The following is a 115,343-nucleotide window of genomic DNA, read 5'->3' on the forward strand; positions in this document are numbered from 1 at the left end:
TCCAAGCCCATGAACAAGCGCTAGTCACAATGGCTTTACCGAAACTACAGGCAATCGACGGCCTGACGATTTATGGCCCACAAACTGCCGCGCAACGAACGGGTGTGATTGCTTTTAATCTCGACAACTTACATCCGCATGATTTAGCGACCGCTCTTGATATGCAAGGAGTCGCCGTGCGTGCTGGGCATCATTGCGCCCAACCATTGATGCAGTGGTTGAACGTTGCTGCAACAGCGCGTGCTAGTTTTTACCTTTACAATACTGAAGCGGACGTCGAAACGTTCGTGACCGCCATTCAAGCAGCAAAGGAGTTTTTCCAAGATGGCACTTTCTAAATTAGATAACTTATATCGGCAGGTTATTCTTGACCATTCGCAGCATCCGCACCACCATGGGCATTTGAAAACGGCTGATTATGAAATTGAATTACGTAACCCAACTTGTGGCGATGTGTTGCAACTGGAACTGGTACTCGAAGACGACCAAATTAGCCAAATTGCTTTTTCAGGGGAAGGTTGTACGATTAGCCAGGCCTCTGCTAGCATGATGACCGATGCCGTGATGCATAAAACACCGGCGCAAGCCGAAGCAATGATCGAACGCTTTTCAGACATGATGATTGGCGATCGTGATGAAGACTGGTCATTGTTAGAAGATGCCGCCATTTTACAAGGCGTTCAACAATTTCCCGCCCGAATTAAATGCGCGACTTTGGCTTGGAAGGCGCTCCACAAAGCTTTAAAGAGTGATGACCAACGCGCGACAACCGGTCAAATTATGAACCATGCAGAAACGGAGGAAACTAACGAATGACAGAAGAGACAACGATGCCTCAATTTGAAGAATACGACTACGGTTTTAGCGATGATGTGCAGCCCGTCTTTTCAACTGGGCGCGGTTTAACGGAAGACGTTGTGCGCGCCATTTCGCGTGAGAAAAAAGAACCCCAATGGATGTTAGATTTCCGCTTAAAATCGTTTCACGCTTATGAAAAGATGCCGATGCCTGATTTCGGACCAGATTTATCCGACCTTGATTTAGAGCATATGTTGTATTATCAAAAGGCCACGGACAAACAATATCGTGATTGGGAAGACGTGCCCGATAAAATCAAAGAAACTTTTGACCGCTTGGGGGTTCCAGAAGCCGAACGCAAGTATTTAGCGGGATCTAGTGCGCAATATGAATCAGAAGTGGTTTATCACAATATGCGTGAAGAATTCGAAAAACTCGGCATTATTTTTACTGACATGGATACCGGCTTGCGCGAATATCCTGAAATTGTGCAAGAATATTTCAGTACGCTCGTGAAGCCAACCGATAATAAATTCTCAGCGCTTAATTCCGCTGTTTGGTCGGGTGGAACGTTCATCTACGTGCCAAAAGGCGTGCGGACGGACATCCCGATTCAATCGTATTTCCGAATTAACGCCGAAAATTCCGGCCAATTCGAACGGACATTAATCATTGTTGATGAAGGTGCCAGCGTGAATTACGTTGAAGGCTGCACGGCACCTAATTATTCAAGTGATAGCTTGCATGCGGCGGTCGTTGAAGTCTTCGTGAAACGGGACGGCTATTGCCGCTATACGACGATCCAAAACTGGTCGAAAAATGTTTATAGCTTGGAAACCAAACGGGCCCAAGCGATGGAAAATGCGACAATGGAATGGGTCGATGGTAATCTAGGTTCGAAGATGACCATGAAATACCCAAGTGTCTATCTCGATGGAGAAGGTGCCCGCGGAACAATGCTCTCAATTGCCGTGGCCGGAGAAGGGGTTGATCAAGACAGTGGTGCCCGCATGATTCATGCCGCACCGAATACGTCTTCGTCAATCGTTTCAAAATCGATTGCTAAAGATGGTGGGGCCGTTGATTATCGTGGGACTGTTCGCTTTGAACGCGACAGTGATGGCTCTTTTGCCCATGTGGAATGCGACACGATTATTATGGATGATCGCTCTAGCTCCGATACGATTCCGTACAACACAATTTTAAACGGCAACGTTTCAATGGAACATGAAGCCAAAGTCTCTAAAATTTCAGAAGAACAACTCTACTACCTGATGAGCCGTGGCATTTCGGAAGCCAAAGCAACCGAAATGATTATCATGGGCTTCGTCGAACCATTCACCAAGGAACTCCCAATGGAATACGCGGTGGAATTAAATCGATTGATTAGCTATGAAATGGAAGGCTCCGTCGGATAATCAAAAAGCTGTCATCCTAGTTTAAAGATAGGATGACAGCTTTTTTTAATGGATGTTAATTTAGTGCTCCTTGTTTTGGTTTAAGTAAAATTACATATCGTAAAAGTTAGCGCTAACAAAAAGTGTTTTATGTAACTTTTTATTAAATGATACACGGCAAGTGTGTCGTTAAAATTATTGAACCCCCCTAATCATTTTGGTTATTACGAATGGTTGGGGGCTTTTTTTATTTAATGTTTCTAAATACCGTATAAAAACAGGCATTACACCGCATTTTATGCATCTTATTTGAGAAATTCCCGTAAATATAAAATTGACTTCTAAAAAAGGCTGTGTTATGGTTCATGAATAGAAAAAACGATACGCCGTATTGTATTTTTCTAAAAAAATAAATAAGGAGGCATTATGACACGCTTAAATACAACTGAGATTATGGCATTAATTCCAAACCGGTATCCGATTATTTACATCGACACCGTCGAGTCCTTAGTTCCAGGTCAAGAAGTGGTGGCGTTAAAAAACGTCACGATTAATGAGCAGTTCATGCGTGGCTATCGACCTGATGCGCCACAAATGCCGAATACGTTGATGATTGAAGCACTTGCGCAGACGGCATCAATATTGATTCTAAAATCCCCAGAGTTTTTTGGTAAAACAGCTTACTTGGGTGCGGTTAAAAATGTCGTGTTCCATCGCATTATTTTACCAGGGGATCAAATTAAATTTACTGTGACGCTTACAAAGAAAAAAGAAAATATGGGGGTTGTCCAAACCCACGCAACCGTTAATGACCAAGTGGTGTGTGAAGCTGAGTTGACCTTCGTAGTTGCGCCGCGGAATGCACGGCTCAAAAGTCAGCAGGCGACGTAGATGGCTTATCGCATAATGACCACCGCTAGCGCCGTCCCGCATAAAATTGTGACCAACGATGATTTAGCAAAGATTCTTGAGACGTCAAATGACTGGATCGAAAGTCGGACTGGGATTATCGAACGGCACATAGCGGTTGACGAGAATACGTCTGATTTGTGTTATCGCGTCGCTGAAAAATTATTAGCGCAAGCCAACGTTGCTCCAGAACAAATTAAGGCGATCATTATCGCCACGATGACACCGGATTATTACACGCCAGCAACTGCGGCAATTGTCCAAGGAAAATTAGGGGCAACTCACGCATTTGCATTTGATATTAGCGCTGCTTGTTCTGGGTTCACGTATGCCTTATCAGTGGCCCGGGGCTATATCCAATTGCCCACCGATTATGTTTTAGTAATTGGTGGTGAGGTAACTTCAAAAGTCTTGGACTGGTCCGATCGTAGTTCCGCTGTTTTATTCGGTGACGGCGCTGCGGGGGTGCTGCTTCAAGGGACACCAGAAAAAGCAGATGGTTGGTACGGAGAACAACTATTGACAATTGGTCGCCAGAGCGAGCAGCTAACATCAGGCTATACACCGGTCACACAAGCCAACTTTGGTCAGGTCGGCCAAACACATATTCAAAGCACCTTTTTCCAAATGGCGGGCCAAGCGATTTATCAATTTTCGACACGGCAAGTTCCGCGGGCGATCGAAGCGGCCGTTTTGGCAGCGGGATTATCGTTGGATCAGGTGGATCATTTCTTGGTTCATCAAGCCAATGCGCGGTTAATTACGAAGATGGCCAGCCAGCTGAACCAACCATTAACCAAATTTCCCATGAATTTACAGCACTATGGCAACACTTCTGCCGCCAGCATCCCGCTGTTATTGGCAGAACAAGTTGCAAGCGGGAAGATTAAACGTGGTGACTGTTGTGTCCTATGTGGCTTTGGCGGTGGGTTAACCATCGGGATTCAAATTATCCAATATTAAAAAAATAAGGGGTTTTAAACCATGACAAAAGCAGAAATCTTAAAAAAAGTACAAGCTGTAATCGCAGAACAATTAGACGTAGAAGAAAAGCAAGTGGTACCAACAGCCAATATTCGTGAAGATTTAGATGCCGATAGTTTAGATATTTTTGAAGTAATGAACCAACTGGAAGATGATTTAGAAGTGAAGCTCGATCCAGATGAATCAATTGTGACCGTTCAAAATGTCGTTGATTACATCGATCAAACCATGGCGAAGTAAGCTGATGACTAAAATCGGGCTCTTGATGAATGGCCAAGGCACTGAAGAAGTCGGCATGGGCAATGACTTATATCAAAATTATCCGCAGTACCGCGCGGTGATTGATCAAGCCAGTGCCTGTGCGCAGTTGGATTTACCAGCCATCATGAATGATGCAACGCTCTTGGGGCAAACGCGCTATGCACAACCGGCGCTGGTCGCAATGAATGTCGGCATTAATGCGTTATTAATGGCGGCCGATATTGCGGTAGCCGGAGCGATTGGGTTGAGCTTAGGCGAATACGCCGCGTTAATCACGAGCGGGCAGCTTTCGTTAGCAGACGGGATGCCTTTAGTCGTTGAGCGGGGGGCGTTGATGCAAGCAGCGATTGGTGATCAAGCACATGCGATGGCCGCCATTTTAAAACCAGACATCGCTCAAGTAAAAGCAGCCTGCGCCACCCTTCAGGCGCAAGGACAGCAAGTGGCAATTGCTAATTATAATTCCCCGCAACAAATTGTGGTGGGTGGGACCGAAGCTGGTGTGGCTGCGCTACTGACAGCCCTCCCTGAAATGCGGGCGCTACGTTTGCCGGTCAAGGGTGCGTTTCATACCGTGCTTTTTGAACAAGCAGCGCTTAATTTTCAACCAGCCCTCGATTCAGTCAACTTTGAAGTTGGCGATTATCCGGTAATTAGTAATACGACTGCAAAGCCATTTACACCGGATTCAATTCGCACAACATTGGTTGAACAGATAGCGCACCCAACGCATTTTGAAACTGGACTACGCCAACTGGCAGATAACGGCGTGACGACCTTCATCGAAGTTGGTCCAGGTAAGACACTCAGTAAGTTTGCCCGCCAAACTGTACCAGATTTAGCACGTTTTAATATTAGTAATGCAGCTCAATTTGAAGCAGTGATTGCTAGTTTGAAGGGAGAATCAGTCAATGACTAATGATCAAAAAGTCGCCGTGATTACAGGGGGCAGTCGCGGAATTGGCCGGGCAATTGCGTTACGGTTTGCCCAAGCCGGCTACCAACTAGTCCTTAATGCTCGCTCTGCATTGAGTACCGAGTTAATGGCAGCCATTGAAGACTACGACGTGCAGTATGCGTTTGTAAAAGGCGATATTACTCACCCAGAAACGGCGCCCCAAATTGTGTCGACAACGTTTGAGCGGTTCGGTCGATTAGATGTCCTCGTCAATAACGCAGGCATCACTAACGATAAATTGGTGATGGCGATGGCCGTCGCGGATTTTGAAACCGTAATTGATGTCAATTTAGTTGGGACTTTTCGTGTGACACAAGTGGCCTTTAAGAAAATGTTACGGCAACGCAGTGGTTGTATCATCAACTTATCGAGTGTGATTGGCCAACACGGCAATATCGGTCAAGCCAACTATGCCGCTAGTAAAGCCGGCGTGATTGGTCTAACGCAGTCACTTGCCAAAGAAGGGGCGTTGCGCGGCGTACGGTGTAACGCGATTGCTCCCGGGATGATTACAACCGAAATGACGGCCGCACTAAAGCCGAGTATGCAAGAAGCCATTCAAGCACAGATTCCACTACAACGTTTTGGGACACCGGAAGAAGTGGCCGATGCCGCTTTATTTTTAGCAGAAAACACCTATGTGACGGGGCAAGTTTTGACCGTCGATGGTGGAATGACGATATAAGTGAGGTTTGAAATGACAAGAGTTGTAATTACAGGTATGGGCGTTGTCGCACCATTAGGCAACGATGTCAATACATGCATGCGCCGGGTATTAGCCGGTGAATTGGGCATTGGCCCGATTACGAAGTTTGACCCACAAGCAACCGGGATTTCGGTCGCCGCCGAAGTTGTTGATTTTGATGTCACCAAGCGAATTGGTAAGAAAAAAGCAAAACGCATGGATTTATTTTCGCAATATGCCCTTGATAGCGCCTTGGCGGCAATCGCCCAAGCGGACATTACGCCTGAAAACACCGATCCAGCTGAGATGGGCGTGATTTATGGTTCCGGAATTGGTGGTTTAACGACAATTCAAGAACAAGTAACGCGGATGGTTGAAAAAGGCGCCGATCATATCTCACCAATGTTCGTGCCCAAATCAATTGGGAATATGGCTGCGGCTAATATTGCGATTGAAATTGGGGCGCAAAATATTTGTACGACGATTGTGACCGCTTGTTCGAGTGGCGCCAACGCAATTGGTGAAGCTTATCGCCAAATTAAAGAAAATCGGGCCCAGGTGATGGTGACCGGTGGTTCGGAAGCATCGATCAATGAAATTGGGATTGGCGGCTTTGCTGCTTTATCCACGCTGTCAACTGCGACTGACCCCGCGCAAGCGTCATTACCATTTGATGCGCGGCGCCAAGGATTTGTGATGGGTGAAGGTGGAGCGACGTTGATATTAGAAAGTCTCGAACATGCGCAAGCGCACAACGCGACTATTTTGGGCGAAATCACGGGCTATGGGGCCAATTGTGATGCCTACCATATGACATCGCCTAATCCCAACGGGGAAGTAGCCGCCCGTGCAATGCAAATGGCGCTTGCCCAAAGCCAGATTACGCCAGCCGATGTTGACTATGTGAATGCGCATGGTACTGGCACGGTGGCCAATGAATTAGCGGAATCCGCTGCCCTCCAACGGGTTTTTGGCCCAGACAATAAAGTCCCAGTCAGCAGTACGAAAAGTATGACGGGCCATTTATTAGGCGCGGCTGGTGCTTTAGAAGCAGTGATTACTGTCGGGGCCTTAACGGCGGGAATTTTGCCGCCCAATGTTGGTTTACAAACCCCAGATCCAGCTTGCCAAGTCAACTTGATCAAAAAACCACAAGCAGCTCCCGATGCTCAATATGGGATGAGTAATTCATTTGGCTTTGGGGGGCACAACGCAGTTTTGGTGTTCAAGAAATGGAGCGATTAAGTCATGAAATATGATCAAGTTAAAGAAATGGTGGCACTATTTAACCAATCAAGTAACCAAGAAATGCAACTTGAAACAGCTGATATTAAATTATATCTCAATAAACAAGGCAGTAGTCTTTCAGGAACAACACAAGCATCAAAGTTAACAAAAATTGATTCACCTGAATCCGTTGAAAACGCACCAGCTGAAGGCAAGCCTGCGGAGACCGCGATTGAAGCCCCCTTAGTGGGCAGTATTTACCTGCAACCAGCACCTAGTGAGCCACAGTTTGTAACAGTTGGTCAAACCGTCGCCGTCGGGGATGTCGTATGTGTCATCGAAGCAATGAAGATGATGACGGAAGTTAAGAGTCCGGTTGCGGGGACGATTGCCGAAATTCTCGTTCAAAACGAAGAGTTAGTCGAATATCAACAACCGCTATTCAAAGTGAAAGAAGGTTAATTAATGTTAGATAGTACGCAAATTCAAGCCATTTTACCGCACCGTTACCCGATGTTGTTGATTGATCGGGTTCTCGAACACGAACCAGGGCAATATGCGCTTGCCCGTAAAAACGTTTCGATTAATGAAGCGGTCTTCCAAGGCCATTTTCCGGGCAATCCTGTTTTACCAGGCGTTTTTATTTTAGAAGCAATGGCGCAAACCGGGGCGATTGCCTTGTTGACGCTTGATAATTTTAAAGGCCGGACAGCTTATTTTGGCGGCATTAAATCTGCCAAATTTAGACAAGTCGTTCGGCCTGGGGACACCCTTGAAATTAAAGTGACCCTTGAAAAATTAAAAGATCGCATTGGCGTCGGCAAGGCCATCGCAACAGTCGAAGGCCAGAAAGCTTGTACCGCAGAATTGACGTTTATCGTTGAATAGGAGGCTTTAAGCGATGTTTAAGAAAGTATTGGTCGCCAATCGCGGTGAAATTGCATTACACATCGTCCGCACGCTCAAGGAAATGGCGATTCCTTCGGTTTCGATTTATTCGCAAGCCGATGCCAGTAGCTTACATGTCCAATTAGCGGATGAAGCCGTTTGTATCGGTGGTAATCGCCCGCAAGAATCCTATTTAAATATGCAAAATATTTTGTCAGCCGCAATCGGGACAGGCTGTGATGCCATTCATCCCGGCTACGGCTTTTTATCTGAAAATAGCCAGTTTGCCGAAATGTGTGAAGCGTGCGGCATTACTTTTATCGGCCCGACGAGTAACGTGATTGCCCAGATGGGTGATAAGAGTCAAGCTAAAATCAGTATGCAAGCTGCGGCAGTCCCATTGATTCCGGGAAGTGATGGGCCACTTACTGATCTGGCCCAGGCTAAACAAATTGCCGCGCAAGTCGGTTATCCCGTGATGCTTAAAGCAGTTGCTGGGGGCGGTGGTAAAGGCATTCGCTTCGTTGAATCGGCCGATCAATTAGCTGATAGCTACGCGCAAGCACAACTGGAAGCAGCTGGGGCCTTTGGCAATAATCAACTCTACTTAGAAAAAATTATGTTAAATGTTAAACATATCGAAGTGCAGATTTTCCGTGATCAGTTTGGCAATGCTGTCTATTTTCCAGAACGCGATTGTTCAATGCAACGCTTTAAGCAAAAAGTGATTGAAGAAACGCCGTGTCAGTTGATTACTGAAACAGAACGCCAACGATTAGGCGCGATTGCGCTCAAAGCGGCTGAACAAATTGACTATGTTAATACCGGAACGGTCGAATTTTTGATGGATGAGGCGCATCAATTCTACTTTTTAGAAATGAATACGCGTATTCAAGTCGAACATCCAGTCACTGAAATGGTCACTGGCATTGATTTAGTGCGAGAACAGATTAATGTGGCGGCCGGGTTACCATTATCGTTTAGTCAAGCGGATGTACAAAGCCGCGGCTATGCATTGGAATGTCGGTTGAACGCTGAAGATCCTGCCAATCATTTTGTGCCGTCTGCTGGAACAATCAATTATTTATACCTACCAGCGGGCAATTTAGGTGTACGGATTGATACGCATTTATATAGTGGTTATGCGATTTCACCCTTTTACGATGCGATGATTGCAAAGCTCATTACGTGGGGGGCAACGCGGGAAATTGCGATTGCCAAAATGAACCGGTTACTCAGTGAGTTGATTGTCTCCGGGATTCAAACCAACGCACAATTTCAACAAACCTTATTAATGGATACTGTCTTTTTAGACGGGACGGTCACAACGGCTTACTTAACAAATAAGGAAATCGACTAGAGGAGGGATTCGTATGCAGTTATTTAACGCTGTGCGAAATATTGGTAAGGCCCATCTCAAATATAATCAAGAAGCACGACAAAAGGTGCCTGATGGTTTGTGGCAAGTTTGTCCTAAATGTCAGCAATCAATCTATCATAAGGATCTTGGCCAATATCGGACCTGTCCATTTTGTGGCTATGGGTTTCGGACGGGCGCTAAAGAACGGCTCAGTTGGTTAGCGGATACGTTTGAACCAACAGCGCCCCTTAAACAAGCTGCCAATCCATTACACTTTCCTAAATATGGGCACAAATTACGGCAAGCCCAGCAAGCTACTGGCTTAGAAGATAGCATTTTGACCGGGTTTGCAACGATTGGCGCCCATCATGTTGGCCTAGGCATCATGGACCCTCATTTCATTATGGGAAGTATGGGCACACTGACAGGCGAGAAAATTACGCGATTATTTGAAGTCGCAACGGTTAAAAAATTACCGGTGATTTTGATCACTGCTTCCGGTGGGGCGCGCATGCAAGAGGGGATTTTTTCCTTAATGCAAATGGCAAAGACGTCGGCGGCGATTAAGCGGCATGCCGAACAGGGATTACTGTACATTAGCTTATTAACCGATCCGACGACTGGTGGGGTGACGGCAAGTTTTGCCACTGAAGCCGATATTATTTTGGCTGAGCCAAAAGCGATTATTGGGTTTGCCGGGCGGCGGGTAATTGAACAGACAATGCACGAACAGCTGGCACCAGACTTACAAGATGCCGAAACTGTGCTGAAAAACGGGTTTATCGATCAAATCGTTCCGCGTGCTGACCAAAAGGCATTTATTACGCGGCTATTAACGCTACATGAAAGAGGTGATTGCCATTAAACGCCAACTACAAACCGCTGCTAAAGTTGTGGCGAGTGCCCGGAGTAGTCAGAAGATAACAACACCAGCTTTAATCGGACAGCTATTTACAGACTTTGTGCCGCTCAATGGTGACCGTGTTGGTGGTGAAGATCCGGCAATTATTGGCGGACTTGCGTTATTTAACGGCCAACCAGTAACGGTGATTGCGACCAATAAAGGGACGACACTTGAAGAACGGATGGCATGCCATTTTGGTTGTCCAGAACCCGCGGGCTACCGGAAAGCATTACGCTTAATGAAGGCCGCGGAGAAATTTCATCGCCCAATTATCACCTTGGTAAATACTGCGGGAGCTTATCCTGGGGCGCATGCTGAAATCACCGGTCAAGGGATGGCGATTGCCAATAATCTCTATGAAATGAGTACCCTCAAAACGCCAATTATCAGTGTGATTTTTGGTGAAGGCGGCTCTGGTGGCGCATTAGCGCTAGCCTGTGGTGACCAAGTCTGGATGACAACCGCGAGTATGTATGCCATTTTGTCGCCAGAAGGTTTTGCGACGATTCTATGGAAGGATAGCCAGCGTGCGGATGAAGCCGCGGCGATCATGCAACTCACACCTGATGCGCTTCAAACAGCGGGGGTGATTGACGGGATTGTTGACGAACCCGATGAACAAAGCGTCTTTTGTCAAAATATGACGCGGATGTTGAGTGAGCAATTATCGCATTTACAGCAACTCCCGGTAACCAGTTTGTTGGCAAAACGCCAAGCGCGATTCAGACAATTTTAAATAAAAAGGACGTGTGTTCACCGTGTTAAATGGAAAGAAAATTTTAGTGATGGGTGTTGCTAATCAAAAGAGTATCGCCTGGGGTTGTGCACAAGCGATTACGGCAGCTGGGGGAGAAGTCATTTATACGTACCAAAATGACCGGATTAAAACGAGTTTACAAAAATTTTTACCAGCTTCCGCGTTATTGGTTGAATGTGACGTCAGTGATGATGCGGCAATCGAACAAACTTTTGCGACACTTCAAGCACAAGTTGGCAAGCTTGACGGGATTGTGCATGCGATTGCCTATGCTAATCGAGAAGAATTAGATGGCGCGGTTTATACGGCTTCACGAGCCGGTTATTTATTGGCGCAAGAAATTAGTGCCTATTCATTGATTGCAGTGGCAAAGTTTGGCCGGGCGCTTCTTAATCCCAATGGCAGTATCGTAACGATGACCTATTTTGGTTCAGAGCGTGCGATCCCCAACTATAACGTCATGGGGATTGCTAAGGCGTCGCTTGAAGCAAGTGTCCGGTATTTAGCGCGCGATTTAGGCCCAGATCAAATTCGCGTCAACGCGATTTCGGCAGGGGCCATTAAAACCCTCGCAGTGACCGGTGTTAAAGGATACCGTGATTTGTTGACGGAATCTGAAAACCGGACAGTCGATGGTCAATCAGTGACGATTGAAGAAGTCGGCAACGTTGCTAGTTTCTTGTTAAGTCCGCTAGCAAGCGGTATGACTGGCGATGTGGTGTACGTCGATAAAGGAGTTCATTTACAATAATGACGAATTTGATTCAGATTGATCGCCAGCAAATTGAAGAAGGATTGACGCCCGACCTGAAACAACGCCTATTGCTAGAAGTCCATGCAACGTTGGAATCCACTAATCATTACCTAAAACAACAGACGCCATTGATGCCATGGCACGCGGTGATGGCAACCCAACAAACAAGTGGGCGCGGCCAGCACGGCCATATTTTTAATTCACCACTTGGGGGGCTATATTTGAGTGTTACGGTGCCGTTTGAAAAAAATAAGTTAGTCAACGCTTTTCGCTATACAGCTGTCGCGGGAGTTGCGGTTGCTGAAACGATTGACGCAATGCTTCACAAACAAGTCCGGTTAAAATGGGTCAACGATGTCTATGATCATCAGCGAAAAATCGCCGGGATTTTAACAGAAGGGGTCCTTAATCCAGAGGGGACTTTGGCGGGCATTGTAGTTGGTGTCGGGGTAAACTTTGCCTCAACCATTGCAACCCAGCAAATTGGTAATTTAAGCCAAGCCGTCAACGCACACCAAGTGAATATCAACCAATTTTGTGCCGCATACCTTAACCAACTAGCAGTCGGATTGAGCCAAGCGGATGAAGTGATTGTTGATCGTTACTGTGACTGGTCGGCGATTATTGGCCGTCATTTGCAAAATGGTCTTGTTATTACACAACTTTTAACAGATGGGACGATCGTGCTAAGTAACGGGGCCCACGTGGCAGTCGGTCAAAAAATTAACTTTATGGAGGGGAGCTGATTTCAATGCCACAATCGGTTGCCAGAAAAGTTAGCTTAGTCGGGATGTGTTTGGCGCTATTGATCGTCAGCGCCCAGGTTAGTCTACCGATTTTGCTAGTCCCAGTGACTCTCCAAACTCTCGCGGTCGGGGTGATTGGGACTACCTTGCCATGGCAGTCCAGTCGGCTTGTTATCGGGAGCTATCTCTTGTTAGGCATGCTCGGTTTACCGGTATTTGCAAATTACGCGAGTGGTGCCGCAGTGTTAGTCGGGCCAACCGGCGGCTACCTGATTGGTTTTATCGCCTATGTGGCCATTGTTCATTATAGTCAGCAATTGTTTGGACAATCGAACTGGGTACTACTCGGCGGCAATGTGCTAGCAAGTATTATCCAACTTGGTTTTGGCACATTTTGGTTAATTTGGTTATTAAAATTGCCTATGATGGCCGGCCTAATGACTGGTTTTATGCCGTATTTTCCAATTGAAATGATTAAGTGTTGTTTGGTGGTGATGATTGCCAGTCGAATCAATCAAAAGCGTGATTTTAGAAAATAAATATTTAAATGAAAAGAATCATAAGATATGCTGTTTTGGGCTTATATATCTTATGGTTCTTTGTTTATAAAATAAAAAATAGTTTAAAATCGAGATTTATATTTTTAAACTTAAGTAAGTTTGAATCACTAAAATATAAGAAAAATGAAAATTAATTTAACTTGAAGAGTACGATTAAGGGGGATAAATTAAATGCTATTTGATAAAATAGAGTGAAATTAGTTTAAGGGGTTGCCATTAAATAGAATGTTTGATATTATACTGTATAAAGTTATATAAAAATAGTATAAACTTATAAACTATGGGAGAATTATTAGGGCAAATACAATTAAGTTATCTCAATAACAAGAAAATAGTCGTTCAAATTGGGAAGAGAATGCTTTTGATAAACTTGATCAACAATTCGAAGCTTTAAAACCAAAAATGCAAGATTACGCTCAATTAATGGATGATATTAATAATCAATTGAAGAAGGTCGCTAAGATCATTGAAAATCCTGACAACGACATTGCAAACCAAATTAACTAATCTATCAGTAGCTTAAGGGGCGGACATGTAAAGTTCACCCCTTTTTTATTATGGATGATATACAGCTGAAACGACATATCGGGAGAAAGTAATGAAGAAATATAAAGCATTAGTTTCAAGAGCTGAAGAGGCAATGACGCACGCACCAAAATCGGTGAAAGGTAAAAAAGTAAAACAGCTCTACAAACAATACCTGGCCAGTCAGTTAGCGGAAGCTAAACAAAAGGATTGGGATAAGACGGTTAAAGCAGTTAATGAGACTGCTGAAAATGATTCTGATTTCCTAACACGTTTAAAGAGCCAAGTATTGAGTACGGATACGGCCAAAGATGCATTACAGGAATTTGCACAACCGTGGATGTTGAAACAAACTCAAAATACGTTTAAAAGTGTCGCGAGTGCAAAACTTGGTGCAGGATTAACAGCTCGGGAAGCATATGGATCGGCACTAAAAGTATCGGCTGAAGCACGCGATGGCATCGGAAAATCATTCTCGGCTGGCGGAAAGTTATTAGGCGGAGTCGGGATTGCTTTAGATGCGAAAGGAGCCTATGAATCCGGGAAAGCGCAAGGATTAGACGATATTCATGCGGCAGAATATTCGGGGGCGAAAACAGCATCGAAAGTTGGTTTAACTTTAGGGGCGATGGCTCTACTAGCAGCAGTTTCTGTTACTCCTGTTGGCTGGGCGGCTGTTGGATTATCATTAGGTGTTTCCTTCGGTGTTGGGAAAATTGTAGATTATGGAGATCAAAAGGGTCTTTTTGATTTCACAAAAGGGGTAAAGTAATGAAATGGACTAAAATAGAGCCTGGGAGACATACGTTATCATTAAAAATTGATGGACTTCGTTATAGTTTGCTTGTTCGAAGTAGATGGTACGAGTTCTTGTTACCATTTAATATATCTTTATTGGGTCATGAAGTTGGTCGATATCAGGCACCTTTAGAAAGCCCTAAGAAGAACAGTAATTATTATTTCATAGGTTACGGGCTTGCAAGTATTCTTTCTGCATTATTAGTAACGCACACAGTCACCTTGGATCTTTTCTTAATGAATCTATTTAAAATCTTATTATACTTAGTAGGTCTAATATTAGTAGTTTTTTGGTTCAACCGAAAAAAGAAAAAGTGGCATAGAATAAATTTGAATACTTTAAATGCCCCCTTACCGGTTATTTATTTAATACCAGGAATAAAAACAGTGGTAATTATCATTTTAGGCACAGCATTTAATTTAATTGTTTCATATTTTATGTTAATTGATAGTTCAAATGTTGTCACAGATGATTGGCGTATATTTTTTGCAATGCCCTTGTATGGTGCATTTATGGGATTAATTGGTTTATTTAGTATTGTACCTGTCAGACAACTTTATAGAGTTCGTAAAATCAAATACCAAGGTCGAGAAATCACGGTACCTGAATTAGAACAAATTATTAAAAACTTGGAGGTACAACAAAATGACAAATCAAATACATAGAATAGAACGTACACAAAATTAGGATAGCTAAAGTAAATTCGTTTTGGCCTAGCTATTAAAACTAGCAGTAACGGTCGAGCTTATGACTGGTTTTCTGCCATACTAGCCAATTGCAAGAGTTGGTTGCTAGTTGCATATTAAAAATATAAAAGGGTTGTTAATAGTCAGCACAACGTCATAGATTGATTTTAATAACCACAAATGTTATATTTTTATAGTTTTAAAAAATAAAAAATTACATGTGAAGAATAAAGTTCAAAGACATATTGGCAAATTCAAACTGGAGGAAAGCAATGACTATAGGGAGTATAGCGGATTGGGTCGCGGCATTAGCAACGGTAGCAGCATTAATTGCAGCGATAGTTGCATATAGGGAAGCCCGTCGCGCAAATGAGATAGCGGTGGAAGAGTTGAAATTCCAAATTGAAGTTAGACCAGCATTATATTTTTCTTTGGGGACACTATTAAACGAAGAGAATAAACTTTGTGGTTACGAATTATTATGTATTAATAACGGAACTGCACCAGCAATTTTGAAGGATCAAACGCGCGAAAAATGTAAACAGCAAACTTTTTATACGCAGTTGCGAAAGATTGACGCTGATCTTAATAAAAAACTACTCAACGAAGTTGTCGTTAACAAGAATGAAGTTGTTTCATTATTTCACTTTGATTTATATTCTGCTGCCAATAAGTTTAATAGTGAACATTTCGTTGCTAATTTTTTAGAGAAATTTGCTGGAACAGAGCATAAATTAGCATTTAATATTATAGATGATGGTAAATATAAACGATTGACTTTAGAACATGAAGTCATTTAAGATAACCAATAAAAAATATCATATGAAACCATGAAAAATTATATTAATATAATTTTTCATGGTTTTTTTATTTATAAAAAAGAAATGTTGAATTTTCAAATGAAATAAAAACTTTATAAATAAGCATTTTAATCAATTTATATTTAATTGTCGCCCGCTAAATATAATTTATGTGAATGTAAATATAGATATTTTGTTACAAAAAATCTATTGTAATTATATTGTACATATGGTAAATTAATTATCGTTAAGTAGCTAAATTAAAACTAGGAGTGAATAACTATGGCGCAAATCTCAGTCACACCAGAACAACTTATGGAACAGTCAAAAGTATATCTTAGAGCTAAGGAAGGTATTGAACGGGAAATTCAAACCGTCAATGCAATGAACAATACCATCCATGAAGAGTGGCAAGGTTCAGCATTTGAGGCTTACTTGGAACAGTATAACCAATTATATGGTCAAGTAACAAAGTTTGAAGAATTATTAGAAAGCATTAACTCGCAATTAAACAAATATGCTCAAACTGTTGCTGAACGTGATGCACAGGATGCTAAGAGTTTTGGATTCTAAGAAAATATAACTGGGTTACTACTGACGTTAGCAATGTTTTGTGCTAACGTCATTTTATTTTGTGGAGGAAAGAAAATGAAAAAGTTAAGTTATGCCAAGATAATGCTGCCAATACTGATTGGGGTCATTGTGTTAGCTTGTGCATTGATTCGTTTAGGGGTCAATAATCAGCACATTCATCAATTGGATGGCAAACAAAAAAATACAATTCGGTATGTATTGGTTAATGAAGATCTCGGGGCTAAGTTTAATGGAAAAAGTATCCAGTTAGGTAGAAACTTTGTTAATTTAATTAATCAAGATACTGCACATTCATGGCAAGTTGCACCATTGAATGTGGCTGAAGCTGGGTTTAACAATGGATCGTATGATGTTGAAATTATTCTTCCGCAAAACTTTTCGCAAAAATTACTTAACTTGCAAAGTATGAATCCGCAAAAAGCCCAGATTACATACAAAGTACGGAAGGGGTCGAATGAACGGACGAACAAAATTGTCCAAGAAAAAGTGGGTACCATTTTAAATTCGTTCAATCAAAAAGTGATTAAGATGTATTTTTCAAGCGTCTTGGCTAATCTTTCTGAGGCACAACGAAATGTGACTGGGATTGTGACTGGGGAACAAGAAACCCAAGCCACGCTTTCCACAAACGTTCAAACCCCATTCAAATCATTACCAGAGAGTTTTACTGAAGTTATTAGTACGGCGGATAGTTTAAAAGGTCAAAACCAATCTTGGCAAGATCAACAAAATGAATTCAGCAAGAGTACGCAAGCGATGTTGGTGGATACCGGCAAGGATGTTAACGATAATGCACAAGCACTAACGAAATATATTGCGTTGTTGAAACAAATTAGTACGTTAAATGTCAAAAATGCTGATGCAGTAATGACTAAACAATCAGAAACCGATACTAAGGTCTATCGTGACTTTTATGACACGTATGAAAAGACGCGTCAGCAAAATTTTGGTTTATTAGAAACTAAACAAGATGATGAACAACCAGCCACTGGATTAATCCCTGATATGGAAATAATTGGTACGTCATTTTCAGAAGCGCAGCAAAAGAGAATAACTGATTTAACAACGCAGATTGCATCGTTGAATCAGCAAAAGAGTGATTTACAAGGGCAATTGAATCAGACTCAGGAACAATATTTTAATGGTAAGACGCCTGAAGAAGCGCAACCGGATGATATTAAAATATCAATAAAAAAGATGCTGCGTCATACTGTGACACCAAGTATCTTACCAGCAGAATATCTGGAAAATATTGAAGATGACAAAGATCGAATTACAACTGCGACCCCAGAATTAGTCACGACATTGATGAATAAGAATTTAATTGATGCGTCACAAGCCCAGGAATTAATGGCACAATATCGAATTGTTAATCAATATGTCAATAATGATCTGAAAAAGGCGTTGCCAAATGGTCAATTTACATTAATTAACGCTAAAGATGATTCAGAGCCAGGTAGTTATCAGGCCCACTTAAAAAATACAATGGTTATTCCAACAAATAACGAGGGCCGGCTGTCGTTAATAGCTAATCGTCCGAACAACCCAAATCAAAAATTGAAAATAATAAATATTGAAAATGTGGTACAGCGGATTAATCAGCAAATCAAAAAGTACCGCGGGATGGCAACTGCTCAACCAGATGGCAGTATTAGCATTGCTTTTAAAACACCGCGTAAGGATGATAAAGAAACGGTAATGATTCCAGAGCAGCTCAAAATTAGTTGCGATGTTGCCCTTCAATGGCAATTTAATGAAAAAGATAAGCAAAATGCTTACCGAACATTGGATTACAAATGGCAATATCAAGAAAAAAATCAATCAGCTGAAGTTCAAAGTACAGGTGAGTTAAGTTGTTTTGTTAATACGTACCAAACAGGAACTGCGTTGAAGAATGATATAACGCAGATTATCGGAACTTTCGACACGTTAGGTAAGCTAAGTCAACAGTTGGTAGCAGTGTTCGGTTCACCAAGTATCGATGCCCCTAATAATGCCACCTTAACAACAAGTAAGTTTGCTGCTTGGTTGGCGGGTCAATCGAGTAGTAATAAGTTAGCGGATATTGCTGCAGATGACTCGGTTTATAACCAATATGGGTATATCAGTCAAGATACAATTGCCGGGTACATGGTCGATGCGTACCGCGAACAAGGAACACAAGTATGGCAGGCAACAAATAATCAAATCAATAAGTTAGAGGCTACTTTGAATAGTGATGACGGGGCCTCGTTAAACGCTACTTTAAACACCCTGTTGGGGACGCCATCCATCTTATTAGATCAAAAAGATAAGATAATGGCATGGTATCAACATGCTAGTCGCACTTTAGACGAAACCTATAAAAAATGGCAGGATAATCCTAAAATTGCTGTTAATTATAAGCAATATGAAGGTAATGAAAGTGATGAGATTAATAATATTTATTACGATCAAACCGCTGGCGATGATATTTTAAAAAGTTTTGAAACACTCAATACCAGTTCTCAGGAACAAGCTAAAAAGACGGCCGAAGGTGCTGCTAAAGTCGAAAGCTTATCAGACGAGTTTCAAACACTAACCAAGACAACGAAAACAACGAATGAAACGGCAAGCAAGGTGCTCAAAGAAACCAATAGTTTAGTTGGCACCGTAACTAAAAAAACAAGTAATAACCAGTCCTATGCGAATAATTTTAAGAATGTATTACAAAATACGCATACCGGCGGGGCGGACAATCAAAATGTCTTCAATTTCTTAGCTAACCCCTTAACGAAAAAAGGGGAATATAAGGATGTTAGCCAGACAACATCGTCCATTCCGTATTTGATGACAGTTTTGACAGCCTTGATGGCATCGATTATTGCGTTTGGTTATGCGCGCAAAACGACTGCTAATAATAGCAGTGCATTGTTTAGCTATCTTTTATTAACCGTTTTAATTGGGGCGACAACGATTGCTAAATTGACCTTTGCACACAGCGGATCACGATCAGCCGTGAGCTGGTCAGGTTACACAATTATAATTAGTTTAATCATCGCGATGAATATTTATTGGGTTAGTCGGCAGTTTCCTAAAATTGCGCCCTATCTCTTTGGCTTTATTGTGGGCATTTACTTAATGTTAACGCCAATTCTAGGATTTAGTATTCAAGCGGGCACACCGTTAGCTTTTATATATCGCGTCTCGCCACTTCAAAACATTGAAAATAGTTTTGGTGCGTTACTGACAGGTAATCTAAGTCAGGTTGCCATGCTAGTTCTTAGCGTCCTATTTATAGGATCACTTATCATTAATATCTTAATTATTTTAGGTGAACGAAAAGAGGTGCAACATGTGTCGGATTAATTGGCTGCTGTTTTTTTTAATCATCGGCGTGACATCGACTGGTACTGTACAAGCTGCACCAGGGGAATTAAACGTAAATAATCAAGTGATTGAACGAAATGACGTTGGTAATCAGCAACAAGCTAATACAGCATATCGAACAATGCCGGATATGTTTTTAAATGATCGCAATCGAACTGTTAAACAGCAACAAACCGATAAACAACGGATTATTCAAAATGCACAACATCAGGTTTTTTCGCAAACAAGGACAACCAAAGACCATTCGCTACAAAAAAGTGTTGGGCAAAAAATTTCTTTCAACAAATCGCGTACAAGCACACAATCCGGCAGTGGAACAAAGAATCAAGAAGGTGTACCAGGTTGGATTAAATATAGTCTAATCGGGGTAGTGCTCATCTTAGCAAGCTTAAGCGGCGTTTATCTCGGTAAGCGCTATGCCAAAATATTTAAACGAGGGCGGAATAATGGCTAAAAAAACAACAATCAGTATTGAAATTCAATTCGGTGATTTGCGATTGGATTTACAAGTACCAAGATTTGTGACTAAAGAGCGTTTAGAAACGTTAATAATGATGAATGCCAAAGAGTTGCAAGTAACGTTCCCCCCATCTTGGGAATTGGTTTTACAAGGTAAAAAAGTGACGATAGCTAAGGATGAACTTCTTGCAAGCTATCCAATTAGTGATGGTGATCAGTTTAAAGTTCAAGAAAAAGTGGTAGGGGATTAATATGATTCAAATGACAGATGGTAAAAATACGCTAGAAATAACAGTTAATGATCAACAAATGAAAGTGACCTTAAAGCCCAATCAATATAAACAGATGGACAATGCTTTTATTCAGACGCTTTTACAGCCAGATAATCTTTTGTTACCAGGCCAAATTGTCCAAAATGACAGCAGCAATCTTATCTTGAGTTACACACTACCTAAGTTTGCACAGCCATTATTACAAGCTAGCAAAAATGCTGCATATACTGATCGGCTACGGTTAGCAATCATGTTAAGTAGTTTGGCCCCTTGGCAAAATAACAATATTAACTTATTTATGGCACCTGAGAATATAGTTGTAATAGATGGTCAGATTAAACTAGCTTATCGTGGATTTGAAAAACTATTAGCACCGGCTGATATGAATGCGGACGAATTTCTACTGCGCTATAAAGCATTGGTTGTAACAACGATTAACCCCAAATACAAATATGCTGCCTTGATTGATGGTTCGCGGGCCATTAATGATCAATTCGAAAAAAGTATTATGGAAGCAACCGATATTAACGCGGTTACTGAAATAATTCAAGACCGGCATCAGCGGTTGACGATGGATTTAACATCGGTCAAAAAGAAGCGGTATATCGCTTTAAAATGGAGCGCTAGCATTCTAGCAATTGCGACGATTGGATTAGGGAGTGGCCTGTTTTACCTCTCCGGGATTAAAGAACCTGAGCAAGAACGAATCATTAATAGCCAAGCTGCCTTTATGACAAAGGACTACAATAAAACGACTGATATATTAAAAGATGACAATCCGAAGAAACTTTCGAAATCGGCACAATACGTCCTTGCCAACAGTTATATTAATCTTGATAACTTGACGAATAAGCAAAAAACGACATTACTAAATAATATTTCCCCACAAAGTGATACCAATACATTGCTTTATTGGATTTATTCAGGCAAAGGGAATTTTAAAGAAGCACTTAGCTTAGCGAAAAACTTGGGGGATAATCAGCTCACCCTCTATGCTTATACGAAACTATATGATGTGACAAAGGCTGATAATAAGATGGCTGGAAGTAAGAAACAAGAACTATTAAGTCGTTATCAAAAAAGCATTAATCAATACGTCAAGAAGTTAGGGGGGAAAGCTGATGGGATCGAAAAATAAGCTGGTCTACCCGCAAGTTGCTAATTATGATGACCAAATATTACCATTGAATCAAGTTCAGTATGATGTTTTTAATTTAGGTAATCAGTTTGAACATATCACATTAACAAATCACACTAAATTAGCTCAAATTGGTCAGTATGAAATACACTGCAGTCAAGGAGCTGTTGTGATTAATGATCAGATGATTGCCACCGACAGGGCGTTAACCCGTTTTGAAACTTTAGCAATTATTAAACACGATGCACTAACTGTTGTGACGACCAACCTCCCTCAACAGCCAATGACAATTTCAGACAATGAGAAAGCTAATTTGAAAGTGTCACAACCAACCTTAATTGTGTTAACCCCCGAATTAAATATCACAGAAGGACTGATTTATCGGCTTGAACTTGCTGAAGGTATTGAGACAGTGTACTTTAACGGGCAGCCAATGACCAGTTTACACACGCGGTTTAATATTGGTGATCGTCTGATAACCGCCGGCATTTCAATTGAACGCCGCCCAACGCAGTTTAAAATCACGGCTATCACAGGTAGTTATACATTGGATCAAAAAACGTTATTGGCTGAAGAATTTGCGCCAGAATATCCGCTCGATTTTCCTGACTTTAGACGGAGCCCGCGGATTATGCGCCAAGAACCAAAAGATAAGGTGGTTATTAACAAGCCTGAAAACATTTCAGATAATGAAAAAAATGATTTGTTTAAAACTATCTTGCCACCATTAGGGATGTTAACAGCTAGTTTTGCAACGGCGATTTTAAGTGGCCGTAATCCAATGATGATGTTAGGAATGGGGAGTGCTAGTTTAATCACGATGGGTATTTCACTATCGTCATACTTCACGAATAAGAATGAAGGCAGCAATAAAGTCGCTAATCGCGATGCTCAATATCAGGAATACATGATTGAAAAAGCAGCTGAGGTGAAACGTTTAGCAGATGCACAGCGCCAAGCACTCGACTATCACTATCCCGACATGGAAACGCTCGCCAAATTGGTGACAACATACAGTCCACGGATCTATGAAAAAACCAGTAACAATGCAGATTATCTTAAGATTTCGCTTGGAACTGGGCGCGTTGAAACGAGTTTCAGCCTTGATTTTGACTATGATGAGCAACAAAAAAATGAGCCTTTGGTCACAGCGGTGCAACAAAATATTGTCGAACCGTACCAGATGCTGGCAGATGCACAAATCACTACTTCGTTAGCCGGCCAAACAATCGGGTTAATTGGGATCTATGGCAGTCTAAAAACAGCCGTGCAAACCTTACTCCTGCAAGTGGCGACCTTCCATTCTTATCACGATGTTGAGCTGCTAATCCTAGTGCCAGAACAGAACTATGAACAAGATTGGCGTCAATGGCGCTGGCTACCGCATTTCAAGATGAAAGAATTAAACCTCCGTGGGATTGTGCATAATGCTCAAACCCGTGATATGGTCCTGAACAGTTTTTATCAGCTCTTAAATAAGCGCCGGCAAATGGTTCGTGAAAATGGCAAAGAAAAGATTGAATTTAGTCCACACTATGTCTTGACGGTTCTTGACGATAGTTGGTTAGCAGGGCATGGACTGAATGAATTCTTAGCCGAAGATATGAGTCAATATGGCGTCACTGTTATCTGGGGGAAAGAAGATGCAGCGATGTTGCCAGAAACAGTTACTACCATGATTGCTTACGATAGTGAAGAAGCAGCTGAATTAGTGAATGAAAACAATGTGTATGTTGCCAAAGAATTCAGACCGTATAAGTTACCAACCAACTACCCAGTGTCACGTTTAATTAGTCGATTAACTAATTTAAATCATTTAGAAGTTGAAAAAAATGCGATTCCGTCTGCAGTTACATTCTTAGGCATGTACAACGTTAGCAAGATTGATGAGTTGAATATTCAACAACGTTGGCAAGTTGCGAATACTTCTAAGTCACTGGCAGTACCATTAGGCTTACGTGGGAAGGATGATTTAGTCTATTTAAACCTACATGAACGAGCACATGGCCCGCATGGTTTAGTGGCTGGGACAACTGGGTCAGGTAAATCGGAAACCGTTCAGAGTTATCTCTTAAGTCTAGCCGTTAATTTTGCGCCTGAAGATGTTGGCTTCTTACCGATTGATTTTAAAGGAGGTGGGATGGCTAATCTCTTTGCCAAATTGCCACACCTATTGGGCTCAATTACGAACTTGGATGGGGCCGGTTCTGCTCGTGCGCTGGCAAGTATTCGGGCTGAATTACAAAAACGACAACGCTTATTTGGCCAGTTTGGTGTGAACCACATCAATGGCTACACCAAATTGTATAAAGCAGGTAAAACGGTGACCGATCCAACTGAAAAAGCCAAGTATCCGGCTAAACCATTACCTCATTTATTCTTAGTCTCTGATGAATTTGCTGAATTGAAGGCCAACGAACCCGAATTTATGGCTGAATTAGTTTCAACTGCCCGAATCGGGCGTTCCTTAGGAGTGCATCTGATTTTGGCAACCCAAAAACCAAGCGGGGTTGTCGATGATCAAATCTGGTCAAACTCACGCTTCAAATTAGCCTTGAAGGTGCAAGATGTTGCTGATTCTAATGAAATTCTGAAAACACCGGATGCAGCTAGCATCGTTGAACCAGGGCGTGCTTACTTGCAAGTCGGAAATAATGAAATCTACGAACTTTTCCAAAGTGCTTGGAGTGGTGCTAAATATGATCCCAACCAAACTAATGAAGAGAAAATTGATGAACGGATCTGGGTCATTAATGACTACGGTCAATCCGATCTTTTGACGACCGATCTTTCAGATGAAGATGAAGTTAGCACCACTTCTAATGAAGAAGAGCAAACTCAACTAGAAGCGTTGGTTGACTACATTGCAGCCATCGCCAAACACACACAAGCAGTGTTGCCCGATAAACCATGGATGCCACCGTTGGATAAAGTGATTGTGACACCTACGATTGACCATTTAAGACAATGGCCAGCAGAACGTAATTTGGCTGTGCCGTTCGGTAAGATGGATATTCCAGCTAAACAGACTCAAATTGATTTTAAATTAGACTTAGAAGAATTAAGCCATACCGCAATTTACGGTTCTGCCGGTTTTGGGAAATCAACTGCTGTGCAAACCTTAGTGATGAATTTAGCGCGGGAGAATACGCCAGAACAGGTCCAATTTAATCTTTTTGATTTCGGAACCAATGGTTTGTTACCACTTAAGTCCTTGCCACATGTTGCCGATATCGTACGCTTAGACGAAGGTGAAAAATTAATTAAGTTCTTGAAACGGATTCGCGAAGAAATGCAAACGCGTAAAGATGCATTCGCCGAATACGGTGTTGCGAGCCTTTCACAATATGAACAAAAATCAGGGACTAAACTCCCAATTATCATAACGATTGCGGACGGTTTCGACGCAGTTAAAGAAAGTGAATATGTTGACCCAATTGAGTCAGTTGTCGGTCAACTATTGCGTGAAGGGGCTAGTCTCGGTTTATACATCGTCATGACGGTTTTACGAACGAGTAGCTTCAAGATGAGCATTGCTAGCAATATTCCGACACATATCGGGTTGTACCTTGTTGAAGATGGTGCGATTAAAGATATTGTCGGGCGCGATGCCTTAATTCCACAAGAAATTATGGGCCGTGCTCAGATTAAATTGGAACAACCACAAGTGTTACAAATTTACTTACCCGTAGATGGTGAAAATGATATTGAACGCTTAAATAACTTAGAACAAGAAATTAAGACCTTAGCAACTGATTGGCAAGGACCATTACCAGCACCAATTCCGATGTTACCTAAAGAAATCACAATGTCCGATTTTTATGAGTCTGTTAATGTTCAAGAAATGTTATCAAATCTTGAATTACCACTTGCTTTGGATAAAGAAACAACGGTACCACTTGGATTCATTCCTGATAATCATGGCTATTTTGTAATAGCTGATGATACGCCGGAACAAGCAGAATCGTTTGAGCGCGTATTACTTGAAAATCTGTCACTACTAAACGGTAAAGTACAACGAGTTGTATTTGATAGTACTGATCGATTCGGGAGTGCAACGAATAGTTTCGATATGATTATCTCAAATGAAGCCATTGAAAGTACGTTAACGGATATTTTAAGTGAAATTGATGAGCGAGAGAATAATGAAAATCGAGAACCAATTTATGTATTTGTACCAGATATTAAAGAGTTTGGAAATAAAGCTATGCTTTCAACTGATAATCTCCGAAAATTATTGAAAAAGGGACCTGCAGTTAAAGTGCACTTTATATTCCAAGGAAGTCAAAAACAGATTGAAAATGGATTTGATGATTTTACTAAACAATTGAGAAATAATATTCCTGCAGGAATGTTCGGCACTAGATTGGCGGATCAAGGTTTAGTGAATGCCAAAGTAGGTTACGGAGAACCCGCAATGGCAATTGATGAAAGTTACTATTTTGAAGGTCGATCGACAGGTCGCGTTAAATTAATAAACGAGTAGGTGGAACTATGAGTGATGACAAAGCAAAGAACCATGCCAAAGCGGCACAAAAGCAAAAACAAAGTGCAGCTCAGAAAGCAAAGCTTATCGCGGCTAAAAATAAAAAGAAAAGTATTGATGAGAAAATTGAAACATTGGAAGGTGCGCATCGTAAATTAGAAGTATTACTTGGTGAGTTGAGTGCATTCCGAACTAATCTACAGCATCAATTGCATATTAATGCGAGTGATTTTAAGGGGAACCAGGCAGATAACTATGACCAGTTAATACAGGATTCAGTTAGAGCAATTTCCAAGATTGAAGGTAAACATGAACAGAATAAGTATCAAATCGCTAGAAAAATTAATGAATTAAGACATGAATCAGCAAGCCTTGGCAAGACGATGGCAGCGATTAGTGCCACAATAAATAGTCTTATGTCGGAAGTTAGTTCATTACTCAATTAATGACTTAAGAAGGAGGAAGATTAAATGGCAATTAAAACAGGAGTTAAATTATCAGAGTGGAAAATGGCTGTTAATAAGGCTACTTCGGATGCCAAAGCAATAAAAAAGTTGAAGTTAGACACGTTAAACAAGACATCTCTGGCACCGTTCGAATTAATTCACACTTTGGCTACAGATATCAATCAATCGATATCAACTTATAAAATACAGCTAAATCATGATGGACAAAAAATGATTGCAGTGGGTGAAAATAAAAAAGAAGATGACCATAAAGGTGCATTGGGATTTAAAAAGTAAAAAAGAAATGAGTGAATTAATGTGGATGATTTATGGAAAAAATATTTACCCAACTCACTAGTAAATAGCAATTTAACTGAGGAATACATTTCAGTTGGGAAAATGTTAGGTAGCCAGAAATCAGTGTTTAAACAACTATATCTTGCTTATTTAAGACAAGAAATCAGCTTCGAGTTTAAACCAACCATTGGAGCGAAGTTTAGTTGTTTATTTGACTATCAAAAAAGATCGGTTCAAATTATGCGACTAGAAAAACAATTAGTATTCACATTTGAGATATTTCAACAGTATATGCGTTTGATTGATGCACTCTATAGTCCAATACTACCAATTGGAACTGTGGTAGTATTGGATGAAAAATTTTTACCTGAAGAAATACGGATGATGTTTTCAGAAGGTGATTTAGGATTATTAGTTTCGATCCATGCGCGTAAAGTTACACTAAGTGAATCCTCATTGATTGATTATGTTGGCACAATTTGGCCATTTGGAATGATGGTTGATGTTGAACCATTATTTCTGAATAATTTAATGATTGAAAAAGTAGTTATGAGTGGATTAACAAATGATTATGAAAAACGGTATTCAGAAATCTTACAGAAACAGCAATTAATTGATCAGAAGTATTCATACGCTTTTTTTGATGAATATGTGCAAAATTTTAATAGGCAGGTGAAATCATGAAAGTAGATATTGCTGAGATTCGAGAATTGAAATCGAAGTTAGAGCGACAACAAGTATCGATTCAAGACCAGATTAATAACGCTAAACATAGCCTTCAGGTAGTAGAAAAAGAAGATGCTTTATCTGGTAAAGTTAAACAAGCCGTCAATATTGATATTACGAACCACCAAATCCCATTATTAACAAATTATTATGATATTTTGTTTGAATTAACGGCGTTTCTAAAAGATCAGTTAAAAGCCTTTAAAGAAACGACTTCCGAAAATAGTAGTTCTGCAGTTATTCAAAGTGAGATTTTAGAAAGTTATGAGAGAAAATTTAGTAGTTGCGAAACGCGATTTGTAGATTTTGAAAAGCAAATAAACCATGTTTACAGTAGTATTAATGGCATTGTAACTATTAGTGGCGTGTCAGGTAAATCGGTTGTTGAAAAATTAAACGAGGCTAAAAAAGTTTTAACAAAAACAAATCAAAAATTAGCAGCGTTTAATCGAATTGATTTAACGAATAATAAGGTTAAAGAACTATTGGATCTACAGAAGGCAGAAATAAATAGGCTCAACTCAATTACAAGTACTAGCTACACGTCACAGGCAGCCTTAAAAATACTGGGAGACCAATCATTCGAAAAGGCGGTTAATAAGCAACATCTCGCGGTAAAAAAAGCGGAAAAGGTGGCATTAGAAGCTTATAAAAAGAGATATGCTAAACAACACCCTGTTATGTTAGCGATTGAAGGCGTGTTAGGAAAAGAAAATGTTGATCAGATCGGTAAAGCGGTTAATAAAGCTTCAGGTATCAATAATAAAATTCAAAATACTGGTGATGTATTGACACTGTTAGGCAATTCAGTTAGCAAATTTGGTGGCATGATATCCGTAGCTGAGGCAAGGATGGCAGGCCTTGCAAGTGAAGGTAAGAATGCTTTTACAATGACAAGTAAATCTAGCGTTGGACAAGCAGTTTTAAAATCTGGGAGACAAATTATAAATGATGGTAAAGCGGTTGGTAGAACACTTACTGGCGTTGGATTTGGTATTGGGGTTTTAGATGACATGTTTAATAAAGGAAAAACGTTGGGACAAGCAATAGCACATAGTGGTGTTGCAACAGTTCTTGGTATCGGTGTTGCAGCTTTAGCTGGTACTTTTGTTTCTGCTCCGTTAGCACTTTTGGTTGTTACTGTGGGTGCGGGGTTATTGATAAATACAGGTTATGAATATCTATACAATAATAATGTTGGTGGAATAAAAGATAAAATCAATGACCTAGGTCAAGCTATTGATGGTAGTTCAAAAAATCTAATTATCATGGCGTAAAAAATGAGTGAGGGATGAAGATGTCTTTTGCACGTGTAGAGCATATTAAGGGCACAAGTCGATACAAGTTATTAAATTATGATAGTGAAGTTTTCTGCCTTGACCTGGATAGTAATCCAATCTTTGCTATATTACCGTTTTTAGTCTATATATTACCGATTAAGGTTTATCAGATTAATCCGGAAACTGTGCAGAAAAAAATATATAGAATTGTTAATATGACACTCTTAATTGGCTGCTCAACGATTATTTCGACTTTTGTAAGAATTAATTATAGTAAGGAAATAGTTGATATTTCGATTAATACGCGGATATTAATTACATTTGTTTTTTGTAGCTTGCTATTAATTGTTAGATATGGGTGGCGTTATAAGCATAATCAAGTGAGTAATCAGAAGGTACTATTCAAAGTATTTTTATTTCCAGTAGGGGTCAAAGCAAAGCTGTTGTTATTTGCAGGCTTTATTGTATATATTACTTTGATGATTGGTGGTTTATGGATTGCTATTTTTTTAGAGGCTAATTTAGTTCTATTTATAGTTGGACTATTATTCTTAATAATGTATACGTATTTAAATATGCTGACGATTAAAGATGCAAAATATGTAGTAAAAATAACTGATGATATAAGGAGTAATTAAAATTATGTTACCAATTGGATCAATTATTTATTTAAAGGAAGGCTCACGAAAGATTATGATTTTAAATAGAGGCCCGGTTATTGAAGAAAATAACGAAAATATTTTCTTTGACTATTCTGGTTGCTCGTATCCTTTGGGATTAAATATTGATGAAATATTTTATTTTAATGAAGAAAACGTTGATAAGATACTATTTGAAGGATTTTCTGATGAGGACGAAGAAAGATTTGATGAATTATATTCAGAATATTTGAGAGAAAACAAGAATATAAGAAAAGGATCTGTCCAATAAGTTTTAATTTAAGGTGGAGGTATTTGCAATGGCAAGTACCTTTTTTATCAAAAATTTTGTGCTCAGTTGAGCTCACTTTCAGGCTTACCTAATATGAACCGCCATTAGGAGCTAAGTTAACAATGCAATTCGACTGGCAAGGACAGCGTGTGCAGATTGACTATTTAAAGAATGTTATTCAACTCACGATTGCTCAATGTCGCTTGTGGTTAGCTACAATTGATACGGCTTGTAATACGATTTATCCAATCGGAACGCTAGTTGAACTGGATCTAGATTACGTCCAACCAGAACTACGGGCGAGTTTTGAAGATGCTAATTTAGGATTATTCCTAGTGATTCAATCGCGATTATTACCAACTAAGCAAACTGATTACTATCTGAATTATTTGGCAACAATGTGGCCAATGGGGATCTCACCTGATGTGCATCCGATTACCTTGAATAATTATCAGGTGAAGCGGGTGGTTCATATGGGCTTTACGAATGATTTAGATGAACAATACGTCTTAAAACTCCGCCAAGAATTCTTGACGCAAAAGCGAATTCCAACGAGCTATTCTGCGCAAACTTCCATTCCGAATGGACAGGAGGTAGTGACCGGTGAAAGCTAGTGTTGCAGAATTATATGACGCGCAACGTGATTTACAAAATATGATTCAGACGATTCAAAATGAACTGGATAACGCTAAAAAAAGTGTTAAGGATGTTCAAAAAGCAGACCACTTAAAAGGAAAAGTTAAAGAAGCAATTAATGGTAATTTAGGCAATCATTACCTCCCGTTACTTGATAGTTATCATGATATGCTGCATGAATTGAAAGCGGATTACCAGAAAGAGTTGGCAGAGTTTCAATCAACGGTGGAAGAACGCAATCATGCGGCCGTCATTGATCGAAATCTTTTGATTCAAGCAGAAGGCCAGTTTTCTAAAGCGTTAACCGAATTTCATCATTTGGAAAAAACGGCCGAAAATGTGTATTCATCAGTGGATGACCTGGTGAGTTTTGAACACACTTCGTCAACGGGTTTTGTCAATGAGATGGCTGCAAGCAAGCTGGTCTTAACCCATACAAAAGATTGGCTAGACCGGTATAATGGTAGAAAAAGTGGTGCCAAGGTTGAAGCCATCATCAGTAACCAACGTCGTCAACTCAACCAAATGGGCAAAGCCGCCGGTGGCGGTTATACGTCCGCTAAATCAATGGCTTTTTACCAAGATGATACCTTTAAAAAGGCCATCAAGAAAGAACACACGGCAGTCCTTAAAGCTGAAAAGATTGAATATCGTCATGAACACCCGATTATCACCATGATTCATGATCAGTATGATAAAATTGATCTGGAGAAAGTAGCTGCAGTAGTCGAGAACTCTGTTGAATTGTTGACTGATGGCATGTTGATAGCAGATTTAGCCGTCATGGGTTCGGCAGTAATTGAAATGGTCGCAACTGCAGTCGCTGAACCATTCACTTTCGGGGCAGATACGCCACTTTTTGCTGTTGAAGGCGGTCAGTTCGCGGCTGGTCTAGCAGCATTTACGGAAGAATTTGGCGCTAAGATGGCGACGAAAGAAGTTTTTAAAGGTGGCGAAAGAATTGTCGCAGAAGGAACTCTCAAGGCCGAAACAGATGTTGAACTGAAGAACGAGCGGATGGTAGCTGAAGGTGAGAAAGCCAGTGGGACTGAGAAGCTTATTGCTGACAGAACTAAAGGATTAGATTTAAATCCTCATTCTACTCAACAAAAACAATTAAGCGCTAAAAAGATGAAAGAACTTAAAAGCAAAATAGATAATCGAACTATAAAAAAAGTTGAATATGACCAGTATATATGGAATAAAAAATTTGCTAAGCATAGAGCGTCTGGGGTTGATGATTTTTGGTATCAAGAGCGTCAACGAATTTTAAATATTGAAACTCCAACTAGAAATTGGAATCAAGAACAAATTAATGATATTCTGAATGGTAAAAAACCTAAAGTTGATGGAAAAACTGTTCAAGGGCATCATTCTTATAGTGCTTCACAATATCCGCATTTAGCAAATAAAGGAGAAGTAATCTACCCAGCAACTTTTGACGAACATTTTTATGGTTGGCATGGTGGAAATTGGAAAGATAGCCTTCCAGGTAGACCAATTAATCCATTTGATGATTTTTAGATATGAAAGGAGAGTAAAATGCCTAAGTTAAATGTAAAAGTACAGAAAGATAACAATGAAATCAAATATATTGCTGCACTTAGAAAAAATACTAATATGAGTATGATAGATATAAAAAACAAATTAAATAATAACGAATATATTTTATCTTGTGATTTACTGGATGTAGATGAATTAGTGGAACTGAAAAAAAATATTGAGATATTATTAAATGTAGGGGCTAAAGTGGATTTCTATGAGGATGATAGGCAAGTTAGTAAAGAGTTTTTAGATAATCTTATAGAATCACACTATGACACAGAAAGATATCTAGAAGAGATTGATAATAATATAATTGATGAAAACTAGTAGATGAAGTTGGAAAGCCAATCATGAAAAATGCAGATATAAATAAAGGACAAATTCTTGATAGATATGGGGAATCTGACGGCACATTTACTAGTCCAGTAGAAAATGGGAAAATACCAAATTATGATACAAGGGGACTACCTTATCCAGAAAGTGTAATGGATTACCATCAATATGAAGTGGTAAAAGATGTCAATATAAAGAATGTACAACAAGGATATAACAAATTGAGTGATTTAGATAAAAAAATGTTAGATACTCTAATGGCTCGTTATGAATTCACTTTGGAAGACATAGCAAGCCTAAATTAGGAAATATATCTGAAGTTTTTGGTGCAGGTGGTGGAACCCAAATACAGTTTGGAACTTCTGTGTTTAATAACAAAGATATAAATAGGCAAGAATGGCAAACAAGAATAGAGTATTGTCTGGAAAAGAAACGATATGTAGTTTATTCATTAGCAGATAGAGCTAGTTTAATGGGGAAAGTTAGTGAATTTGAAGATTTTAACAGTGCTAAAGATGCTTTTTTTAAAAAATTAGATTTAACAGTAAAATATAATAGTTTAAGAGTTGAGAATAATGAATTACCTGAATATCAATCACCAATTTGGAATGAAAAAATTTAGTTATTTTCAAAAATTAGGACGGAAATTTTAAGAAGGGTCAATATTGTTTTGGTTTAGTTGATCAATAATTAGGCATAAATTGATGGATAATTTAAATATTATTACTGAATTTGGAAAATGAAAATATTTTGCTAGATTCTGAGGGTGAAGTAAAAAAAGTTTGAAAAAGATTTGGCTGTATTTAATAAGTCCGCTCGAGTTGCCAATAGCCAACAAAATTTAGCTGAATTTATTGTACGCACAAAACTTCTATCTCTAAAAGAAAACGATTTAACGCTATCGTTTTCTTTCCCGATAATGGCAACTTGCCAAAGCATAAAAAGTTGAGAACTTTTAAAATTGGATTCATAATATTAAAAATCAAATTTTAAAACGTACAAATTAAGTTGCTGGTAACTAATAGAAGTTAGTTGTGTTTATTGGACTAAAAAATATAGAATTTCAACGGTTATAAAGTTATTAAATTGGTATTAGTGAAAGAATAATCACTGATGCTTTTTTTGTGGGTTATTAGTAATATCAGGCACACTCGAGAGATTTAACCAGTCTGGGCTTGTTATATGGTGACGTTTATAGCACAAAATTATCGTTTTTATGAGGCTAATATAACGTTTAGTACATAATAATGACAGTTTGTATCAGAGTATATATTGCACAATGAATATTTGATATAGTATATATTGGTGAAGGTACTTTAGGATTATTAATCGGCGAGGTTTAGTTATTTATTTGACTATCAAAAAAGATCGGTTCAAATTATGTTGGAGAATTGGGAGTGTTTCTGGGGTAAAGTCCACAGCTCTTAAAAAACGGAGCGTTTTCTCCTGAACAATCAATAAATGGTGAAGTATATGTTACTGGAATTTCCGGTAACGTAACTTCTATGTTTGGAGACTATAGAAATAATATAAATCTCACAGGATCAGAAACCATCGGTCATGCTGAAGCCTCAGGGAATTTACATTTAAGTTGAAGAATTTAGATTCAGAAAATATTTAGATAGAACAGAGGGTAATCAATGATGTTAATCAATAATACGTTTAAGCGAGTCCCTGCGGATATTCATAAAAAGTACGTACTTTTTAACAATAAAGGTGTTTCAGCACAGTGTAAATTAAATATACTCAATGGGAGCGAATCATCTGCTTTAATCCGTGGGGGCTCTTACAGAATCGCTTCTACGCGGATGAATACGAATTCATTAATTGATAGAGATAAGGCTCGTAATTCTAAATCAGAAAACTTCAATATTTTAGATAAATCAGGGGAATTAGTTGGTACACTGAGTTCCCGAATGTCCTTTCCGATATTCGGGTATATGTATTATGAATTCGTATTTTCAGATACATTATATACTATATACAAAGTTGGAATGGGTAAACAGGGATTAAAATTTGTTGTTTATATAGATGATAAGCAAGTGGGGTTAATGGAAAAGAAATTAGTTGAAAAAGATGGAAGGTCTGAGTATGAATTTTTTATGATGGATAGAAAATCCGAGGCCGTAAGTTTTCTTTTTCTTGTATATTACGATGCTTCATATAATGTACAAGATGAAGTACTGTTAAACACCAAAGAAGTAACATACGAATTTACAATCCATAAAGGGCTCAGAAATAAATATAATCCGAGATTTAAGGAGCAGCATAATGGGAAAAAAAATTAAGATAATCCTGAGTATCTGTTTATTACTTGCAGTGCTAGTTGGTTGCGCAGGATCAAAAAAAATTCAAGGGACTTGGTGGATACAAGATATAAATAATAAGACCGGTCAATTAAAGCTATCAAAAAATAAGTTAACAATTAACGTTGATAACATTGATAAAAGTTACGCATTTAAACAAAATGCTGTTGGGATTAAGAATGGGGTAACTTATTATGGAATAACACTCGATCATCAATCGTTTTCAATTATTTTTCCTGAAAAAAATAAGAACAAGGCAATATTTATGCAGGTTGATTCGACTGATAACTATTTAAAGGGAAAAATGATTTTTGCAATGAATAAGACAAAAAAACCGAGCTACAGAAACTATGTGGTCCGTTATTTGAATCAATAGTAGTAAATGAAGGTGATGAAAAAAATCGCCCACGATCAATAGACTGCTCGGCATCGTTTTGAAGTTGATCACGCTAAAGATTTCGCAGCATTTGATTCCTTAATTGGTCAGTTAAAGGGGTTAGTGAATCAATATGCTGGTGGAAGTGTGCCGACAATGGCCGGCTATCAAAGTGGTGGGTTTAATGCAGTGGCCGGCGAAGGCTATGCGGCGGCAGTGGCCGGCGTTACGAATATGAATCAAGCACGATCAGCCGCTGACAAACAAGCCCGTCAAAGTATCGGTCAAATTCGTAAGGCACAAAAACAATACGCGAACGAGGTTAAAAGACAAAAGCGGATTGAAGAGAAAAAACGCAAAGCAGAAAATCGCCAAGCTGGCTGGGCAGACTTAATGATTGATGGTGTTTTTATCTTTGGTGGGGCTATCTTAGCTGTTGCCTCTGGTGGTGCGGCGATGCCGTTAATTTTATTGATTGGGAATATAATGTTTGGGGCCAATACATTATTAACCGATGCTAATAAAATAAGTACTGGTAATGATGAAGGAAACAACTTTCTAAAAGATAAATCACAAAGACTATTCGGGAGAAATGTAGGTGATGTTGTTTATGAGAGTGCAAATTTTGCTTCAGGCATTGTTGGTAGTGGTGGGGCCTATAAGGAGCTCGCTGAAAAAGGCATCGTTGTCGGTATTTCTAAAGGAAGTGAATCAATTTTGTCAGGAATGGATACGGGCATCGGTCAGAAGATTATTGCCGGAATTGGAAACACTAGCAGATCAGTCTTACCGAAGCTTAGTGAAAACGTAACAATGTCAACAGTTGGGAAAGAAGTCGTAAAGACCTATGGCAAAGAAGTCATCGTACAAGGTACTGAGAAAGTAGTAGAGAAAGAGGTGACAGATCCAGCTTCTGAAGTGGCCGAGAAGTTCGTAGAAGATGGGGTTTACGAAACAACGGGAAATAAGTTTATCTCTGAATCAATCGGAAAAACTGTTGAAAACGGCATGAAAAAAGGGACAGGAAAAGCTAGCGATAAAGTAATTAATTCATCAAATGAGTATGTAAAACATTCACTTGAAAACACAGTTGAAAATGCGAAATTAAATCAAGCTCAATCAATTATCAAGACGTTGGGGCAACAAAATGGACAACGTGAATTTGGAAAGTATAAGGGTGGTTATTAATATGGGCAGTATCGTAATTTATTATTTTTTATTTGGTCGTCAACACCAATCAAAAGAATTTTTGATTAGTAAGATGGTTATTTATATAATTCTTAACATTGGTGTCGCCATTTGGTCGTCATTAAAGAATGTTAATGATGAGACAATTAATGGAAAGAAAGGGCAACAACAAACAATCAGTGATCTAAAGCCCATAAGTCTAGTAGGAACAGTAGTAATTTGGTATATTTCGATGTTTGGTTTTGGTAATAATTTAGATACATTAATCAATCCAAGTGTTGATTCAAACATAATGGGAATGTGTATAACGGGATCCTTGACAATTTTTGGATTTATCTGGATGGTTAGTGCCTGGTATATATTATTAATAAATATTAAGAAAAGCGATAAAACACCAGAAGAAAAGATCCGTTTTTACTTAGATGATAATCGGACATGGAATGGTGGCATAACTGGTTTTGTAATATGTATGGCAGGGGCTTTTATGTTCATGGTAACATTACCAACAAAACCAGCAACGAAGGAATTTGAATTTCATCCAGTAGAATTATCAGTAGCGCTAATAGTGGTTATAGGAACCGTTTACTTGAGCGTTAAAGTACCAAAGTGGTTCCGTAAGTACGCAGAACGTTTTATCTAAAGAATCATAGACCAAGTCCAAATGGCTTGGTCTTTTAAATAGGACAAATAATCTGATTTGCATAGAATTGATATGGAAAAGGTAGCTGCAGTAATTGAAATGGTCGCAACTGCAGTCGCTGTCGAAGGAACAGCCAAAGCCGAAGAAATCGTGCTGAAAAACGAGCGGATGGCAATAGAAGGCGAGAAAGCCACGGCTAAAAGTGAAAAAGTTATGTCATCAGTTGAAGCAGAAGGCAAGGCGTTTAACGCTATTAAAGGTTCAGATAACGCAGATTCTGTAATGCTTGGAAAGTACGATGGTGGTGGTTCTACAAACTATGTGACTAAAGCAAATGAATTTAATTCTCAATATTTTGACTTGGATGATTGGAGTCAACTTAGCTCAGAATATAGCGATTCTGAAATTTGGAAGATTAATGAAAAATTTTTAGATATTCAAGTGGGTTCGGGTAGAGATATTCTTTTCTCACATAATTTAAAAGAGTTTATTATTAATAACAATTCGTTTTACTCTAAGGAAGTGAATTATTTATTAGATCATGGTTTTAAAATAGAAAAGTATGGAGATGTTTGGCGGCTTGTTAGATGAAAAAGATTTTATTAATGAGAAATACTTAGGATTCACAGAAGCTACTTTTTTTAAGATATTTGGAGATGAATTAATTTTAAAAAATAAAACTTTTTCTAATCATAATGCTGGAATGGGATATTTTAAATTGATTTACCTTTATCCAATATATGGTTATGAAATTACTTTTGAATACGAAAATCTCCTATTTACGATAAAGATAAAATACGGTTCATTTGTGTGTTTCTTATTAAGTTTTCATGAGGAATTAAATAATAGATTAGATGAACAGGATATATTCAAAGCAATTAAAGCTTTAAAAAAAGATATTCAACAAAATAACTTAGAGTTTTATAAAATTACCAAAAGCGGTGATTATAAGAGGGTGAAAAAATAATATGAATAATAAAGCAATTTATGATGATTTACGGTCTAAGGCATTAGAAATACAACCTGAAGATTTAGGAATTAGATTAGAGAATGAGACGCAAGTCTATGCGGCTTTAATTGATTTTAAAACTAATAATAGGCTAGTCACATTATTCTGTACGATTAATGGTGATGTTAGTCTTTATTTTAGTGATGCCGTTCCAGCTATTGGATTAGGTCAGAGTGAGTTAATTCAAAAGAAAGCTATTTCGTTTTTAATCAGTTCAGGGCAGACAATTCCGTATTTAGCTAAAATGAATCATTCGTCTGATTATGATAAAGAACGGGTGTTTTTGCTAGCCGAAAAAAAAATACACACTATCGATTAATCAAAACGACAAAGATAAAATAAGTCAGTTTTTAGATTTTTTAATCCAGAATATCATTTCTGAAATTAAAAAATCAGAAGAGTTATAATGTGATATATTTCAATACAAAGGTGTAGTTTGGAGACAGTCGACATTGGAATGATTGCAAGGACTGTAAAACCAAGTCTACCTAATGTAGGTGGTCAGTCAACAAATTACATTCGCATTATAATAGATAAAGTAGGTAATTTGGTTACTACGTATTCAATACCAAAACCGTAGGAGAATAAGCATGAACGAAGAAATTGTACAGTTGTATAAAAGCTTTAAAAAAAATGAACTTTGAATATTTTCAGAAAATTGATTGAATATATCAATAAGTATGACCTCAATTTTAGAAATTTTGTTTTTGAAAACAATTTAAATAGCATTGAAAAATTTAAAGAAGATGAATTTTATCTAGGGCTACAGATGATAATTTAGAAGGGTGGGCATCATTTTGTGCAAGAGAGATGCTCAAAACAACTGAAAAAGAGATTTGTGGCAATGTAATTCATATGTTATGGGATGTTGCTACATTTATGACAGAAGAGTTATGTCCAAGTTGTCAAGATGCTAATTTAAAAATTCCATCTTCTACAGATCAAACGATTATTTACAAAACTTGCGATAATTGCTTAGTCACAATAGAAAACGATAAGTATGTTGAAAGACCGAAAGAAATGATACCTGCAGCCAAATGACAAATAAAAATTTTGTTGGAAAAATGATAGATTTATGACTGTGGAAGTAAATTGTATATTAGTAAATTATAAAGAACGCTCCAGTTTTTCCATGCTATTTTGCTAGATTTTGAAGATGAAAAAAGAAGTTTTAGAAGAATAAATTCAAATATTAAAGTAAAAAGGTATGTTCTCTATATTCAGTCGAGAACATACCTTTTTTTATTAGTTACTTAAAGATCAAAAGGAACAGCTAAAGCCGAAGAAGAAATCGTGATGAAGAACGAGCGGATGGTAGCTGAAGGTGAGGAAGTCAGTGCGGCTAACGTAACTTCAAAATACGATGATTTATATACTTATAAATATAATGGAGATGACAATCCAGGACCATTAAATAAAGTTAGAGAGCAACCAAATAATAATTTTTATGGTGGCAGATATGATATGGAGGTTTTAAAAGAATCGAAAGTCTACTATAGAGGTGGAGATTCGACAAGTCCCTTAGGACAGTGGTTCACAGAAACACCACCTAGTTCAGTAGCAGATATTCGAATCAATTTGGCAGTAAAACCTCAATGGTTAGATAAAAATGGGACGTTAACGGGAACATCCACCATAGATACAGTCTATAAGGTTGAGATACCAGCTGGTACAACAATTTACAAAGGACTAGTAGGGAGCCAAGGTGGAATCTATCAAGGAGGATTAAATAATAATCAAGTATTTATTCAAAATCCATGGCTTTTAGACAAAGTAAATATTTTAGGGAAGCAACCATTAAAGTAGGATAGGGTGAGTTATGTGGAAACTGAACTTGAGATTAAAACTGTAGTACAACAATTATTATTACTTTTAATAAAATATGATAATGGGAAAATCAATTATCAAATTCAGAAGTTAAAAGATATAAATGAAATTTTAGATTCAGATATTAAGAGTTCGAAAAAAAAGAAATATTAAAAGATATGTCGAAGAATATTTATCCCCCTCAGGGAGGATTAACCGATTTTATGTTTGGGATAATGATAACTCAAAAAGAATAGAAATCAATCAGTCCATCAGTGCATTAAATGATAAACTTTGGAATTTAATAAAATAAAAAAGGCACCTACTACTCGATGGGAATCGAAAAAATAGAGCCTTGACTAGAAAAAGGTCGGTTTAAATTATGCGATTAGAAGATGCTTTCAGAAGGTTATCTAGGATTGTTGTTCGAACCATGCGCGTAAAGTTACACTAAGTGAATCCTCATTAATTGATTATGTTGGCACAATGACAATTTATATGGAGACGGTTATAGCACAAAAATATCGTTTTTGTGAGGCTAATATAACGTTTAGTACATAATGTTGACAGTTTGTATCAGAGTATATATTGCGCAATGAATATTTGATATAGTATATATTGGTGAAGGTGCTTTACGATTATTAATCATGGGAGGGATTTCGATTTATGACTGACGATAAAGCGGCACAGAAGCAAAAACAAAGTGCAGCTCAGAAAGCAAAGCTTATCGCGGCTAAAAATAAGAAAAAAAGTATTGATGCGCAGATTGAAGAACTAAGGGTGGTAAGACGCAAAATTCTAGTACTTAATGGGCAGCTCAATCGCTATCGAGAACAAATGTCTCGGTCATTATTGCAGCCAGATGCGAATTTTAAAGGAGATCGTCGTGATAAATTCGATGCAAAAATAAACGATACTATAGCAACGATTGGTCTTATCGAGGCTAAGCATGTTTATAATTGCGGTTTAATCGAAAAGAAAATTATGGCGCTTCAATATGAATCAGATGGTTTAATGGGTATTATAGGAGAAATAAATCGGGTGATAGGTTCATTGTCTTCTGAGATTAGTTCGTTATTAAGGGGAAATTGATATGGCAACTAAAACAGGAACAAAATTAGATCAGTGGCAACGAGAAATCATTGGTCTTAAGCAATTTGTTAGTGAAGTTAGTACAGTTAAAGATACGTCGGTAACTAAGACGGATATGGAAGCTTTTAAGGAAATTCATGAACTTTCAAAAAATTTTAATACATCCTTGAAACAATTTAAAGCTTATGTAGATGCAGATGGTACCAAGATGATGAAAGCCGCTAAAAATAAGCACGAAGATGATCGTCAAGGTGCTGCGACGATGCGTAAAGGAGGTTAATTGCAGTGGATAAAAATGACCTGTGGCGAATTACTCTCGAAAGAAGTTTTAAAACGGAAAAATCTATACAAGATTATTTAACCATTGGCACGATGTTAGGTACCCAGAAATCGCTATTTAAACAACTTTACCTGGCTTATCTTAACCAATTATCTTCGTTTGAACATAAATCAATGCTTGGTGCAAAGATGAATGTTCGAATGGATTATCAGCAGCGCAGCGTTGTTATTAGCAGAGCAGAACAAAAACTAACGTTTACGTTTAAAGAATTCCAACAATTTATGGCGCTAATTGATGCTGTCTTTGGTGAAATATATCCAATCGGTACAGTAGTCGAATTGGACGAAGCGTTGCTACCCAAAGAAACAGAACAATTCATGACAGATCCTGACGACGGGCTACTGGTAGTATTACATGCCAGAAAAATTCCATTAGAGGAAGACCAACAACTCGTTGATTATGTGGGTACACTATGGCCTTTTGGGATGATGCCTGATGTTGAGCCATTATTTATCAATAATCTAATGATCAAAAGAGTTGTCGCGTTGGGGTTAACCAATGATTATGAAGCACAATTCACCTGGAATGGCTTAAGGATGAGTCAAATTCGAGGACAACGTTATTCATATGTTTTTAGTGACTTATTTGTAGAAACTTTTGAAAAGGAGTCTGAAGTATGAAAATTAATATTGCGGAATTAGAAACGCTCCAGGACTCACTTGACCGTACACAAAAGAAAATTCAAGGTCAGTTGCAAGATGCGCAAAAAGCTGCTAAGAAAGTGGTGAATGGTGACGCACTATCTGGTAAGGTGAAAACAGCGATTAACGCTGACATCAGTAATCATCAGCTACCGATGCTAACCAACTATTACGATGCATTGCATTATCTAAGTCAAACATTAACTGAACGACTGACAGCTTTTAAATCTGGTGTCAACGAGCACAGTAGTTCAGCCGTAATCGATACGGAGAAGCTTGACGCATTAGAGCGGAAGCTATCAGAAAAGGAAACTGATTATTTTAAACTTGGAGGGCAATTTAATCAGGCATACTCACAAGCAGCGGGCATTATGAGTTTTGATAAGCCGAATGCTAAGAAATTAACCACTGATTTTAATGCGGCAAAAAAGGTATTAACGAATACGAAAAAGGATATGGCTTCTTTCGTAACCAATGTTAGAGCGTCTGCAGTAACTGCAATTTTAGATAAACAAGCAAGCGAATTAACACGTGTCAGCAATGCTGTATCGCTAAGTTACACGAGCCCACAAGCACTATCTATATATGGTAGTCAGGACTTCAAAAATGCGACAAAGGCCCAACATTTATCAGTTAAAACAGCTGAAAAAGCGGCTTTGAAAGCACATAAGCGAAGGATTGCGAGAGAGGGTTACTTAATAGCAGCGATTCGTGGCGATTTAACAAATAAAGAAGCTAGTCGTTTTAATAAAAAAATAAATACTTTTTGGGGAATAGCGTCACCATTTATTCAAGATGGTATTTTAAATGGAATAGAAAAAGTATTTGATAAAACAGCATCAGTACTTAAAGAGATTTATGATAGTGGGAGCCCATATTTATCAAAATATTTATCTGAAATAATGGTTGTAGCAACAAGAATGAAAAACATTAGTAAGGGAGTACCTATTGTGGGTGGTGGTTTTGTTTTCTATGATGACTACAAGAAAAGTCATGATTTGGGGCAAGCAATTACACATACTGCTGTTAATACAATAACCGGAATTTTCATTGAAGGCGGAACAGGAATATTTTCTGCTGCAATAGAAGTCGGGAGTGTAGGTACAGGCACGCCTCTAGCGGCTGGAGTGGCGGTCGGCGGATTTACGATTAATGTTGGCACTCAAGTAGAAATCGATAATTTTTTTGAAGAGGTTCCTATGAATACATGGCAAGATAGGATTAGTGAAGCTTTTAGGATACGAAAAGAACTAAATGAGAAATATATTTATAGTGATCATAAATTATCTGAATATGAAAAGGATTATTTCAGAAAGTATTCTGGGAACCCAATGGATACGTATAAGGGGCTTACGAATGGAAATTAAAGATATTGAAAATAATAACTGGAATGTCATTAATATTTTTAGATTAGATGATATTAAAAACTATTGTGTGGTCAGAACTATCAATAATGAGTGGTTTCTGACTTCTTCGTATATACCGTGGTATGGTGTCTATAATTTTTTATTAGGTAGTAATACGCGAAACTTAATGGCTTTGACACCAAGGCAAGTTGATTGTCTGCCAATTCAAATTAAATCACAATCTGTAAGCGAATTAGGATGGCGATATATTCTAGGAATTTTATGTCTTCCATTGATGTATTTTGTGAGTTTATTGATTCCTAATAACGCACTATATCAAGCAGCTTTTATTTTTTTAGGTATGGTAGTTGGATTTTCTTATAGATATTGGTCTTTAAAAAGAGACGAGAAGAAGAATGGCATTATAAACCAGTTTAAAGTCACACACACAATGAAAATACGGTCGAATTTAACAGGGATTTACGTTGCCTTAATGATTATTTTGGTTTTATTTTTAGTTATTTTTAAACCTCTCAGAATGGTATCCATGATTCCGGTTGTATCAGCAATGATTTCGATTTCTTACGGATCAATTGGGAAAATTCCAACTTATAAAAAAATCGAACCAATACTGCCAACAAGCTTTTACCGATGGTCTGAATGGGGAAATACTGAGTTGATTGGCGTGGATGATCCATCAGAGGGGTTAATGCCAGTGAGAAAGGATGGGTAGCAATGAATGAAATTGATGGACTTAATTATTTGCCTGTTGGGACAATCGTAAAATTAAAAAAAGGAAATATGAGGGTTATTATTATCGGGAGAATCCCTTTATTTGAGGATTCGAATGATAAAATCTCTTTTTATGATTATATAGGTGCAATTATGCCAATGGGATTTGATCTAAATCATTCGATATACTTTAACAAAATTGATGTTGATCGAATTGTTTATAGAGGTTATGTAGATGAACTAGAGATTAATTTTCAAGGTGATTTAGATAAGTGGCTAAGTTCAAATAATGAACGATTACAAAAACGTCAGATTTAATAGGTTGTTATAACTTGTACAATTAGGGTGGCTACAATTAGTAAAGCTTTAGTTCGATCAATTAAGATGTTGAGCTAAAAAATGGTCAGCGTTAGTTTGTGGGAGAATAAAGGAGTTACTAGTATGGGTGGCGTTATAAGCATAATCAAGTGAGTAATCAGAAGGTACTATTCAAAGTATTCTTATTTCCAGTAGGGGTCAAAGCAAAGCTATTGTTATTTGCAGGCTTTATTGTATATATTACTTTTATGATTTATGGATTGCTACTTTTTAGAGGCTAGTTTAGTTCTATTTATAGTTGGACTATTATTTTTAATAATGTATACGTATTTAAATATGCTGACGATTAAAGATACAAAATATGTAGTAAAAATAACTGATGATATAAGGAGTAATTAAAATTATGTTACCAATTGGATCAATTATTTATTTAAAGGAAGGCTCACGAAAGATTATGATTTTAAATAGAGGCCCGGTTATTGAAGAAAATAACGAATTGGAAGTATATTAACTTTTTGTGCAGATTTTAATGAACGTCACAATATTGGGAAAGCTATAGTTTCAGGTGTGATAGCAGAAACTATATATCAGAAGATTCCAGTAGTGCACGAATTAGTTGATTCGGTAGGAAATGCTATTACAAAACAATTTAATAAAACAGCCAAGGAGGATGAAAAAAATCCTGGCTATATAATACCTAAAATAAACGGAGGTTATCAATTTGTTTCTACAAAATAAAATAGTAGTAATTGCTCAACCAAATAAACGTTATAGGTTAGTTGAGTCGAATCAAAGATTCTTTCTGATTGACTGTGGTAATTATAAAAAAATTGCAACTTATTTCCCTGCCTTAATGTATTACGGTATTGATGGTTATGAATTGACAAAGACTGAAGCAAACGAAATAACAGAGATGTCTAAGCAATTAGGTACTGAAAAGGAAATAAAATCGAAAAATAAAATGGCATATTATAGTAGCTTGTGGTTGGTGCCGGTATCAGTCATTCTGTACAGTGTTCTGAATAATATTATCTTGTCAGATCTAGTTTTAAGGGTCGGAATTTCAGTTATATTAGTAACTACATTTTGGTTACACGCAATTAAATTGAAAGGAATGGCTGAAATTGCTTTTAATAAACCATTGGTTAAGTTCTATCCTAAATTTCGATATCAATTAAAATCGAACTTTTCGCAATTTATTGGATATTTGATATTTTTCTTAGTTCAAGGAGGAGCCTGCCTACTTCTATTGTTGGGTTTAATTGGTATTTTAAGGTTTCAATTAACTTCCTGGGTAATTATAATGTTTTGCTCGTTTTTTCCGATAGCCTTTATATATGGCGATGCAGCGAAGAGTGAATTTCCTTTTACATGGACCGAAAATAGTTAAATAACTGTACTAAATAAAAAGGTGGATGACAATGAATAATAAAATATTGCCAATTCGCACATTAGTATACTTAGATGAAGAAACTAGTCTTATGGCTATTATCGGAATTGGTCAGTTAATTAAGCAAAACGAGGCCGATGAGAAACTAACTTATTTTGATTATGTTGGTGTTGTTTATCCGCAGGGACTTGTTTCTGAAGAATTATATTATTTTAATCAAGATAATATCTCAGAAGTTGTTCGCGAGAGTTTAGTGAATGAACAACATGAAAGATTAATTGTAGCAATGGAAGAATGGAAAAAAGATAACGCTGATCAGTTTATTAAGGGGAAGATATAAGTTAGTTATATAAATAAAATGATGAGCCCGGTTAACAAGACTCCTTGTGTACATAGGAGTTTACAAATGGATCAAACCGAGAAAATGTCAATATTTAAAGTGAGCGGAACAAACAACTTCTTTGTTATCAGAAATAGAGAAGATGAATTCTTTTTAACCACTGCCCTGAATCCTTGGTAGGGGTTTTATAATTGTCTTTTGGCAGTGAACACTAGATATGTTATGAAGTTAACTAATGAACAAATAGAGCAACTCTCTTTAAAATAAATTAATGATGAACCAACTAAGTATTGGCTATTTTGGTTAGTATCTATATTGGATATTTTATTTGAAATACTTATTGACGCAAATTTGTCAGTAACAGTGTTCTTCTGGCTAAGCGTCGTATTAGGAATTCCGTTAGGATTACAATTTAGAAAAGTAACCTTAAGAATGGATGCTAAAAGAAATCCTGTGATTAATTCATTGAAAGTGACACATACGATCCGAATTAAAACTAATGGTCAATCCAAAATAGTTTTACTAATGAGTATTTTTTTAAGTCCGTTAATTGCAATTGTATGGTGGCGTTTACCGCTAGTATCACCCATTGTGGGAGTGGCATATGGCGTCATTTGTAAGATGCTATCGAGGGTTCCTATCGAGTCTAATATTCCGAATAGTTTTTTCAGATAGTCAAAATGGGGGGAAAAACTGAAATCATTGAGGTGGATAATCTATCTGTGATGATGAAACCGAAGAAGCTATGAAGCGATGTTAGCCAGCTTTTTTTGATATATACCATGTCTTAATATAGCTCTAAGTGATAGTTTAAGTGAAAAAGGAATCGTTGTTGGTATTTCTCAAGACAGTAGGTCAGTTCTTTCTTCAATAAATAAGGATTTTGGGAAGAACATAGTGTCGGGAATCAGTAATTCAAGTAAATCAGTTCTTCCAAAAACAGCTGAAGGTGTCTCGGTAGCGACTGTCGGTAAAGAGGTTGGTATAGGACTTGGTTCAGTTAAGGATAAAGTTATCAATGCCACAATTGATACTACTAAAACGCATGTCGAAAATTCTCTGAAAAACACCGTGGATGGCGCTAAGATAAATCAAGTACAGTCGATTATTGACGTAATTAATCAACAGAATAAAGAACGACAATTTGTATCTAACTTAGGAAGTTTGTGATATGGTTTTTCTCACAATATTTGATTTTTTCTTTGGTAATCCACTACAATCAAAATTATTTTTAATCGTTAAATTAGTTGTATACTTGATTATTTGTTTAGTAAGTATTGTCTGGCCTGCGTTAAAGAATGTTAATGATGAAGCGGTTATGGGAAAAAGGATGAAGGACAGGATATTGCCAATTTAAAAATAAAAAGCATTTTAATTACAGTAATAGGTTGGTTATTATCAACAATTGCTTTTGCAACAAATCTTAATATGTTAATTAATCCTAAGTTGGATTCAGATATACTAGATATGGCGTTATTTGGAACGACTTTTATGTCCGGATTTTTAATGATGGTAATTTCTTGGTCTATATTAGTTTTTAATATTAAAAAAAGTACCAGGTTACCTGAAGAAAAAGTTTTATTTTCGAGTGTGGAATGAAGGACTCACGGGACTTATGGCATGTTTAGTTGGTGGCTTAATGCTGGTAGGTGTTTTAAAGTTACATTATTATCCTGTGGTAAGTAATAAATTTCATATTTCGGAATTGATTTTTATTGTTTTGTTATTTGGAATTCCAGGTTCTCTATTTGTTAAAATCCCCAAATGGTTGCGTAAATTTGCCGAACGATTTATTTAAATCTCAAGTATCTTATCAGCTTGTTTTTTGACAATAAAATCAATATAGTTTAAAAAACGGGAATCTTAAGGCAGCAGCTATCGAAATCATTTTTTGTAGTAATGATTGGAGATAGTCGTTAATAGTGTTCTGAGCTATTTAGGTTTGGGACTATATTAAATAAAGATTGAAAACAAATCTAAAGGGTGGTTATTAATATGGGCAGTATCGTAATTTATTATTTTTTATTTGGTCGTCAACACCAATCAAAAGAATTTTTGATTAGTAAGATGGTTATTTATATAATTCTTAACATCGGCGTCGCTATTTGGTCGTCATTAAAGAATGTTAATGATGAGACAATTAATGGAAAGAAAGGGCAACAACAAACAATTAGTGATCTAAAGCCCATAAGTCTAGTAGGAACAGTAGTAATTTGGTATATTTCGATATTTGGTTTTGGTAATAATTTAGATACATTAATCAATCCAAGTGTTGATTCAAACATAATGGGAATGTGTATAACGGGATCTTTGACAATTTCAGGATTTATTTGGATGGTTAGTGCCTGGTATATATTATTAATAAATATTAAGAAAAGCGATAAAACACCAGAAGAAAAGATCCGTTTTTACTTAGATGATAATCGGACATGGAATGGTGGCATAACTGGTTTTATGATGTGTATGGCAGGGGGAGTCATGTTCATCGCTGTTGTTTCCCTATACCTTGATCCAACACCGCCTACTAATGAATTTCATATTACGGGATGGATATTTATTATTTTATTATTTGGTATCCCGGGCTACTTGCTTGTTAAAGTACCAAAATGGTTCCGTAAGTATGCAGAACGTTTTATCTAAAGAATCATAGACCAAGTCCAAATGGCTTGGTCTTTTGAATATCACAAATAATCTGAGTAAAAAATGCATGAAAATAATGCTTGGGGGATGACAGATAAAATAGTATGTGGTAAAAATAATGAATGATAAAAGGAGTAATTAAAATTATCTTACCAATTGGTTCAATTATTTAAAGGAAGGTTCACGAAAGCTTATGATTTTAAATAGGGGCCCAGTGATTAAAGAAAATAACGAGGATGTTTTCTTTGATTGTTCTGGGTGCTCATATCCGATAAGATACTATTTTGTTATTTTATTATCTAAAATAGATGTATTGTAATAGAAGTTAGCAGGAAATAGGCCTGCTTTAAAAGGGTTTATCGTAACTAATTTGTCCGCTAAAAACCCCCACTATACCATGTTGTATAGTGGGGGTTTACTTTATTATTTTAAATTATTGATTTGTGATGTAAGTGAATTATTTTTGAGGTATTTAGAAAAAATAAAGGCGGTATTCAATGCTTCAGTATAATCAGCATTAGTTTGCTTTAGTGCTAAGGCCTTTAGGTAATAAAGATAATCAATTTGACTAATAAGGCGGTTTTTCTGACTTAGTTTTAAGGCATTATCAATCAATTCTATAGCATTTTTAGCATTGTGTTCGTTAATCATATATTCTGCCGTATGACGTGTTGCAAATAGAATGCGCTGTACATCAATTGAGTTCACTCGACCAACTTGATGAATAAACTTGATATTATTATCAAAATAAAAGCTGGCTAAGTCTTCACCTGCTTCTTGATAAATAAGCCCCATTCCAGTATTTAATAGCAATTTGAGAGTAGAGCTATCGTCAATAATTGAAGCTGTAAAAGAATTATAAGCTGAAAAAATTTGTAATTCAGATTTATGATCAAGATAGCTTAAGTAGCCTTGGAAAAAATAAAAAATAGCTGGGTAGGGCTTATTGGATGCCGTAAAATCAATATCTTTGATAATATCGATAGCTTGTTTAGGATCACCAGCAAGAAGGGCAGACTCGGCCGTAATAACACCTTCGTCACTAGCCGTATCCAGCGCGTTAAACTCTGTGAAGAGCTCATTTAAAGTAATGTCTAATCGAATACAAATTTTAATTAAGATTGGAATTGTCGGTGGTAAATTCTTCTTCTCAATCTTACTAATTGTATTTTGGGTACAGATTCCAGCTGCAAGTTCAGATTGTGTGAGCTGTTTCTTTAACCGTTTTTGATGAATTATTTGGCCTAAAAACATGATTAGCCTCCGAATAGTAATTATATATATAGATTTATGATTAATTATATACGTTTAAAACAAATATGTACACGTTTATGACATTCAAACCAAATTTTTTTAATTAGTGATAGAATTAGCATGTGGTTTGTGCAGGGTGTTCACCATACGAAAGGAGGTGTATGATAATGATGAATGGTATTCAAAATTTAATTTTTTGGTTCTGGAATTAAGCATTGGAGTTAGGAGTTTTACGTATGACTATGCCACTATTGATGCAGGTCGTAATCAATCTAAGTACGTTTAGTTCATTTTTAATATTAATTTTATTTTTAATTGGAGCACTAAAACAAGAAAATCCGAAGAACATCATTATTAAAGTAGTATTCGGCATTATTTTCGTTCAGGGAATGGATTTAATCGTTGGTGATTTTTTGGAAGAACTATGGTTAATCCTGGCGGCGATTGGTATTTTTGGTTGGATGAATGGTTTTGATAAACTAAGTCATCTTAAAACCAACTATGAGTTACTCATCGCTATTTTTTTAAGTTACTTAATCGTCATGTTTTCATCGGTTATGACGACTTTGGGCCTGATTGGTTATACACGATTAAATGGGATTAATAAACTTGCACAACTACATTTTACTTGGATTATGGTCGGCTTAATTATGCTTAGCCAACTTATGATTGCTGCAGGTTCTGGCATATTAGTTAAACGATTGTATCAAATTATTAAGGCTTATATCGTATCTAATGGGATACGAGTAGCTGGACTAATTTTAACGGGATTCACATTATTTGTGGGTGCCGTTATTGTGCTTTTTGACGAGTTTAAACGTGCCAATTTACCAGCGCAATACTTATACCTAGTTTTAGGCATTGTTTTAATATTAATGATACTAATTATTATTGGAATGTTATTGTATACTAAGGCGGCGATTCAACAAAATAAAGTGAACTTAGAACAAGAAAACCAAAGAAGTTTAACATTATACATCGATCAGCTTGAGCGTAACTATCAGGAAGTTCGTAAGTTTCGCCATGATATTGCCAATGCGTTACTCGCTTTAGAAGTGATGATTAATGAACGCGGTGATTCGGTTTTAGTACAAGATTACCATGCGCTGTTGACGCACTATAATTTTGATACGATTCAAGATCAGGCAATTGGCCGGTTTCAAGACATTAATAATGCCTATATCAAAGGCATTATTTTTAGTAAGTACATTGAAGCGCATAATAAGCGAATTTCGTTTAATTTAGAGGTGCAACCAGCATTATTTAAGCAACACCGGCAATATTTTGACGAATTACGGATATTGGGGATTTTTTTGGACAATGCAATTGAAGCTGTGGCCCAAGTACCAGAGGGCCAAATCAGTGTCAGTTTATTTGAACAAAATAATAAAACCGTTTATAGTGTTAAAAACACGATTACTGAACCGGTTGAATTTGGTAAAATTTATCAATCAGGTTATTCAACTAAAGGAACCAATCGAGGGATTGGCCTTGCAACAGCTAAGGAAATAACGGATGCTCGTCAGGATTTTCACTTGATTTTAAAACAAGATGGGGACTATTTTGTAGCAATGTTAGTAGTTGAAATGGAGGAAACGCATGGTTAACATTTTTTTATGTGATGATGAACAAGTTTTGTTGGAAAGTTATGGAGAGATCGCTACTCAACATATTCAAGCGGCTAATTTGGATGCAAAAGTTCGTTTAAAAACGAGAAATGGTTATGACCTGCTAATCTTATTACAAGAAAGTAAAACGCAGGGGGGCGTATACTTTTTAGATATCGATTTAGCTAACGATGATATCGACGGGATTGAACTGGCACTTAAAATTCGTGAACTCGATCCATATGCGCAGATTGCGTTTATTTCAACCCATGATGAATTATTAATGGAAACGATTCAAAGACGAGTTAATGTTTTGAATTTCATCTTCAAGGATAGTGGTTTAGATCAAGTTCGCCAAGAGATCCAAGCGACAATTGATGATGCACTTAAACTACGTGAACAACAAGTACCAACTGAAGATGAACCGGCTTATTTTGAATACAATAACGGCTTAATGTTTGAAAGAGTTGCGTTAGATGACATTAACTATTTTGAAACGGCACATAAAACGCGGCATGTCTTTTTACATAGTGACAGCAGTTTAATTGAATTTCCGGGGCGAATAGTAGCTATTCAAGAACAGCTACCGCACTTTTATCGGGTCCATAAAAGTATTTTGGTTAATTTGGACAAGATTGTCCGCATTGATAAGGAAACGCATCAAATTATCTTTGACAACGGGGATACATGCGATGTTGCTTATCGAAAAATTGACCAATTGATTAAATTAATTCAACGGTCAAGTGCTAAAAAGTAAGCAACACTAGCTAATTCAGACAGATACTTGACAGACAGCCGCTAGGATTAATTAGTACGCGCCTGACCTGCATGCAAAAATATTTTTACCTGGGGGAGTACCAGCAGGGGGATTGGCGCCCAATTGCGCGAACAAGCCGTTGCTATTTTATAACAGAAATAAAAACGATTTTCCAGTCAAAAATTAAGGCTCATTTTTGAGTTGCTAACGTGGTAAGCTTCCACTATAATAGCTTGAAAAGAGGAAGTGATTGCGCTGTTTAAATCAAAGGAAGCCAAAATTGATGCTTACGAGATGCTCTTGAAGCAACAAGCTGCTTTGCTAACCGGTGAAACGAATCTAATTGCCAATCTAGCAAATTCTTCAGCATTATTAAAGCAGATATTACCCGAGACGGTCTTTGCGGGGTATTATCTGTATCAGGATGCTGAGTTAATCTTAGGCCCATTTCAAGGAAATGTTTCGTGTATGCACATTGCACTAGGTAAAGGGGTATGTGGTGAAGCAGCCGCAAAACAAACGACGTTAATTGTCAAAGATACAACGCAACATCAGAATTATATTGCTTGTGATTCGGCCGCGCGTTCCGAGATTGTTGTGCCAATGATGCAGGCGGAGCAACTAATCGGGGTTTTAGATCTTGATAGCCGAGTCGTTGAAGCTTACGATGAAATCGACCGGGATTATTTAGAACGGTATGTCGCTTTATTGATGCAAAATTAAAAAAGCAAATGCGCTACTAACGTCAATTAGTAGCGCATTTGCTTTTTTGGATTGCTTAGAGTGTCTTAATCTGTTTTTTCAGATGCACGCAGACTTGGGTCACAATGATAATTGTTAAAAGTCGGTCCAGATAATCGGTACCGGCTTGAACCAATGTAATGCTGATAAACTGATTCAGTCCTAGACCACTTAGCAGTTGTACAATCAAGCTTGATCCTGAAGAGGTGATGCCATGGAACAAGAAATAAGTAATTAATGAACTGACAATTGTGCCAGGAATGGCGACGCCTAAAGCGACAAGCGGTAACTCGCGTTTTTTCCATTGATGGTGGTATAAGAACCATCCGGCGAGTAAGCCGGTTAATAGACCATCTGGCAAGTAATAAAGTGCGAATAAATCCGTGGTAACGCCGCTGATGATACTACTACAGGTGGCCGTTAAAGCCCCAGCTAGAGGACCTAATACGACGCCAGCTAAAATGGTGCCAATGCTGTCGAGATAGATTGGTAATCGTAAAAATAGGGCAATGTTAGCACCTACGTAATTGAGGGCAATTGCAAGTGCTAGGATAGTTAGATGTTGCGTTTTAATTTTTCGCATAATGAGTTCCTTATCTAAGTTTTGGTAAGTCCGTTTTAATGAGTGATGCTTGTGCATTTAAAACGACGGTTAAAAACTGTTCAAAGAAACGAGTCGTATCCACCTCAGTTAAAATGAGGCTATTGGTAGGACGATGCCAGAAATCAAACCGGTCAACTAGTGTTTGGCCAATGCTAATGCCGGTTGTTTCGACGGTGGTGTAGCTTTCAAAGCCGCTACAAAGAGTTGGATCGATGAAATAGGCGACTGCCAGTGGATCGTTGATTACACAACCAATAATGTGCTCATACTGCCAATGAAAATCAAAATAAAACTGAGTGATGGCTTTTAGATAGTCACCAACTTCAGGATTAATGCGTTGACAGTAAGCGAGTAACGTTGGCGTGAAGACAATTTCACGTGTGACGTCTAACCCGACCATTTCAATTTTTTGCTTGAGCTGTTCAAATACTAATAAGGCGGCATCTGGATCACTCCAGTAATTGAATTCGGCAACTGGGGAACAATTACCGTGACGCTTATAGGTACCACCCATTGAGACGAAGCGGGCACAGTGCCGACCTAAATCTGGATTGAGCTGGAGGGCCGTTGCAATGTTGGTCAACGGGCCAAGGGCAATGATACTGATGTCGCTTGGTTGATTAAAAGTAGTTGCTAAAAAATCAGCGGCAGACTGTTGTGCCGGTTGAGTAGTGGATAGGCGTGGGATGTGGCTGTCACCTAAACCATCTGTGCCGTGTGTATCTTGCGCACTAACAAAGGGTTTATGGAGCGGCCGCTCCGCACCGACGTAAACGGGAATGTCTAGTCGCCCGAGACGTTCAAGACATTTAAAAGCATTGTCCACGCCGATTTGAACAGGAACGTTGCCGCAAACAATGGTAATTGCAACAACTTCAACAGCTGGCGATTGAATGGCCAAATTCAATGCGAGCGTATCATCGATGCCTGGATCGCAATCAATAATGATTTTGCGAGATTGCATTTATTTCTAACCTCCTTGAGATTCTTAGTTTTTTATTCTGGGAAGTTTCCGAACCAGTCCAAGTAGTCTTACTTGATTTTAAATGCACCCCTCCATGATACCGACTTGGTTGCCGAGTGTAAATAGCAGTTATTTAAAAAAACACGCTTGACAGTGTTTAGCGAACTTGGTATTATAATAAACGTCGTAAGATTTGATATGGAGAATTACCCAAGTCTGGCTGAAGGGAACGGTCTTGAAAACCGTCAGGTGGGTTCTGCCCACGCGAGAGTTCGAATCTCTCATTCTCCTTAATTAGAAAAAACGGTTCGCAATTTTGCGAACCGTTTTTTAGTGCCCGCAATCGCAGACTGTTTGTAGTGCGTGATCGACAGTTAAAGGTGAGCAGCAAAAAACGCTAGACCAAAATTCGTTTGGCTCTAGCGTTTTAGTAGTAATTTTAGTTTGAATATGTTTGGAAGCGACTAGCATCAGTATTGTATTCTTTAGGATCTGCTGGCTTTTCAATTGAGCCAAATGGCATTTGGGCGCGGAGTTGCCAGTTTGATGGGATGTTCCATTTTGAAGCAACGGCTTCATCAATTACGGGGTTATAATGTTGTAAGCTAGCCCCGATATTTTTTTCTGTGAGCGCTAACCAAGTAGCGTATTGCGCCATACCTGTAGCCTGTTCTGACCAAATAGGGAAGTTTTCGGCATATAAGGGAATGTTGTCTTGAAGTTGCTTGATAACAGCTTGATCTTCAAAAAACAAGATTGTCCCAACACCTGCAGCGAATGAAGCCAGTTTAGCTTGTGTACTTGGGAAGTTTTCAGCAGGTGTTAAGGGCTTTAAGGCTGTTGCTGTGATATCATTCCAAAGTGTTTCATTTGCTTTTCCAAAGAGAACAATAGCGCGTGAACCTTGTGCGTTAAAAGCAGTTGGTGTTTCTTGAATGGTTTTGAAGATTAATGCTGATAATTCAGCTTCGCTCATTGAAACGTTTTTGCCAAGTGTATAGATTGTCCGGCGAGTTTGTTGTAAAGCGAATAAGTCTGTCATGTTTATGGCCCCTTTATGAAATCGTTTTTATCAGTGCATGCAAATAATATAACATACTTATTAAATGTAAGCAATGAAAAACGAAATACTTGGTTTGTATTTCGCAACTAACGTTATTTAAGCTGATTGTATTTAACAATTATAGAATAGACTGCAGTTTAATGGGCAATTCAGATTTTGGAATGGCTGCCCAAGAATCAATGAAGCGATCCCACTGCTGGGCAAGATCGTTGCCGTCTAACGCGTTTTCAGTTGTGGCTGAACCAATAATGGGACCGCCGATAATGATTAACCCAAGTAAAAAAAGAAATAAAATAATTTTCTTCATGATTAAAACTCCTTGAATTGATGGCTTAATTATATCAAGCGCGAAACAGCATTAATTCAGTCGAAAGATGGCATTTATTCTGGGCGAGGTAACGATTTTGTCACATAGCGCCAGTTTAAGGATTGATAGTTTATGTCTGTGGTCGAATGCATTATAATAGTTAGTTATTAGGTGTTTTTCAGTAGAGAGTGGGTGATGATGATGAAGGAAGTTCAAAATGTGGTGCAACAGTTAGACGCGCTTCGAAGTGCGCTGATTAAAGGGGACATCTATCAATCAATTCCGGAAAAAGTATTGGCCATCATGGATAGTGTCCATTATAAGGCACGGCGGACACATGTCGTGGTTCCTGAGGACAACGCGTCGGTCTTACAGCGAATCACAGTAATTGATGAACGGCTGAAAGCCAAAGGGAAAGAAGCGACCATCAGCGATAAAGAACTTGATGATTTATTAAAGCATCTTGCAAGTCCAGACGCCCAAGTCCGTGATAAAGGCGTTTTTTACCTTTTCAATCGGCTACTACGGCAGACGGTTTTAACTCCGGCCCAGTTGATTTGGGTCAAGGATCGCTTGTTACAAGATGATTATTTATTCGCACATATTTTAGAACCTGAAAATGACGCTGTTTTTTTACGCTCGTTTAGCGCGATGTTTCTAGCAGGGATTTTGTACGCCAATCGCACTTTTTACCACACATTAAGCGCGACCGAACTATTGGCAATTGAACGACGGATAATGGCTTATACAATTATCGAGTTAGATGCACGGGGATACGTTGACGGTAAAGGTTGGGCCCATGCAATGACCCATATCATCAATGTCTGGTCTGAGCTTAATGAAGCTCCTGAAATCCAACGTGCGGATAAGATTTTGATGATGACGATTGTGCTACAGGCGTATCGTTTCTCCGATCACGCCCTTGCATATGGTGAAGATAGTCATTTGGCGAACGTTTTAATTAGTTTAATGAACAAGCACCAACTCTATGTCGATTACTGCTTAATCGTCTTACAGGAGTGGCAACGTTCGTTGTTGACGATGTCGCCACAGGACACGGTTGGTTTTTGGAACCGGTGGTATAACCGGAACCGGTTTTTACAGTCATTGTTACTCCAACCTGAATTACCAGATAAGATTGCAGATTACTTGCGGAAGATTTCAGATTTATTTTAATTAATCAGATAGGATTGAGATGAGATGACAGTAAAAGGGGTTATTTTTGACGTCGATGGTGTTTTAGTCGATAGTGAGCCGTATTATTTTGAGCAACGGTTAGCGTTTTTGAATGCAATTGGGGCGCGGTTAACGGCAGCCGAAAGTCGTAAACAAATTGGTTCCAATATGAATGCTGTTTTAAAACAATTGTTTCCCAATCATACGACGTTAGAACGGGCAGCCATTAAAAACGGCTACACGTCGTATAAAGCGGCCCATCCAATCGCTTTTAAAAATATTATGAACCCAGATGCCAAACCATTATTAGCAACTATTGCGCCGATGTATCAAATCGGCTTAGCATCAGCTGGTGAGCGTGGCATTATTCAACAGATGTTATTGGAGACCGCATTAGAACCGTATTTTGAAACGGTTGTCAGCGGCGCGGAAATTGCCCATAATAAACCGGCACCAGATGTCTATTTAGAAGCCCTTAATAAAATGCATCTGGCCCCAAGTGAAGCAGTTGCGATTGAAGATTCAGCGCTTGGCATTCAAGCGGGGAAGGCGGCCGGCTTAACTGTGATTGCCCTAAAGCCATTTGATCGACGTTTTGTGATTGATCAATCAGCAGCGGATTATCAAATTGAATCATTGAAAGAAGTCCCGGCAATATTGGCAACGTTATAAAAAACGGCTTCCGCTGCAGGAAGCCGTTTTTTTTCGAAGATTGAATAGCACCTTAATAATTAATTGTAGATAAATGTTTGGGAATATTTAGTATGTGGTGTAAAATACTTAATTAATAAAAATAAGTAATGCCACATAACTAGTCCATAGAGTATAATAAGTGTAATTAGTAGCGTCGTTGCTAATTGGTGTAAATTACTTAATTGGGTTACATTTTCCGGGAATTAATTTTAAATTAAATAATGATGTAATTGGAGTATTTAATAATGAGAATATTAGGGGATAAATTAAAGCAAATCCGTAAAGCGCGGGGGATGTCTCAAGCAGAGTTAGCTGATGGGATTTGTACGCAAGCAACAATTAGCTTAATTGAGAAAAAAAACCAGGTGCCAAGCACCAAAATTTTGTTGGAAATTTGTCGACGGCTTGAAATTACGCTAGATTCAGTGATTGTACAAGAAGACGATCAATTACACGGCCTGTTGAGTCGTATTCAGGCATTATTATTTACCAATGAATTCAAAAAAGCACATGATTTGATTCAGCAGATTTATACGAATCAACTGGACAAAGCGGATGATTACAAACGGTATTATTATTTCCAAGGTCAAATTAAGTTGTTGCTTGAAAATAAACCGGACGACGCGCTTTTCTTTTTCAACCGGGCATTTAATCAGTATGTCGTTTCTCAGACTGATGCTTACGGAATTCTATGTATTATTGGTATCAGCAAGTCTTATTTGATGAAAGGCGCTTTGGAGCGTGTACGGATTTATGCAGAACAAGCTGTTGAAATGCTAGAGCGCTCTGATTTACTCGCTTTAACCGATTTTCAAGTGGAGTTGCAAGTTTATAACGATTTAGCAGGAATTCTTTTTGAATTAAAGGATTACGAAGGGGCGATTAAGTATGCTCAGCTTGCGATTGATGAAGCAATTAACCAGCAAAGTCTCTACTTACTTGATGCCTTATATTTCATTCTTGGTCGTGCAGAACACGCGCTTCATCGCGAGAATGCCTTACAGGATTTGACGGTTGCTAAGACTTTGGCGCTAATTCGGCATCATCCTGAGATTATTTCACAAGTTGATCAACAATTGGCTGAATAGGCGATTAATCACAAAAAAAGCCGGGACACAGGGGTCCCGGCTTTTTGATGATTCATTTATCCTTCTTCAGATCCAATGCTACTATGTTTCTTGTTAAGTGTTTGTTTATTATCTAAATCTGTCCGCACAACGAGCACGTCGCAAACGGCGGTCCGAGTAACGTATTCTGTTACTGAACCAATCAAGAGACGTTCAACGGCATTTAAGCCAGTTGCCCCAATCATGATTAAATCAATATTCTTCTTTTCAGGAACTTCGCGGGCAATTAAGCTCTTCGGCGCGCCATATTCAATGCTATAGTCAACATCTTTTAAGCCAAGTTCATTGGCAGTCACAATATATTCGGCCATCGTTTTCTTAGCCGTTTCTGTGACTTGTTCGACCATTGCGGAATCAAAACTGGAAATATTTTGGAAGGCGCGGGTATCAATGACGTGAATCAAATGAAGCTGTCCGTTATTCCGAAGGGCAACCTCAACTGCTTTACGGAAAGCAAGTTCAGCTTCATAAGAACCATCAATTGCGACTAAAATGTGCTTGTATTGTTGTAACATTGTCATCACCTCATTTAGTTTTACACCTTTATTGTACGCTAGTTCAGTGCCAAAAGTAAATCTTAAAGGTTAGTGGCAAAACTAAGGCCGACTAAGCCTGCGATTAAACTGGCGGCAACGAGTGGCAATAGTGTCCAAGCGAGTGGCAATAGCCAGTAAATCAAAGCGCCGCAAATAGCTACACCGATAAGTGCCAGCCCTGAAAAATACATTATCCGACCCAAATGCCGGTTTTCAGTTAAATCAAAGAGTAGAAACTTCTTGTCTTGGTAATAACATAAAATCGCACCAAGTAGGGCGATAATAATTAAAAAAACGATAATGGCGATTTGAATCAATGGACAACCTCCTAAAATAATCAACAAAAAAGGGCCAACGTAAACGTTAGCCCGGTCAAAGTCGTTGGACTTTGGGAAATCTAGTGGTGCCGTAGATGCTTCCCGATAGTTGAGCCCGCTAGGAAATGCAGGTGGGTCAGATTATTATTAGACTTGGTTCCTTCGCGAAAAAGTCTACACTCGCTAATAACTCATCCGTCCCATTAACGAATTACTTGATCGGTCAACATAAGGTGGGAAGACGCGCACACCTTAGAAATCCTACTATTATAGTAGCACGCTTGTGGCTTTAACACAACACTTTTGGAACCGGTCACTTATGTGAATTGGCTTGACGCAAGCGTTCTAGCTGTTGTTTGAGGACTTGTTCGTATTTACCCGTTGCTTTGGCTTCGTAATAGTGACTGCCTAAAAGTTTATCTGGTAGATAATCTTGTGCGACCCAGTCGTTAGGATAATTGTGAGGATATTTGTAGTTGACACCATGACCGAGTTTTTCGGCGCCCGCATAATGGGCATCGCGGAGATGATCCGGTACTTCACCGGCTTTACCAGCACGAATATCAGCTAAAGCGTTATCGATGGCGGTAATGGCTGAATTTGACTTCGGCGATAGGCACAGATCAATTACTGCTACAGCTAGTGGGATTCGGGCTTCAGGAAAGCCCAATTGTTTAGCCGCAACAACTGCTTCAACAGTGCGGGCGCAGGCTTGTGGATTGGCCAGCCCGATATCTTCGTAGGCCATCGTCATTAAGCGCCGACTAATCGATAGCAAATCGCCGGCTTCAATCAAGCGTCCCATGTAATGGAGGGCAGCATCGACATCACTGCCGCGGACTGATTTTTGAAAAGCGGAGATGACATCGTAATGTGCGTCGCCATCTTTATCATGGGTAATGGCTTTTTTCTGCACACATTCTTCAATGACATTAATATCGATGTCGATGATGTTGGTATCTGAATGAGGTGGTGTTGAACGGGCAGCCAGTTCGAGCGCGTTTAAGGCACTACGCAAATCACCATTTGTGACGCGGGCAAGGTATTGTTCAGCCAGTTCATCAAGATTAATGGCTAATGCCCCTAAGCCTTTTTCTTTATCGGTTAGCGCCCGATGAATGGCGACATGGATATCGGCTTCAGTGAGGGGTTTGACTTCAAAAATTTGGGCCCGGCTTCGAATGGCAGGGTTGATACTGATGTATGGATTTTCGGTGGTCGCACCAATCAAAATAATGCGGCCACTTTCTAGATGCGGCAAGAGAAAATCCTGCTTGGTTTTATCCAAGCGATGAATTTCATCGAGAAGTAAGATCACGGTACCGCTCATTTTAGCTTCTTCAGCGACAATCTGTAAGTCTTTTTTACTATCAGTGGCGGCATTCAGCATTCGAAAAGCATATTGGGTACTACCGGCAATGGCACTGGCGATACTAGTTTTGCCAGTGCCAGGTGGTCCGTATAGAATCATTGATGAGAGGAGCTTTGCATCGACCATTCGGCGAATGATTTTTTGCGGGCCCACTAAGTGCGTTTGACCGACAACTTCATCGATGTTAGTCGGACGCATGCGAAATGCGAGAGGTTGTTGCATAGCGTTCATCCTTTAATGTTTAGATTGCTTTTAGTATAACATGGTGTGCAAATTACCAGTAATTATCGTTTTAAATGATTTTGGGGATGTGTATAATGAGAAGTGTATAAGACTGAATTAAGAAGAGGTTTCAAAATGCCTAATCAATTATTTGAAAACATTAAAAAACTACGCCTGACCCCTTTGTTGAATCAAGGGGCTTTTGGCGTCGAAAAAGAAGGGCACCGAGTAACTGAACTGGGCGCATTGAGTCAACAGCCGCACCCTAGTAATTTAGGGTCGCGAACGTTTCACCCATATATTGCGACTGATTTTGCCGAGATGCAAACAGAATTGGTTACGGATACCTTCGAACAGACCACCGATGTTCAGCAACAATTATTAGCGCTCGAACAAGTATTGCAATCAAGCATGGCCGCTTCGGAATACATTTGGCCCCTCAGTATGCCACCAATGTTACCAGATGATGAATTAACCATCCCAATTTCAGAATACACACCAGCGGTAAAAGCCTATCGTGACTATTTAACCAAGCGTTATGGCCGACGGTTACAGATGGTCTCTGGTATTCATTATAATTTTAGTCTATCACCGACGTTAATGGTGCGTTTATTTGATGAATATTATCACGATTACTACGTAAATTTAAAAGATTTTAGCGATGCCTTGTACATCCAAATTGCACAAAATTACGTGCGTTATCACTATGTCTTAACGTATCTCTTTGGGGCAAGCCCGATTGCTGAAGACGGCTTTTTAGCGGATATGACCCAATTACCAGAACACCCAGTACGGAGCTTACGGTCGAGTGAATTATTCGGTTATAGTAATAAGCAATTATTAATTCATTTTGATTCGGTCGCAGCATACGTTGATTCGATGCGTCAGGCAATTGCTAAGGGCGACTTGATTTCGGAACGTGAATTTTATGGGACCGTCCGGTTACGAAGTCACTCATTAGATCAGATGTTAGCAACTGGTGTTGATTATTTAGAATTTCGTGGGTTTGATATTAACCCTTACACGGCAACCGGCATTGACCAGCAACAGCTCGACTTTTTGCACTTATTCTTTATATATTTATTGTCCTTACCAAAATTGACCGGCGACTTAGCGAGTCAGATTCAGATTGGTCGTCAGTTAAACAACGCAGTAGCATTAGAGAATCCGATGCAACCATCACAGCTCCAAGTACAATTAAAAGCTGTCATGGCTGATTTAGCCCAATTCATTACGGATTATCATTTAGATGAGCGCTTCAAACAAGCTTGGACAGTGATGAACGACCGTGTTCAAGATTATCAACAAACCTTGAGTTATCGATTAACAGAAGCGATTGAAGAGGGTTCACTAAAGTCATTTGCTCTCAAACAGGCTAAACAGTTTAAACGGGAGTTGACAGAAATCCCTTATCAATTACAGGGTTACACAGATATGGAATTATCAACGCAAATGCTGATGTTTGATGCGCTGCAAAAGGGCTTGCACGTGGCCGTTTTGGATCGCGATGAACAATTTATTGAGCTGACCCACCAACAACACCATGAATTAGTCAAAAATGGGAATATAACGAGTTTAGACCGGCTCATCAGTGGACCGTTAGTCGACAATAAAGTCGTAACTAAAATTTTATTAGCAAGTCATGGGATGCGTGTGCCAGCTGGTGCTGAATATACCGATTTAGAAACGGCAGTTGCAGATTATCAAGCGGCGTTTGGTCAGCGGGCAATTGTCATTAAACCTAAACACAGCAATATGGGCGCCGGCATTACCACATTCTTAACTCGTCCGAGCGAAGCGGACTTTATCGCTGCTTTTAAGCTAGCACAAAAATACGATCAGCAGGTTTTAGTTGAAGAATTTATTGCGGGTTCTGAATACCGCTTTTTAGTGATGAATCATAAGGTCCAGGCTGTTTTAGAACGAATTCCTGCCAATGTTGTAGGTGATGGGCATTCAACAATTGCTCAACTTGTTGCTAAGAAAAACGCCAATCCAGCACGTGGTGAAGCGCATTTGACACCATTGCAAAATATCCAATTAGGCGAACGTGAACAACTCATGTTGAAACAACAAGGCTATCGTCCTGAAGATATTCCGGCTCGCGGTTCACAGGTTTTCTTGTTGCAAAATTCGAATATCTCTAATGGAGGCGATTCAGTCGATGTGACTGATGACATGGATCAAAGTTATTTCGCAATTGCCGAACAAGCAGCCGCTATTTTGAACCTCAATATCACCGGCATCGACATCATTGTGCCGAATTTGTATCAACCGTATGATCCCCAACATCCTGAAATGGCGGTGGTGCTAGAGGCAAATTATAATCCAGCAATGTTAATGCATCTTTTCCCAATGATGGGGCAGGCGCGCCGTGTTTCAATGAACGTCTTGCAATTACTTTTCCCAGAATTAGCGCTTTAAACCGACTAAAGCAATCCTAAAAAAGGCCCGTACAAGTTAAATTGTGCGGGCCTTTTTAAAGGTTAATCAAAAAGATGTTTTAAGAAGCCACCTTTTTGGTGCGATGCATCTTGCGTTGTTGTTTTGGAATCAGGATATCGTGCATCGAGCGTAATCATTTCGTGGTTAATCGCATCTTTGGCAACCACCAATAAGCCGAATGCCTCAGGTTCAGTTTTTGCCGTCTCATTATTAACGAGCGTAAATGGAATGGCATGTTCTGAGAGGGCTGCTAAATAATTGGTGGCAACCGGATTTTTACCATTTAATAAGACGGAATAGGGTTTGTAATCCGTAAGATGGGCCTCGAATTTTGCTTGCGCAGTGGCAAGTTCTTGGTTGGTGATGCCTAAAAAGACGCGTTCACGTAATGAGCCAAGGTATTGGCGGCGTTCATCGGGATTGGTTTGCGGTGCACCATGGATGGCACTATCTAAGTGTTGCTGTAATTGATCGTTATCTGACATAGTAGTCGCCTCATTTCTGAAATGTGCTATATTAGAACTAAACCTAAGTATAACATGTTGGAGGAAAAAAGATGTTTACACGTGCTGATTTTGATATTTTCGATGACCCAACCTTAAAAGGACGGTTAGATAAGATTTATACGCAACTTGACCCGCAGTTTGAAGCCTTTGGTGCCCACTTACAAAGTGAACTATTAGCAACTACTAAGCGCGAATTTACAGTGCATATTGCAAAACATTTACGCCGTTTTAAGAATCCGCCGATGAATACTTGGATGGCCCTTAGCGAAAGTTCTCGCGGGTACAAGATGCTGCCGCATTTTGAAGTTGGTTTTTGGGATGACCGGATTTTTGTTTGGTTTGCCTTAATGGCAGAGATGCCAAACAAGACGGATTATGCACCACTATTAGCAAGTCAATCCCCAATGCTCTTAAATAATTTTGCCGATTATGACTTAAGTTACGATCATATGGCGAAACAAAAATTTCCAATGTCATCTGATAACTTAAAACTGCTTCAAGACAAGTTTGCTAAGACCAAAAAAGGGGAGTGGCTCCTTGGGAAAGTCTATCTGAAAGATAATCCTTTGTTTGACCAACCAGAAGAACTCATGGCAGATATTCAAACGACTTTGATGAAGATGGTTGCGTTATATGAATTGGTACAAGCTCACTAAATCAAATTAGGCGTGTCTGCAAGCTAGCGACACGCCTTTAATAATACAAAAAAAGAGCCAGACCTAAGTCTGACTCTTTTAATTGAACAGATAACTGCTTATCTGTTGTAGAATTCAACGATTAAGGCTTCATCGATTTCTGGTTCTAATTCTGAACGTTCTGGTAAACGAACAAGTGAACCCTTCATTGTGTCAGCATCGAAGCTAACGAATGAAGGACGACCAACTGTACCTTCGATGGCATCTTTAATGATTACAAGGTTCTTAGATTTTTCACGGATTGAAATTTCTTGACCAGGTTTTACTTCGTATGAAGGAATATCAACACGTTGACCATCAACTGTTACGTGACCATGGTTAACTAATTGACGAGCTTGCGCACGTGTGCTTGCCAAACCTAAACGATAAACAATGTTGTCTAAACGTTGTTCTAGTAAGATCATCAAGTTAACACCATGCTTGCCTTCGCGGATTTTACCAGCGCGAGCAAATAAGTTCCGGAATTGGCGTTCTGTTAAACCATACATTAAACGAAGTTTTTGCTTTTCGCTTAATTGCATACCATATTCTGAAATCTTACCGCGACGGTCGTTACCGTGTTGGCCTGGAGCATAAGGGCGACGAGCAAGTTCTTTACCTGTGCCTGATAATGAAATTCCTAAACGACGTGAAAGTTTCCACTTTGGACCTGTATAACGTGACATAAAAAAATCCTCCAATAAATGTTTTGGAGTAAAATAATCCGATGTAAACTTAGTAATCGTTCAGTTCACTTATTAACAATCTTCACCTTTGCAGCCGCGAGGTTACGCAATTGAACCAAAACGCTGGGCAAGTGAACTGTTGACGGCTTTACCGTTTACTGCTGCATTATTTTACACAATGGCTAGTATAGCGTACGGCGTGTGGCAACGTCAAGCAAATTCAGATTAAAATTGCGGCTTTTCGAAAGTTTATCGCTAATTATTGCTGAACCGTTATCTTATTCATGCTATAATCAAACATAGTTTAATGAATTGAAGTGGATGAACGGACTAACAAATCTGATTTAAATTGTAAAAGGGTGTGTCTTTGAATGTTTTACATTCTCATTGGAATCGTAGTCGTCGCACTGATTGGCTACTTAAGTGTTGTTTTTTACCAACGTTATTTTACCAAACAAATTAAACAACTAGAAGCCCATAAAGGCGACTTAATGGCGTTGCCGATTCCGGAACGCTTAACGAAGTTACGGTCGTTACATTTAACGGGCGAAAGTTTACAAAACTTTGAGCGTTGGGAAAAACAATATGAACAGCTTACCAACCATAACTTCAGCACGATTGAAGGCTATCTTTTTGATGCAGAAACGGCCAATGGCAAATACCAATTTATTCAAGTTGCGCGGATTCTCAAACAATTGCGGGCCTATTTGACGGAAACCGATCAAGACTTATTGGACGTTCAGGATGCTTTAGAAAATCTACTTGCCAATGAAGCTGATACGCGGCAAAAAATCCAACGTTTACGTGAACAATATCAACAGTTACGCAAACGTTTGTTAACCAAGAGCTTTTCGTTTGGGCCTGCATTAGATGCGCTGGAAGCAACGCTAGGGCGCTTAGAGGTAGATTTTGATAAGGCCAACGAGTTAACAACGGCTGGCGATCATTTAGGCGCCAAGGCCATCTTGCAGAAATTAATGACTGAAACTGCGCAATTAGAAGACCAGATGGAACGTATCCCAAAGCGCTATAATGAATTGGCGAACGAGTTTCCAGAACAACTAGTTGAAATTAATGATACTTATCACCAAATGTTAAGCGAACATTATCAATTTGATGATCGGCAGATTGAAGTTAAACAACAACAGTTGATGGACCAGCTTGACAAAAGTACTAACTTGTTAAGTGATTTGGCCATTGACTCTGTTGAAGCCAATAACGATGAAATTGCACGTGGGATTGATCGCTTATACGATCAATTGGAAGCAGAGATGACTGCCAAAAAAGTGGTCGCAACACAGCTGCCAACAAGCGCGACATTTGTGCAACATGCTGAGCGTCAGAATCATGAGTTATTATTAGAACTGGATCATCTCAATCAGAGTTATGCACTCACGCATGATGAGTTAGCAATTGCTAAACAATTGCAAAAACAAATCAGTGAAGAACAGGCATTAGTTGAAGGTCACCAAGCAAAGATTGCTAATCATGAAGCAGTTTACACGGCGATTGCGGAAGATTTGAAGGGGATTGACGAGCGGCTAACTGCCATCGAGGAAAAACAACAAGCGATTCATGATCAAGTTGCCAGCTTGCATCAAGGCGAAGTGGTCGCCAATGAAAATTTGCGTCAGTTTGAACTTGAACTACGTAACTTGAAGCGGGCAGTTGAAAAGGTTAACTTACCTGGCTTACAACAACAATATTTGGACTTTTTCTTCGTCGTTTCTGATGAAATTCAAAAACTCGACCATGATTTAAATCAAATTAAGATTAATTTAGACGATATCGCCAAGCAATTGATTCTTGTTCAAGAGGATTTAGATAAGTTGAAGGCTAAGACTGATACCTTAATCGACAGCGCTATGATTACGGAACAGTTATTACAATACGCCAACCGCTATCGTGCGGACTTTCCCGCTATTCAAGAAGCTTGTGTGACCGCCCAAACCATTTTTAATCAAGAATATGATTATGCTAAAGCTGTTGATTTATTGGCAACGGCGCTTGAAAAGGTCGATCCAGGAGCTTATACACAAGTTGAAAAGGCCTATTACGACCAAAAGCCAGATGCAACGAACTAGTTATTTAGATGCTCACGAGTCCGAGACAAGACGCATTTTGTCTCGGATTTGTTTTGTTAAAGATTAATTGGTTGTCTTTAATAACCAATTTGCTATAATGTACAACGTTAAAACACTAATTTTTAGTAAGAAGGATCGATATGATTTATTTTGACAATAGTGCCACCACTAAGATTGCCCCCGGTGCACTTCAGACCTACCAGGCGGTTAGTGAACAATTCTTCGGCAATCCCTCTAGCTTACATGCAATTGGGGAAAAAGCCTTCCACATTCTCGAACAATCACGCCAACAAATTGCGGATCTATTAGGCGTAAATCACGATGAAATCTTCTTTACCAGCGGTGGAACGGAAGGTGATAACTGGGTCTTAAAAGGGACGGCAATTGAAAAACGAGCGTTTGGGAAACACTTAATTACCACGTCAGTTGAACATCCAGCCGTTATTAAAACCATGCAACAACTGGAAAAGTTAGGCTTTGATGTAACTTATCTTCCCGTTGATCAATTTGGCCGCATTGATCCTGCTGACTTGAAAGCGGCATTGCGTCCCGATACTATTTTAGTTTCTATCATGGCAATTAATAACGAAATTGGTACGTGCCAACCACTGGCAGCCGTAGCTGACATTTTAAAGGATTATCCGAATATCCATTTTCATGTTGATGCAGTTCAAGGGATTGGTAAAGGCATCCAAAGTGCGATTTTTAACGAACGCGTTGATTTTGTGACCTTATCTGGGCATAAATTCCATGGCCCACGGGGGACTGGGATTTTATATAAGAAACGTGGGCGGCATTTAGCACCGCTTTTAACCGGTGGTGGTCAAGAGCATGATTTACGTTCTGGAACAGAAAATGTCCCTGCTATCGCGGCAATGGCCAAAGCATTGCGTTTGTTGTTGACCGATGAAGCCGAAAAAGTACAACGGCAAGCAGCCATCCGAGAACGGCTTTTTAAGCATATCAGTCAATCTGATAAAACCGTTATGTTTTCACAACTGACGCCTGATTTTGCGCCGCATATCTTGTGCTTCGCGATTAAAGGTGTGCGGGGTGAAACAACGGTTCATGCTTTTGAAGAACACCAAATCTACATTTCAACGACTAGTGCTTGTTCGTCTAAAAAAGGGACTGAATCTAGTACTTTAAAGGCGATGCACGTCAAGGAAAAAGTAGCGACGAGTGCGATCCGGATCTCCCTCGATGAATACAATACACTGGAAGAAGCGGACGCATTCATCAAAGCGTTTGATCAGATCAATGAGCGCTTTAAAAAAATTAATTCATAAACTACCATCTAAAAGGAGATAGGCATGCAATACACTGAAATTATGGTTCGCTACGGCGAGCTTTCGACAAAGGGTAAAAACCGGAAGGATTTTATCGGTCGATTAAATGGAAATGTCACAAAAGCGCTTCACGAATATCAACAACTCCGGATTCACCCTAAACGGGACCGAATGCATATCGTTTTAAATGGCGATGATGCAGAAGGGGTTATTGAACGTCTTCGGCACGTCTTCGGCATTCAAAACTTCTCACCAAGTATCCAAGTTGATCGCGACCTCGACTCTGTTAAGGAAACGGCACTTGCCATGATGAAAGAAATCGGTAAACCTGGCATGACCTTTAAAGTCTACACACGGCGTTCCGATCATAAATTCTTCTTAGACACGAATGATATGAACCGTGAGTTGGGTGGTTACTTATCAGATAACCTCCCGGAATTAGAAGTTCAGATGAAAAATCCAGATATTACATTGCGCGTTGAAATTCGTCAAGATGCGATTTACTTAACCAACCAAGTGATTCAAGGCGCTGGTGGCTTACCAGTCGGTTCTGCCGGTAAAGGGATGTTGATGTTGTCTGGCGGGATTGATTCACCAGTGGCCGGTTACTTAACGCTTAAACGCGGTGTCGATATTGAAATGGTACATTTCTTTAGTCCGCCATACACAAGCGATAACGCCTTGAATAAGGCCAAAGAATTAACGGCGAAACTCGTACCATACGTTGGCGGGATTAAGTTTATCGAAGTGCCATTCACGGAAATTCAAGAAGAAGTGAAGCATTCCGTACCGGAAGGTTATTTAATGACGATTCAACGCCGGATGATGTTGCGCTTAACGGATCGCATTCGCGCTAAACGCCAAGGATTAGCTATTTTTAATGGGGAATCAGTCGGTCAAGTCGCCTCACAGACACTTGAAAGTATGATGGCCATCAACGATGTCACCACCACGCCAATCGTGCGGCCTGTGGCGACAATGGATAAAAATGAAATCATTGAAATTGCCAAAGATATTGATACGTATGAATTATCCATCATGCCATTCGAAGATTGTTGTACAATTTTTGCCCCACCGGCCCCTAAGACGCGGCCTAACTTAGAGAAGACCCGTTTTTATGAACAACGCATTGATGTCGAGGCATTAATTGAACGCTCTCTTGCTGGGATTAAAGTTACGGAAATTAAAGCTGGCGATCAATTCTTAAATCAAGACGAAGAAATTATTGCTGAATTATTATAAGCACTGCCAAACTCGACATAATAAATTATTATGCCAGGTTTTTGGGCGAAAATAGTTTTAATCAATCGGAATAACGGTTTATTTTCAAAATGAAGACCAGTGGTGCTTGACCTTTGGCGTTCACTCAGCTAAACTATTAACAACGCGTTGAACAAGAGCGATTAAGATGGGCTAGTTTAGAGAGAAGATGCATGGCTGAGACATCTTTCAATGACCAATTAATCGGTAGCTTGTGAGCTGTTAACCTGAAATTAAGTAGGGCTAACCGGACAATTTCGTTCGTTAACAAATCATGAGTTGGGGACTAGGCTAGTCCTAATTTAGGTGGTACCGCGAAAAGCATTCGTCCTATTGTGAGGAATGCTTTTTTGTTTGCCATTAAACGCAATATTTTAAAGGAGTGAAGAAGATGACTGCTCACAAAGAGATGTCAACCAAATATGATCCCAACCAAGTTGAAGCTGGGCGCTATCAAGATTGGTTAGATGCTGGTTTGTTCAAGCCCAACGCTAATCCAGATGTTAAACCCTATTCAATCGTTATTCCACCGCCAAATGTAACGGGAAAACTACATTTAGGTCATGCTTGGGATACTACTTTACAAGATATGTTAATTCGGCAAAAACGGATGCAAGGGTATGATGTGCTCTGGTTGCCAGGGATGGATCATGCGGGCATTGCAACACAAGCTAAAGTGGAAGCTAAATTAGCTGAACAGGGAATTTCACGTTATGATTTAGGCCGTGAAAAATTCATTGAACAAGTCTGGGACTGGAAAGATGAATATGCCGCAACCATTCACGCACAATGGGCTAAGATGGGCTTATCACTTGATTATTCACGTGAACGGTTCACGTTGGATGATGGCTTGTCAGCCGCAGTTCGCAAGGTTTTTGTTAACTTGTACAACAAGGGCCTAATTTATCGTGGAGAATATATCATTAACTGGGATCCAAAAGCACGGACTGCATTATCAGACATTGAAGTGTTGCATCAAGATGATGAAGGGGCCTTCTATCATATAAGTTATCCATTGACAGACGGTTCTGGAAGTATTGAAATTGCGACAACGCGTCCGGAAACATTGCCAGGGGATACCGCGATTGCTGTTCATCCAGATGATGAACGTTACGCTGACCTAGTGGGTAAGACCGTGACGTTACCATTAATGAACCGGGAAATTCCAATTATCGCTGATTACTATGTTGATAAAGATTTCGGAACCGGGGCGTTGAAGATTACGCCAGCCCATGACCCTAACGATTTTGAAGTTGGTAATCGGCATGACTTACCACGTATCAATGTGATGAATGAAGATGCAAGCATGAACGAAAGTGCTGGCAAGTATAACGGAATGGATCGTTTTGAAGCGCGCAAAGCCATTGTTGCTGATCTGAAGGAACAAGGTTTCTTAATCAAAGTTGTTCCAATGACGCATAGTGTTGGTCATTCAGAACGAACTGGTGTCCAAGTGGAAGCCCGACTTTCAACCCAATGGTTTGTAAAAATGAAGCCCCTTGCTGAAATGGCTTTGCAGAATCAAGCAACTGATCAAAAGGTGAATTTCGTGCCAGAACGTTTCGAAAACACCTTTACCCAATGGATGGAAAACGTTCATGATTGGGTTATTTCACGTCAATTATGGTGGGGACACCAGATCCCAGCTTGGTACCATAAACAAACTGGTGAAATGTATGTTGGCGAAGAAGCACCAAAAGATATCGAAAACTGGACGCAAGATGCTGATGTGCTAGATACATGGTTTAGTAGTGCATTATGGCCATTTTCAACAATGGGTTGGCCGAACACAGAAGCGCCTGATTTTAAACGGTATTTCCCAACAAATACGTTGGTCACTGGCTACGATATCATCTTTTTCTGGGTGTCACGGATGATTTTCCAAAGTCTTGAATTTACGGGACAACGCCCCTTCGAGCACGTCCTCATTCATGGTTTAATCCGTGATGAACAAGGTCGCAAGATGAGCAAATCACTTGGTAATGGGATCGATCCAATGGCAGTGATTGAAAAATATGGGGCCGATGCATTGCGTTGGTTCCTAACAAGTGGCTCAACACCTGGCCAAGATGTTCGTTTCAGCTATACGAAGATGGACGCTGCTTGGAACTTTATCAATAAAATTTGGAATGCGAGTCGCTTTGTCATTATGAATCTTGAAGACACGCCAGCTCCAACTAAGATGCCGGATGCCGCTAACCTTGATTTAACGGATAAATGGATTTTAAGTCAATTGAATCAGACGGTGGCTGATGTTACACGGCTTTATGAAAGTTTCGAATTTGGTGAAGCTGGCCGGACATTGTACAACTTTATCTGGAACGATTTCTGTGACTGGTATATCGAAATGGCCAAGGAAGTCCTTTATGGTGACGATCAAACAGCAATTGCCAATAAACGCTATCACTTAGCTTACGTTTTAGACCAAACATTGCGGCTATTACACCCAGTAATGCCTTTTGTAACGGAAGAAATCTGGCAAAGTATGCCACATGATGGTGATTCAATCGTTAATGCGGCATATCCAGAAGTTCACGCTGAACTCGATAACCCAGAAGCAACAACGCAGATGAACGCGTTAATCGACTTAATTAGAAGTGTCCGAAATATTCGTTCCGAAGCTAATGCCCCATTGAGCAAACCAATTGATGTGCTGGTTAATATTCAAGATGCGCCATTAATGACGATTTTCAAACAAAACCAAGACTTCATTGAACGCTTCGTACACCCTAAGTCACTTGAAATTGCGGAAGACTTAACAGCTCCAACGCTAGCCAAGACAGCTATTATCAGTGGCGCAGAAGTTTATGTGCCACTAGCTGAGCTGCTCGACTTAGATGAAGAAATCACTCGGTTGGAAGGCGAATTAAAACGGTTAGATGGTGAAATTAAACGCGCTAAGGGTAAGTTATCAAACAAGGGCTTCACAGACCACGCACCGGAAAAAGTGGTCCAAGAAGAACGTGACAAACAAGCTGATTATGAACAACAATACCAATCAGTTGAAAAACGAATTGCAGAATTAAAAGAAGTATAAGTGCACACGGTTTGAATACACGTTAAGGCCACCTTAAAAACTAAGGTGGCCTTTTTGAGTGCTGCCAGTTTTTAAGCACCGAATTGTGTGTATTCTATGCTAGAATGGAAACAGTTTGTTAAAGGAGATTGACGATGTTAGTGACAGATTATGAAACAGCTTTAGCGTATATTCATTCCCGGCCTAGATTACATAAAGAGGCGAATCTTAACCGGATGACGCAATTGTTGGCAGGCCTTGGTAACCCACAAGAAAACCAACAATTCATTCATGTGACTGGTACTAACGGTAAGGGATCCGTTGTCAAAATGGTCAGTTGTTTGATTGAAGAATTAGGCTTAAAAGTCGGCCGCTATACGTCGCCGTTTATCATGCGGTTCAACGAGCGGATTGCCATCAATCAGAGCCCAATCAGTGATGCCGATTTAGTTGTTGTTACACAACAAATTCAAGCAGCGATCGCTCAGATACAAACAACTGACGCCGAATTTGAAGTGACTGAGTTTGAATGTATCACGGCAATGATGTTTTTGTACTTTAAACAACAGAAGGTCGATGTCGCCGTTGTGGAAGTCGGGATTGGCGGCCTTTATGACTCGACAAATGTGTTGACACCGCTGATATCAGTCATTACGTCGATTGGCCTGGATCATCAGGCGTTATTAGGTAAGACATTGGCAGAAATTGCAACTCAAAAAGCTGGGATTATTAAGGCCAAGCAACCAGTCGTGGTTGGGCAATTACCCAAAGAGGCACTAGCAGTGGTTGAAGAAACGGCAAACCGATTGAACAGTGCGTTAGCAATTAGCGGCCGGGATTTTTCAACTACTGCAATCAAAACGTTAGCGACTTGGGGCCAACAACTAACTTTCCAAAATGATACGGTAACGTATAAACAATTACAGATTCCGCTAATGGGGGATTATCAGATTGAAAACGCCGCAGTTGCCCTGCAGGTATTTTGGTGTTACTTACAATTGACGCAACAAAAATTAGCGGTTCGTGATATCAAAAACGGCTTAAGACGGGTCAACTGGCCTGGTCGATTTGAAAAAATCAACGATGAGCCGCTAATTATTCTGGATGGTGCGCACAATCCAGAAGGCGTGGCGCAATTAGTTCAAACGACACGACATCAATTTAAAAATCGTGATATTTATCTCTTATTTGGGGCGCTTGGTGATAAAAATCTGGCTCAAATGTTACCCGCACTCAAAAAAATTGCGACTCGGATGATGCTGACCACGGTTCCTGATAATCCACGTGCGGCAACAGCCACCCAATATGCAGCCGTTGACGATACGCTTTTGTTTGAGCCCGATTGGCCAATGGCATTAACCAAGTTGTTAGCGGACGTGTCAGCGGATGATGTATTACTGGTAACGGGGTCACTATATTTAATTAGTACGATTCGCCAATATTTTAAGGGGGAATAAGCAATGACAACTAAAGGAATTATTTTTGATATGGATGGTCTATTGATTGACTCGGAAAAAATTTATTATCAAGCCAATATTCGGGCCGCTAAAGAAATGGGCTTTGATTTTACGCCTGAAGACCATCAAGCCATTTTAGGCACCACCGATACGTATTTACGGCATTATTTCAAAGAAAAATTGGGTTCGGAAACGGCTGCGGCTGAGTTTATCAATCGCTCTTACAGTAATGTGGCAACCGTAGTTGAAACTGATGGGGTGGCGATTAAACCAGGGTTAGTTGATTTATTAGATTACTGTGATAATCGGGGGATTAGTCGGGTAATTGCGTCGAGCAATTTCAGGCACATGGTTGATGATTTTATGCAGAGTACCGGCCTACAATCACGGTTTAATCAAATTGTTTCGGGTGATGAAGTGACTCATGGCAAACCAGATCCTGAAATTTTTTTAAAAGCGTTGGATAAATTAGCCTTACCAGCATCAAGTGCCTTAGTATTAGAAGACTCGCCAAATGGTGTGATGGCCGCTAGCAAAGCTGATATTCCGGTGATTATGGTCCCGGATTTAATTGCCCCAACTGCAATGACCAACCAACAAACACTGGCAATCGTTGATGACTTGGCTCAAGTGATTCCGTATTTAGAAAAATAGCTCGTTAATTAACGTATTGTTAGTTAAACCAAAAAAGGCGGACAATGCGTCTTTTTTTGTGGGAGGCAAACAATGACGAGCAATATGAGAGAATTACAACCAAGAGAGCAATTAATGCGCTATGGCGCCGCAAGTTTATCGAACGAGCAATTGGCAATCGTAATTTTGCGCTCTGGTAATCGCCAACTATCCGTTGACGAAGTAGCACGTAAATTATTAGCGTGTTATCCAGACTTTCGGGATTTAGAACAAGCAAGCTTATCGCAATTGAAAGCTTTAGCGGGAATTGGGCCTGTTAAAGCCATTGAAATACAAGCCATTTGTGAATTGAGTCACCGCTTACAAGTCCAACGAACGCTTCGATTTGGTGTCGTGGCATCGAGTCAGATGGTCGGACGGCGCATGATTGAAACTTTAGCAGGTGAAACACAGGAGCAATTGTTAGCCGTTTTTTTAGACGTCAAAAATCAAATCATTCAGATGAAACAGATTTATGTTGGCACCCTCAATAGTTCAGTCGCGCATCCACGGGAAGTATTTAAATTAGCTGTGCGCTATTCTGCAGCAAAATTCATTCTAGTGCATAATCACCCAAGTGGTCAGCTAACACCGTCAACCCAAGATATTGCTTTCACCAAACGGATTGTCGCTTGTGGTGAACTGATGGGCATTACATGTCTAGACCATTTAATTATAGGAAGTCAGCAGTATCTCAGTTTGCGCGAAGAGGGCTATTTAGTGGAGTAAAAAAAGCTTTTTCTTTAAGAATCTGTTAATTTTAGGCGAGACCTATCAAATTTTCTGAAAATCCGTTAACATAGTAGTTACATTGCGTTTTTTATTACGTAAAATTATGATATAATGCCAATGACTATAAAAACGTTTGGTAACTGAAGGAGAGAAAAATCGTGTTCGGATTAGGGACTAGAAATATCGGTATTGACTTAGGTACCGCAAACACACTCGTATACATGGACGGTAAAGACATTGTCTTAAGAGAGCCCTCCGTTGTCGCTAAAAATACACAAACTGGTGAAGTGATTGCTGTTGGCTCAGAAGCCCGCGACATGATCGGCCGGACACCTGGTAGTATTGTGGCAATTCGCCCAATGAAAGACGGCGTGATTGCAGATTATGATACAACTGCTGCTATGCTTAAATATTTTATCGAAAAATCATTAGGTCGCTCATCGAGCAAGCCATTTGTAATGGTTTGCGTACCAAGTGGTGTGACTGAAGTTGAAAAACGGGCCGTCATCGATGCTACTAAGGTAGCAGGAGCTCGTGATGCGTACGTTATTGAAGAACCATTTGCAGCAGCAATTGGTGCTGGGCTTCCGGTTATGGATCCAACTGGTAGCATGGTTGTTGATATCGGTGGTGGGACAACAGATGTTGCCACAATCTCATTAGGTGGCATTGTTTCAAGTCGTTCAATTCGAATGGCTGGCGATAAAATCGATGACGCCATCATTTCTTACATCCGACAAAACAATAACTTGTTGATTGGTGAAAGAACGGCTGAACAAATCAAATTCCAGATTGCTTCGGCATCACCAGAACGCGCTAAGGAAATTGAAGCGATGAGTATTCGTGGTCGCGATTTAGTGACTGGTTTACCTAAGACAGTGGATATTCAAGCTACTGATATTGCTGAAGCCATTAAAGAAGTGGTGACAGCCATTATTGAAGCGATCAAAGAAACGCTTGAAGAAACATCACCAGAAATTGCAGCTGACGTAATTGATCACGGCATTGTCTTGACTGGTGGTGGCGCGTTATTGAAACATTTACCAGAAGTGATTTCAGATGCTACTAAAGTGCCGGTCTTTATCGCGCAAGATCCATTAGACTGTGTAGCAGTCGGAACTGGCGAATCATTAAAGAATATCGATGTTATGAAGAAAAATTAATCGTTCAGTAGAAATGGGACAAGAAGCGGTCAGCGTTGACGTAGCGCCTAATTATTGGCAGATTCGGGTTGCGAATCGATTGCTATAGGAAGGACTACTGATTACCGGTTTTTGTCCCATCTTTACGATATTAAGGATGGATGGTGGCGAAGAAACCATGCAAAAGTTTTTTTCAAATAAGAAGTTAATTGTGCTATTAATTATGTTAATCGTCTGCATGGGCTTCATTGCGATGTCAGTTGGTTTACGTAATAACAAAAAGAGTCCGAGTTTCGTCCGCCAGTTTGGCAATGATGTATCGGGAATCACCAATCAAGTCGTTAGCGTACCGGTCAATGGGATTGGTCGGGGAGTTGATGCCTTAACAGACTTGATTAACACGTATCAAGAAAACAAAGAACTTAAAGCACAACTTGATGATTTAGCTCAAACAAAGGTTCAAACGCAAACCCTCAAAGAAGAAAATGCAAGTTTGAAAAAGGAACTCGGCTTAAAAGGCACTTTGACGGATTATACAACTGTTAACGCGTCTGTTTTGTCTCGGAATCCGGACAATTGGCAAAATGCGTTGGTCATCAATAAAGGGACCCTAGCAGGGCTTAAGAAGGATATGCCCGTTATGTCTGAATCTGGGATTGTTGGCCGGATCGTTGAAGTCAATAAGACCAATTCTAAGGTTGAACTCGTTTCAAGTACCGATCAAAGTAGCAATGGGTTTGCTGCTGTGGTGAACACTAAAGACGGTAAACAAGTTAATGGGATTATGTCCGGTTATAATGCTGATCGGAAACAATTAAAACTAGGCCAGATTAAGACGGATGCGGCAATCGAAAAAGGTGACAAAGTAGTTACATCTGGTTTAGGCGGTTTAACACCGAAAGGCTTGTACCTTGGTAAAGTGGCAACCGTTAAGAAAGATGATTTTGGCTTAGCGTTAACCGTTTATGTCACGCCCGCTGCAGATTTAAACAATTTAACTGTTGTGACTGTCATCAAACGAACGATTGAAGGTGAGTAGCATGGGGGGGACTCGATTACAACGGCGCTATCTACTACCAATCTACTTGCTCGTTGCGTTTTATTTGGATGGGGCCATCAGTCATTTGTGTGAACAATGGCTATATACACCAGATCATACGCTGATTAGTCGTCTATTTATGCTCGTGTTAGTGGTGACAGCCTTTGTTTTACCAGAGGAACGCCAACTCACATGGTATGCAGCAGGGATTGGCCTTTTGTATGATTTGTATTATACGGGGATGATTGGGATGTACACTTTCGCAGTGCCGCTCATTATCTACACAGTTCGTTATTTAAAACAATATTTACCCGATTCTGCTTTTTTTGTTGGCTTAATCGATGTTTTGTGTTTAACATTACTCGAGAGCGCAATTTACATTATGAATCGGTTGATTGGTTATGCAACAGCGACACCAATCGAATTTATTAGTAATGTTTTAGCACCGACAATTGCATTAAATTTGGTCTATTTTGTCTTTTTGTATTTGCCTTTAAAATATTTATTGCTAAAATTAAAATCAGAACGGTAAGGGGTTTGATTTTTCTATGGATGCAGTCACGTTACGAGGACGCAAAGAAGGTTTTGAATTAAACATTGATGCGGGTGCGGATTTTGATCAAGCATTAGTTGCACTGGCGGAATTATTAAACAAGATTCGCTTAGAGCAACCGCAGTTGGGAAGTGATCAGATTGAACTGGAGCTGACCACTGGACGACGCTTGTTGGATGATACGCAAAAGCAAGCACTGGCAACCGTCTTTGAGCATTTTCCCGAATTTAATGTGACAAGTATTCAATCGGAAGTCATGACTATCGAACAAGCCGAGCTTGAGCGACGTGAAAATAGTATTCACGTTGAGCCCAATGTTCTACGAAGTGGACAAGAGGTTAATTATGTTGGCGATGTTTTATTCATGGGTAATTTACATCAAGGTACAACGTTAAAAGCAACCGGTAGCATTTTCGTGCTTGGTGAAGTCGCCGGGATTGTGCATGCTGGTTTTCCAGATAATGCAGAAGCGGTTGTCGTAGGTGATTTATCACATGCGCTACAGTTACGGATTGCTGATGCAGTTGAAATTCTCAATCATAAGAAGACACTGTTTACGGCACAGAGTGTAAGTTTCATCAATGATTTACATGTTATCGACTACGGTGAGTTAACGGATTTGAAACAGATTAATCCTAAATTATATCGTAAAATGAAGGAGCAATAAAAATGGGAACAGCTTTGGTTATTACATCCGGTAAAGGCGGCGTTGGTAAAACAACATCAAGCGCCAATATTGGGACGGCGCTTGCGCTTTTAGATAAGAAAGTTTGCTTATTGGATTTAGACATTGGTCTGCGTAATTTGGACGTTGTCTTAGGACTGAGTAACCGAATTATCTATGATATCGTGGATGTCGCCCAAGGCCGTGCTAAGTTGCACCAAGCACTGATTAAAGATAAACGTTTTGATGAAAAACTTTACTTGTTACCAGCCGCTCAAAATGCGGATAAAGAGGCGTTAACACCTGACGAAGTGAGAGCGATTGTTAATGAATTAAAGGAAGAATTCGATTTCGTGATTCTTGATTGTCCTGCTGGGATTGAATCAGGTTTCAAAAATGCGATTGCCGGCGCAGACGGTGCCATTGTGGTGGCAACGCCTGAAATTTCTTCTGTTAGTGATGCAGACCGAGTTGTTGGCTTGCTAGAGGAAGAAGAAATGCGGATTGCCCCACGCTTAGTAATTAATCGTATTCGGCGTCATATGATGAACGAAGGCGAAACGATGGATGTTGATGAAATTACCAAACATCTTTCAATTTCATTATTAGGGATTATCTTTGATGACGATGCGGTTATTAAGACATCAAATGCCGGTGAACCGATTGTGATGGATCCGAAGAACCTTGCAAGTCAAGGATATCGGAATATTGCCCGTCGTTTACTAGGAGAAACTGTCCCATTAATGACCTTGAAACAACACAAGGTTGGTTTCTGGGCCCGTCTTTTTGGTAAGCAATAAACATTCATCATTGACTTTTGATACTATATTGAATAGAATGAATAACAATACATTAAACGTTGAACGGTCCAAATTAATTTTTAAGGTTCAGAGAGCTGATGCGTGGTGGAAATCAGTCCTTGGAATTAATGGCACAACCGGGAGTTTGATTATCGAATAAAGATGATCCGTTAGCCCGTTATCGCTGTAGTTTTAGAAACTACATAAGTTTAAGCTGCGTGAGCAGTTTATTAAACTGAGGTGGCACCGCGATAAATTCGTCCTCTTGGCGTAATCCAGGGGACTTTTTTATTGGTCTAAAACTAACCGAGTTGCTTGCTGTGAGGCAAACAAAAATTTGAGGTGGCACCGCGAAATTTCGCCCTCTTTGTGTTTTTAACACAAGGAGGGCTTTTTATTTTGGACAAATGAGAGGAGTCTGTCATGATTGACTATAGTTTATCGATTTTACCAGCATTATTCAGTGGGGCGCAGATGACATTGGCTGTTTTTGGCTTAACGATTATCGGGGCGATTCCACTTGGCTTATTATTAAGTTTAGGGTTATTAGCTAAGTTTAAACCATTGCATTATCTCTTAAATTTATATGTGTGGTTGATGCGGGGAACACCATTATTATTACAACTGATTTTTGTGTTTTATGGTTTGCCGGTCATCGGCATTGTTTTTAATCGCTTCAATGCGGCGTTAATCGCTTTTATTTTGAATTATGCAGCGTATTTTGCCGAAATTTTTCGCGGGGGCTTTCAAGCCGTTGATAATGGCCAGATTGAAGCAGCTGAGGTCTTAGGGTTAACTTATCCGCAAACAATTGCTAAAATCATCGTGCCGCAAACCATTAAAATTGTCTTACCGTCTGTAGGCAATGAAGTCATCAACTTGATTAAAGATTCATCATTAGTGTATGTTATCGGCATCGGTGACTTATTGCGGGCTGGGAATGTGGCGAGTGCGCGCGATGTTAATCTTTTACCACTTTTGTTAGTCGGTATTATTTATTTATTATTAACAGCCATTTGTACATGGGCATTACGGCGTTTAGAACGCTACTACCGTTATTATCGCTAAGGAGGCGGCAACATGTTTCAATTAGAAAATATCAACCAATCCTTCAAAGGGCGGCAAATTCTGAATGACTTAAGTTTATCCGTTGAATCGGGAAGTATTCTAGCAATTGTCGGACCAAGTGGTGCTGGTAAATCAACTTTATTGCGGTTAATGAGTGGACTTGATCAACCTGACAGTGGCCGGTTTATTATTGACGGACAACCTTTCGAACCTAGTGATCGGGCACAAGGGGCGCGTATTGGGGTGGTCTTCCAAGATTTCCGGTTATTTCCGCATCTCTCCGTCCTTGAGAATGTAACGTTGGCCCCCATTATGGTTAAAAAACAAGCCACTAAAAAGGCTAAAGCTGATGGCGTTGAATTATTACGGCAACTTGGATTAAGTACGCAGGCGACTGCCTATCCGTTCCAACTATCAGGTGGTCAACGGCAGCGGGTCGCAATTGCCCGTGCATTGGCGATGCAACCGGAGATTCTTTGTTATGATGAACCAACTAGCGCGCTTGATCCATCGTTAGTGGCGAGTGTCGCACAACTTATTTTAGATTTAAAACGACAGGGCATGACGCAAATTGTTGTCACGCATGATATTCATTTTGCACACCAGATTGCCGATCAAATCTTTGAATTACAACCAAACGGGGTTCAACAAAATGAAGAAGCTTAAAAAAATAGCGTTTGTTGGGGCTTTATTGATAGCCATCAGTAGTTTAGCCGGGTGCGCACAACAGCATAAGCAAGCTGATCAATGGGCAACGATTCAAAAACGCCAAAAAATAGTCGTGGGGATTGATGACAGTTTTGTGCCAATGACTTATCGTGAGAAAAGTGGTCAATTAACCGGCTTTGATGTTGATTTGGCACGGGCGATTTTTAAAGGGAGTGGCATTCAGGTTGATTTTCAGTCCATTGATTGGGATATGAAGGAAACGGAATTGAACAATAAAACGATTGATTTAATTTGGAGTGGTTATTCTAAAACGGCGCAACGAGCAAAACGCGTTGCCTTCAGTACCCCATATCTGACGAACCGCCAGATGATTGTGTCCCTCAAGAAACACCCGGTCAATCGAATGACTGATTTAACCAACCAACCATTGGGGGTTCAAACGGGCTCATCTGGTATGGAACAACTAGAGCGTTATCCTAAACGATTACAGCAAAAAATTGCTAATCACACCCCAATCCTATATGATACTTATAATAATGCATTTATTGACTTACAGGCGCATCGGATTAAGGGACTGTTAATTGACGAAGTCTACGCGCAGTTTGAAATAAAGGCCCGTCACAATGGTAGCGATTTTCAAGCCGTCGACAGTCCTTTTGCGGCAGAACAATTTGTTGTTGGGATGCGTCCGCAAGATAAACAATTACGGCGGTTTATCAACCAACGTTATCGGACCTTGCAAAAAGAGGGGACGCTAGCTAGATTAAAAGCAAAGTGGTTTCAAGAATAGGATGAATGAAGAATGACGGCAATCATTATCTGGGGAATGGCATTGGTCTGGATTGCAAATACAATTGGGGCGGTTATCACCGTATTTCGCCAACAACGTGATATTGCAGCAACCTGGGCTTGGTTATTGGTATTGATTTTTTTACCGATTATTGGCTTTATTTTGTATCTTTTTTTTGGAAAAAAATTACCCGAAGATTATATGGTCGATTTAAAAACACAAGAACGGCTTGGGCTTGATGCTTTAGTTACCACACAAAAAGCAGCTCTACGCCAAGCGCAGAAGCAACACATACTATCGCCAGAAACGCAGCGCTTAATCAATCTCTTTTTAGTGTCGAATACGGCGGTTGTGACCCAGGAGAACTGTGTTACGATTTTAACGGATTTAAAAGCCGCATATCAACGGTTGTTAACAGACATCAATCAGGCGCAAGACCATATTCACCTTGAGTACTATGCGTTTTATGATAATGAACATGGGCGCCAACTTGTTAATTTATTGGCCTACAAAGCTTTGCGGGGGGTAAAAGTGCGGGTGATGTATGATGCGTTTGGTTCACAACACTTATCCCGCCAATTTTTTAAGCCATTGGAAGCAGCTGGCGGGCAAGTCGTTCCGTTTTTTAGTTCCCGATTTCGAATTGTCAATCTACGGTTTAACTTCCGTAATCATCGGCAATTGGCAGTGATTGATGGCAATACCGCCTATCTTGGCGATTTTAATCAAAATAACCATCATGCCGGTAGCCCTGCACGCGATACCCGTATTCGAGTTACCGGTGATGGGGTATTATCGTTTCAAGCACGTTTTTTTATGGACTGGAATGCCACTACGCGTCAGGAAAAGGTTTATTATAGCCCGCAATATTTTCCGGATTCAGATGAACATGGGCAGACTAGCATGCAGCTGGTATCAAGTGGCCCAGATCGTGAGCTCGATGAGATTAAGTTAGGTTTTTTGAAAATGATTGCTGCGGCTAAGAAGCGACTTTGGATTCAGACGTCGTACTTTATCCCGGATGATTCTGTATTAGCAGCGTTAATACTAGCCATCAATTCAGGGGTTACTGTAAAGATCATGATGCCAAAACGCGCAAAGCATAGAATAATTCATCATGCGAGTTTATATTATGCTAGACAGATTGTGAAGGCGGGTGGTCAGATTTATTTTTCTGAGTCAACGGGCTTTAAATCACGCGTAATGTTAGTTGATGGGCAACTAGCAGCAGTTGGAACGGCTAATTTGGATATTCGTAGTTTTAAATTGAATTTCGAAACGACTGCTTTTTTATATGATGCACAACTGGCAACTGAACTTGAGCAATCTTTTACGGCTGATTTAAAAGATTGCTTGCCATTTACGAAACAGCGGATACAAGAACAAAGCAATCAAGAACGTTGGTCGCAAGATTTAGCACGTTTATTTGCCCCCATTATGTAAAAAGGACCGCCAGATTTAATCTGGCGGTCCTTTTTTGCTATTTAAAGTAGTCGGTTAAACCGGCATAGACGGCATCAGCGACTTTATTTTGATAATCAGCACTACTAATATAATTAAAGTCTTTATCAGAGTTAATGTAGCCGAGTTCTAAGAGAACAGCTGGCCGTTGGTTGTCGCGAAGAACTTGATAATTACCGTATTCAATACCACGGTTAGCAAGCGGCAGTGTCTTGGTCTGACTGTTGATAGCTTTAGCAAGATTCATATCCTTACTGCTTGAATAATAGTAGGTTGTTGTCCCTGACGCCTCGTTTGCTTTACTGCTTGAATCAAAGTGGACACTGATAAAGGCATCGGCCTTCAATTTATTGGCAAGAGCTGGTCGCGGTTCGAGATCGACAAAAGTATCGGTTGAACGTGTTAGTACGACATTCGCCCCAGCTGCTTTTAATTTTTTAGCGATGGCATCGACAGTTGCTAACGTGTAATCTTTTTCATACTTAGACTTAGTTGAAAGTGCGCCAACATCGCTGCCGCCATGACCGGCATCTAAAACAATGGTTGCTTCAGAAAGGGAGGTGGCACTTGTTTTCACGACTTCATTTTTCTCAGAAGGAGTGACGACCCAACTGGCGACGTAACCGGTATTACCATTGGAATCTTTGACTTGATACCAAGTACCACTCTTATTGATATAGGTTAGTTTGGTGTTAGCCGGGTAGCTTTGAGTATATTGATATGAAACATCGGGACCGGTTCGTAGCTTGGTATTATCCAATTGGGTAGTCACTGATTTAATCGCGGAGCTACTTGTATCAGTATTGGTTGACTCAGAATCAGCCGGTGTCGTTTTTTGGACGGTGGTAGGAGCTTGATTGGAGACTTCAATTAAATTGCTTTGTACCCAACCAACGGCTGAGTTGTATTTAATTTGGCTCCAACCGTTCTGTTGGTATAGGACTGTAATTTCGTCGCCTTGATTTAACTTACCAAGAAGTTGACTGTCAGCGCTGCTACTTTGACGAACATTGGCGAAACTATTCGTCACCTTAGCGACTCGATTTGAAGTAGCACTGACCTCGGTATTATCAACCAACCAGCTAGCAACCCAACCGATCTTGTCACCGCTTAAACGCACTTGATACCAATTATTTTTTTGGGAGATAACATTCATCGTTTCGCCTTTATTGGCTTGACCCATAACATCATAGGATAAGCCAGGTCCTTGGCGAACGTTTACGACGTTTGCTTTGATTGTAATTTGGTGGTAAGCGGCAAGCGCGTGGGTCGCAAAAAGACCGACAAAAACGAGTAGTGTCAATATAATGACGGCCGGGTAGCGTTTGAACCAGTTCAAAGGTTTCTGCATTTTTTTCAACACCTTTGTTATGTTTTATTAATTTATAAGGTTAATTATAGCAAAAAAACCAACTTTCTAAAGGGGTTCCGCGAAAAAGTTATAAAAAATTCAAGATTGATTGACTTTTTTTTGAAATAACGTTAATCTTATAACAATAAGAATAAGTGATGACCAGTGATAAAGTAAAGGCTAAGCCCCCTACGACAGAGATGATTTCACCGCTGCAAGAAATCAACGGCACGCCGAGACAGCTTTTGAGGTCTGTGTGGTCGCACACCGTTGGCAACAACGTTATATAATTAAGCTAAAATTAAGGTGGTACCGTGCATTTAAGCACCCTTGTTCAACGACAGGGTGTTTTTTATTTGGTATCGATTTGGAGGAATGATCATGGGCTATCAAAAGCCAAAAGGAACTGCGGATATTTTACCTGGAGATTCAAATCAGTGGCAATTAGTGGAAAAAACGGCACGCGACGTTTTTGCACGTTATCAATTCCACGAAATTAGAACACCGCTATTTGAAAGCTATGATGTCTTTTCACGGAGTTCAGGCGATACGTCTGATATTGTCAGCAAAGAAATGTACGATTTCATGGATAAAGGTGATCGGCATATCGCACTGCGTCCTGAAGGAACAGCGGGGGTGGTTCGGGCGTTCGTAGAAAATAAACTCTATGGGCCCGAATATCAAAAACCTTACAAGGTGTACTACATGGGGCCCATGTTCCGTTATGAACGGCCACAATCAGGGCGTCAACGACAATTCCACCAAATTGGGGTTGAAGCATTTGGTTCTGAGAGTCCAGCGGTTGATGTGGAAGTCATCAGTATGGCGATGCGTTTGTTACGCGAATGTCATATTACGGATTTAAAACTTGCTATCAATACCTTAGGGGATGCAGCCAGTCGCGCAGCTTATCATGAAGCACTTGTGAGCTATCTTGAACCACATTTTGAAGAACTGAGCGATGATTCAAAAGTCCGTTTGCATAAAAATCCCTTACGTGTCTTAGATAGTAAAGATGCTAAGGACCAAGAAATTGTGAAGGATGCACCTGTTATTTTAGATTATTTAACGCCAGAAGCAACGGCGCATTTTGAAACAGTTAAGCACTTACTTGAAACGTTACACATCCCGTATGAAGTCGATACTGAAATGGTGCGCGGACTTGATTACTATAATCATACAATCTTTGAAATCATGACAAACAACAAGGTGTTGGGCCACGGCTACACAACTGTCTTAGCCGGTGGCCGTTATAATGGCTTAGTTGAACAACTTGGTGGGCCTGACATGCCAGGTGTTGGTTTTGGCTTAGGGGTTGAACGGTTATTGTTATTGATGAATGCTCAAAACGAAGCTTTGGTGCCAGAACCAAAACTCGACGTTTATGTGGTGGGCATCGGGGCGCAAACGAGTGCGACGACACTACAAATTGTCGAAAGTATTCGTGATGCCGGGTTAAGCGCAGATCGTGATTATCTCGATCGTAAACCCAAAGCACAATTTAAGACCGCTAATAAAATGAATGCCCAAATCGTGATTACGATTGGGGAATCAGAATTGGCTGATCAAACCGCCCACGTTAAGGATATGATGAGTGGTATCGAAATTACGGTGCCGCTTGCACAGGTTTATACGGACTTCAAGGCAGTGCAACAACAATTAAATATGAATTAACAAGCATGAGATGCCACCAAAGTTAATTTGGTGGCATTTTTTATGTTAAGGGGCTCGTCAGGAGGGCCTGCATCCCCCCCTTGTTTGAGCATATTTATCGCTATTTGATTGGATCTGCTTATAATGATAAGCACGAAGGAGTGATGGATATGACAGATGATTTAGAACAACGGTTAACGACAGAACAATATGCAATAACTCAACAAAATGCAACGGAAGCACCGTTTACCGGTAAATATGATGATTTTGATGAGCAAGGAATCTACGTGGATGTTGTCAGTCATGAACCATTGTTTAGTTCGTTAGATAAATATGATGCAGGCTGTGGCTGGCCATCTTTTACTAAGCCAATTGCACCTTTGACGGAACGTCGGGATCAATCTTATGGAATGGAACGTACTGAAGTCCGTAGTCAAGAAGCTAACTCACACTTAGGCCATGTCTTTAATGATGGCCCACAAGAAACTGGTGGATTACGCTATTGTATTAATTCTGCTGCCTTAAAGTTCATTCCAGTTGAACAACTTGAAAACGAAGGTTACGGTCAATATCTAAGCTTATTTGAAGAGGGGGCACAATAATGGCAAAGGACACAGCAATTTTTGCTGGCGGATGTTTTTGGTGCATGGTGCACCCGTTTGATCAGCAACCGGGGATTATCAAAGTTGTTTCTGGTTACACAGGTGGGCATGTCCCTAATCCAACTTATGAGGCAGTTTGTACGCATATGACGGGGCACACTGAAGCAGTTGCGATTACATTTGACCCTGCGATTATTTCTTACACGGATTTGGTTGAAATTTATTGGCGACAAACGGATCCAACCGATGCGATGGGGCAGTTTCAAGACCGCGGCGATAGTTATCGCCCAGTGATTTTTGTGAATTCACCTGAGCAACGTGCAATTGCGGAAGCTTCGAAACAAGCATTAATCGATAGCGGCCGCTTCAATGAGCCGATTGTCACGCAAATTGAGGCTGCTAAACCATTTTATCCAGCCGAAGAATACCATCAAGATTTTTATAAAAAAGAACCGTTCAGAGCTGAATTGGTCGAGCGGACACGCCGCACTTTTATTCGTGAAAAATGGGCCCATTAATTCCAAGAAAGCCTTTAGTATTCACAAATGGTATGCTAGAATGAAAGACATCAAAAGTGAACAGGTGTGATATTCAATTGGATGATTTAGCTCGGAAACATCAAAATATGGCGAAGATTTCGGCAGCCATTTTATACGGAATTTGTGTGTCAATTGCGTTGAACTTTTTCTGGGAAGAAGGTGGCATTTATGCCTCTGGAATTACCGGATTTGCACAATTTATTCATACAGTGACGTCGAAATTTATGCCGTTTCTACCGTTTCCATTAACAACGTCATTGATGTTATTCGTGTTAAATGTACCATTGTTTATTCTTGCGTGGTTCAAAATTGGCCACCATTTTACGATTTACACGTTTATTGCCGTTGTCTTTTCAAGTGTTATGGTGCAAATTATGCCCGTTACACAGTTAACCACTAACCCGATTATCTGTGCGATTTTTGGGGCGGTGATTAATGGTTTTGGGACTGGGACGGCCTTGAAAAACGATATTTCGACTGGCGGACTAGACATCATCGGGATTGTACTACGTAAAAAGACCGGCCGTTCAGTAGGCTCAATTAATATCATGTTTAATGTGGCATTAGTGTTTGCAGCGGGCTTTCTCTTTGGTTGGGAGCACGCGCTCTATAGTATTTTAAGTATTTTTGTAAACGGGAAAGTCATCGACATGGTTTACACGCGCCAACAAAAACTACAAGTGATGATTATTACTGACAAGCCTAAAATAGTCATTCAAATGATTCAAGACGAAATGCGGCGTGGGATTACGATTGTCCATGATGTAGAAGGGGCTTATAATCGCGAAGAGAAAACAATGCTGTTCACCGTTATTTCACGCTTTGAAATGCATGACTTAGAGACGGTTATGCGCCAAGCAGATGATCATGCGTTTGTCAGCATGACTGAAGCCGTCAAAATTCTTGGGCATTTCTATGAACCGAAGATTAAATAAAATCACCCCTCATTCAACTGAATGGGGGGCTTTTTTAATGCGTTGGTTTTCGTCTTGCTTTTTGTTGCGCTTTCTGTGACAATCGAGGTAATCAAAATGCATGGAGGTAGTCGGATGTTATTAGGGAGTCACGTTAGTATGAAAGGCAAGGAAATGCTACTAGGATCAGCGAAAAGTGCCGTTGATTTTGGGGCAAATGCCTTCATGATTTATACTGGTGCGCCACAAAATACGCGCCGCAAACCAATCGAAGAATTAAACATCGAAGCAGCAAAACCGTATATTGAAGCACATAACTTAGGGCCCATTGTTGTTCATGCACCATACATTGTTAACTTAGGGAATACGGTGAAGCCAGCGAACTTCAAGTTTGCTGTCTCCTTTTTACAAGAAGAAGTATTACGTGCCGAAGCATTGGGGGCGACACAAATTGTTTTACACCCAGGGGCTCATGTTGGGGCGGGCGCAGATGCTGGCATTCAACAAATTATCAAAGGATTAAACGAAATTTTACGGCCTGATCAAACCGCTCAAATTGCGTTGGAAACCATGGCGGGGAAAGGAACCGAAGTGGGGCGGTCATTTGAAGAGATTGCGCAAATGATTGACGGCGTCACCCATAATGAAAAATTAGCAGTGACGTTTGATACATGTCATACAAATGATGCCGGATATAACGTCCGCGAAGATTTTGATGGTATTTTAAATACATTTGATCATATTATTGGTTTAGACCGCTTGAAAGTTGTTCATTTAAATGATTCTAAAAATCCGCAAGGTGCACATAAAGATCGGCATGCCAATATTGGTTTTGGTGAAATTGGCTTTGACGCATTAAATTATGTCTTACGGCATGAACAACTCGTTAATGTCCCTAAAATTCTAGAAACCCCGTACGTTGGTGCAGATAAGAAACATAGTTTTGCACCATATGCATATGAAATTGCGATGCTCAAAGCGGGTCAATTCGACCCTAATCTATTAACGAAAATTGAGCAGAATGAAGGTAAGCTATGCAATTAAAACGGATTAAGTTTGGCGGCTTTGTCTTAATAGTGATGTTTTGCGCGCTTATTTTCACTCAGCCAGTACAGGCGGCTGATACCTATGCAATCACTCGTTATCAGGTAAACGTTGATATTCAACCTGATGGGAGTGCGCAAGTTGAACAAAAAACGGTATTTGATATCAAAGATACTATTCGGGGGATGTATATCAACCAGAATCTCCAGACAAACGTCGGACAATCAAAAAAGTTGGTCAACCCACAAGTCGCCGTTAATGGCCAGCCGTTCAGTCAAAGTGAAGCCAACACTGAGGGGACCTTTAGTTTGACGGATGCGCAACAGCATTACCGGTTCAAACTATACCAAAGTGCACAAAATGGTGATCAATTAGCGGTTACATTGAAATATCAGTTACAAAATTTGGTTATTAATTATCGCGATACAGCCGAATTGAATTGGAAAGTGATTGGTGATGCATGGGACAGTGACTTGCAAAACGTCCAAATTGTTATTCAGCTACCTGCCAAATTAAAAAAAGCAGACCTCAAATCATGGACGCATGGTAATTTAGACGGTCACCAAGTTGTTGAGCCGGATAAAGGACGGGTGACAATCCAACTCGCTAATAATCCGGCGCATCAATTTGTCGAAAGTCATATTATTTTTCCAACGGCGGTGACTGCTGAGAACGCGAATAAGATTGATAAACCGCGTCAAGCAGCCATCATCAAACAAGAAACACGTTTGGCACAACAAGCCAATCAAAACCGTCAAGCACAGCAACGGCGCTATTGGCTTTTATCAGTAATGGCAGTGCTTTTAGCGCCTGTATTGTTCGTATTAATTTTTCGTAAAGTCCGCAAAACGCTACCAGTGATAACTTATACCGGCCAGGCACCCGAACACGTTTATGATTTACCAGATAAAAATGGGCCTGCGGTTGTGCGGCAGTTATTGGCCTTACCAATCACCGAGCAAGCTAGAACGGAGAGTTTATCGGCAACAATTCTCGATTTGGTTGCGCGAAAGAATCTAACAATTGATGTTCAGGAACCAACGAAAAAACGGTTCCACAAAAAAACACCGCAATTTTCTTTAACGTTAATGACACGCAATCAGTTATCGCATTCAGAGCAAAAGTTAATTACATGGCTATTTGATGTGATTGGTGATGGGCAGCATGTCCGTCTATTTGAAATTGAGCAATATCCAAAACGACATAGTGCGACGCTATTTAATCAGTATTATCATGGCTGGCAAGCAGCAGTGACGACCGAAGTAAACCGTAGTGGATGGCTACGCGAACACATTGCTGAGTTAATGACCAGTTTGAATTATTGGTTAATCGGCCTTGGCGGACTTATCTTAATTTTGATTTGCGGCGCTTTGATTGAATTAGTTGCTTGGTGGACACTTATTCCGATGGGGCTTGTTTTCCTTTTAACGCTCTGGCGTAAATTTCATTTACAACTATGGACGCAATTGGGTTACGAAAAACGGGGGGAATGGCTGGGGTTTAAACAAATGCTAAAAGATATCTCCACACTCGATATGGCGAATGTTCCAGACGTATTATTATGGGATCGGTATTTGAGCTATGCAACCGCTTTTGGTATTGCTGACAAGGTGGTTAAGGCTTTGAAGGTGCGATTGACGCCAGAACAACTTCAAACCATGCCACTGGGTTATTATTATTACTACGGTTATACAGGCGGCTTGAATATCGGCCAATCTTTTACAACGGCCCTCAATAGTAGTGTTGGTAGTGCGGTCAGTGCCGCTAATCCAACAAGTGTTAGTGGCGGTTCCGGTGGTTTTTCTGGTGGCTCATCGGGCGGCTTTGGTGGTGGCTCCGGCGGCGGGACTTTCTAGCTAATCAAATAATTCGGTGAATGCTAACTTAAGGGGGAGCTTCGCATAAAGCGGTGTTAAATTCTTTAACGATTAAACATTAACAAGTTAAAAAAGCGTTCAAATCAATTTCAGATTTGAACGCTTTTTTTAGTTGACATGATCGTTTGCACTGCCTGCAAAATCAAGGCCCATACGTTCAAGAATAATGGTTGCTGTCTCTTCTATCGAACGGTTAGCGACGTTGATGACTTGGCAGCCAATCTTATCATAGAGCTCTTGAGCAAAAGCTAATTCCGCTTTAATTTCATCCATGTCTGAATAAGTGGTATCAGGATTTAATCCATAAGCAATCATCCGTTCTCGGCGAATGTTATTGAGCACTTCTGGTGTGTTCATTAAGCCAATTATTTTTTTAGGATCAATTCGCCAGATTTCGTCAGGAATGTGTGCTTGAGGCACGATTGGTAAATTAGCAACCTTGATGTTGCGGTTGGCTAAAAAGAGCGACAGCGGCGTCTTAGATGTTCTAGAAACCCCTAGCAACACGATGTCGGCTTCTAAGAAACCATGGGGGTCTTTACCATCATCATACATGACAGCAAATTCCATCGCTGAAATTCGATCGAAATAACGATCGTTTAAATGATGCAAGGCACCAGCTTCTCCCGTTGGAATACGGTTGGTCTTAGCAGTAATCATTTTGGTCATTGGCGACATCATGTCGAAACTGGCAATTTTTTTAGCCTGACAATAGGTTTCAGCAATTTCAGAAAGGCCTTTGGTGGCCAATGTATGCACCACAATGGTTTCTTCAGGAATTGCTTTGCTTAATACGTCCATGAGTTTCTCTTGTGTGTGAACGAAGGGGAAACGAATGAGATCAGGTTCAACATCTGGAAATTGGGCGAGCGCTGCTTGTGCTAATTGTAGCGCGGTTTGGCCGACTGAGTCCGAAAGCACAAAAACGGTTAATGGTTTAGATTCTGGCATAGGGCATGCTCCTTTATTCACTTTTATAGCGCTATCATACCATAATTACTGAAAAAATCGCCAGATTTGAAAAAATATTCAATTAATTCACTGTGGGTTATTGACCGTATTTTCAACATTCGCTATAATAGCAAAGAACAGTTCACGTGAAGTTAAATTTTTAACGAACGTTAACGGTTATATTTAGCACGCGAGGGGAGGGATATCATATGGGCAAGACAGTCGTTCGCAGTAACGAATCTCTAGATGATGCTCTTCGTCGCTTCAAGCGTTCCGTATCAAAAGCTGGTACAATACAAGAATATCGTAAACGTGAATTTTACGAGAAACCAAGTGTAAAACGTAAGTTGAAATCAGAAGCTGCAAGAAAACGTAAGAAGTTCTAATTTCTTAGATAAAGGAAATGATTGAATGAGTTTACTTGAACAACTAAGTTCTGATTTGAAAACGGCGATGAAGGCCAAAGATAAGTTGCGATTAGCTGTTATTCGGAGTTTAAAGACCGCTTTAACTAACGCCAAAATTAGTGCGGGGCAAGACTTATCTTCTGACGAAGAATTAAGTGTACTATCATCACAACTTAAGCAACGTAAGGATTCATTAGCTGAGTTTGAAAAGGGCGATCGTAGCGATCTCGCTGAACAAACAAAAGCAGAAATTGAAATCGTACAAGCTTATTTACCAGAGCAGCTAGATGAAGCAGCAGTGATCACCATTGTTGACGAAGCAATGCAGGCGACTGGTGCGACAAGTAAGGCTGACTTTGGCAAGGTGATGCAATATGTCATGCCTAAGGTCAAAGGACGGGCTGATGGCGCTATGGTCAATCAAGTCGTTAAATCAAAATTAAGTTAATTTTAGACGGGACTTCCTCTAGGAAGTCCCGTTTTTTTGTGGTGATTAATTCAGTTTTCAAGTGTTAGCCATAAATTCGTGAAATAGCGCGGCTGCCTACTTTTAAAACGGTTGTTGTTTGTGATAGAATGATGGTAGTTTTCATTTTAGAATAAATGAAGTTGAAACGTGCGGGTACAACTTGCTTTTTGCGCTGTGCGCCGTCCAGTAAGCAATTGACTAAAGTCGCTTATTCACTGGACTATGCTCAGAATTAGATTAGTTGTAGGAGCACTCTGGAAGGAGTTATCTTTGTTGGCTGAAACAGATGAGCGTTTATTTCAATTGGCAACGCCAAATTTAGCAGCCGCTTTAATGGGCACACACGATACTTTTTTAAAAATCATCGAGGAAAGTTTATCAGTCGAACTGATTGCGTTTAACGCGCAAATTACTATTCGTGGTGAACAACCGGCAGTTAATCAAGCTGTTTCTGTTTTAGAAAACCTAGTGGCGTTGTTGCAACACGGCATTAAGCTTAACAGCAGTGATGTGGTGAGTGCAACGAAGATGGCCCAAAAAGGGACGATTGCTAATTTCCAAGAACTTTATACGGAACCGTTAATCAAGGATCGTAAAGGGCAAAATATTCGCGTGAAGACGTTCGGTCAGCGCCAATATGTGAATGCAATTCGCCAAAATGATGTCACGTTTGGCATTGGCCCTGCTGGGACGGGGAAAACATTCTTAGCCGTTGTTATGGCTGTTGCGGCGTTGAAACAGGGATTAGTAGAACGCATTATTTTAACGCGGCCAGCAGTTGAAGCCGGTGAAAGTCTAGGTTTTTTACCAGGTGATCTAAAGGAAAAAGTGGATCCTTATTTACGGCCAATTTATGATGCACTGTATGCCGTTTTGGGTAAAGAACATACTGAACGTTTGTTAGAACGGGGGGTCATTGAGATTGCCCCGCTTGCATATATGCGCGGGCGAACCCTGGAAGAAGCTTTCGTTATTTTGGACGAAGCCCAGAATACGACACCTGCCCAGATGAAGATGTTTTTAACACGTCTTGGTTTTAATTCAAAAATGATTGTCAACGGCGATATTAGCCAGATTGATTTACCGCAAAAAACAATGAGTGGTTTGGTACAAGCTGAACAGATTTTGCACGATATTGCTAAGATTGCTTTCGTGCAGTTCAGTTCAGAAGATGTGGTGCGCCACCCAGTTGTTGCTAAGATTATTAACGCCTACGCGGCGGTTGAAAAGATGAGAAAGTAGGAACACTTGAATGGATATCCAAATTATCGATGAAACAAAAGTAGTGGCAAAAGCCAACGTAAAACTGGTCACAGATATTTTAGAATATGCTGGGCGGCAATTGGCCTTACCTGAAGACACAGAAATGTCTGTGACGTTTGTGACGAACGAACGTATCCGCCAAATTAACAAGGAATACCGGCATACTGACCGTGCGACTGACGTTATCAGTTTTGCAATCGAAGAAGATCCTGAAGAAGAAGGGTTACCGGCTAACTTCGAGGAATTATTTGACATTCCTAAGAATATCGGTGATTTATTTGTTTCATTAGAAAAAGCAGCTGAACAAGCTGAAACTTATGGGCATTCATTTGAACGTGAATTAGGTTACACAATGGTTCACGGCTTCTTACACTTGAATGGTTACGATCACATCCAAAGTGAAGATGAAGCGCAGATGATTCCACTACAGGAGAAGATCCTCGATGAATTTGGATTACAACGGTAAAAAACCACAAACGGATAAGAACCAACATTTTAGGCAGTCGCTTTGCCACGCACTTAGAGGTTTATGGACCGCCTTTAAGACCGAGGCTAATTTACGCCGTGATGGTTGGTTTGCACTCATTGTGATTGGCTTAGGGGTTTGTTGTCAGTTACATTATTTAGATTGGTTAGCGATTATTTTGGCGATTTTTATCGTTTTTATGGCTGAATTTTGGAATACAGTTATGGAACATCTCGTGGACTTATTAGTCGATCATCAGTACCATCCATTGGCTAAGCAAGTTAAAGATATTAGTGCAGCCAGTGTTTTAATCAGTGCGATTTTAGCGCTATTGATTGGCGTTATTGTCTTTGGACACGCCATATTTAACTAAAGGGGAATATTATGTCAGAAACATATCGATCAGGTTTTGTGGCCATTGTTGGCCGACCAAATGTTGGTAAATCAACTTTTATGAATCGAATGATTGGTGAAAAAATCGCCATCATGTCATCAAAAGCGCAAACAACCCGGAATAAAATTCAAGGGATCTATACGGATGATAACGCACAAATCGTATTCGTTGATACTCCAGGAATTCATAAACCACATAACGAATTAGATGAATACATGGATCAAGCCGCTCTTTCAACTTTTAACGAAGTCGACGCGATTTTGTTTATGATCAGCGGGATTGATAAAAAAGGGCCTGGGGATCAATATATTATGGAGCAATTGAAGCATGTTAAAAAACCCGTTTATTTAGTCGTCAATAAAATTGACGCGATTCACCCAGACGATTTATTACCAATGATTGAACAATATCGTCACGAATTAGATTTCAAGGGGGTCTATCCAATTTCAGCGTTGGAAGGTAATAACGTGCCCGAAATGTTGAAGGAATTGGAACAAACACTGCCAGAAGGACCCCAATACTATCCCGAAGATCAGTTGACCGATCATCCCGAATACTTCGTTGTTGGTGAATTAATCCGCGAAAAAATTCTTGAATTAACCCATGAAGAAGTGCCCCATTCAGTTGCCGTGGTTGTTGAACGGATGAAAGACCGTGTGAATGATAAGCTTCAGATTGAAGCAAACATCATCGTTGAACGTGACGGTCAAAAACGGATTATTATCGGTCAAAAGGGCGCAATCATTAAGGAAATTGGGATTCGCTCCCGTCGTGAAATTGAGGCTTTGCTCGGTGAAAAAGTCAACTTGAAACTCTGGGTTAAGGTTCAAAAGAATTGGCGTGATAATAACCAATATCTTCGTGAATTTGGTTATAATAAAAAGAGATTGTAGGCTTTAAAAATGGCGGAACATCGGTTTGAAGACTTTAATGGTCTAGTGATGTATCGGAAAAACTACAAAGAAAAAGATATGTTAGTCAAAATTTTGACCGATCGCTTTGGAAAAAAGATGTTTTACTTGCGTGGTGCGAACAAACCGAAATTTCGGTTAAGCGCGGCTATTTTACCGTTTACCCAAGCTGCATACGGTGGGGATATTCGGGATGATGGGTTATCCTTTTTAAATAATGTGAAGTCGGCGAGTCAGTTTCAGTCGATTAGTAACGATTTATTTTTAAATGCATATGCCACCTATATTTTAGGGTTAGTCGATGTCGGTTTTCCAGACAGTGAACCACTTGGGAGTTGGTATCCCAAGATTGAACAGGCACTCACATTAATTGATGAAGGGTTTGATGCGGCGGTCATTACGCACATCATCGAAATTCAGATGTTACAGGTCTTTGGCGTCCAACCGCAGCTCCAAGTCTGTGCGGTTTGTGGCCGCTCTGATTTACCGTTTGACTATTCTGAGCATTATGGTGGCTTACTCTGTCAACGTCACTGGCACTTAGACCACAATCGATTTCACGGTAGTCAACGGGCTATTTATTACTTGCGTTTGTTTTCAGTGATTGATTTATTCCAAATTCAATCAGTGAACGTTAAACAGACGACACAGATGGAACTGAAGACGATAATCGACCGTATTTATCAAGATACTGTTGGCTTATCGCTTAAGAGTAAGCAATTCATCGATAAAATGTACAGTTTCGATCGTCAATTACCACAATTAAAAAAAATGCCGTCAGAAATTGACAGCACCCCCAAAGACGACTAAAATAGTAATCAACTTAATAGACGTTGAAGAAAAGGGTCCCTTAAGATGGTCAGACAGTGATTCTAGGTGAGTGAGAACTAGAACAAGACTTGAGTGGATTGGCGTTTCGGAGTCATACCAATGAAGTAGCAGCTCACTTGGAGCTGAAGTAGGGTGGAACCGCGAGTAATCGTCCCTATGTGACTTAATAGTCGCATAGGCTTTTTTTATGCGCAAAATACGGAAAAGAGGAATTGAAATGGTTAAAAAGTTAAATGTGCAAGAAATGATTTTAACCTTACAGCGCTTTTGGTCTGAAAAGGGCTGTATGTTAATGCAATCTTACGATACGGAAAAAGGGGCCGGCACCATGAGCCCTTACACGTTTTTACGGGCAATTGGACCAGAACCATGGAATGCAGCATATGTAGAACCTTCACGACGCCCAGCCGATGGTCGTTACGGTGAAAACCCCAACCGGTTATTCCAACATCACCAATTCCAAGTTGTGATGAAACCCGCACCGTTAAACATCCAAGAATTTTACCTAGATAGCTTACGTGCCCTAGGTATTGATCCTTTGGAACATGATATTCGCTTTGTTGAAGACAACTGGGAGAACCCATCAATGGGGTGTGCTGGTGTTGGTTGGGAAGTTTGGCTAGATGGAATGGAAGTTACCCAATTTACGTATTTCCAACAAGTTGGTGGGTTACAATGTGATCCCGTCACCAGTGAAATCACATACGGGGTTGAGCGGCTCGCTTCATACATTCAAGATGTCGACAACGTATTTGAGCTTGAATGGGGCAATGGGGTGTTATACGGCGATATTTTTAAGGAACCAGAATATGAACATTCAAAATACGCTTTTGAAGATAGTAATCAAGACATGCTTTTGAAATTCTTTGATGAATACGAAACAGAAGCCAAACGTTTAATTGACTTAGGGCTTGTCCATCCAGCTTACGATTACGTCTTGAAATGTAGTCATACTTTCAACTTATTGGATGCCCATGGTGCCGTTTCCGTTACAGAACGGGCCGGCTATTTATCACGGATTCGTCGGATGGCCCACTCAATCGCGCAAGCCTTTGTAGCGGAACGTGAAAAACGGGGATTCCCACTCTTAAAACATGCTCAAGAATCAAACACGGAGGTCGTTAACAATGACTAAACCATTCTTATTAGAAATTGGCTTGGAAGAAATGCCAGCCCATGTTGTAATACCAAGCATCCAACAATTAGAAAAACGAGTACGTGATTTTCTAACTGAACAACACTTAGAATTTGGCGCTATCAAAACATACGCCACACCACGCCGCTTAGCAATCTTGATTGAAGACTTAGCGGATAAGCAAGCCGATATTCACGAAGAAGCAAAAGGACCAGCTAAGAAAATTGCGCTTGATGCTGAAGGTCACTGGAGTAAAGCAGCGCAAGGTTTTGTACGCGGCCAAGGTTTAACAACTGATGACATTACCTTTAAAGAATTAAAAGGTGTTGAATATGTTTATGTTGAAAAATCAATCATCGGCAAACCGGTTGAAACAATTTTGCCAGCATTAAAAACCGTTATTATGGCGATGACCTTTCCAACACGGATGCATTGGGCCGATTATGACTTCGAATATATTCGCCCCATTCACTGGATGGTTGCGTTATTAGATGATGAAATTATTGACTTTAGTATTTTAAACATCACAACTGGTCGAACAACTCAAGGACATCGTTTCTTAGGTCAAGAAGTATCATTGGCAAAAGCAACTGATTACGAAGCAGCCCTTGAAGCGCAATTCGTAATTGCAGATGAAGCCAAACGCCAAAACTTGATCCAAACGCAAATTGAAAAAATGGCGCAAGCAAATGACTGGCAAGTTGATTTAGACGCTAACTTGTTAGAAGAAGTTACCAACTTAGTCGAATGGCCAACCGCTTTTTATGGCCAATTCGACCCTAAGTATCTCGAAATTCCCGAAGAAGTCTTAATTACCTCAATGAAAGATAACCAACGTTACTTCTATGCCCGTAGCCAAGCTGGGGCTCTATTGCCAATCTTCATTGGTGTTCGCAATGGGAATACTGACTTTATGGAAAACGTGATTGCGGGGAACGAAAAAGTCCTTACGGCGCGTTTAGAAGATGCGGATTTCTTCTACCATGAAGATCAAAAAGTAAGCATTGCTCAAAATGTTGCCAAATTAAAAAACGTGTCATTCCACGATAAAATTGGCAGTCTTGCTGAAAAAATGACCCGAGTTGGGCTAATCGCACAATTCTTAGGGCAAAAGTTTGGCTTATCCGAAGCAGAATTAATTGATTTGCAACGGGCAAGTGCTATCTACAAATTCGACTTAGTAACTGGGATGGTCGGTGAATTTGCCGAATTACAGGGTGTTATGGGTGAAAAATATGCCTTATTACAAGGTGAAACACCAGCTGTTGCTACAGCAATTCGGGAACATTACATGCCAATCAGTGCTGAAGGTGCGTTACCAACAACAAAAGTCGGGGCCGTCTTAGCAATTGCTGACAAGTTTGATAGTATCGCTGATTTCTTCGCTGTTGGGATGATTCCAAGTGGTTCAAATGATCCATACGCATTGCGGCGTCAAGCATACGGGATTATTCGCATTTTAGAGAACCAAGACTGGCACTTCCCAATGGCTGACTATCAAGCTGCCATGAGCGAGATTATTAAACAACAAACTGATTGCAACCTTGATTGGTCAGTAAATGCCGAAGCAATCAGTGACTTCTTAACGGATCGGGTTCGTCAACGTTTTAACGGGATGCGCCCTAAAGTGCGTCGTGACATCGTCGATGCAGTCTTGAAGAATCAAAGTCAAGACCCCGTTGTGATGTTTGAAGCCGCTAAAGTCCTTTCAGCACATCAAGATGATCCCGACTTCAAGGCGACGATCGAAGCTGTTACGCGTGTCTTACGACTAGCTAAAAAAGCCGATTTTGAAACAACGGCGTTAACAGTCGATCCTACATTATTTGAAAATGATGCTGAAAAAGCACTTTATACAGCCGTTGAAGACTTACGTGGTACAATTGCTACGAATCCATTAGCTGCCAATTACGGTATCTTACAGACCCTGCGACCATTAATCGAAGCTTACTTTGAAGCGACGATGATTATGGCTAAAGATGAAATGGTTCGCCGAAATCGCTTAACGCAACTCATGATTATCGCTCAAATTGCCCTTAGTTTAGGTGATTTAAACGAATTGATTGTCAAATAAACCATTCAAAAGGGGATAATCATATGCTACAAATGAAACGGGTTTACGAAAAGGCGGCAGACTCAGATGGCTGCCGGATTTTAGTTGATCGAATTTGGCCCCGCGGGATTTCAAAGGAGCGCGCCGCCATTGAAACTTGGGCAAAAGCAATTGCCCCGACTACTGAATTACGTAAGTGGTTTGCTCATGAGCCGGCTAAGTTTCCCGTTTTTAAAGAAAAGTATCTTGCTGAAATTGCAGCTAATCCTGCTTGGCCCGATTTTGAACGATTAGTACACGAGCAGCTTAAGCTAGGCAATGTGACATTAGTCTACGCGGCCAAGGATTTGCAATATAATCACGTTGTTATCTTGATGAGCCTTTTAAAAAAGGACCTTGACAACGAATAAGATAGTTTGCTATATTTATTTGCATCTATACCTAAATAGTGCTATGATATATAGTGTATTTTTGTGCTGATAATCCTTAAAAGTCGCATTTCTTTGTGAGGTGCGGCTTTTACAGTCTTAGTACAATTTGAATTGAATAGTGAGGTGAGACCAATGGCGGGAAAGATTCCGAACGACGTGATTGATGATGTTCGGAGCCAAACTAACATAGTGGATGTTGTTGGTCAGTATGTCCAGCTCAAGAAAAGTGGCAATAACCTATTTGGGATTTGTCCGTTTCACGATGAGAAGACCCCCTCATTTTCCGTTAGTGAAGAGAAACAAATTTTTCATTGTTTCTCTTGCGGACGGGGTGGGAATGTCTTCAAATTCTTAATGGAACTGGAACAGATTAGTTTTCCAGAAGCTGTTGTGAAAGTCGCTGACTTTGTTGGCTTCAGTTTAGCGGAGACTTATCGACCCACTCAAAATGTTCAAGAATCAAGTGAAGTGACGCAGTTTAAGCAACTCTATCGTCAGGCTAACGAGCTATTTACGCATATTTTGATGAGTACCGAAGCCGGCCAACCGGCGCTCGATTACTTACATGAACGGGGCTTGACGGATCAATTAATCGAGACGTTTAGTATCGGTTATTTGCCAGACCAAGCTGATTTAATGCTTTCGTTCTTTCAGAATAAAGAAGTGCCGTATCAGACACTGCGTCAATCCGGCTTATTTATCGAAACTCAGACCGGGAAGTTGCATGATCGTTTCTCTGGACGAGTGATGTTTCCAATTCGCAACGCACAAGGAGAGGTCATCGCTTTTTCTGGACGGGTCTTGGTGAAACAACCCGATCAACCGAAATATTTGAACAGTCCCGAAACTGTGATTTTTAACAAGCGGAAGGTTTTATTCAACTATGATTTAGCAAAGACGATGATTCACCAAGAGCGGAAAGTTTATTTGTTTGAAGGGTTTATGGATGTGATTGCAGCGTATTCAGCAGGTGTTATAAACGGTGTCGCATCAATGGGAACAAGCTTAACGACTGAGCAATTGGCACTTTTGGGACAACAAGCACGAGAATTAATTGTCTGCTACGACGGTGATCGGCCCGGCATCGAAGCAATGAAACGCGCCATTAGCATGCTGCAGCAAAATACCAAGCTTGAATTGAGCGTGGTGGTTTTACCCAGTGGAGCTGACCCGGATGAATATGTCCGCCAATACGGGGCGGAACAATTTAAGACAACTTTGCAAAATGGGGTAGAAACCCCAATTGCATTTGAATTACGGTATTTAAAGCAAGGGTTGAATCTGAATAATGAAAAGGACCAACTTGATTATGTGCAACAGGCATTAGCCGTCGTTGCCCCGATTGAGTCTCCCCTTGAAATTGAGATTTATCTCAAGCAAATTGAAGCGGATAGCGGTATTTCATTTGCTACATTGAAGCGGCAATTACAAACATTGCGCGTTAAACGGGCAACACAACAACCACTTGCACCGGCACCTAGCCAGTATGACTATGATCTGCCACCTGAACCGGGGACCCCGATTGACGGGCCACCGCCAATCCCTGGGCATCCTCAGGCAACGGTGACCCGTCAACCTCAGCGGTTAACCCGTGTTGAACATGCCGAACAAGAAGTCTTGCATATGTTGATGGAAAATGACGATATTCGGCTGCAATTGGAGAATAATGCTGATTTTAGTTTTGTGCATACCCCTTACCAACTGATTTACGAGTTGTGGCGCGCCTTTTTAGCTGAAGGTAAGTCGACTTTAGCCGACTTCATGGGTTATATCCCAGATGACTTACAGGCGTTAGTCGTCCAGATTGATGCACTTGATTTACCCGAAGAGGCAAGTCAAGAAGCCTTGAACGACTGCCTATTCGTCATTGCGCAAAATAACATTGAGGAACAATTAAGAGAAGCGAAAATTGCCTTAAAAGAGGCGACCAAATTGGGGAATGCGAGCGAAGAAACCCGCTTAACCTTGGAGGTCATTAGACTTGTTTCGCAAAAGAAATTAGGAAATTGATATTAGGAGGTTTCTGAATGGCTGATAATAAAAAAGCTGACACGAAGAAATTTGATACTGCGGTTAAGGCCTTAATTAAGGAATACAAACCAAAGAAAGAAATCACCAATGATGAACTCGTTGCAAAAATTGTAAAACCATTTGCGCTACAAGCTGATGAAATCAATGAATTAATGCAAAAAGTGGAAGACCAAGGGATTGGGATTGTCGATGAAGATGGTAATCCGAGTGCTGCGACCCTTAAAAAGGAAAAGGTTTCTGCTAAAGAACTAAAAGACATGACTGCCCCAACCGGGATTAAGATTAATGATCCTGTACGGATGTACTTAAAAGAAATTGGCCGGGTATCCCTTTTAAACGCCCAACAAGAAATTGACTTGGCTTTGCGAATTGAACAAGGCGATCAAGAAGCTAAACAACGGCTTGCTGAAGCTAACTTACGGTTGGTGGTTTCAATTGCTAAACGTTATGTTGGTCGTGGGATGCAATTCTTGGATTTAATTCAAGAAGGGAACATGGGCTTAATGAAGGCTGTTGAAAAATTTGATCACCGGAAAGGATTCAAATTCTCAACGTATGCTACATGGTGGATCCGGCAAGCGATTACGCGGGCCATTGCCGATCAAGCGCGGACAATCCGGATTCCAGTCCATATGGTTGAAACGATTAACAAGTTAATCCGAATTCAACGGCAATTACTTCAAGATTTAGGTCGCGAACCAACACCGGAAGAAATTGGTGCTGAAATGGATATGAATACGGACAAGGTACGCGAAATCTTGAAGATTGCGCAAGAACCTGTTTCCCTTGAAACCCCAATTGGTGAAGAGGACGATTCACACTTAGGCGACTTTATCGAAGATCAAGATGCAACTAGTCCTGAAGAACATGCTTCTTATGAATTGTTGAAAGAACAATTAGAAAGTGTTCTAGACACCTTAACAGACCGGGAAGAAAACGTCTTACGGTTGCGTTTTGGCCTTGATGATGGACGGACACGGACGTTAGAAGAAGTGGGCAAGGTCTTCGGGGTAACACGTGAACGAATTCGTCAGATTGAAGCGAAAGCATTGCGGAAACTCCGCCACCCATCACGTTCAAAACAATTAAAAGACTTTTTAGAATAATAGCTTTAAAAACTCTCGAGCTTAACTGGCTCGAGAGTTTTTTTATGGCACTTTTATGCATTGTCTTTGGAATCCAATTTCAACGTAGAAGATGGTTAAGCCTAATTGCAGGGAATAGCTTTGGTGATTAGTTTAGTATAATAACTGTAGATAATTTATCTTATGTCAACTAGCTTTTTCAAACAACTGATAAAGGACGAAAAGAAGGGGCTAATCTGAGGATAAAATTAAATTTGGCCTAAAGCAACTGCTGATAGCCAGAATCAAGTGTTCACTTTGACTGCGTATGGCGCCTAAAATTTGGTATACTAACTATAACAATCAAAGTTTCTAGAATGGAGTTTTATTTTTGTCACCAATTCATTTATCAAAGCGTTTGGCTGCGGTTGCGCAGTTTGTCCCACAAGATAGCATTGTTGCTGATATCGGTTCAGATCATGCTTATTTACCCATCTGGTTGACTGAACAGAACCGGTTAAAAGGCGCGATTGCTAGTGAAGTGGTTGCTGGTCCGTTTGAATCAACACAGACTCACGTTAATCAGTGGCACTTACAACAACAGATTCAAGTTCGCTTAGGCGATGGAATCGAGGTGTTAGATCCTACAAAAGACCAAGTCGATTGCATTGTGATTGCCGGGATGGGGGGATTATTGATTACTGAAATTCTAACTCGCGGTCTTGATCATCTAAACGGCCATGAACGACTCGTGCTACAACCCAATATCATGGAAAGTACTGTCCGTGAATGGTTGAATGAACATGACTATGCAATCGTTGATGAAGCGATTGTTGCTGAAGACGGACATATCTATGAAGTGATTGTCGGTGAACCAAAAGCGTCAGTGGCACCCTTAAGTGAAAGTGACCGCGTATTTGGGCCAGTTTTACGCCGAACGCAACCCGCTGATTTTCAACTAAAATGGAAAACGATGTTAAAGAAGCGCCGTCATTTATGGCAACAATTACAAAACGCACAAGTCGTCCCCACTGATAAAGTCAAAGCAGTCGAACATGAAATTGCATTAATCGAGGAGATGAAGACATGGGAAAATTAGTCGCGAGTGACTTAATTGCTGCAATTGAAGACTATGCACCATTGACATTAAAAGAAGGCAACGACCCGACCGGTTTTCAAATCGGCCGCCGAGATAAAAGCGTTGAACGGGTGCTGGTGACCCTTGATGTCCGACCAGAAACCGTTCAAGAAGCGATTGAACAGAATGTCGATTTCATTTTTGCCCATCATCCAGTGATGTTTCGACCAGCGCAAAATCTCGATCTTAGTGTTCCGCAAAACAAGATGTATGCGGATCTGTTGACGCATGACATTACGGTGTATGCCGCTCATACGAATTTGGATAAGACTAATGGTGGTATGAATGATTGGTTAGCCGAAGCTTTACAACTAAAAAATGTTCAACCATTTAATATCACGGACTACCAACCATTGATAAAATTAGTGGTCTTTGTCCCTGAGTCACATGCTGAACAAATGCGGATAGCATTGAACCAAGCAGGCGCTGGGCATATTGGCGATTATCAAGCCTGCAGTTTTAGTACGACCGGAACTGGCCGTTTTCAACCAACTGAAGCAGCAAATCCTTATACCGGCCAAGCAGGTGAATTAGAAGCCGTCACCGAAGTCAAAATTGAAGTTATGTTGCCAGCGGTTATGCAAGCCCAAGTTATCCAGGCGATGCTTGCGGCCCATCCTTATGAAGAACCGGTCTACGATATAATTCCGCTGGCTAACCACCAACAACCAATTGGTATTGGACGAATTGGCCAAATACCACAACCAATGACGGTCCGCGATTATGCGCAATTTGTCTGTGAAACGTTTGAGTTAACAGGATTGCGCCTGATTTCGAACGAACCGGACAAAATAGTCCAGACAGTCGCCGTTGTCGGTGGCGATGGGGGTAAATTCTTCCCAGCCGCTGTCCAAGCTGGTGCAGATGTCTATATTACTGGTGATGTTTATTATCATACCGGTCATGATATGCTAGCAGCTGGCTTGTCGGTAATTGATCCTGGTCATCATGTCGAAAGCATCGTGAAGGATGAGATGACACAAGTTTTTGAAAAGTGGGCGAAACAGCGTGGCTGGTCGGCTACATTCATTAAATCGCAGCAAAAAACTGATCCGTTTACATTTATTTTTAATGCGAAGTAAGTTAGAATAGTATTAAGTTTAAATAATATCTAGGAGGCTACACCATGGCTAAATATGAAAAATTAATTCCTCGTTTTCTAGAATATGTCACAACGGAAACCCGTTCAGATGAAAACGCAACAACGAGCCCATCAACCCAAACCCAAGTGGTATTTTTACACAAATTGATGGACGACTTGAAGGAAATCGGATTAAGTGACGTGAAATACAACGAAAGCAATGGCTATGTAACAGCGTTATTGCCAAGTAATATTGATAAAAAAGTGCCAACGATGGGCTTTTTATCACACGTCGATACTGCCGACTTCAATGCCAAAGGTGTCAAGCCACAAATCGTCGAAAACTACGATGGTGAATCAATTATCAAATTAGACGAAGCGGGTAAATTTGTATTAGATCCTCAAGAATTCCCCAACATGAAAAATTATAAAGGGCAAACTTTAATTACGACTGATGGCTCAACCTTATTGGGTTCAGATGATAAATCGGGTGTCGCAGAAATCATGACTGCCATGGACTTCTTGGTTCAACATCCTGAAATCAAACATGGCGACATCAAGATTGGTTTTGGTCCCGATGAAGAAATCGGGACTGGCGCTGACCACTTTGATGCCAAAGATTTCGCAGCGGACTTTGCTTACACAATGGATGGCGGCCCAATCGGTCAGCTAGAGTATGAAACTTTTAACGCTGCTGCAATGAAAGTCGATATTCAAGGCAAAAATGTGCATCCTAGTGAAGCTAAAGATATCATGGTTAATGCCCTTCAAGTAGCTGTTGACTTCCAAAATGCTTTACCAAGCGACGAAGTACCTGAAAAGACAGACGGTCGCCAAGGGTTCTACCATTTATTAAGTCTTGAAGGCACAGTGGATGAAGCACACATGGCTTATATCATCCGGGACTTCGAACGTGATGGTTTAGAAGAACGAAAGGCATTTGCTGCCAAAGTGGCTGATCAGATGAATGCTAAATACGGCGAAGGTCGCGTTGTCGCAACCATCAAAGATCAATATTACAACATGGCGGAAGTCTTAAAAGACCACATGGACGTTGTTGAGCTTGCTAAAGATGCAATGGAAGCTGTTGGTATCAAGCCATTAATCGAACCAGTTCGTGGTGGGACAGATGGTTCGAAGATTTCATTCATGGGGATTCCAACCCCTAACATCTTTGCTGGCGCTGAAAATATGCATGGTCGCTACGAATTTGTTTCAGTTGAAACAATGGAAAAAGCTGTCGATACAATGCTTAAGATGAATGACTTAAACGTTGAACGAAACTAATATAAATTGAAAAGCCCCGTACAAATACAATTTGTACGGGGCTTTTTTACGTGTATTTAATTTTGATGCATCGTCAACAAGCCTTTGAGTTGTTCAATTGGTAATTGGCCGGATGCACTGGGGTGTTCAAGATAACCAAAACTCACGGCTGAACCGAATTGACCACCAAAAATGCGAGAGGCTAAGCCAAATTCAGACATCGCCATCGTGATTAGAGGGGTTGTATGATCGTGTGTAAAAGACTGGGTAAGCGCCATTAATCGAGTAGTATCATCATTACTTTGAGCGGTAGTTGCTAGTTTTAACATATCTGGTTGCGTCGCATGCATTGCTGCGAGTTGTTTTTGAAGTGCTAGATTATCAGGGGTTGTCTTTAAATCGTGATGGCTCAATAATACTTGATAGCCATTTGCACGTGCAAGCGCGCTGACGGCTTTTCTAACGGACTTGGGTAAAGACCACTCGATATCAACTACGTCGCCGATTTGTGCCGATAATAATGGCGTATAGCGGTCTAAATAATCGGCTGGATCAGCAAGGCCGCCATCATGCGTGGTTCTAAGCGTTAAAATAACCGGTTGTCGGGCAGCGACAATTTGGTGAGCAGCGGTTAATAAAGTCGCTGGTGCTTGCCAATAGTCTAAACGCCATTCTAAAATATCAATCGCAGCTTGCTTTTGCTCAACAAGTGCCATTTCACGCTTACAATCGTCTAGGTTACGCGGCATTAAGGAAACGGCCGTTTGGGTCTGGCCAGTGCCAACATGGAGGGTCATCAAATGAACTCACTTTCTAATCAAAATAGGTGAACGATTTTTAAATCGACAAAGTCTATTTTAAGAGAAAAAGTTGTTTAACGCAACAAACTTTATCAATTAAACAACAAAAAAGACCTACCAACTGGCAGCTCTTTTATAGGGATTGATTAATATGAGCGACACGATATTGACCATCAATTAATTTAAACGTCCAAATTTCGCTGAAACGTTCAATATAAGCCGCTTCACGACGTTGGTCATTAACCGTGGCTGTTTGCCGATCATCAGTAAAGTAATCGCGCATTTGCGCTGTCACTAGAATATCTTGGCGGTTCAGTTTTTCAGGTAATAATAACTCAGTTGAAACAATGGCGATACTCTCAAGTTGGTTATGTTTATGGTGCCGTTGATAACGGTTTAAGATGCGTTGTTGTTGGTGCTGAAAATGGGGCGTCATTAAGTCCGCCACGTCGGTTAAGTCATTTGAGGGCCAAGCTGTTTCAATTTGATAGAATGCATTTTCAAAGCGCGCCGCGGTTTCAGCATCTAACGGCATGGTATCAGCCAGAGCCCGTTTTCTACGTCCGGTTAACCAGTCACGCACTTTACGCCAAATCATGATCCCAAGGGAGACAAATACGAAAAGCAGGGTGACTATACTATCGAATAAACGACGCATCGGGGATTTGTAGTAATGCCGATATCCCGCATCATCGTAATAATAATCACGACTACGGCCGCCAACATAACCAGCTGTCGGTGAGGAATAACCCCCACCGCTACCACCGGATCCGCCCGAACCACCCGAAGACCCGCCAGCACGCGCAGCAACTGGACTCGGTAATAAAACAATTAAACAAAGGGTAAATAAGATAAAAATAAGAGCTTTCTTCATAAGCGACCTCGCAATCAAATAACAATAGATAATCAGTTTAGCGGAAATAATATGGGATGGCAATAGAATGGGGTGAATCTTAATTAATATGCATATTACGCTAATTAGTAGTCGCCGTTAATTATTATGAATCACTTGAATCTGTGTTAACCAATTGGTGGCTAACGAAATCCACTGTGACGCCCCCTTGTTTAAATATTTGGTTTTACCAGGCTTTTGGGTGACATGGTTGGCTAATGCTAATCCATGAATACCACTGCCAAATAAATGATATTCCACAGGAATATGATGTTTCTGTAGAGCTAATACATAGCGTAATGAATTTTCAGCAGGCACTAACTCATCGGTCGCAGTTTGCCAGACAAAGGCGGGTTTAGCATTATCCGTAATATTGGTTTGGGCGTGCCAAAACTGTGAATCCTGCGTAATTAAATTTTTCTCAGCGCTTGTTGTTGGAAAACCAGCGTCTAAATCGATGACCGGATAGGCAAGAATAATCGCCGCATATTGACCGGCGTACTGATCAAGATGGTATTGCTTCACTAACAGAGGATTGGTTGCAATGCCATTGTAATTGGCAACAACATGCCCACCCGCAGAGAACCCAGTTAAGACAATTCGGTCTGTATCAATCGAATGCTTTCCAGTTTGTTCAGTTACCCATTCGATGGTCCGCGCTACCTGATTAAGTGCCATTGGATAAACCTCATGAGTTGCGTCACGCAATTGATAAGGGAGGACTAAAACATGCATCCCTTCGGCAAGAAATTTTAACGCGATAGGTGTTGTTTCACGCTCTGAATGAAAGGTAAATCCCCCACCGGGACAAATAATCATGACGGGTTGCTTGACGGGAGTTTCAAAATCAGCTATTGGGTCAAGCCAGTAGGCGGTTACTAAGAATGGTTGTTCGTTAGATTTTAATTCTTGTGTTTCAATTTGCATTTGCTGTACCAAGCCTTTCATTTGAAAATCTGTGTAATACTTGTTGTAACTGATGATCCCAAAATGACCAATCGTGACCGATATTCTCTGTTACAAAAATTGGTGTCTGTCCAATCGCCGTTAACTTTGCAGCCAGCGCCTGATTATCAACATAGAAATCATCTTGAGTGCCACACGCGATATAAACAGACGAAGTAAGTTCGGATGTTAATAAATCATCTAAGTCAACAGGAATCATATTTTGTTGATTAATGAGTACTCGATAGGGCGGTAGTGTCTCCAAAATGGTTGTTGGGAAATTAAAGTAATTTACCGCGCCTGAAATTACGCCAATCCCCCTAAATCGCTTAGGTTCGACCAATCCCCATCTGAATGCACCATAACTACCCATTGAAATCCCTGCGATAAAACAATCTGCTAGATTAGTTGACAGTTTGAACGTAGCGGTGACTCTAGGCCTTAATTCGGTTGTCAGGAATTGCCAGGCAGGAAAAGAGGGACTGTCTAGGTAGCAACTACGGCCAAGACTAGGAAGAATGATCGCCATCTGGGTCGCCGTTGCGTATCGTTCGATACTTGTTTTGCGGATAATATCTGACTGGTTCGTTCCTAATCCATGCAACAAAATCATATAGGGCCACTCTGTAGCTGTCAAGGATACTTGATCGCTAGACCGGGGTTCAGGAAGAATCACACTAATTGTTGCTGTCTGCTGCAATGTATTGGCATAAAACTGCATATTAATCAGTGTCATTTTGAGCCCTCAATGGTGGTTGCTTTTAAGTAACCGAATAGCCCCACAATAAAGTAAGAATTAGAGCAATCAATAAAGTGCTATAGTGTGAAATAAGATAGTTGTAGAAATTTTGATTAATACCAACGTTTGGCGGAATGAAGGCGGAAATCCGATTAATGAACCCGAAAGTGCATAATTATTAACGTGTAATAACCCTGTGATTAAGCCACCTACCCCGCTAGCGATGCTGGCTGTGATAAAAACTCGTTGATCCTTTAAATTGACACCATAAATATTAATTCAAATCAAAAGACAGAAGAAACGCTGTCTTTTTTTGTTGCGCCCATTTAAAAATCTCATTAAGTAAAGTATGATAGTTTTAGAGGAAAATGTAATGATATCAGGTTATACAGCTCTTTACGGCTTGGTTGCGCATCCGGCGCACCATAGCTTGTCGCCCATGATTCATAATCTGGGTTTTAAACAACATCAAATCGACGCACGGTATCTGGTTTTCGATAGCCAAGCACAGCCGCAAAATATCGCAACGGCCATCCGGACACTTGGGGTGGCAGGCGTTAATCTTTCGATGCCTTATAAACAGTCGCTAGTGCCATTAATGGACGAACTAATGCCAGCTGCCCAACTTGTTGGGGCTATCAATACGGTTGCTTTACAATCGGGTAAATTGGTAGGCACGAATACTGATGGCGATGGTTTTTGGCGCGCTTTGCAGAAAAGATATCCCAATCTAGCTAGTCAGCAGATTGTCATGCTGGGGGCAGGAGGCGCAGGTTTGGCGATCATCGAAGCCGCCGCTCGTTATGGTGTGGCGACGATTCAAGTCTTCAAACGCCAAAACCCGACTTATGTGGCAGTTGAACAACGACTGGTAACAATTGCTAATCACCATTCGATGTCCATCGTGCTACATGATTATGCCGATGAACAAGCCCTCCAACACGCACTCATTACTGCTGATTGCGTGATTAACGCCACGAATCTTGGCATGGTCAATACCCCTGGATTACCAATGGCGGCACCGCTCATTCGTCAAATAGCGCCAACTTGTCTAGTCACCGACTTAATTTATGCACCACGGCAGACTGCTTTTTTACAATTAGCGGCTCAAAGTGGGCATTCCACCCAAAACGGGCTTGGCATGTTAATCGAACAGGCTGCGTTGAGTTTTCAATTCTGGACGGGCCGGGTATTACAAACCGATCCTATTTATCACGCTTTAATGAAGGAGTTTTAACAATTTATGATTATTCAATTTAAACCAAATACCGATTCGGCGCTAGTGGCTGCGTTTTGTGCACGACAGCGCACAATGTATCCAAATGTTTACCAGATTAAGCATCATGTAGTAGTTGTCGGGGCTAAAGCACTAGCGTTTACTGCCGCTGAGGAACAAGCGATTACGACAACCATGACAGACGAGCCGAGTTACGTGCTTGGTAGTCGGCTATTCCAACCTGAAAACACGGTCATCAAATTAGCCCACAGTACGATTGGCGGTGCAGACTTCACAGTTATGGCAGGCCCTTGTTCAGTGGAATCCGCTGAGCACATCATGGCCATGGCACAAGTCGCAAAAAAAGGTGGCGCCACTATTTTGCGCGGTGGCGCTTATAAACCGCGAACATCACCGTATGCCTTTCAAGGGATGGGTGAAACTGGTTTAAAAGCATTACGGAAGGCTGCTGATGCTTATCAAATGGACGTTGTGACTGAAGTGATGGATGAAACGCATGTTGATTTAGTGGCGCAATACACCGATATTTTTCAAATCGGAGCGCGTAATATGCAAAACTTTTCATTATTAAAAGCGGTTGGGAAAACCAACGTTCCAGTTGCCTTGAAACGCGGGTTAGCAGCGACTGTTGATGATTTGTTAAACGCGGCCGAATACATTGCCGCCAACGGGAACCATCAAATTATGCTGTTAGAACGCGGAATTCAAACATTTGACAATCACTATACGCGCAACACATTTGATTTAAACGTTGTCCCAGTACTGCAAAAATTAACGCACTATCCAGTCTTAATTGATCCGAGCCATGCCACTGGTAAATGGGACCTTGTGACGCCCATGGCCCGCGCTGGCGTTGCAACTGGAGCAAGTGGACTACAAGTTGAAATTCACGATCATCCAGAAAAGGCTTATTCTGATGGTGCGCAAGCTTTGAAACCAGCCACTTATCTGGCAATGTGTCACCAAGTATGGGCCGTTGATGCGGTCGTCAAGCAGTGGCGGCACTAATGGTGACGATTGATGTCCACCTCACGCAGAAAGATTACCAAATTCGGATCCAATCTGGTTTGCAGCAAACCTGTGCTGAACAAATTGCACAAGTTTGGACACCACGGCAAATCGCATTAATCACAGACACGAATGTTGCCCCGTTGTATTTAGAAGCGATTGAATCGCAGTTAATAAAAGCTGGCTATCAAGTCACACCAATCATTGTCCCGGCTGGTGAATCAGCAAAATCGCTTAATCAAGCAATGGAGCTTTACACCCAGTTAGCAGCTACCAATTTGACTCGCAAGGACGGGGTAATTGCTTTAGGGGGAGGGGTTATCGGTGATTTGGCCGGCTTTGTCGCGTCAACCTATATGCGTGGTGTTGCATTCATTCAAATCCCAACCTCATTATTGGCGCAGGTTGACAGTAGTGTTGGTGGTAAGACGGCACTTGATTTACCAGCTGGCAAAAATTTAGTTGGTTCTTTCTATCAGCCAGACTTAGTGTTGATTGATCCTAAATTTCTAGCGACCTTGGATGAACGCCAATTATCGGCCGGCTTTGCGGAAGTCGTTAAAGTCGCCGCCCTCAACGGTGGTCGGTTTTGGCAACAGGTGACTGCTATTGAAAACACACACATGATTCTGGCGCAGGCTGAAACGCTGATTCAGCAGAGCGTCCACTACAAAGCACGGATTGTCATGGCTGATGAAAAAGAAAATAATCATCGCCAATTATTAAATTACGGCCATACCATCGGCCATGCGGTTGAAACGCTCGCCAATGGCACCCTTGTCCACGGCGAAGCGGTCAGCATCGGGTTGGTAACCATGCAACGGTTAGCCGAACAAAGCCGGCTGACTGAAGCACATTTAACACCAACACTTAAAGCCGTTTTAAATACGGTCGGTTTGCCAACCGCTAGTTCGTTACTCACGAGTGAGCGACTCTTTGAACAACTTTTACACGATAAGAAAAATCAAGGCCAGGCGATTAATCTTGTTTACCTCGACGCAATTGGTGCTCCTAAAATTCAATCCGTACCGCTAGCAACATTAGCGGCTAATCTCATTTCAAAAAAACTGGTAACCAACCCACAGATACTTTACAATGAAACTAACTTATAAAGAGTGTTTAACTGCCCGTATGACGCGAAGCAGTCTTGGAACCAACAAATATATTTGAAATAGAACCATAGGGGTTGATTGACTAGATGCAACTGATTTTAATCGGTTTTATGGGGTCTGGCAAAACGACCATTGCACGCAAAGTTGCCCATCATTACCATTGTGACTGGATTGATTTGGATCGCTACATCATGCAAGAACAGCAAATGACGATAAATGAAATCTTTGCCGAAAAAGGGCAAGCTGCATTTCGGCAAATGGAATTTGAGGCCTTACAGACATTGATCCAATACGATGGGGTTATCGCAACTGGCGGCGGAGTGGTGGATGATGCTCAGAC

The 115,343-nt window shown here is 40.2% G+C and carries 122 protein-coding genes, 1 tRNA gene, 4 pseudogenes, 1 riboswitch and 2 other annotated features (2 of these 130 cut by a window edge); of the genes and pseudogenes, 110 read left to right on the top strand and 17 right to left on the bottom strand.

The window, feature by feature from the left end; genetic code table 11:
- The 60 genes and pseudogenes from J7Q78_RS01070 to J7Q78_RS10085 all read left to right on the top strand — a co-directional run.
- Nucleotides 1–338, top strand: the end of a protein-coding gene (locus J7Q78_RS01070) for a cysteine desulfurase (protein ID WP_208422512.1). 901 nt of this gene lie to the left of the window's left edge; 338 of the gene's 1,239 nt are visible here — the last part of the coding sequence; its start codon lies beyond the left edge, outside the window; its stop codon occupies nucleotides 336–338.
- Entirely contained in the window at nucleotides 325–816 is a 492-nt protein-coding gene (gene sufU / locus J7Q78_RS01075) for a Fe-S cluster assembly sulfur transfer protein SufU (protein ID WP_208422511.1), read from the top strand. Before J7Q78_RS01070 ends, sufU begins: the two co-directional genes overlap by 14 nt.
- The gene (sufB, locus tag J7Q78_RS01080; protein ID WP_328798342.1) at nucleotides 813–2,216 is read left to right on the top strand and encodes a Fe-S cluster assembly protein SufB; all 1,404 of its coding nucleotides are present in this window, start codon (nucleotides 813–815) and stop codon (nucleotides 2,214–2,216) included. Before sufU ends, sufB begins: the two co-directional genes overlap by 4 nt.
- Nucleotides 2,217–2,621: 405 nt before the next feature.
- Nucleotides 2,622–3,086, top strand: a complete 465-nt coding sequence (gene fabZ / locus J7Q78_RS01085) for a 3-hydroxyacyl-ACP dehydratase FabZ (protein ID WP_208422510.1) — start codon at nucleotides 2,622–2,624, stop codon at nucleotides 3,084–3,086.
- Nucleotides 3,087–4,067 carry a beta-ketoacyl-ACP synthase III gene (locus J7Q78_RS01090; protein WP_208422509.1) on the top strand — a complete coding sequence of 327 codons (981 nt, stop codon included), beginning with the start codon at nucleotides 3,087–3,089 and terminating at the stop codon, nucleotides 4,065–4,067.
- A 21-nt stretch (nucleotides 4,068–4,088) separates the two neighbouring features.
- The gene (locus J7Q78_RS01095; RefSeq protein WP_154241866.1) at nucleotides 4,089–4,328 is read left to right on the top strand and encodes an acyl carrier protein; all 240 of its coding nucleotides are present in this window, start codon (nucleotides 4,089–4,091) and stop codon (nucleotides 4,326–4,328) included.
- 4 nt (nucleotides 4,329–4,332) lie between these two features.
- Nucleotides 4,333–5,268: an ACP S-malonyltransferase gene (locus J7Q78_RS01100; RefSeq protein ID WP_208422508.1), complete on the top strand. Its 936-nt coding sequence runs from the start codon at nucleotides 4,333–4,335 to the stop codon at nucleotides 5,266–5,268.
- Entirely contained in the window at nucleotides 5,261–5,992 is a 732-nt protein-coding gene (gene fabG, locus J7Q78_RS01105; protein WP_154241868.1) for a 3-oxoacyl-[acyl-carrier-protein] reductase, read from the top strand. The genes J7Q78_RS01100 and fabG overlap by 8 nt, the downstream gene beginning before the upstream one ends.
- 12 nt (nucleotides 5,993–6,004) lie before the next feature.
- Nucleotides 6,005–7,237 carry a beta-ketoacyl-ACP synthase II gene (gene fabF, locus J7Q78_RS01110; protein ID WP_208422507.1) on the top strand — a complete coding sequence of 411 codons (1,233 nt, stop codon included), beginning with the start codon at nucleotides 6,005–6,007 and terminating at the stop codon, nucleotides 7,235–7,237.
- Between the two features lie 3 nt (nucleotides 7,238–7,240).
- Nucleotides 7,241–7,681, top strand: a complete 441-nt coding sequence (locus J7Q78_RS01115) for an acetyl-CoA carboxylase biotin carboxyl carrier protein (protein ID WP_208422506.1) — start codon at nucleotides 7,241–7,243, stop codon at nucleotides 7,679–7,681.
- A 3-nt stretch (nucleotides 7,682–7,684) separates the two neighbouring features.
- Nucleotides 7,685–8,107, top strand: coding sequence for a 3-hydroxyacyl-ACP dehydratase FabZ (gene fabZ, locus J7Q78_RS01120; protein WP_208422505.1), 423 nt, complete (start codon nucleotides 7,685–7,687; stop codon nucleotides 8,105–8,107).
- 13 nt (nucleotides 8,108–8,120) lie between these two features.
- Entirely contained in the window at nucleotides 8,121–9,467 is a 1,347-nt protein-coding gene (gene accC, locus J7Q78_RS01125) for an acetyl-CoA carboxylase biotin carboxylase subunit (RefSeq protein WP_208422504.1), read from the top strand.
- A gap of 13 nt (nucleotides 9,468–9,480) precedes the next feature.
- A complete protein-coding gene (locus tag J7Q78_RS01130; RefSeq protein WP_208422503.1) occupies nucleotides 9,481–10,332 on the top strand; it encodes an acetyl-CoA carboxylase carboxyltransferase subunit beta in 852 nt (283 codons plus the stop codon).
- The gene (gene accA / locus J7Q78_RS01135) at nucleotides 10,310–11,107 is read left to right on the top strand and encodes an acetyl-CoA carboxylase carboxyltransferase subunit alpha (RefSeq protein ID WP_208422502.1); all 798 of its coding nucleotides are present in this window, start codon (nucleotides 10,310–10,312) and stop codon (nucleotides 11,105–11,107) included. The genes J7Q78_RS01130 and accA overlap by 23 nt, the downstream gene beginning before the upstream one ends.
- Before the next feature lie 22 nt (nucleotides 11,108–11,129).
- Nucleotides 11,130–11,879, top strand: a complete 750-nt coding sequence (fabI, locus tag J7Q78_RS01140) for an enoyl-ACP reductase FabI (protein ID WP_407929546.1) — start codon at nucleotides 11,130–11,132, stop codon at nucleotides 11,877–11,879.
- Complete coding sequence (locus J7Q78_RS01145; protein ID WP_208422500.1) at nucleotides 11,879–12,628, top strand: biotin--[acetyl-CoA-carboxylase] ligase; 750 nt, start codon at nucleotides 11,879–11,881, stop codon at nucleotides 12,626–12,628. Before fabI ends, J7Q78_RS01145 begins: the two co-directional genes overlap by 1 nt.
- A gap of 5 nt (nucleotides 12,629–12,633) precedes the next feature.
- On the top strand, nucleotides 12,634–13,167 hold the full coding sequence (locus J7Q78_RS01150; RefSeq protein WP_154241877.1) for a biotin transporter BioY: 534 nt from the start codon (nucleotides 12,634–12,636) through the stop codon (nucleotides 13,165–13,167).
- Nucleotides 13,168–13,536: 369 nt separating this feature from the next.
- A pseudogene (locus J7Q78_RS09985) lies at nucleotides 13,537–13,695 on the top strand (WXG100 family type VII secretion target); the annotation flags it as partial.
- A gap of 91 nt (nucleotides 13,696–13,786) precedes the next feature.
- Complete coding sequence (locus J7Q78_RS01160) at nucleotides 13,787–14,485, top strand: hypothetical protein (RefSeq protein ID WP_208422499.1); 699 nt, start codon at nucleotides 13,787–13,789, stop codon at nucleotides 14,483–14,485.
- The gene (locus J7Q78_RS01165) at nucleotides 14,485–15,177 is read left to right on the top strand and encodes a hypothetical protein (RefSeq protein ID WP_208422498.1); all 693 of its coding nucleotides are present in this window, start codon (nucleotides 14,485–14,487) and stop codon (nucleotides 15,175–15,177) included. Before J7Q78_RS01160 ends, J7Q78_RS01165 begins: the two co-directional genes overlap by 1 nt.
- A gap of 293 nt (nucleotides 15,178–15,470) precedes the next feature.
- On the top strand, nucleotides 15,471–15,998 hold the full coding sequence (locus J7Q78_RS01170; RefSeq protein WP_154241880.1) for a hypothetical protein: 528 nt from the start codon (nucleotides 15,471–15,473) through the stop codon (nucleotides 15,996–15,998).
- Between the two features lie 282 nt (nucleotides 15,999–16,280).
- Nucleotides 16,281–16,571 (top strand): WXG100 family type VII secretion target, encoded by a 291-nt coding sequence (locus J7Q78_RS01175; RefSeq protein WP_154241881.1) that lies wholly within the window; start codon nucleotides 16,281–16,283, stop codon nucleotides 16,569–16,571.
- Between the two features lie 75 nt (nucleotides 16,572–16,646).
- Nucleotides 16,647–19,919, top strand: a complete 3,273-nt coding sequence (esaA, locus tag J7Q78_RS01180) for a type VII secretion protein EsaA (protein ID WP_208423186.1) — start codon at nucleotides 16,647–16,649, stop codon at nucleotides 19,917–19,919.
- Entirely contained in the window at nucleotides 19,906–20,394 is a 489-nt protein-coding gene (locus J7Q78_RS01185; RefSeq protein WP_208423185.1) for a hypothetical protein, read from the top strand. The genes esaA and J7Q78_RS01185 overlap by 14 nt, the downstream gene beginning before the upstream one ends.
- Nucleotides 20,387–20,650 carry a hypothetical protein gene (locus J7Q78_RS01190; protein ID WP_154241884.1) on the top strand — a complete coding sequence of 88 codons (264 nt, stop codon included), beginning with the start codon at nucleotides 20,387–20,389 and terminating at the stop codon, nucleotides 20,648–20,650. Before J7Q78_RS01185 ends, J7Q78_RS01190 begins: the two co-directional genes overlap by 8 nt.
- 1 nt (nucleotide 20,651) lies before the next feature.
- The gene (gene essB / locus J7Q78_RS01195; protein WP_154241885.1) at nucleotides 20,652–21,809 is read left to right on the top strand and encodes a type VII secretion protein EssB; all 1,158 of its coding nucleotides are present in this window, start codon (nucleotides 20,652–20,654) and stop codon (nucleotides 21,807–21,809) included.
- The gene (gene essC / locus J7Q78_RS01200) at nucleotides 21,793–26,295 is read left to right on the top strand and encodes a type VII secretion protein EssC (protein ID WP_208423184.1); all 4,503 of its coding nucleotides are present in this window, start codon (nucleotides 21,793–21,795) and stop codon (nucleotides 26,293–26,295) included. Before essB ends, essC begins: the two co-directional genes overlap by 17 nt.
- An 8-nt stretch (nucleotides 26,296–26,303) precedes the next feature.
- Nucleotides 26,304–26,741: a hypothetical protein gene (locus J7Q78_RS01205; protein WP_208423183.1), complete on the top strand. Its 438-nt coding sequence runs from the start codon at nucleotides 26,304–26,306 to the stop codon at nucleotides 26,739–26,741.
- A 24-nt stretch (nucleotides 26,742–26,765) separates the two neighbouring features.
- Nucleotides 26,766–27,038, top strand: coding sequence for a hypothetical protein (locus J7Q78_RS01210; RefSeq protein ID WP_208423182.1), 273 nt, complete (start codon nucleotides 26,766–26,768; stop codon nucleotides 27,036–27,038).
- Between the two features lie 21 nt (nucleotides 27,039–27,059).
- Complete coding sequence (locus tag J7Q78_RS01215) at nucleotides 27,060–27,722, top strand: DUF4176 domain-containing protein (protein WP_208423181.1); 663 nt, start codon at nucleotides 27,060–27,062, stop codon at nucleotides 27,720–27,722.
- A complete protein-coding gene (locus tag J7Q78_RS01220; protein WP_208423180.1) occupies nucleotides 27,719–29,041 on the top strand; it encodes a T7SS effector LXG polymorphic toxin in 1,323 nt (440 codons plus the stop codon). Before J7Q78_RS01215 ends, J7Q78_RS01220 begins: the two co-directional genes overlap by 4 nt.
- Nucleotides 29,042–29,061: 20 nt before the next feature.
- A complete protein-coding gene (locus J7Q78_RS01225; RefSeq protein ID WP_208423179.1) occupies nucleotides 29,062–29,682 on the top strand; it encodes a DUF443 family protein in 621 nt (206 codons plus the stop codon).
- A 4-nt stretch (nucleotides 29,683–29,686) separates the two neighbouring features.
- Nucleotides 29,687–29,974 (top strand): DUF4176 domain-containing protein, encoded by a 288-nt coding sequence (locus tag J7Q78_RS01230; RefSeq protein ID WP_208423195.1) that lies wholly within the window; start codon nucleotides 29,687–29,689, stop codon nucleotides 29,972–29,974.
- 122 nt (nucleotides 29,975–30,096) lie between these two features.
- Nucleotides 30,097–30,588 carry a DUF4176 domain-containing protein gene (locus tag J7Q78_RS01235; RefSeq protein ID WP_208423194.1) on the top strand — a complete coding sequence of 164 codons (492 nt, stop codon included), beginning with the start codon at nucleotides 30,097–30,099 and terminating at the stop codon, nucleotides 30,586–30,588.
- Nucleotides 30,578–32,134: a T7SS effector LXG polymorphic toxin gene (locus tag J7Q78_RS01240; protein ID WP_235688026.1), complete on the top strand. Its 1,557-nt coding sequence runs from the start codon at nucleotides 30,578–30,580 to the stop codon at nucleotides 32,132–32,134. The genes J7Q78_RS01235 and J7Q78_RS01240 overlap by 11 nt, the downstream gene beginning before the upstream one ends.
- Before the next feature lie 18 nt (nucleotides 32,135–32,152).
- Nucleotides 32,153–32,482, top strand: a complete 330-nt coding sequence (locus tag J7Q78_RS01245; RefSeq protein WP_208423193.1) for a hypothetical protein — start codon at nucleotides 32,153–32,155, stop codon at nucleotides 32,480–32,482.
- A gap of 23 nt (nucleotides 32,483–32,505) precedes the next feature.
- A complete protein-coding gene (locus tag J7Q78_RS01250; RefSeq protein ID WP_208423192.1) occupies nucleotides 32,506–32,793 on the top strand; it encodes a glycohydrolase toxin TNT-related protein in 288 nt (95 codons plus the stop codon).
- A 59-nt stretch (nucleotides 32,794–32,852) separates the two neighbouring features.
- Nucleotides 32,853–33,110: an Imm59 family immunity protein gene (locus J7Q78_RS01255; RefSeq protein ID WP_208423191.1), complete on the top strand. Its 258-nt coding sequence runs from the start codon at nucleotides 32,853–32,855 to the stop codon at nucleotides 33,108–33,110.
- 1,018 nt (nucleotides 33,111–34,128) lie between these two features.
- Nucleotides 34,129–34,776 carry a hypothetical protein gene (locus tag J7Q78_RS01260; RefSeq protein ID WP_208423190.1) on the top strand — a complete coding sequence of 216 codons (648 nt, stop codon included), beginning with the start codon at nucleotides 34,129–34,131 and terminating at the stop codon, nucleotides 34,774–34,776.
- Complete coding sequence (locus tag J7Q78_RS01265; protein WP_208423189.1) at nucleotides 34,760–35,170, top strand: hypothetical protein; 411 nt, start codon at nucleotides 34,760–34,762, stop codon at nucleotides 35,168–35,170. The genes J7Q78_RS01260 and J7Q78_RS01265 overlap by 17 nt, the downstream gene beginning before the upstream one ends.
- Nucleotides 35,171–35,293: 123 nt before the next feature.
- Nucleotides 35,294–36,358, top strand: a complete 1,065-nt coding sequence (locus J7Q78_RS01270) for a hypothetical protein (RefSeq protein WP_208423188.1) — start codon at nucleotides 35,294–35,296, stop codon at nucleotides 36,356–36,358.
- 1 nt (nucleotide 36,359) lies between these two features.
- The gene (locus tag J7Q78_RS01275; protein ID WP_154241891.1) at nucleotides 36,360–36,998 is read left to right on the top strand and encodes a hypothetical protein; all 639 of its coding nucleotides are present in this window, start codon (nucleotides 36,360–36,362) and stop codon (nucleotides 36,996–36,998) included.
- Nucleotides 36,999–37,055: 57 nt separating this feature from the next.
- The gene (locus J7Q78_RS01280) at nucleotides 37,056–37,589 is read left to right on the top strand and encodes a hypothetical protein (protein ID WP_208423187.1); all 534 of its coding nucleotides are present in this window, start codon (nucleotides 37,056–37,058) and stop codon (nucleotides 37,587–37,589) included.
- A complete protein-coding gene (locus J7Q78_RS01285; protein ID WP_208427744.1) occupies nucleotides 37,579–37,965 on the top strand; it encodes a hypothetical protein in 387 nt (128 codons plus the stop codon). The genes J7Q78_RS01280 and J7Q78_RS01285 overlap by 11 nt, the downstream gene beginning before the upstream one ends.
- Before the next feature lies 1 nt (nucleotide 37,966).
- Nucleotides 37,967–38,326 carry a hypothetical protein gene (locus J7Q78_RS01290; protein WP_208423205.1) on the top strand — a complete coding sequence of 120 codons (360 nt, stop codon included), beginning with the start codon at nucleotides 37,967–37,969 and terminating at the stop codon, nucleotides 38,324–38,326.
- Between the two features lie 491 nt (nucleotides 38,327–38,817).
- A complete protein-coding gene (locus J7Q78_RS01295) occupies nucleotides 38,818–39,048 on the top strand; it encodes a hypothetical protein (protein WP_208423204.1) in 231 nt (76 codons plus the stop codon).
- Between the two features lie 255 nt (nucleotides 39,049–39,303).
- Nucleotides 39,304–39,813, top strand: coding sequence for a hypothetical protein (locus tag J7Q78_RS01300; protein ID WP_208427745.1), 510 nt, complete (start codon nucleotides 39,304–39,306; stop codon nucleotides 39,811–39,813).
- A 666-nt stretch (nucleotides 39,814–40,479) separates the two neighbouring features.
- Complete coding sequence (locus tag J7Q78_RS01305; protein WP_208423202.1) at nucleotides 40,480–40,905, top strand: hypothetical protein; 426 nt, start codon at nucleotides 40,480–40,482, stop codon at nucleotides 40,903–40,905.
- 1 nt (nucleotide 40,906) lies between these two features.
- Nucleotides 40,907–41,185 carry a hypothetical protein gene (locus tag J7Q78_RS01310; RefSeq protein WP_208423201.1) on the top strand — a complete coding sequence of 93 codons (279 nt, stop codon included), beginning with the start codon at nucleotides 40,907–40,909 and terminating at the stop codon, nucleotides 41,183–41,185.
- A gap of 5 nt (nucleotides 41,186–41,190) precedes the next feature.
- On the top strand, nucleotides 41,191–41,865 hold the full coding sequence (locus tag J7Q78_RS01315; protein WP_208423200.1) for a DUF4176 domain-containing protein: 675 nt from the start codon (nucleotides 41,191–41,193) through the stop codon (nucleotides 41,863–41,865).
- Nucleotides 41,862–43,253, top strand: coding sequence for a T7SS effector LXG polymorphic toxin (locus tag J7Q78_RS01320; RefSeq protein WP_208423199.1), 1,392 nt, complete (start codon nucleotides 41,862–41,864; stop codon nucleotides 43,251–43,253). The genes J7Q78_RS01315 and J7Q78_RS01320 overlap by 4 nt, the downstream gene beginning before the upstream one ends.
- Entirely contained in the window at nucleotides 43,243–43,965 is a 723-nt protein-coding gene (locus J7Q78_RS01325; RefSeq protein ID WP_208423198.1) for a hypothetical protein, read from the top strand. Before J7Q78_RS01320 ends, J7Q78_RS01325 begins: the two co-directional genes overlap by 11 nt.
- A 2-nt stretch (nucleotides 43,966–43,967) precedes the next feature.
- Nucleotides 43,968–44,282, top strand: a complete 315-nt coding sequence (locus tag J7Q78_RS01330; protein WP_208423197.1) for a DUF4176 domain-containing protein — start codon at nucleotides 43,968–43,970, stop codon at nucleotides 44,280–44,282.
- 403 nt (nucleotides 44,283–44,685) lie between these two features.
- Nucleotides 44,686–44,778, top strand: a pseudogene (locus tag J7Q78_RS01335) (DUF4176 domain-containing protein); the annotation flags it as partial.
- Nucleotides 44,779–44,885: 107 nt separating this feature from the next.
- The gene (locus tag J7Q78_RS10060; protein ID WP_268911941.1) at nucleotides 44,886–45,020 is read left to right on the top strand and encodes a hypothetical protein; all 135 of its coding nucleotides are present in this window, start codon (nucleotides 44,886–44,888) and stop codon (nucleotides 45,018–45,020) included.
- Nucleotides 45,004–45,672: a hypothetical protein gene (locus tag J7Q78_RS01340; protein WP_208423178.1), complete on the top strand. Its 669-nt coding sequence runs from the start codon at nucleotides 45,004–45,006 to the stop codon at nucleotides 45,670–45,672. Before J7Q78_RS10060 ends, J7Q78_RS01340 begins: the two co-directional genes overlap by 17 nt.
- Before the next feature lie 31 nt (nucleotides 45,673–45,703).
- Nucleotides 45,704–46,012 carry a DUF4176 domain-containing protein gene (locus tag J7Q78_RS01345; RefSeq protein WP_208423177.1) on the top strand — a complete coding sequence of 103 codons (309 nt, stop codon included), beginning with the start codon at nucleotides 45,704–45,706 and terminating at the stop codon, nucleotides 46,010–46,012.
- Between the two features lie 897 nt (nucleotides 46,013–46,909).
- Complete coding sequence (locus tag J7Q78_RS01350) at nucleotides 46,910–47,182, top strand: hypothetical protein (RefSeq protein WP_208423176.1); 273 nt, start codon at nucleotides 46,910–46,912, stop codon at nucleotides 47,180–47,182.
- 825 nt (nucleotides 47,183–48,007) lie between these two features.
- Nucleotides 48,008–48,652: a hypothetical protein gene (locus tag J7Q78_RS01355; protein ID WP_208427746.1), complete on the top strand. Its 645-nt coding sequence runs from the start codon at nucleotides 48,008–48,010 to the stop codon at nucleotides 48,650–48,652.
- Nucleotides 48,653–48,830: 178 nt separating this feature from the next.
- Nucleotides 48,831–48,971, top strand: a pseudogene (locus J7Q78_RS10085) (hypothetical protein); the annotation flags it as partial.
- Nucleotides 48,972–49,075: 104 nt separating this feature from the next.
- On the opposite strand, the gene J7Q78_RS01360 reads toward J7Q78_RS10085, so the two are convergent.
- Complete coding sequence (locus J7Q78_RS01360) at nucleotides 49,076–49,906, bottom strand: helix-turn-helix domain-containing protein (RefSeq protein WP_208422806.1); 831 nt, start codon at nucleotides 49,904–49,906, stop codon at nucleotides 49,076–49,078.
- Nucleotides 49,907–50,142: 236 nt separating this feature from the next.
- Between J7Q78_RS01360 and J7Q78_RS01365 the strand changes: the two genes are divergently transcribed.
- The 3 genes from J7Q78_RS01365 to J7Q78_RS01375 all read left to right on the top strand — a co-directional run bounded on the left by J7Q78_RS01365 (nucleotide 50,143) and on the right by J7Q78_RS01375 (nucleotide 52,993).
- Nucleotides 50,143–51,513, top strand: coding sequence for a sensor histidine kinase (locus J7Q78_RS01365; RefSeq protein WP_208422805.1), 1,371 nt, complete (start codon nucleotides 50,143–50,145; stop codon nucleotides 51,511–51,513).
- The gene (locus tag J7Q78_RS01370; protein ID WP_154241903.1) at nucleotides 51,506–52,270 is read left to right on the top strand and encodes a LytR/AlgR family response regulator transcription factor; all 765 of its coding nucleotides are present in this window, start codon (nucleotides 51,506–51,508) and stop codon (nucleotides 52,268–52,270) included. Before J7Q78_RS01365 ends, J7Q78_RS01370 begins: the two co-directional genes overlap by 8 nt.
- A gap of 294 nt (nucleotides 52,271–52,564) precedes the next feature.
- Nucleotides 52,565–52,993, top strand: a complete 429-nt coding sequence (locus tag J7Q78_RS01375) for a GAF domain-containing protein (RefSeq protein ID WP_154242265.1) — start codon at nucleotides 52,565–52,567, stop codon at nucleotides 52,991–52,993.
- Between the two features lie 55 nt (nucleotides 52,994–53,048).
- Here J7Q78_RS01375 and J7Q78_RS01380 read toward each other — a convergent pair whose 3' ends face one another.
- Together J7Q78_RS01380 and J7Q78_RS01385 are read right to left on the bottom strand one after the other, a co-directional pair.
- Complete coding sequence (locus J7Q78_RS01380; protein ID WP_208422804.1) at nucleotides 53,049–53,594, bottom strand: ECF transporter S component; 546 nt, start codon at nucleotides 53,592–53,594, stop codon at nucleotides 53,049–53,051.
- 10 nt (nucleotides 53,595–53,604) lie between these two features.
- Complete coding sequence (locus tag J7Q78_RS01385) at nucleotides 53,605–54,579, bottom strand: nucleoside hydrolase (protein ID WP_154241905.1); 975 nt, start codon at nucleotides 54,577–54,579, stop codon at nucleotides 53,605–53,607.
- Nucleotides 54,580–54,597: 18 nt separating this feature from the next.
- A riboswitch (PreQ1 riboswitch) is annotated at nucleotides 54,598–54,642 on the bottom strand.
- A gap of 137 nt (nucleotides 54,643–54,779) precedes the next feature.
- Here J7Q78_RS01385 and J7Q78_RS01390 point away from each other — a divergent pair.
- A tRNA-Ser gene (locus J7Q78_RS01390) sits at nucleotides 54,780–54,870 on the top strand.
- Nucleotides 54,871–55,018: 148 nt separating this feature from the next.
- On the opposite strand, the gene J7Q78_RS01395 is transcribed toward J7Q78_RS01390, so the two are convergent.
- Together J7Q78_RS01395 and J7Q78_RS01400 are read right to left on the bottom strand one after the other, a co-directional pair.
- A complete protein-coding gene (locus J7Q78_RS01395) occupies nucleotides 55,019–55,621 on the bottom strand; it encodes a nitroreductase family protein (protein WP_208422803.1) in 603 nt (200 codons plus the stop codon).
- A 139-nt stretch (nucleotides 55,622–55,760) separates the two neighbouring features.
- Nucleotides 55,761–55,949, bottom strand: coding sequence for a hypothetical protein (locus J7Q78_RS01400; protein WP_208422802.1), 189 nt, complete (start codon nucleotides 55,947–55,949; stop codon nucleotides 55,761–55,763).
- Nucleotides 55,950–56,144: 195 nt separating this feature from the next.
- Here J7Q78_RS01400 and J7Q78_RS01405 point away from each other — a divergent pair, with 195 nt between their 5' ends.
- The 3 genes from J7Q78_RS01405 (at nucleotide 56,145) to J7Q78_RS01415 (ending at nucleotide 58,906) form a co-directional block, all read left to right on the top strand.
- On the top strand, nucleotides 56,145–57,125 hold the full coding sequence (locus J7Q78_RS01405; RefSeq protein WP_235688027.1) for a DUF2785 domain-containing protein: 981 nt from the start codon (nucleotides 56,145–56,147) through the stop codon (nucleotides 57,123–57,125).
- A 24-nt stretch (nucleotides 57,126–57,149) separates the two neighbouring features.
- Nucleotides 57,150–57,797 (top strand): HAD family hydrolase, encoded by a 648-nt coding sequence (locus tag J7Q78_RS01410; protein ID WP_154241907.1) that lies wholly within the window; start codon nucleotides 57,150–57,152, stop codon nucleotides 57,795–57,797.
- A gap of 266 nt (nucleotides 57,798–58,063) precedes the next feature.
- Nucleotides 58,064–58,906 (top strand): helix-turn-helix domain-containing protein, encoded by an 843-nt coding sequence (locus J7Q78_RS01415; protein WP_208422801.1) that lies wholly within the window; start codon nucleotides 58,064–58,066, stop codon nucleotides 58,904–58,906.
- Between the two features lie 56 nt (nucleotides 58,907–58,962).
- Here J7Q78_RS01415 and J7Q78_RS01420 read toward each other — a convergent pair whose 3' ends face one another.
- From J7Q78_RS01420 to J7Q78_RS01430, 3 genes are all read right to left on the bottom strand, one after another.
- Entirely contained in the window at nucleotides 58,963–59,460 is a 498-nt protein-coding gene (locus J7Q78_RS01420; RefSeq protein WP_208422800.1) for a universal stress protein, read from the bottom strand.
- A gap of 62 nt (nucleotides 59,461–59,522) precedes the next feature.
- A complete protein-coding gene (locus J7Q78_RS01425; protein WP_208422799.1) occupies nucleotides 59,523–59,798 on the bottom strand; it encodes a hypothetical protein in 276 nt (91 codons plus the stop codon).
- Between the two features lie 313 nt (nucleotides 59,799–60,111).
- Nucleotides 60,112–61,392, bottom strand: a complete 1,281-nt coding sequence (locus tag J7Q78_RS01430) for a replication-associated recombination protein A (RefSeq protein ID WP_208422798.1) — start codon at nucleotides 61,390–61,392, stop codon at nucleotides 60,112–60,114.
- Nucleotides 61,393–61,527: 135 nt separating this feature from the next.
- Between J7Q78_RS01430 and gshAB the strand changes: the two genes are divergently transcribed.
- Nucleotides 61,528–63,816, top strand: coding sequence for a bifunctional glutamate--cysteine ligase GshA/glutathione synthetase GshB (gshAB, locus tag J7Q78_RS01435; RefSeq protein WP_208422797.1), 2,289 nt, complete (start codon nucleotides 61,528–61,530; stop codon nucleotides 63,814–63,816).
- Between the two features lie 62 nt (nucleotides 63,817–63,878).
- On the opposite strand, the gene J7Q78_RS01440 is transcribed toward gshAB, so the two are convergent.
- Entirely contained in the window at nucleotides 63,879–64,322 is a 444-nt protein-coding gene (locus tag J7Q78_RS01440) for a YueI family protein (RefSeq protein WP_154241913.1), read from the bottom strand.
- Nucleotides 64,323–64,393: 71 nt separating this feature from the next.
- Here J7Q78_RS01440 and J7Q78_RS01445 point away from each other — a divergent pair, with 71 nt between their 5' ends.
- Nucleotides 64,394–64,999, top strand: coding sequence for a DUF1054 domain-containing protein (locus J7Q78_RS01445; protein ID WP_154241914.1), 606 nt, complete (start codon nucleotides 64,394–64,396; stop codon nucleotides 64,997–64,999).
- Between the two features lie 98 nt (nucleotides 65,000–65,097).
- On the opposite strand, the gene rpsD is transcribed toward J7Q78_RS01445, so the two are convergent.
- Nucleotides 65,098–65,703 (bottom strand): 30S ribosomal protein S4, encoded by a 606-nt coding sequence (gene rpsD / locus J7Q78_RS01450; RefSeq protein ID WP_208422796.1) that lies wholly within the window; start codon nucleotides 65,701–65,703, stop codon nucleotides 65,098–65,100.
- A gap of 371 nt (nucleotides 65,704–66,074) precedes the next feature.
- Here rpsD and ezrA point away from each other — a divergent pair, with 371 nt between their 5' ends.
- From ezrA to cls, 16 genes are all read left to right on the top strand, one after another.
- Nucleotides 66,075–67,787 (top strand): septation ring formation regulator EzrA, encoded by a 1,713-nt coding sequence (gene ezrA, locus J7Q78_RS01455; RefSeq protein WP_208422795.1) that lies wholly within the window; start codon nucleotides 66,075–66,077, stop codon nucleotides 67,785–67,787.
- 140 nt (nucleotides 67,788–67,927) lie between these two features.
- Nucleotides 67,928–69,076 (top strand): cysteine desulfurase family protein, encoded by a 1,149-nt coding sequence (locus J7Q78_RS01460; RefSeq protein ID WP_154241917.1) that lies wholly within the window; start codon nucleotides 67,928–67,930, stop codon nucleotides 69,074–69,076.
- 24 nt (nucleotides 69,077–69,100) lie between these two features.
- A complete protein-coding gene (gene thiI, locus J7Q78_RS01465) occupies nucleotides 69,101–70,318 on the top strand; it encodes a tRNA uracil 4-sulfurtransferase ThiI (RefSeq protein ID WP_154241918.1) in 1,218 nt (405 codons plus the stop codon).
- Between the two features lie 138 nt (nucleotides 70,319–70,456).
- Nucleotides 70,457–70,672 (top strand) — a binding site (T-box leader).
- Nucleotides 70,673–70,727: 55 nt separating this feature from the next.
- Nucleotides 70,728–73,373 (top strand): valine--tRNA ligase, encoded by a 2,646-nt coding sequence (locus J7Q78_RS01470; RefSeq protein ID WP_208422794.1) that lies wholly within the window; start codon nucleotides 70,728–70,730, stop codon nucleotides 73,371–73,373.
- A gap of 134 nt (nucleotides 73,374–73,507) precedes the next feature.
- Nucleotides 73,508–74,809, top strand: coding sequence for a bifunctional folylpolyglutamate synthase/dihydrofolate synthase (locus tag J7Q78_RS01475; RefSeq protein WP_208422793.1), 1,302 nt, complete (start codon nucleotides 73,508–73,510; stop codon nucleotides 74,807–74,809).
- 3 nt (nucleotides 74,810–74,812) lie between these two features.
- A complete protein-coding gene (locus J7Q78_RS01480; protein WP_208422792.1) occupies nucleotides 74,813–75,463 on the top strand; it encodes an HAD family hydrolase in 651 nt (216 codons plus the stop codon).
- Between the two features lie 72 nt (nucleotides 75,464–75,535).
- On the top strand, nucleotides 75,536–76,210 hold the full coding sequence (gene radC, locus J7Q78_RS01485; RefSeq protein WP_208422791.1) for a RadC family protein: 675 nt from the start codon (nucleotides 75,536–75,538) through the stop codon (nucleotides 76,208–76,210).
- Between the two features lie 161 nt (nucleotides 76,211–76,371).
- Nucleotides 76,372–77,376 (top strand): rod shape-determining protein, encoded by a 1,005-nt coding sequence (locus J7Q78_RS01490; protein ID WP_154241923.1) that lies wholly within the window; start codon nucleotides 76,372–76,374, stop codon nucleotides 77,374–77,376.
- 157 nt (nucleotides 77,377–77,533) lie between these two features.
- On the top strand, nucleotides 77,534–78,394 hold the full coding sequence (gene mreC, locus J7Q78_RS01495; protein WP_173011535.1) for a rod shape-determining protein MreC: 861 nt from the start codon (nucleotides 77,534–77,536) through the stop codon (nucleotides 78,392–78,394).
- Between the two features lies 1 nt (nucleotide 78,395).
- Nucleotides 78,396–78,926 carry a rod shape-determining protein MreD gene (gene mreD / locus J7Q78_RS01500; protein WP_208422790.1) on the top strand — a complete coding sequence of 177 codons (531 nt, stop codon included), beginning with the start codon at nucleotides 78,396–78,398 and terminating at the stop codon, nucleotides 78,924–78,926.
- 16 nt (nucleotides 78,927–78,942) lie between these two features.
- Nucleotides 78,943–79,614 (top strand): septum site-determining protein MinC, encoded by a 672-nt coding sequence (locus J7Q78_RS01505; protein ID WP_208422789.1) that lies wholly within the window; start codon nucleotides 78,943–78,945, stop codon nucleotides 79,612–79,614.
- Nucleotides 79,615–79,616: 2 nt separating this feature from the next.
- On the top strand, nucleotides 79,617–80,411 hold the full coding sequence (gene minD / locus J7Q78_RS01510; RefSeq protein WP_208422788.1) for a septum site-determining protein MinD: 795 nt from the start codon (nucleotides 79,617–79,619) through the stop codon (nucleotides 80,409–80,411).
- 50 nt (nucleotides 80,412–80,461) lie between these two features.
- Nucleotides 80,462–80,679: a binding site (T-box leader), on the top strand.
- Between the two features lie 155 nt (nucleotides 80,680–80,834).
- Entirely contained in the window at nucleotides 80,835–81,479 is a 645-nt protein-coding gene (locus J7Q78_RS01515) for an amino acid ABC transporter permease (RefSeq protein WP_208422787.1), read from the top strand.
- A gap of 12 nt (nucleotides 81,480–81,491) precedes the next feature.
- Complete coding sequence (locus J7Q78_RS01520) at nucleotides 81,492–82,145, top strand: amino acid ABC transporter ATP-binding protein (RefSeq protein WP_208422786.1); 654 nt, start codon at nucleotides 81,492–81,494, stop codon at nucleotides 82,143–82,145.
- Nucleotides 82,132–82,938 carry an amino acid ABC transporter substrate-binding protein gene (locus tag J7Q78_RS01525; RefSeq protein ID WP_208422785.1) on the top strand — a complete coding sequence of 269 codons (807 nt, stop codon included), beginning with the start codon at nucleotides 82,132–82,134 and terminating at the stop codon, nucleotides 82,936–82,938. The genes J7Q78_RS01520 and J7Q78_RS01525 overlap by 14 nt, the downstream gene beginning before the upstream one ends.
- A gap of 12 nt (nucleotides 82,939–82,950) precedes the next feature.
- The gene (cls, locus tag J7Q78_RS01530; protein WP_208422784.1) at nucleotides 82,951–84,381 is read left to right on the top strand and encodes a cardiolipin synthase; all 1,431 of its coding nucleotides are present in this window, start codon (nucleotides 82,951–82,953) and stop codon (nucleotides 84,379–84,381) included.
- A 37-nt stretch (nucleotides 84,382–84,418) separates the two neighbouring features.
- Here the strand turns inward: cls and J7Q78_RS01535 are convergent, their stop codons facing one another.
- A complete protein-coding gene (locus tag J7Q78_RS01535; RefSeq protein ID WP_208422783.1) occupies nucleotides 84,419–85,750 on the bottom strand; it encodes an N-acetylmuramoyl-L-alanine amidase in 1,332 nt (443 codons plus the stop codon).
- A 381-nt stretch (nucleotides 85,751–86,131) separates the two neighbouring features.
- Between J7Q78_RS01535 and hisS the strand changes: the two genes are divergently transcribed.
- The 6 genes from hisS (at nucleotide 86,132) to J7Q78_RS01565 (ending at nucleotide 92,358) form a co-directional block, all read left to right on the top strand.
- Nucleotides 86,132–87,424 carry a histidine--tRNA ligase gene (gene hisS, locus J7Q78_RS01540; RefSeq protein WP_154241933.1) on the top strand — a complete coding sequence of 431 codons (1,293 nt, stop codon included), beginning with the start codon at nucleotides 86,132–86,134 and terminating at the stop codon, nucleotides 87,422–87,424.
- A 149-nt stretch (nucleotides 87,425–87,573) separates the two neighbouring features.
- On the top strand, nucleotides 87,574–88,005 hold the full coding sequence (msrB, locus tag J7Q78_RS01545) for a peptide-methionine (R)-S-oxide reductase MsrB (RefSeq protein WP_407929547.1): 432 nt from the start codon (nucleotides 87,574–87,576) through the stop codon (nucleotides 88,003–88,005).
- Nucleotides 88,005–88,523 (top strand): peptide-methionine (S)-S-oxide reductase MsrA, encoded by a 519-nt coding sequence (gene msrA / locus J7Q78_RS01550; RefSeq protein WP_208422782.1) that lies wholly within the window; start codon nucleotides 88,005–88,007, stop codon nucleotides 88,521–88,523. The genes msrB and msrA overlap by 1 nt, the downstream gene beginning before the upstream one ends.
- 107 nt (nucleotides 88,524–88,630) lie before the next feature.
- A complete protein-coding gene (locus tag J7Q78_RS01555; RefSeq protein WP_173011541.1) occupies nucleotides 88,631–89,479 on the top strand; it encodes a YitT family protein in 849 nt (282 codons plus the stop codon).
- Nucleotides 89,480–89,593: 114 nt separating this feature from the next.
- A complete protein-coding gene (locus J7Q78_RS01560; protein ID WP_154244252.1) occupies nucleotides 89,594–90,502 on the top strand; it encodes a deoxyribonuclease IV in 909 nt (302 codons plus the stop codon).
- Nucleotides 90,493–92,358, top strand: a complete 1,866-nt coding sequence (locus tag J7Q78_RS01565; protein ID WP_208422781.1) for a DUF2207 domain-containing protein — start codon at nucleotides 90,493–90,495, stop codon at nucleotides 92,356–92,358. Before J7Q78_RS01560 ends, J7Q78_RS01565 begins: the two co-directional genes overlap by 10 nt.
- A gap of 129 nt (nucleotides 92,359–92,487) precedes the next feature.
- On the opposite strand, the gene J7Q78_RS01570 is transcribed toward J7Q78_RS01565, so the two are convergent.
- Nucleotides 92,488–93,330: a pyruvate, water dikinase regulatory protein gene (locus tag J7Q78_RS01570; protein WP_208422780.1), complete on the bottom strand. Its 843-nt coding sequence runs from the start codon at nucleotides 93,328–93,330 to the stop codon at nucleotides 92,488–92,490.
- A 209-nt stretch (nucleotides 93,331–93,539) separates the two neighbouring features.
- Between J7Q78_RS01570 and rpsU the strand changes: the two genes are divergently transcribed.
- From rpsU to pepT, 15 genes are all read left to right on the top strand, one after another.
- Nucleotides 93,540–93,716: a 30S ribosomal protein S21 gene (rpsU, locus tag J7Q78_RS01575; RefSeq protein WP_004270806.1), complete on the top strand. Its 177-nt coding sequence runs from the start codon at nucleotides 93,540–93,542 to the stop codon at nucleotides 93,714–93,716.
- 25 nt (nucleotides 93,717–93,741) lie between these two features.
- Nucleotides 93,742–94,185, top strand: coding sequence for a GatB/YqeY domain-containing protein (locus J7Q78_RS01580; protein ID WP_154241940.1), 444 nt, complete (start codon nucleotides 93,742–93,744; stop codon nucleotides 94,183–94,185).
- Between the two features lie 291 nt (nucleotides 94,186–94,476).
- Complete coding sequence (locus J7Q78_RS01585; RefSeq protein ID WP_173011536.1) at nucleotides 94,477–95,448, top strand: PhoH family protein; 972 nt, start codon at nucleotides 94,477–94,479, stop codon at nucleotides 95,446–95,448.
- 10 nt (nucleotides 95,449–95,458) lie between these two features.
- Complete coding sequence (gene ybeY / locus J7Q78_RS01590; RefSeq protein ID WP_154241941.1) at nucleotides 95,459–95,935, top strand: rRNA maturation RNase YbeY; 477 nt, start codon at nucleotides 95,459–95,461, stop codon at nucleotides 95,933–95,935.
- A complete protein-coding gene (locus tag J7Q78_RS01595) occupies nucleotides 95,913–96,308 on the top strand; it encodes a diacylglycerol kinase family protein (protein ID WP_208422779.1) in 396 nt (131 codons plus the stop codon). Before ybeY ends, J7Q78_RS01595 begins: the two co-directional genes overlap by 23 nt.
- An 11-nt stretch (nucleotides 96,309–96,319) precedes the next feature.
- Nucleotides 96,320–97,222, top strand: a complete 903-nt coding sequence (gene era, locus J7Q78_RS01600; protein WP_154241943.1) for a GTPase Era — start codon at nucleotides 96,320–96,322, stop codon at nucleotides 97,220–97,222.
- Nucleotides 97,223–97,231: 9 nt separating this feature from the next.
- On the top strand, nucleotides 97,232–98,050 hold the full coding sequence (recO, locus tag J7Q78_RS01605) for a DNA repair protein RecO (RefSeq protein ID WP_208422778.1): 819 nt from the start codon (nucleotides 97,232–97,234) through the stop codon (nucleotides 98,048–98,050).
- A gap of 238 nt (nucleotides 98,051–98,288) precedes the next feature.
- Nucleotides 98,289–99,206 (top strand): glycine--tRNA ligase subunit alpha, encoded by a 918-nt coding sequence (gene glyQ, locus J7Q78_RS01610; protein WP_004270813.1) that lies wholly within the window; start codon nucleotides 98,289–98,291, stop codon nucleotides 99,204–99,206.
- Nucleotides 99,199–101,280, top strand: coding sequence for a glycine--tRNA ligase subunit beta (glyS, locus tag J7Q78_RS01615; RefSeq protein WP_208422777.1), 2,082 nt, complete (start codon nucleotides 99,199–99,201; stop codon nucleotides 101,278–101,280). Before glyQ ends, glyS begins: the two co-directional genes overlap by 8 nt.
- A gap of 23 nt (nucleotides 101,281–101,303) precedes the next feature.
- Entirely contained in the window at nucleotides 101,304–101,669 is a 366-nt protein-coding gene (locus J7Q78_RS01620; RefSeq protein ID WP_208422776.1) for a DUF488 domain-containing protein, read from the top strand.
- Nucleotides 101,670–101,822: 153 nt separating this feature from the next.
- Complete coding sequence (dnaG, locus tag J7Q78_RS01625) at nucleotides 101,823–103,700, top strand: DNA primase (RefSeq protein ID WP_208422775.1); 1,878 nt, start codon at nucleotides 101,823–101,825, stop codon at nucleotides 103,698–103,700.
- Nucleotides 103,701–103,717: 17 nt separating this feature from the next.
- Nucleotides 103,718–104,827, top strand: a complete 1,110-nt coding sequence (gene rpoD / locus J7Q78_RS01630) for an RNA polymerase sigma factor RpoD (RefSeq protein ID WP_154241948.1) — start codon at nucleotides 103,718–103,720, stop codon at nucleotides 104,825–104,827.
- 349 nt (nucleotides 104,828–105,176) lie between these two features.
- Nucleotides 105,177–105,884 carry a tRNA (adenine(22)-N(1))-methyltransferase gene (locus tag J7Q78_RS01635; RefSeq protein ID WP_208422774.1) on the top strand — a complete coding sequence of 236 codons (708 nt, stop codon included), beginning with the start codon at nucleotides 105,177–105,179 and terminating at the stop codon, nucleotides 105,882–105,884.
- Complete coding sequence (locus J7Q78_RS01640; RefSeq protein ID WP_208422773.1) at nucleotides 105,872–107,005, top strand: Nif3-like dinuclear metal center hexameric protein; 1,134 nt, start codon at nucleotides 105,872–105,874, stop codon at nucleotides 107,003–107,005. Before J7Q78_RS01635 ends, J7Q78_RS01640 begins: the two co-directional genes overlap by 13 nt.
- A 44-nt stretch (nucleotides 107,006–107,049) precedes the next feature.
- Complete coding sequence (gene pepT / locus J7Q78_RS01645) at nucleotides 107,050–108,291, top strand: peptidase T (protein ID WP_208422772.1); 1,242 nt, start codon at nucleotides 107,050–107,052, stop codon at nucleotides 108,289–108,291.
- 56 nt (nucleotides 108,292–108,347) lie between these two features.
- Here the strand turns inward: pepT and aroD are convergent, their stop codons facing one another.
- The 5 genes and pseudogenes from aroD to J7Q78_RS09990 all read right to left on the bottom strand — a co-directional run.
- Nucleotides 108,348–109,067: a type I 3-dehydroquinate dehydratase gene (gene aroD / locus J7Q78_RS01650; RefSeq protein ID WP_208422771.1), complete on the bottom strand. Its 720-nt coding sequence runs from the start codon at nucleotides 109,065–109,067 to the stop codon at nucleotides 108,348–108,350.
- A gap of 136 nt (nucleotides 109,068–109,203) precedes the next feature.
- On the bottom strand, nucleotides 109,204–109,944 hold the full coding sequence (locus J7Q78_RS01655; RefSeq protein ID WP_208422770.1) for a TIM44-like domain-containing protein: 741 nt from the start codon (nucleotides 109,942–109,944) through the stop codon (nucleotides 109,204–109,206).
- Between the two features lie 117 nt (nucleotides 109,945–110,061).
- Entirely contained in the window at nucleotides 110,062–110,889 is an 828-nt protein-coding gene (locus J7Q78_RS01660; RefSeq protein WP_208422769.1) for an alpha/beta hydrolase, read from the bottom strand.
- Nucleotides 110,879–111,643 (bottom strand): alpha/beta hydrolase, encoded by a 765-nt coding sequence (locus J7Q78_RS01665; RefSeq protein WP_208422768.1) that lies wholly within the window; start codon nucleotides 111,641–111,643, stop codon nucleotides 110,879–110,881. The genes J7Q78_RS01660 and J7Q78_RS01665 overlap by 11 nt, the downstream gene beginning before the upstream one ends.
- 25 nt (nucleotides 111,644–111,668) lie before the next feature.
- A pseudogene (locus tag J7Q78_RS09990) lies at nucleotides 111,669–111,919 on the bottom strand (glucose PTS transporter subunit IIA); the annotation flags it as partial.
- A gap of 100 nt (nucleotides 111,920–112,019) precedes the next feature.
- Here J7Q78_RS09990 and aroE point away from each other — a divergent pair.
- The 4 genes from aroE to J7Q78_RS01685 form a co-directional block, all read left to right on the top strand.
- The gene (gene aroE, locus J7Q78_RS01670) at nucleotides 112,020–112,883 is read left to right on the top strand and encodes a shikimate dehydrogenase (protein ID WP_208422767.1); all 864 of its coding nucleotides are present in this window, start codon (nucleotides 112,020–112,022) and stop codon (nucleotides 112,881–112,883) included.
- A 6-nt stretch (nucleotides 112,884–112,889) separates the two neighbouring features.
- On the top strand, nucleotides 112,890–113,891 hold the full coding sequence (gene aroF / locus J7Q78_RS01675) for a 3-deoxy-7-phosphoheptulonate synthase (RefSeq protein ID WP_208422766.1): 1,002 nt from the start codon (nucleotides 112,890–112,892) through the stop codon (nucleotides 113,889–113,891).
- Nucleotides 113,891–115,003, top strand: a complete 1,113-nt coding sequence (gene aroB / locus J7Q78_RS01680; protein WP_208422808.1) for a 3-dehydroquinate synthase — start codon at nucleotides 113,891–113,893, stop codon at nucleotides 115,001–115,003. The genes aroF and aroB overlap by 1 nt, the downstream gene beginning before the upstream one ends.
- Before the next feature lie 86 nt (nucleotides 115,004–115,089).
- Nucleotides 115,090–115,343, top strand: the 5' end (the start) of a protein-coding gene (locus J7Q78_RS01685; protein ID WP_208422765.1) for a shikimate kinase. The gene runs 268 nt beyond the window's last position; the window shows 254 of its 522 coding nt (coding positions 1–254); the start codon lies at nucleotides 115,090–115,092; its stop codon lies off the right edge, out of view.

The organism is Latilactobacillus fragifolii (genome assembly GCF_905332535.1).
In the GTDB taxonomy this organism is placed as follows: Bacteria; Bacillota; Bacilli; order Lactobacillales; family Lactobacillaceae; genus Latilactobacillus; species Latilactobacillus fragifolii.

Coding starts and splice junctions, on each gene's coding strand:
- sufU (WP_208422511.1), top strand. CDS start 325: ATGGCACTTTCTAAATTAGATAACTTATATCGGCAGGTTATTCTTGAC.
- sufB (WP_328798342.1), top strand. CDS start 813: ATGACAGAAGAGACAACGATGCCTCAATTTGAAGAATACGACTACGGT.
- fabZ (WP_208422510.1), top strand. CDS start 2,622: ATGACACGCTTAAATACAACTGAGATTATGGCATTAATTCCAAACCGG.
- J7Q78_RS01090 (WP_208422509.1), top strand. CDS start 3,087: ATGGCTTATCGCATAATGACCACCGCTAGCGCCGTCCCGCATAAAATT.
- J7Q78_RS01095 (WP_154241866.1), top strand. CDS start 4,089: ATGACAAAAGCAGAAATCTTAAAAAAAGTACAAGCTGTAATCGCAGAA.
- J7Q78_RS01100 (WP_208422508.1), top strand. CDS start 4,333: ATGACTAAAATCGGGCTCTTGATGAATGGCCAAGGCACTGAAGAAGTC.
- fabG (WP_154241868.1), top strand. CDS start 5,261: ATGACTAATGATCAAAAAGTCGCCGTGATTACAGGGGGCAGTCGCGGA.
- fabF (WP_208422507.1), top strand. CDS start 6,005: ATGACAAGAGTTGTAATTACAGGTATGGGCGTTGTCGCACCATTAGGC.
- J7Q78_RS01115 (WP_208422506.1), top strand. CDS start 7,241: ATGAAATATGATCAAGTTAAAGAAATGGTGGCACTATTTAACCAATCA.
- fabZ (WP_208422505.1), top strand. CDS start 7,685: ATGTTAGATAGTACGCAAATTCAAGCCATTTTACCGCACCGTTACCCG.
- accC (WP_208422504.1), top strand. CDS start 8,121: ATGTTTAAGAAAGTATTGGTCGCCAATCGCGGTGAAATTGCATTACAC.
- J7Q78_RS01130 (WP_208422503.1), top strand. CDS start 9,481: ATGCAGTTATTTAACGCTGTGCGAAATATTGGTAAGGCCCATCTCAAA.
- accA (WP_208422502.1), top strand. CDS start 10,310: ATGAAAGAGGTGATTGCCATTAAACGCCAACTACAAACCGCTGCTAAA.
- J7Q78_RS01145 (WP_208422500.1), top strand. CDS start 11,879: ATGACGAATTTGATTCAGATTGATCGCCAGCAAATTGAAGAAGGATTG.
- J7Q78_RS01150 (WP_154241877.1), top strand. CDS start 12,634: ATGCCACAATCGGTTGCCAGAAAAGTTAGCTTAGTCGGGATGTGTTTG.
- J7Q78_RS01160 (WP_208422499.1), top strand. CDS start 13,787: ATGAAGAAATATAAAGCATTAGTTTCAAGAGCTGAAGAGGCAATGACG.
- J7Q78_RS01165 (WP_208422498.1), top strand. CDS start 14,485: ATGAAATGGACTAAAATAGAGCCTGGGAGACATACGTTATCATTAAAA.
- J7Q78_RS01170 (WP_154241880.1), top strand. CDS start 15,471: ATGACTATAGGGAGTATAGCGGATTGGGTCGCGGCATTAGCAACGGTA.
- J7Q78_RS01175 (WP_154241881.1), top strand. CDS start 16,281: ATGGCGCAAATCTCAGTCACACCAGAACAACTTATGGAACAGTCAAAA.
- esaA (WP_208423186.1), top strand. CDS start 16,647: ATGAAAAAGTTAAGTTATGCCAAGATAATGCTGCCAATACTGATTGGG.
- J7Q78_RS01185 (WP_208423185.1), top strand. CDS start 19,906: ATGTGTCGGATTAATTGGCTGCTGTTTTTTTTAATCATCGGCGTGACA.
- J7Q78_RS01190 (WP_154241884.1), top strand. CDS start 20,387: ATGGCTAAAAAAACAACAATCAGTATTGAAATTCAATTCGGTGATTTG.
- essB (WP_154241885.1), top strand. CDS start 20,652: ATGATTCAAATGACAGATGGTAAAAATACGCTAGAAATAACAGTTAAT.
- essC (WP_208423184.1), top strand. CDS start 21,793: ATGGGATCGAAAAATAAGCTGGTCTACCCGCAAGTTGCTAATTATGAT.
- J7Q78_RS01205 (WP_208423183.1), top strand. CDS start 26,304: ATGAGTGATGACAAAGCAAAGAACCATGCCAAAGCGGCACAAAAGCAA.
- J7Q78_RS01210 (WP_208423182.1), top strand. CDS start 26,766: ATGGCAATTAAAACAGGAGTTAAATTATCAGAGTGGAAAATGGCTGTT.
- J7Q78_RS01220 (WP_208423180.1), top strand. CDS start 27,719: ATGAAAGTAGATATTGCTGAGATTCGAGAATTGAAATCGAAGTTAGAG.
- J7Q78_RS01225 (WP_208423179.1), top strand. CDS start 29,062: ATGTCTTTTGCACGTGTAGAGCATATTAAGGGCACAAGTCGATACAAG.
- J7Q78_RS01230 (WP_208423195.1), top strand. CDS start 29,687: ATGTTACCAATTGGATCAATTATTTATTTAAAGGAAGGCTCACGAAAG.
- J7Q78_RS01235 (WP_208423194.1), top strand. CDS start 30,097: ATGCAATTCGACTGGCAAGGACAGCGTGTGCAGATTGACTATTTAAAG.
- J7Q78_RS01245 (WP_208423193.1), top strand. CDS start 32,153: ATGCCTAAGTTAAATGTAAAAGTACAGAAAGATAACAATGAAATCAAA.
- J7Q78_RS01250 (WP_208423192.1), top strand. CDS start 32,506: ATGAAAAATGCAGATATAAATAAAGGACAAATTCTTGATAGATATGGG.
- J7Q78_RS01260 (WP_208423190.1), top strand. CDS start 34,129: ATGATGTTAATCAATAATACGTTTAAGCGAGTCCCTGCGGATATTCAT.
- J7Q78_RS01265 (WP_208423189.1), top strand. CDS start 34,760: ATGGGAAAAAAAATTAAGATAATCCTGAGTATCTGTTTATTACTTGCA.
- J7Q78_RS01275 (WP_154241891.1), top strand. CDS start 36,360: ATGGGCAGTATCGTAATTTATTATTTTTTATTTGGTCGTCAACACCAA.
- J7Q78_RS01290 (WP_208423205.1), top strand. CDS start 37,967: ATGAATAATAAAGCAATTTATGATGATTTACGGTCTAAGGCATTAGAA.
- J7Q78_RS01295 (WP_208423204.1), top strand. CDS start 38,818: ATGCTCAAAACAACTGAAAAAGAGATTTGTGGCAATGTAATTCATATG.
- J7Q78_RS01300 (WP_208427745.1), top strand. CDS start 39,304: ATGAAGAACGAGCGGATGGTAGCTGAAGGTGAGGAAGTCAGTGCGGCT.
- J7Q78_RS01305 (WP_208423202.1), top strand. CDS start 40,480: ATGACTGACGATAAAGCGGCACAGAAGCAAAAACAAAGTGCAGCTCAG.
- J7Q78_RS01310 (WP_208423201.1), top strand. CDS start 40,907: ATGGCAACTAAAACAGGAACAAAATTAGATCAGTGGCAACGAGAAATC.
- J7Q78_RS01320 (WP_208423199.1), top strand. CDS start 41,862: ATGAAAATTAATATTGCGGAATTAGAAACGCTCCAGGACTCACTTGAC.
- J7Q78_RS01325 (WP_208423198.1), top strand. CDS start 43,243: ATGGAAATTAAAGATATTGAAAATAATAACTGGAATGTCATTAATATT.
- J7Q78_RS01330 (WP_208423197.1), top strand. CDS start 43,968: ATGAATGAAATTGATGGACTTAATTATTTGCCTGTTGGGACAATCGTA.
- J7Q78_RS01345 (WP_208423177.1), top strand. CDS start 45,704: ATGAATAATAAAATATTGCCAATTCGCACATTAGTATACTTAGATGAA.
- J7Q78_RS01355 (WP_208427746.1), top strand. CDS start 48,008: ATGGGCAGTATCGTAATTTATTATTTTTTATTTGGTCGTCAACACCAA.
- J7Q78_RS01360 (WP_208422806.1), bottom strand. CDS start 49,906: ATGTTTTTAGGCCAAATAATTCATCAAAAACGGTTAAAGAAACAGCTC.
- J7Q78_RS01365 (WP_208422805.1), top strand. CDS start 50,143: ATGACTATGCCACTATTGATGCAGGTCGTAATCAATCTAAGTACGTTT.
- J7Q78_RS01370 (WP_154241903.1), top strand. CDS start 51,506: ATGGTTAACATTTTTTTATGTGATGATGAACAAGTTTTGTTGGAAAGT.
- J7Q78_RS01375 (WP_154242265.1), top strand. CDS start 52,565: ATGCTCTTGAAGCAACAAGCTGCTTTGCTAACCGGTGAAACGAATCTA.
- J7Q78_RS01380 (WP_208422804.1), bottom strand. CDS start 53,594: ATGCGAAAAATTAAAACGCAACATCTAACTATCCTAGCACTTGCAATT.
- J7Q78_RS01385 (WP_154241905.1), bottom strand. CDS start 54,579: ATGCAATCTCGCAAAATCATTATTGATTGCGATCCAGGCATCGATGAT.
- J7Q78_RS01395 (WP_208422803.1), bottom strand. CDS start 55,621: ATGACAGACTTATTCGCTTTACAACAAACTCGCCGGACAATCTATACA.
- J7Q78_RS01400 (WP_208422802.1), bottom strand. CDS start 55,949: ATGAAGAAAATTATTTTATTTCTTTTTTTACTTGGGTTAATCATTATC.
- J7Q78_RS01405 (WP_235688027.1), top strand. CDS start 56,145: ATGATGATGAAGGAAGTTCAAAATGTGGTGCAACAGTTAGACGCGCTT.
- J7Q78_RS01410 (WP_154241907.1), top strand. CDS start 57,150: ATGACAGTAAAAGGGGTTATTTTTGACGTCGATGGTGTTTTAGTCGAT.
- J7Q78_RS01415 (WP_208422801.1), top strand. CDS start 58,064: ATGAGAATATTAGGGGATAAATTAAAGCAAATCCGTAAAGCGCGGGGG.
- J7Q78_RS01420 (WP_208422800.1), bottom strand. CDS start 59,460: ATGTTACAACAATACAAGCACATTTTAGTCGCAATTGATGGTTCTTAT.
- J7Q78_RS01430 (WP_208422798.1), bottom strand. CDS start 61,392: ATGCAACAACCTCTCGCATTTCGCATGCGTCCGACTAACATCGATGAA.
- gshAB (WP_208422797.1), top strand. CDS start 61,528: ATGCCTAATCAATTATTTGAAAACATTAAAAAACTACGCCTGACCCCT.
- J7Q78_RS01440 (WP_154241913.1), bottom strand. CDS start 64,322: ATGTCAGATAACGATCAATTACAGCAACACTTAGATAGTGCCATCCAT.
- J7Q78_RS01445 (WP_154241914.1), top strand. CDS start 64,394: ATGTTTACACGTGCTGATTTTGATATTTTCGATGACCCAACCTTAAAA.
- rpsD (WP_208422796.1), bottom strand. CDS start 65,703: ATGTCACGTTATACAGGTCCAAAGTGGAAACTTTCACGTCGTTTAGGA.
- ezrA (WP_208422795.1), top strand. CDS start 66,075: ATGTTTTACATTCTCATTGGAATCGTAGTCGTCGCACTGATTGGCTAC.
- J7Q78_RS01460 (WP_154241917.1), top strand. CDS start 67,928: ATGATTTATTTTGACAATAGTGCCACCACTAAGATTGCCCCCGGTGCA.
- thiI (WP_154241918.1), top strand. CDS start 69,101: ATGCAATACACTGAAATTATGGTTCGCTACGGCGAGCTTTCGACAAAG.
- J7Q78_RS01470 (WP_208422794.1), top strand. CDS start 70,728: ATGACTGCTCACAAAGAGATGTCAACCAAATATGATCCCAACCAAGTT.
- J7Q78_RS01475 (WP_208422793.1), top strand. CDS start 73,508: ATGTTAGTGACAGATTATGAAACAGCTTTAGCGTATATTCATTCCCGG.
- J7Q78_RS01480 (WP_208422792.1), top strand. CDS start 74,813: ATGACAACTAAAGGAATTATTTTTGATATGGATGGTCTATTGATTGAC.
- radC (WP_208422791.1), top strand. CDS start 75,536: ATGACGAGCAATATGAGAGAATTACAACCAAGAGAGCAATTAATGCGC.
- mreC (WP_173011535.1), top strand. CDS start 77,534: ATGCAAAAGTTTTTTTCAAATAAGAAGTTAATTGTGCTATTAATTATG.
- mreD (WP_208422790.1), top strand. CDS start 78,396: ATGGGGGGGACTCGATTACAACGGCGCTATCTACTACCAATCTACTTG.
- J7Q78_RS01505 (WP_208422789.1), top strand. CDS start 78,943: ATGGATGCAGTCACGTTACGAGGACGCAAAGAAGGTTTTGAATTAAAC.
- minD (WP_208422788.1), top strand. CDS start 79,617: ATGGGAACAGCTTTGGTTATTACATCCGGTAAAGGCGGCGTTGGTAAA.
- J7Q78_RS01515 (WP_208422787.1), top strand. CDS start 80,835: ATGATTGACTATAGTTTATCGATTTTACCAGCATTATTCAGTGGGGCG.
- J7Q78_RS01520 (WP_208422786.1), top strand. CDS start 81,492: ATGTTTCAATTAGAAAATATCAACCAATCCTTCAAAGGGCGGCAAATT.
- J7Q78_RS01525 (WP_208422785.1), top strand. CDS start 82,132: ATGAAGAAGCTTAAAAAAATAGCGTTTGTTGGGGCTTTATTGATAGCC.
- cls (WP_208422784.1), top strand. CDS start 82,951: ATGACGGCAATCATTATCTGGGGAATGGCATTGGTCTGGATTGCAAAT.
- J7Q78_RS01535 (WP_208422783.1), bottom strand. CDS start 85,750: ATGCAGAAACCTTTGAACTGGTTCAAACGCTACCCGGCCGTCATTATA.
- hisS (WP_154241933.1), top strand. CDS start 86,132: ATGGGCTATCAAAAGCCAAAAGGAACTGCGGATATTTTACCTGGAGAT.
- msrB (WP_407929547.1), top strand. CDS start 87,574: ATGACAGATGATTTAGAACAACGGTTAACGACAGAACAATATGCAATA.
- msrA (WP_208422782.1), top strand. CDS start 88,005: ATGGCAAAGGACACAGCAATTTTTGCTGGCGGATGTTTTTGGTGCATG.
- J7Q78_RS01555 (WP_173011541.1), top strand. CDS start 88,631: ATGGCGAAGATTTCGGCAGCCATTTTATACGGAATTTGTGTGTCAATT.
- J7Q78_RS01560 (WP_154244252.1), top strand. CDS start 89,594: ATGTTATTAGGGAGTCACGTTAGTATGAAAGGCAAGGAAATGCTACTA.
- J7Q78_RS01565 (WP_208422781.1), top strand. CDS start 90,493: ATGCAATTAAAACGGATTAAGTTTGGCGGCTTTGTCTTAATAGTGATG.
- J7Q78_RS01570 (WP_208422780.1), bottom strand. CDS start 93,330: ATGCCAGAATCTAAACCATTAACCGTTTTTGTGCTTTCGGACTCAGTC.
- rpsU (WP_004270806.1), top strand. CDS start 93,540: ATGGGCAAGACAGTCGTTCGCAGTAACGAATCTCTAGATGATGCTCTT.
- J7Q78_RS01580 (WP_154241940.1), top strand. CDS start 93,742: ATGAGTTTACTTGAACAACTAAGTTCTGATTTGAAAACGGCGATGAAG.
- ybeY (WP_154241941.1), top strand. CDS start 95,459: ATGGATATCCAAATTATCGATGAAACAAAAGTAGTGGCAAAAGCCAAC.
- J7Q78_RS01595 (WP_208422779.1), top strand. CDS start 95,913: ATGAATTTGGATTACAACGGTAAAAAACCACAAACGGATAAGAACCAA.
- era (WP_154241943.1), top strand. CDS start 96,320: ATGTCAGAAACATATCGATCAGGTTTTGTGGCCATTGTTGGCCGACCA.
- recO (WP_208422778.1), top strand. CDS start 97,232: ATGGCGGAACATCGGTTTGAAGACTTTAATGGTCTAGTGATGTATCGG.
- glyQ (WP_004270813.1), top strand. CDS start 98,289: ATGGTTAAAAAGTTAAATGTGCAAGAAATGATTTTAACCTTACAGCGC.
- glyS (WP_208422777.1), top strand. CDS start 99,199: ATGACTAAACCATTCTTATTAGAAATTGGCTTGGAAGAAATGCCAGCC.
- J7Q78_RS01620 (WP_208422776.1), top strand. CDS start 101,304: ATGCTACAAATGAAACGGGTTTACGAAAAGGCGGCAGACTCAGATGGC.
- dnaG (WP_208422775.1), top strand. CDS start 101,823: ATGGCGGGAAAGATTCCGAACGACGTGATTGATGATGTTCGGAGCCAA.
- rpoD (WP_154241948.1), top strand. CDS start 103,718: ATGGCTGATAATAAAAAAGCTGACACGAAGAAATTTGATACTGCGGTT.
- J7Q78_RS01640 (WP_208422773.1), top strand. CDS start 105,872: ATGGGAAAATTAGTCGCGAGTGACTTAATTGCTGCAATTGAAGACTAT.
- pepT (WP_208422772.1), top strand. CDS start 107,050: ATGGCTAAATATGAAAAATTAATTCCTCGTTTTCTAGAATATGTCACA.
- aroD (WP_208422771.1), bottom strand. CDS start 109,067: ATGACCCTCCATGTTGGCACTGGCCAGACCCAAACGGCCGTTTCCTTA.
- J7Q78_RS01655 (WP_208422770.1), bottom strand. CDS start 109,944: ATGAAGAAAGCTCTTATTTTTATCTTATTTACCCTTTGTTTAATTGTT.
- J7Q78_RS01660 (WP_208422769.1), bottom strand. CDS start 110,889: ATGCAAATTGAAACACAAGAATTAAAATCTAACGAACAACCATTCTTA.
- J7Q78_RS01665 (WP_208422768.1), bottom strand. CDS start 111,643: ATGACACTGATTAATATGCAGTTTTATGCCAATACATTGCAGCAGACA.
- aroE (WP_208422767.1), top strand. CDS start 112,020: ATGATATCAGGTTATACAGCTCTTTACGGCTTGGTTGCGCATCCGGCG.
- aroF (WP_208422766.1), top strand. CDS start 112,890: ATGATTATTCAATTTAAACCAAATACCGATTCGGCGCTAGTGGCTGCG.
- aroB (WP_208422808.1), top strand. CDS start 113,891: ATGGTGACGATTGATGTCCACCTCACGCAGAAAGATTACCAAATTCGG.